General features: G+C 72.7%; 90 protein-coding genes and 1 tRNA gene (1 of these 91 running past the window's edge). 52 read left to right on the forward strand and 39 right to left on the reverse strand.

All coding sequences use genetic code 11. The features are described from left to right. Positions 1-915, reverse strand: the 5' portion of a protein-coding gene (locus KBB57_RS00245; RefSeq protein ID WP_290744993.1) for a D-alanyl-D-alanine carboxypeptidase. Its footprint begins 651 nt before the window's first position; 915 of the gene's 1566 nt are visible here — the first part of the coding sequence; it begins with the start codon at positions 913-915; the stop codon falls past the left edge of the window. 258 nt (positions 916-1173) lie between these two features. On the opposite strand from KBB57_RS00245, the gene KBB57_RS00250 reads away from it, so the two are divergent. The 7 genes from KBB57_RS00250 (at position 1174) to KBB57_RS00280 (ending at position 7175) form a co-directional block, all read left to right on the forward strand. Next, the gene (locus KBB57_RS00250; RefSeq protein ID WP_290744996.1) at positions 1174-1656 is read left to right on the forward strand and encodes a phasin family protein; all 483 of its coding nucleotides are present in this window, start codon (positions 1174-1176) and stop codon (positions 1654-1656) included. Positions 1657-1795: 139 nt separating this feature from the next. Then, positions 1796-2107 carry an ATP-dependent Clp protease adapter ClpS gene (clpS, locus tag KBB57_RS00255; protein ID WP_290744999.1) on the forward strand — a complete coding sequence of 104 codons (312 nt, stop codon included), beginning with the start codon at positions 1796-1798 and terminating at the stop codon, positions 2105-2107. Positions 2108-2110: 3 nt separating this feature from the next. Continuing rightward, on the forward strand, positions 2111-3124 hold the full coding sequence (locus tag KBB57_RS00260; RefSeq protein ID WP_290745002.1) for a methyltransferase: 1014 nt from the start codon (positions 2111-2113) through the stop codon (positions 3122-3124). Between the two features lie 510 nt (positions 3125-3634). Continuing rightward, positions 3635-3991: a hypothetical protein gene (locus tag KBB57_RS00265; RefSeq protein ID WP_290745005.1), complete on the forward strand. Its 357-nt coding sequence runs from the start codon at positions 3635-3637 to the stop codon at positions 3989-3991. Between the two features lie 152 nt (positions 3992-4143). Continuing rightward, complete coding sequence (locus KBB57_RS00270; RefSeq protein WP_290745010.1) at positions 4144-5550, forward strand: MATE family efflux transporter; 1407 nt, start codon at positions 4144-4146, stop codon at positions 5548-5550. Positions 5551-5577: 27 nt separating this feature from the next. Continuing rightward, positions 5578-6231 carry a peptide-methionine (S)-S-oxide reductase MsrA gene (gene msrA / locus KBB57_RS00275; protein WP_290745013.1) on the forward strand — a complete coding sequence of 218 codons (654 nt, stop codon included), beginning with the start codon at positions 5578-5580 and terminating at the stop codon, positions 6229-6231. A gap of 86 nt (positions 6232-6317) precedes the next feature. Then, positions 6318-7175 (forward strand): 50S ribosomal protein L11 methyltransferase, encoded by an 858-nt coding sequence (locus KBB57_RS00280; protein ID WP_290745016.1) that lies wholly within the window; start codon positions 6318-6320, stop codon positions 7173-7175. A 15-nt stretch (positions 7176-7190) separates the two neighbouring features. Here KBB57_RS00280 and KBB57_RS00285 read toward each other — a convergent pair whose 3' ends face one another. Beyond that, positions 7191-7409: a DUF1127 domain-containing protein gene (locus KBB57_RS00285; protein WP_290745019.1), complete on the reverse strand. Its 219-nt coding sequence runs from the start codon at positions 7407-7409 to the stop codon at positions 7191-7193. Between the two features lie 266 nt (positions 7410-7675). On the opposite strand from KBB57_RS00285, the gene ruvC reads away from it, so the two are divergent. From ruvC to ruvB, 3 genes are all read left to right on the forward strand, one after another. Beyond that, positions 7676-8200, forward strand: coding sequence for a crossover junction endodeoxyribonuclease RuvC (gene ruvC, locus KBB57_RS00290; protein WP_290745021.1), 525 nt, complete (start codon positions 7676-7678; stop codon positions 8198-8200). Continuing rightward, positions 8197-8850: a Holliday junction branch migration protein RuvA gene (gene ruvA / locus KBB57_RS00295; RefSeq protein WP_290745023.1), complete on the forward strand. Its 654-nt coding sequence runs from the start codon at positions 8197-8199 to the stop codon at positions 8848-8850. Before ruvC ends, ruvA begins: the two co-directional genes overlap by 4 nt. Before the next feature lie 104 nt (positions 8851-8954). Then, positions 8955-9998 (forward strand): Holliday junction branch migration DNA helicase RuvB, encoded by a 1044-nt coding sequence (gene ruvB / locus KBB57_RS00300; protein ID WP_290745026.1) that lies wholly within the window; start codon positions 8955-8957, stop codon positions 9996-9998. 74 nt (positions 9999-10072) lie between these two features. On the opposite strand, the gene KBB57_RS00305 is transcribed toward ruvB, so the two are convergent. The 4 genes from KBB57_RS00305 to KBB57_RS00320 are packed head-to-tail and all read right to left on the reverse strand — an operon-like array spanning position 10073 to position 12152. After that, on the reverse strand, positions 10073-10339 hold the full coding sequence (locus KBB57_RS00305; RefSeq protein ID WP_290745029.1) for an HPr family phosphocarrier protein: 267 nt from the start codon (positions 10337-10339) through the stop codon (positions 10073-10075). Positions 10340-10363: 24 nt separating this feature from the next. Beyond that, on the reverse strand, positions 10364-10777 hold the full coding sequence (locus KBB57_RS00310; RefSeq protein WP_290745031.1) for a PTS fructose transporter subunit IIA: 414 nt from the start codon (positions 10775-10777) through the stop codon (positions 10364-10366). After that, positions 10774-11688 carry an RNase adapter RapZ gene (gene rapZ / locus KBB57_RS00315; protein ID WP_290745034.1) on the reverse strand — a complete coding sequence of 305 codons (915 nt, stop codon included), beginning with the start codon at positions 11686-11688 and terminating at the stop codon, positions 10774-10776. The genes KBB57_RS00310 and rapZ overlap by 4 nt, the downstream gene beginning before the upstream one ends. A 32-nt stretch (positions 11689-11720) precedes the next feature. Beyond that, on the reverse strand, positions 11721-12152 hold the full coding sequence (locus tag KBB57_RS00320; RefSeq protein ID WP_290745038.1) for a serine kinase: 432 nt from the start codon (positions 12150-12152) through the stop codon (positions 11721-11723). A gap of 273 nt (positions 12153-12425) precedes the next feature. Between KBB57_RS00320 and KBB57_RS00325 the strand changes: the two genes are divergently transcribed. The 3 genes from KBB57_RS00325 to KBB57_RS00335 all read left to right on the forward strand — a co-directional run bounded on the left by KBB57_RS00325 (position 12426) and on the right by KBB57_RS00335 (position 14835). Further along, positions 12426-14021: a phosphoenolpyruvate carboxykinase gene (locus KBB57_RS00325; protein WP_290745041.1), complete on the forward strand. Its 1596-nt coding sequence runs from the start codon at positions 12426-12428 to the stop codon at positions 14019-14021. A 165-nt stretch (positions 14022-14186) separates the two neighbouring features. After that, on the forward strand, positions 14187-14459 hold the full coding sequence (locus tag KBB57_RS00330) for an AbrB/MazE/SpoVT family DNA-binding domain-containing protein (RefSeq protein ID WP_290745044.1): 273 nt from the start codon (positions 14187-14189) through the stop codon (positions 14457-14459). Then, positions 14446-14835, forward strand: coding sequence for a type II toxin-antitoxin system VapC family toxin (locus tag KBB57_RS00335; RefSeq protein ID WP_290745047.1), 390 nt, complete (start codon positions 14446-14448; stop codon positions 14833-14835). The genes KBB57_RS00330 and KBB57_RS00335 overlap by 14 nt, the downstream gene beginning before the upstream one ends. An 86-nt stretch (positions 14836-14921) precedes the next feature. On the opposite strand, the gene rpsU is transcribed toward KBB57_RS00335, so the two are convergent. After that, a complete protein-coding gene (gene rpsU, locus KBB57_RS00340; protein WP_290741819.1) occupies positions 14922-15128 on the reverse strand; it encodes a 30S ribosomal protein S21 in 207 nt (68 codons plus the stop codon). Between the two features lie 115 nt (positions 15129-15243). Here rpsU and KBB57_RS00345 point away from each other — a divergent pair, with 115 nt between their 5' ends. The 3 genes from KBB57_RS00345 to KBB57_RS00355 are packed head-to-tail and all read left to right on the forward strand — an operon-like array spanning position 15244 to position 17915. Next, a complete protein-coding gene (locus tag KBB57_RS00345; RefSeq protein WP_290745050.1) occupies positions 15244-15975 on the forward strand; it encodes a COQ9 family protein in 732 nt (243 codons plus the stop codon). A 33-nt stretch (positions 15976-16008) separates the two neighbouring features. Continuing rightward, positions 16009-16881: a branched-chain amino acid aminotransferase gene (locus tag KBB57_RS00350; RefSeq protein ID WP_290745053.1), complete on the forward strand. Its 873-nt coding sequence runs from the start codon at positions 16009-16011 to the stop codon at positions 16879-16881. A 53-nt stretch (positions 16882-16934) separates the two neighbouring features. Beyond that, a complete protein-coding gene (locus KBB57_RS00355; protein WP_290745055.1) occupies positions 16935-17915 on the forward strand; it encodes an NAD(P)H-quinone oxidoreductase in 981 nt (326 codons plus the stop codon). 245 nt (positions 17916-18160) lie between these two features. On the opposite strand, the gene KBB57_RS00360 is transcribed toward KBB57_RS00355, so the two are convergent. Continuing rightward, on the reverse strand, positions 18161-18931 hold the full coding sequence (locus KBB57_RS00360) for an SDR family NAD(P)-dependent oxidoreductase (RefSeq protein WP_290745057.1): 771 nt from the start codon (positions 18929-18931) through the stop codon (positions 18161-18163). A 222-nt stretch (positions 18932-19153) separates the two neighbouring features. Between KBB57_RS00360 and KBB57_RS00365 the strand changes: the two genes are divergently transcribed. The 3 genes from KBB57_RS00365 (at position 19154) to KBB57_RS00375 (ending at position 20560) form a co-directional block, all read left to right on the forward strand. Beyond that, positions 19154-19720, forward strand: coding sequence for a nitroreductase family protein (locus KBB57_RS00365; RefSeq protein WP_290745060.1), 567 nt, complete (start codon positions 19154-19156; stop codon positions 19718-19720). Continuing rightward, on the forward strand, positions 19717-20421 hold the full coding sequence (locus KBB57_RS00370) for an EI24 domain-containing protein (protein ID WP_290745062.1): 705 nt from the start codon (positions 19717-19719) through the stop codon (positions 20419-20421). The genes KBB57_RS00365 and KBB57_RS00370 overlap by 4 nt, the downstream gene beginning before the upstream one ends. Before the next feature lie 62 nt (positions 20422-20483). Continuing rightward, positions 20484-20560: transfer RNA gene (locus KBB57_RS00375), tRNA-Arg, on the forward strand. Between the two features lie 10 nt (positions 20561-20570). Here KBB57_RS00375 and KBB57_RS00380 read toward each other — a convergent pair. Then, on the reverse strand, positions 20571-21668 hold the full coding sequence (locus tag KBB57_RS00380; RefSeq protein WP_290745064.1) for a PA0069 family radical SAM protein: 1098 nt from the start codon (positions 21666-21668) through the stop codon (positions 20571-20573). A 180-nt stretch (positions 21669-21848) separates the two neighbouring features. Between KBB57_RS00380 and KBB57_RS00385 the strand changes: the two genes are divergently transcribed. The 16 genes from KBB57_RS00385 to KBB57_RS00460 all read left to right on the forward strand — a co-directional run bounded on the left by KBB57_RS00385 (position 21849) and on the right by KBB57_RS00460 (position 40015). Continuing rightward, a complete protein-coding gene (locus tag KBB57_RS00385) occupies positions 21849-22556 on the forward strand; it encodes a B12-binding domain-containing protein (RefSeq protein WP_290745066.1) in 708 nt (235 codons plus the stop codon). A gap of 792 nt (positions 22557-23348) precedes the next feature. Then, positions 23349-25577: a TonB-dependent siderophore receptor gene (locus KBB57_RS00390; RefSeq protein WP_290745068.1), complete on the forward strand. Its 2229-nt coding sequence runs from the start codon at positions 23349-23351 to the stop codon at positions 25575-25577. Between the two features lie 494 nt (positions 25578-26071). Next, positions 26072-26716, forward strand: a complete 645-nt coding sequence (locus KBB57_RS00395; RefSeq protein WP_290745070.1) for a DUF1638 domain-containing protein — start codon at positions 26072-26074, stop codon at positions 26714-26716. Positions 26717-27176: 460 nt separating this feature from the next. Continuing rightward, entirely contained in the window at positions 27177-27917 is a 741-nt protein-coding gene (locus KBB57_RS00400) for a GntR family transcriptional regulator (RefSeq protein WP_290745073.1), read from the forward strand. 180 nt (positions 27918-28097) lie between these two features. Further along, a complete protein-coding gene (locus tag KBB57_RS00405) occupies positions 28098-28286 on the forward strand; it encodes a zinc-finger domain-containing protein (RefSeq protein ID WP_290745076.1) in 189 nt (62 codons plus the stop codon). Positions 28287-28288: 2 nt separating this feature from the next. After that, complete coding sequence (gene polA / locus KBB57_RS00410; protein ID WP_290745079.1) at positions 28289-31150, forward strand: DNA polymerase I; 2862 nt, start codon at positions 28289-28291, stop codon at positions 31148-31150. Positions 31151-31232: 82 nt separating this feature from the next. Next, on the forward strand, positions 31233-31889 hold the full coding sequence (locus KBB57_RS00415) for a matrixin family metalloprotease (protein ID WP_290745082.1): 657 nt from the start codon (positions 31233-31235) through the stop codon (positions 31887-31889). Positions 31890-32033: 144 nt separating this feature from the next. Further along, a complete protein-coding gene (locus KBB57_RS00420) occupies positions 32034-32852 on the forward strand; it encodes a sulfotransferase domain-containing protein (protein WP_290745084.1) in 819 nt (272 codons plus the stop codon). Between the two features lie 4 nt (positions 32853-32856). After that, on the forward strand, positions 32857-33549 hold the full coding sequence (locus tag KBB57_RS00425; protein WP_290745086.1) for a sulfotransferase family 2 domain-containing protein: 693 nt from the start codon (positions 32857-32859) through the stop codon (positions 33547-33549). Then, entirely contained in the window at positions 33546-33695 is a 150-nt protein-coding gene (locus KBB57_RS00430) for a hypothetical protein (RefSeq protein ID WP_290745088.1), read from the forward strand. The genes KBB57_RS00425 and KBB57_RS00430 overlap by 4 nt, the downstream gene beginning before the upstream one ends. Further along, positions 33692-33841: a hypothetical protein gene (locus KBB57_RS00435; RefSeq protein ID WP_290745091.1), complete on the forward strand. Its 150-nt coding sequence runs from the start codon at positions 33692-33694 to the stop codon at positions 33839-33841. Before KBB57_RS00430 ends, KBB57_RS00435 begins: the two co-directional genes overlap by 4 nt. Further along, positions 33838-35001: a glycosyltransferase gene (locus KBB57_RS00440; RefSeq protein WP_290745094.1), complete on the forward strand. Its 1164-nt coding sequence runs from the start codon at positions 33838-33840 to the stop codon at positions 34999-35001. The genes KBB57_RS00435 and KBB57_RS00440 overlap by 4 nt, the downstream gene beginning before the upstream one ends. A gap of 101 nt (positions 35002-35102) precedes the next feature. Continuing rightward, on the forward strand, positions 35103-35990 hold the full coding sequence (gene ltnD / locus KBB57_RS00445; protein WP_290745097.1) for an L-threonate dehydrogenase: 888 nt from the start codon (positions 35103-35105) through the stop codon (positions 35988-35990). Positions 35991-36351: 361 nt separating this feature from the next. Next, complete coding sequence (otnK, locus tag KBB57_RS00450; RefSeq protein ID WP_290745099.1) at positions 36352-37617, forward strand: 3-oxo-tetronate kinase; 1266 nt, start codon at positions 36352-36354, stop codon at positions 37615-37617. Between the two features lie 573 nt (positions 37618-38190). Then, entirely contained in the window at positions 38191-38841 is a 651-nt protein-coding gene (locus KBB57_RS00455; RefSeq protein ID WP_290745101.1) for an aldolase, read from the forward strand. 400 nt (positions 38842-39241) lie between these two features. Next, on the forward strand, positions 39242-40015 hold the full coding sequence (locus tag KBB57_RS00460; RefSeq protein WP_290745103.1) for a TIM barrel protein: 774 nt from the start codon (positions 39242-39244) through the stop codon (positions 40013-40015). Between the two features lie 79 nt (positions 40016-40094). Here KBB57_RS00460 and KBB57_RS00465 read toward each other — a convergent pair whose 3' ends face one another. The 3 genes from KBB57_RS00465 to KBB57_RS00475 all read right to left on the reverse strand — a co-directional run bounded on the left by KBB57_RS00465 (position 40095) and on the right by KBB57_RS00475 (position 43368). Continuing rightward, positions 40095-41207 (reverse strand): hypothetical protein, encoded by a 1113-nt coding sequence (locus tag KBB57_RS00465; protein WP_290745106.1) that lies wholly within the window; start codon positions 41205-41207, stop codon positions 40095-40097. A 289-nt stretch (positions 41208-41496) separates the two neighbouring features. After that, complete coding sequence (locus KBB57_RS00470; RefSeq protein WP_290745109.1) at positions 41497-42327, reverse strand: glycosyltransferase; 831 nt, start codon at positions 42325-42327, stop codon at positions 41497-41499. Between the two features lie 3 nt (positions 42328-42330). Next, on the reverse strand, positions 42331-43368 hold the full coding sequence (locus tag KBB57_RS00475; protein ID WP_290745112.1) for a glycosyltransferase family 92 protein: 1038 nt from the start codon (positions 43366-43368) through the stop codon (positions 42331-42333). A 122-nt stretch (positions 43369-43490) separates the two neighbouring features. Here KBB57_RS00475 and KBB57_RS00480 point away from each other — a divergent pair, with 122 nt between their 5' ends. Further along, complete coding sequence (locus KBB57_RS00480; protein WP_290745115.1) at positions 43491-44393, forward strand: ROK family protein; 903 nt, start codon at positions 43491-43493, stop codon at positions 44391-44393. Between the two features lie 539 nt (positions 44394-44932). Here KBB57_RS00480 and KBB57_RS00485 read toward each other — a convergent pair. The 4 genes from KBB57_RS00485 to KBB57_RS00500 form a co-directional block, all read right to left on the reverse strand. Continuing rightward, complete coding sequence (locus KBB57_RS00485; protein WP_290745118.1) at positions 44933-45862, reverse strand: sugar-binding transcriptional regulator; 930 nt, start codon at positions 45860-45862, stop codon at positions 44933-44935. Between the two features lie 4 nt (positions 45863-45866). Then, on the reverse strand, positions 45867-46799 hold the full coding sequence (locus tag KBB57_RS00490) for a TIM barrel protein (RefSeq protein WP_290745121.1): 933 nt from the start codon (positions 46797-46799) through the stop codon (positions 45867-45869). Positions 46800-46905: 106 nt separating this feature from the next. Then, positions 46906-48414 (reverse strand): glycerol-3-phosphate dehydrogenase, encoded by a 1509-nt coding sequence (locus KBB57_RS00495; RefSeq protein WP_290745124.1) that lies wholly within the window; start codon positions 48412-48414, stop codon positions 46906-46908. Continuing rightward, on the reverse strand, positions 48411-50024 hold the full coding sequence (locus KBB57_RS00500) for an FGGY-family carbohydrate kinase (RefSeq protein WP_290745127.1): 1614 nt from the start codon (positions 50022-50024) through the stop codon (positions 48411-48413). The genes KBB57_RS00495 and KBB57_RS00500 overlap by 4 nt, the downstream gene beginning before the upstream one ends. Before the next feature lie 339 nt (positions 50025-50363). Between KBB57_RS00500 and KBB57_RS00505 the strand changes: the two genes are divergently transcribed. From KBB57_RS00505 to KBB57_RS00535, 7 genes are all read left to right on the forward strand, one after another. Then, on the forward strand, positions 50364-51017 hold the full coding sequence (locus KBB57_RS00505; protein ID WP_290745131.1) for a DUF2291 domain-containing protein: 654 nt from the start codon (positions 50364-50366) through the stop codon (positions 51015-51017). Then, positions 51014-53332, forward strand: coding sequence for a sugar-binding domain-containing protein (locus tag KBB57_RS00510; protein ID WP_290745134.1), 2319 nt, complete (start codon positions 51014-51016; stop codon positions 53330-53332). The genes KBB57_RS00505 and KBB57_RS00510 overlap by 4 nt, the downstream gene beginning before the upstream one ends. Positions 53333-53385: 53 nt before the next feature. After that, positions 53386-54426: an ABC transporter permease gene (locus tag KBB57_RS00515; protein ID WP_290745137.1), complete on the forward strand. Its 1041-nt coding sequence runs from the start codon at positions 53386-53388 to the stop codon at positions 54424-54426. A gap of 96 nt (positions 54427-54522) precedes the next feature. Further along, complete coding sequence (locus tag KBB57_RS00520; RefSeq protein ID WP_290745140.1) at positions 54523-55482, forward strand: D-ribose ABC transporter substrate-binding protein; 960 nt, start codon at positions 54523-54525, stop codon at positions 55480-55482. Positions 55483-55614: 132 nt separating this feature from the next. After that, entirely contained in the window at positions 55615-57147 is a 1533-nt protein-coding gene (locus KBB57_RS00525) for an FGGY-family carbohydrate kinase (RefSeq protein WP_290745143.1), read from the forward strand. A 58-nt stretch (positions 57148-57205) separates the two neighbouring features. Continuing rightward, the gene (locus tag KBB57_RS00530) at positions 57206-58933 is read left to right on the forward strand and encodes a glycerol-3-phosphate dehydrogenase/oxidase (protein ID WP_290745145.1); all 1728 of its coding nucleotides are present in this window, start codon (positions 57206-57208) and stop codon (positions 58931-58933) included. 289 nt (positions 58934-59222) lie between these two features. Next, positions 59223-61022, forward strand: a complete 1800-nt coding sequence (locus KBB57_RS00535) for an NAD(P)/FAD-dependent oxidoreductase (protein ID WP_290745148.1) — start codon at positions 59223-59225, stop codon at positions 61020-61022. A 197-nt stretch (positions 61023-61219) separates the two neighbouring features. Here the strand turns inward: KBB57_RS00535 and KBB57_RS00540 are convergent, their stop codons facing one another. The 3 genes from KBB57_RS00540 to KBB57_RS00550 form a co-directional block, all read right to left on the reverse strand. Continuing rightward, entirely contained in the window at positions 61220-61633 is a 414-nt protein-coding gene (locus KBB57_RS00540; RefSeq protein ID WP_290745151.1) for a DUF2332 family protein, read from the reverse strand. After that, complete coding sequence (gene pth, locus KBB57_RS00545) at positions 61630-62358, reverse strand: aminoacyl-tRNA hydrolase (RefSeq protein WP_290745154.1); 729 nt, start codon at positions 62356-62358, stop codon at positions 61630-61632. The genes KBB57_RS00540 and pth overlap by 4 nt, the downstream gene beginning before the upstream one ends. Before the next feature lie 74 nt (positions 62359-62432). Continuing rightward, positions 62433-63038 (reverse strand): 50S ribosomal protein L25/general stress protein Ctc, encoded by a 606-nt coding sequence (locus KBB57_RS00550; protein ID WP_290745157.1) that lies wholly within the window; start codon positions 63036-63038, stop codon positions 62433-62435. Between the two features lie 450 nt (positions 63039-63488). Between KBB57_RS00550 and KBB57_RS00555 the strand changes: the two genes are divergently transcribed. Further along, the gene (locus KBB57_RS00555) at positions 63489-64730 is read left to right on the forward strand and encodes a lytic murein transglycosylase (RefSeq protein WP_290745160.1); all 1242 of its coding nucleotides are present in this window, start codon (positions 63489-63491) and stop codon (positions 64728-64730) included. Between the two features lie 169 nt (positions 64731-64899). Here the strand turns inward: KBB57_RS00555 and KBB57_RS00560 are convergent, their stop codons facing one another. The 14 genes from KBB57_RS00560 to KBB57_RS00625 all read right to left on the reverse strand — a co-directional run bounded on the left by KBB57_RS00560 (position 64900) and on the right by KBB57_RS00625 (position 74915). Continuing rightward, complete coding sequence (locus KBB57_RS00560; protein WP_290745163.1) at positions 64900-65694, reverse strand: division plane positioning ATPase MipZ; 795 nt, start codon at positions 65692-65694, stop codon at positions 64900-64902. A 238-nt stretch (positions 65695-65932) separates the two neighbouring features. Continuing rightward, positions 65933-66616, reverse strand: coding sequence for a gamma-glutamylcyclotransferase (locus tag KBB57_RS00565; RefSeq protein WP_290745166.1), 684 nt, complete (start codon positions 66614-66616; stop codon positions 65933-65935). A gap of 98 nt (positions 66617-66714) precedes the next feature. Continuing rightward, positions 66715-66936 (reverse strand): 50S ribosomal protein L31, encoded by a 222-nt coding sequence (gene rpmE / locus KBB57_RS00570; RefSeq protein WP_290745169.1) that lies wholly within the window; start codon positions 66934-66936, stop codon positions 66715-66717. 11 nt (positions 66937-66947) lie between these two features. Continuing rightward, positions 66948-67340: a 50S ribosomal protein L19 gene (rplS, locus tag KBB57_RS00575; protein WP_290745171.1), complete on the reverse strand. Its 393-nt coding sequence runs from the start codon at positions 67338-67340 to the stop codon at positions 66948-66950. Further along, the gene (trmD, locus tag KBB57_RS00580) at positions 67337-68122 is read right to left on the reverse strand and encodes a tRNA (guanosine(37)-N1)-methyltransferase TrmD (RefSeq protein WP_290745174.1); all 786 of its coding nucleotides are present in this window, start codon (positions 68120-68122) and stop codon (positions 67337-67339) included. Before trmD ends, rplS begins: the two co-directional genes overlap by 4 nt. Further along, a complete protein-coding gene (locus KBB57_RS00585) occupies positions 68119-68379 on the reverse strand; it encodes a type II toxin-antitoxin system ParD family antitoxin (RefSeq protein ID WP_290745177.1) in 261 nt (86 codons plus the stop codon). The genes trmD and KBB57_RS00585 overlap by 4 nt, the downstream gene beginning before the upstream one ends. A 50-nt stretch (positions 68380-68429) precedes the next feature. Beyond that, positions 68430-68948, reverse strand: a complete 519-nt coding sequence (rimM, locus tag KBB57_RS00590) for a ribosome maturation factor RimM (protein ID WP_290745180.1) — start codon at positions 68946-68948, stop codon at positions 68430-68432. Further along, positions 68941-69378, reverse strand: coding sequence for an EVE domain-containing protein (locus KBB57_RS00595; RefSeq protein ID WP_290745183.1), 438 nt, complete (start codon positions 69376-69378; stop codon positions 68941-68943). Before KBB57_RS00595 ends, rimM begins: the two co-directional genes overlap by 8 nt. 5 nt (positions 69379-69383) lie before the next feature. Further along, positions 69384-69734 carry a 30S ribosomal protein S16 gene (gene rpsP / locus KBB57_RS00600; protein WP_290745186.1) on the reverse strand — a complete coding sequence of 117 codons (351 nt, stop codon included), beginning with the start codon at positions 69732-69734 and terminating at the stop codon, positions 69384-69386. A gap of 25 nt (positions 69735-69759) precedes the next feature. After that, complete coding sequence (locus tag KBB57_RS00605; protein WP_290745189.1) at positions 69760-70074, reverse strand: chorismate mutase; 315 nt, start codon at positions 70072-70074, stop codon at positions 69760-69762. Positions 70075-70121: 47 nt separating this feature from the next. Further along, positions 70122-70637, reverse strand: coding sequence for a GNAT family N-acetyltransferase (locus KBB57_RS00610; protein ID WP_290745192.1), 516 nt, complete (start codon positions 70635-70637; stop codon positions 70122-70124). After that, entirely contained in the window at positions 70634-72109 is a 1476-nt protein-coding gene (ffh, locus tag KBB57_RS00615) for a signal recognition particle protein (protein ID WP_290745195.1), read from the reverse strand. The genes KBB57_RS00610 and ffh overlap by 4 nt, the downstream gene beginning before the upstream one ends. A 276-nt stretch (positions 72110-72385) precedes the next feature. Beyond that, positions 72386-73483 (reverse strand): alpha/beta hydrolase, encoded by a 1098-nt coding sequence (locus KBB57_RS00620; protein ID WP_290745198.1) that lies wholly within the window; start codon positions 73481-73483, stop codon positions 72386-72388. Between the two features lie 181 nt (positions 73484-73664). Continuing rightward, positions 73665-74915: a PQQ-dependent sugar dehydrogenase gene (locus KBB57_RS00625; RefSeq protein WP_290745201.1), complete on the reverse strand. Its 1251-nt coding sequence runs from the start codon at positions 74913-74915 to the stop codon at positions 73665-73667. A 223-nt stretch (positions 74916-75138) separates the two neighbouring features. On the opposite strand from KBB57_RS00625, the gene KBB57_RS00630 reads away from it, so the two are divergent. Beyond that, complete coding sequence (locus KBB57_RS00630) at positions 75139-76083, forward strand: hypothetical protein (protein ID WP_290745204.1); 945 nt, start codon at positions 75139-75141, stop codon at positions 76081-76083. Positions 76084-76096: 13 nt separating this feature from the next. Here KBB57_RS00630 and KBB57_RS00635 read toward each other — a convergent pair whose 3' ends face one another. After that, positions 76097-77362, reverse strand: coding sequence for an MFS transporter (locus KBB57_RS00635; RefSeq protein ID WP_290745207.1), 1266 nt, complete (start codon positions 77360-77362; stop codon positions 76097-76099). A 166-nt stretch (positions 77363-77528) separates the two neighbouring features. On the opposite strand from KBB57_RS00635, the gene KBB57_RS00640 reads away from it, so the two are divergent. Both KBB57_RS00640 and zapE read left to right on the forward strand, forming a co-directional pair. Then, positions 77529-78260: an alanyl-tRNA editing protein gene (locus KBB57_RS00640; RefSeq protein WP_290745210.1), complete on the forward strand. Its 732-nt coding sequence runs from the start codon at positions 77529-77531 to the stop codon at positions 78258-78260. Further along, the gene (gene zapE, locus KBB57_RS00645; RefSeq protein ID WP_290745212.1) at positions 78257-79354 is read left to right on the forward strand and encodes a cell division protein ZapE; all 1098 of its coding nucleotides are present in this window, start codon (positions 78257-78259) and stop codon (positions 79352-79354) included. The genes KBB57_RS00640 and zapE overlap by 4 nt, the downstream gene beginning before the upstream one ends. Before the next feature lie 168 nt (positions 79355-79522). Here zapE and KBB57_RS00650 read toward each other — a convergent pair whose 3' ends face one another. Both KBB57_RS00650 and KBB57_RS00655 read right to left on the reverse strand, forming a co-directional pair. Beyond that, on the reverse strand, positions 79523-80680 hold the full coding sequence (locus tag KBB57_RS00650; RefSeq protein WP_290745214.1) for an NUDIX domain-containing protein: 1158 nt from the start codon (positions 80678-80680) through the stop codon (positions 79523-79525). 73 nt (positions 80681-80753) lie between these two features. After that, entirely contained in the window at positions 80754-81008 is a 255-nt protein-coding gene (locus KBB57_RS00655) for a GlsB/YeaQ/YmgE family stress response membrane protein (protein ID WP_290745217.1), read from the reverse strand. 366 nt (positions 81009-81374) lie between these two features. Between KBB57_RS00655 and KBB57_RS00660 the strand changes: the two genes are divergently transcribed. The 3 genes from KBB57_RS00660 to cls all read left to right on the forward strand — a co-directional run bounded on the left by KBB57_RS00660 (position 81375) and on the right by cls (position 89121). Beyond that, positions 81375-85877, forward strand: coding sequence for a peroxidase family protein (locus KBB57_RS00660; protein ID WP_290745220.1), 4503 nt, complete (start codon positions 81375-81377; stop codon positions 85875-85877). Positions 85878-85949: 72 nt separating this feature from the next. Continuing rightward, positions 85950-87554 (forward strand): peptide chain release factor 3, encoded by a 1605-nt coding sequence (locus KBB57_RS00665; protein WP_290745224.1) that lies wholly within the window; start codon positions 85950-85952, stop codon positions 87552-87554. Between the two features lie 88 nt (positions 87555-87642). Then, on the forward strand, positions 87643-89121 hold the full coding sequence (gene cls / locus KBB57_RS00670) for a cardiolipin synthase (RefSeq protein ID WP_290745226.1): 1479 nt from the start codon (positions 87643-87645) through the stop codon (positions 89119-89121). Positions 89122-89172: 51 nt separating this feature from the next. Here the strand turns inward: cls and KBB57_RS00675 are convergent, their stop codons facing one another. Together KBB57_RS00675 and KBB57_RS00680 are read right to left on the reverse strand one after the other, a co-directional pair. Then, positions 89173-89880 carry a glutathione S-transferase C-terminal domain-containing protein gene (locus KBB57_RS00675; RefSeq protein ID WP_290745229.1) on the reverse strand — a complete coding sequence of 236 codons (708 nt, stop codon included), beginning with the start codon at positions 89878-89880 and terminating at the stop codon, positions 89173-89175. Positions 89881-89974: 94 nt separating this feature from the next. After that, positions 89975-90766 carry a ferredoxin--NADP reductase gene (locus KBB57_RS00680; protein ID WP_290745232.1) on the reverse strand — a complete coding sequence of 264 codons (792 nt, stop codon included), beginning with the start codon at positions 90764-90766 and terminating at the stop codon, positions 89975-89977. A 256-nt stretch (positions 90767-91022) separates the two neighbouring features. Between KBB57_RS00680 and KBB57_RS00685 the strand changes: the two genes are divergently transcribed. Beyond that, the gene (locus KBB57_RS00685) at positions 91023-92687 is read left to right on the forward strand and encodes a DEAD/DEAH box helicase (protein WP_290745235.1); all 1665 of its coding nucleotides are present in this window, start codon (positions 91023-91025) and stop codon (positions 92685-92687) included. Next, positions 92687-93940 carry a peptidase T gene (gene pepT / locus KBB57_RS00690; RefSeq protein WP_290745238.1) on the forward strand — a complete coding sequence of 418 codons (1254 nt, stop codon included), beginning with the start codon at positions 92687-92689 and terminating at the stop codon, positions 93938-93940. Before KBB57_RS00685 ends, pepT begins: the two co-directional genes overlap by 1 nt. Positions 93941-94090: 150 nt before the next feature. On the opposite strand, the gene KBB57_RS00695 is transcribed toward pepT, so the two are convergent. After that, the coding region (locus KBB57_RS00695; protein ID WP_290745241.1) for a hypothetical protein at positions 94091-96259 on the reverse strand (2169 nt) is incomplete at its 5' end.

The following is a 96259-nucleotide window of genomic DNA, read 5'->3' on the forward strand; positions in this document are numbered from 1 at the left end:
CGAGGTCGAGGCCCGCGTCACCCGCTGCTCGGCCCCGAGCACCCGGCCGCCGTCGGCGACCAGCGCAGGCGCGTCGCCCGGCCGCAGCGGCGCCGGCCGCGCCACCTTCGCCCGGCTCGGCATCTTGGCGAAGCCGAGGTCCATCAGCCGCATCACCTCGGCGTTGCGCGCCGCCGTCGACTTGCCGCCGAACATCGCCACGATCACCCGCTCGTCGCCGCGCTCGGCCGAGGAGACGAGGTTGAACCCGGCCGCCCTGGTGTAGCCGGTCTTGATCCCGTCCGCGCCCGGATAGGCGTCGAGCAGGCGGCGGTTGGTGTTCTGCACCGTCGCGATCCCGGCCGAGGTCGAGATGCGGCCGAAGATGTTGTAGTACTGCGGGAAGTCGTAGAAGAGCCGCCGGCCGATCTCGGCCATGTCGTGCGCGCTCGAATAATGCCCCGGCGCGGTCAGCCCGTTCGCATTGGCGAAATGGGTGTTCTTCAGCCCCATCGCCGCGGCGTACTGGTTCATCCGGTCGGCGAAGGCGGGCGTCGAGCCGGCGACCGCCTCGCCGAGCGCCGTGGCGGCGTCGTTGGCCGACTTGATGGCGGCGGCGCGAATCAGGTAGCGCAGCTCGATCTTCTGCCCGGGCTTCAGCCCGAGCCGCGACGGCGGCTCCGAGGCGGCGTGCTCCGAGATCGTCACCTTCTGGTCGAGCGACAGCCGCCCGCGCTTCACCTCGTCGAAGACGATGTAGAGCGTCATCATCTTGGTCAGCGACGCCGGGTGCAGGCGCGTGTCGGCGTTGACCGCCTGGATCGCCTTGCCGTTGCGCGCGTCCATCACGTAGGCGGCGTATTCCTGCGCGCGGGCGGACGTCGTCGCGAGCACCAGAAACGCCAGCGCGACCCCGCGCGAGAGGTTACGGATCATCTCACTGCCCTCCGGCGCTTCCGCGCCACTTGCCTCAGGGTTTGCAAACGCTTGAGAGCGCCCGCTTAATTTTGCGTTAAGCTAGCACGCCGAACCCCGGTCGAAAACACCTTTGTCGCCCGCGCCGCCGCTTGCCGCCGCGGCGTGGCCGCCAGGCCGCGGCGGGTTTTTTGCCGCACTGCAACATCACATCTTGACGCAGTGCAGCATGGCTCCTATCTACCAGCCATGACGAATACCGCTACGAGGAGAATCGCAATGAGCACCGCCCGCGCCGCCAAGGCCGCCCCCGTCGAGACCGCCAACGCCGTGTTCCAGGATGCGACCGCCAAGGTCGAGTCGCTGGTCGCCGAGTCGCAGAAGAACCTCACCGAGCAGTTCGAGAAGTTCTCGAAGGGCTTCGAGGGCTTCACCGCCTTCGGCCAGGAGAACGTCGACGCGCTCGTGAAGTCGTCCGAGCTGGCCGCCAAGGCCGCCGAGGGCATCGGCTCCGAGATCGCCGCCTACTCGAAGAAGGCCTTCGAGGACGGCGTCGCCGCCGCCCAGGACTTCGCCGCCTCCAAGACCGTGTCCGAGCTCTTCGAGAAGCAGACCGCCTTCGCGCAGTCGACCTTCGAGGGCTTCGTCGCCCAGTCGACCAAGATGAACGAGATCATCGTCGCGGCGACCAAGGACGTGACCGCCCCGCTCGGCGCCCGCGTCACCGCCGCCTCGGAGAAGTTCAAGAGCTTCGCGCTCTGAGCCATCCCGGACATCGTCCGTCGGCAAAGGGGGCCTCGGCCCCCTTTTCTGTTTCCGCGGTTTCGATATAGTGGAGTAGAGCCGAGGGCCACGACCCCTTCGCCGGCGTCCCTCAAGCATTCTGTCGAAGTCCAGGCCGATGTCGGATTCCACCAAGCCCGGGAGCGAGGTCCTCACCAAGACCCGCGCCAAGACCCAGCGCCCGCCGCTCTACAAGGTGATGCTGCTCAACGACGACTACACGCCGATGGAGTTCGTCGTGCACGTGCTCGAGCGTTTCTTCGGCATCAACCACGCCCAGGCGGTCGAGATCATGCTGACCGTACACCGCAAGGGCCTCGCCATCGTCGGCGTGTTCTCCTTCGAGATCGCCGAGACCAAGGTGACCCAGGTGATGGACTACGCCCGCCGCAACCAGCATCCGCTGCAATGCACCATGGAGCGCGAGTAGGCCTTGTCGCGCACCGATCGCGCCGCCGCCGCGCTCCTCTCGGGCGAGCTTCCCGTCCCCGCCGCGGGCGACGTGCTGGTCATCCGCGCCGTCGGCCCCGCGCTGGCCGAGGCGCTGCCGCGCGAGCGGCTGCTCTTCGAGCAGAGCTTCAAGCCCGCCCATGACGCGCTCGCCGCCGCCGGCCTGCGGGTCACGCTGCGCGCCGCCGGCCCCGCCGCCATGGGAATCGTCACGCTCACGCGCTCGCGCGCCGAGAACCTCGGGAACCTCGCCCGCGCCTTCGCGCTGACGCCCCCCGGCGCGACCCTCGCGCTCGACGGCGCCAAGACCGACGGTGTCGACAGCCTCGCCCGCCAGGTCGGCGCCGTGCTGCCGCTCGCCGGCTCCTTCGCCAAGGCGCACGGCAAGGTGGTCTGGCTGACCCGCCCGGCCGATCCGCCCCCCGAGGTCGCCGCCTGGGCCGCCGCGGCCGAGCCCTCCCGCAATGCGGCAGGCTTCCTGACCGCGCCCGGCCTCTTCTCCGCCGACGCCCCCGACCCCGGCAGCCGCCGCCTCGCCGAGGCGGTCGCCGGCCGGCTCTCCGGCCGCGTCGCCGACCTCGGCGCCGGCTGGGGCTGGCTCGCCGCGCAGGCGCTCGCGACCTGCCCGGGCATCGTCGCGCTCGACCTCTTCGAGGCCGAGGCCCGCGCCCTCGACTGCGCCCGCGCCAACGTCCCCGACCCGCGCGCCGCCTTCCACTGGGCCGACGTCCCGCGCCTCGCCCGCCGCGACGGCCCCTTCGACGCGGTGCTCTGCAACCCGCCCTTCCACGAGACCCGCGCCGCCGACCCCGCCCTCGGGGCCGCCTTCATCGCCGCCGCCGCCCGCCTCCTCCGCCCCGCCGGCCGGCTCTTCCTCGTCGCCAACCGCCAGCTCCCCTACGAGTCCGCCCTCGCCGCCGGCTTCGCCCGCGTCGAGAAGCTCTCCGAGGAAGGCGGCTTCAAGCTCTACCTCGCCGACCGCCCCCGCCGCGCCTGAGGGAGCATGTCGGCGGCACGCGCGCGAGGTCCGTCCCGCGACGGCGCCCGCCGGGTGACATGCGCATGTCACCCGGCTCGACGCGGAGCGGCAGCGGCGGGGACAGCGGAACCTCGAAGTGAGTCACATGGCGCCGAGAAATGCGGCGCTGATAACGATGCAATGATTTTCACCTTATATATTCAAATTATTTCAAAATATATTTGCGCGCAATTCCACTATACACCAAAAAATCGCGTTTCAGCCCAACCCCTTTTGACCATCTCCCGGATCAAAACGGATAATCGGGTAAATCGCAGCCAGCCCCCTTTCTCTTCCCCGCCGAGGAGCCACCTTCCCGACGGCTCCGCGGACAAGCCTGTGTATAACTTTTAAACCCAAACAATCCCGACAACTCGACCAGCGTCGCACCTGTGCGACATTCGCCCCCGCGTCAGCCCGGCCGCCGGCCGCCTTGCACGAAGGCCGGAGGCCGTGCATCCTCCGCACTCTTCCGAGGTGGGCGCGTCCATGTCCGATCCCCTCGCCGCCCGCGCCGCGCTGCGCGAGAACCTCCGCCTCGTGGCGAGCCTCGGGGTGACGGTGACCTACCACCAGGCCGCCCGCGGCGTCGGGCTCGCGCCGCCCCATGTCATCCACAGCGTCAGCCAGCTGCTCGAGGCGCTGATGGAGGAGGACGCCGCCGCGAGCGTGCCCTTCATCGCCGCCCTCGTCGTCAGCCGCGCCCGCCAGGGCCTGCCGGCGCTCGGCTTCTACGAGACCGCCGCCCGGCTCGGCCGCTTCGCCGGCGACCCCTTCGGCGAGGAGGCCGTCGCCTACCACGCCGCCGAGCTCGCGCTGGCCACCGCCTACCACGCCGCCCCCTGAGCGGCTCCCGGCCGGAAGCGCCCCCGCCCGGAACCCCGGCCGGCGCCCGGCATTTCCCCCTCGCCAACCTGCGGGCGCGGCGGTAGGGACGGGGGCCGCCGCCCGCGTCGCGTCCTCGCGTCGCGCGGCCGCCAGCCCGAAGGAGAGAGGCCGTGTCGCGCGGGCCCACGTTCACCACCGGCTCGACGATGCGCCACGTCTCGGTCATGACGCTGACCAGCGCCATCGGGCTCACCTTCATGTTCCTGATCGACGCGGCGACGCTCTTCTGGGTGTCCCGCCTCGGCGACGAGCAGCTGGTCGCCGCCCTCGGCTTCGCCTGGACGGTCACCTTCTTCATCATCAGCTCCGGCATCGGCATGGCGATCGCCGCCACCGCGCTGGTCAGCCGCGCCCTCGGCGCCGGCGAGATCGCCCGGGCGCGCGAGACCGCGACCACCTCGCTCGCCATCACCTTCGCGGTGCAGGCCGTCGTCGCCCTCGTCATCGTCCTCCTGCGCGACCCCCTCCTCGCGCTGGCCGGCGCGACCGGCGAGACCGCCGAGCTCGCCAGCCACTTCCTCCTCGTCACCACGCCCGCCGCGCCGATCATGGCGATGGGGATGACCGGCTCCGCCACGCTCCGCGCGGCCGGCGACGCCTGGCGCTCCATGTCGGTGACGCTCGCCGCCGGGATGCTCGCCATGGTGCTCGACCCGGTCTTCATCATCCTGCTCGACTTCCGGCTCGAGGGCGCGGCCTGGGTGATGGTGATCGCCCGCGGCAGCTCCGGCCTCCTCGCCATCTGGTATCTCTGGCGCGTCCACCACCTGCTCGCCCGGGTCTCCCTCCGCGAGACCCTCGACTACGTCCGCCCGTTCTTCTCGATCGCCGCGCCGGCGAGCGCCACCCAGCTCTCCGCGCCCTTCGGCAACGCCATCCTGACCACGCTGATCGCCGCCCACGGCACCGGCGCCGTCGCCGGCTGGGCGGTGGTCACAAGGATGACCGTGCTCGCCTTCGGCGGCATCTTCGCGCTCTCCGGCGCGATCGGCGGCATCCTCGGCCAGAACTACGGCGCGGGCCTCCTGCCCCGCGTCCGCCGCGCCTACCGCGACGCGCTGGTGTTCTGCGGCATCTACACCGGCGTCACCTGGCTGGTGCTCTTCCTCCTGCGCGAGCCGATCATCGCCGTCTTCCGCCTCGGCCCCGAGGGCGCCGAGGTGTTCCACGCCTTCGTCGGCCTCGCCGCCGGCGGCTTCGTCTTCGCGGGCGCGCTCTTCGTCGCCAACGCCGCCTTCAACACCCTCGGCCGGCCGCTGCTCTCCACCGCCTTCAACTGGACCCGCGACGGCCTCGCCATGGCCCCGCTCGCCTGGGCGATGTCGCGCGCCCTCGGCGCCCCCGGGGTGATCTACGGCCAGGCCCTCGCCGGCGTCGTCGTCGGGGCCGTCGCCGCCTGGACCGGCTGGCGCTTCGTCTCGAGCCTCCGCCCCCGCGCCCCCCGCCCCGATCCCGAGGCCGCCAGCCCGGAGGCCGCCGACTTGGAAAGCGCCGCGGCGCGCTTACATCAGGCCTGATCCCGACATCCGAGAGGCAGACGCACCATGTTCAGCCTGTTCAAGAAGGCCGAGATGCCCGCCCCCGGCGCCGCGCTCCCCGGCCGCCCCGACCCGATCCCGACCGCCCGCACGCATTTCCTCTCCGACCGCCCGCTCAAGGGCCCGCACCCCGAGGGCCTCGCGCAGGCGATGTTCGGCATGGGCTGCTTCTGGGGGGTCGAGCGGCTGTTCTGGAAGCTGCCCGGCGTCTGGGTCACCGCGGTCGGCTACGCCGGCGGCGCCACCCCGAACCCGACCTATCAGGAGGTCTGCACCGGCGGCACCGGCCACAACGAGGTCGTGCTCGTCACCTACGACCCGGCCCGGATCAGCTTTGATACCCTGCTCAAGGCGTTCTGGGAAGGCCACGACCCGACGCAGGGGATGCGCCAGGGCAACGACCACGGCACCCAGTACCGCTCCGGCATCTACGTCTTCGACGCCGCCCAGCGCGCCGCCGCCGAGGCGTCGAAGGCCGACTACGCCCGGCGCCTGCGCAAGGCCGGCTACGGCGCGATCACCACCGAGATCCTCGACGCGCCGCCCTTCTACTACGCCGAGGACTACCACCAGCAGTACCTCGCCAGGAATCCCGGCGGCTATTGCGGCCTCGGCGGCACCGGCGTCAGCTGCCCGATCGGCGTCGGCGCCGGCGCTTGACCGCATACCCGCCTCCAGATAAATCAACGGCTTAACGAATTTTCACGCGTGAACACCTCGCGCGTGAGCAAGGGGGAGAGGGGCGGGTGGCGCTTTATCACGTCCTGACGGCGCTCGCCGGCGAGCGCGCGGCCGAGGCGCTGGCCGAGGCGCTCGAGGCCCTCGACCCGGTCGCCACCGAGACGCGCGACCACGACGACGACAGCGGCCTCTGGGACGTCGGCGCGCATTTCGCCGCGCCGCCCGACCGGGCCGCCCTCGCCCTCCTCGCCCATCTCCACGGCGCCCCCGATTTCACGGTGGCCCGCGTCGACGACCGCGACTGGGTCGCGCAGGTCCGCGCCGAGCTCACCCCCGTCGCCGCCGGCCGCTTCGTGGTCTTCGGGGGGCACGACCGCGAGCGGATCCCGCCCAATCGGATCGGACTGGAGATCGAGGCCGCGCAGGCCTTCGGCACCGGCCACCACGCCACCACCCAGGGCTGCCTGATCGCGCTCGACCGCCTCGCCCGAAGCGGCTTCGCGCCGCGCCGGGTCGCCGACATCGGCGGGGGGACGGGGGTGCTCGCCATGGCCGCGGCGGCGCTCTGGCGGGCGCCGGCGACCGCCGGCGACATCGACCCGCTGGCCACCGAGACGGCGCGGGCGAACATCGCCGCCAACGGCTTCCGGCAGGGGATCGGCTGCGTCACCGCCGCGGGCTTCCGCCACGCGCGGCTGACCGGGCGCTACGACCTCGTCTGCGCCAACATCCTCGCGGCGCCCCTCAAGGCGCTCGCGCCGCAGATGGCCGCGCATCAGCCCCCGGGCGGCGTCGCCGTCCTGTCGGGGCTGCTCACGCGGCAGGCCGCGGGCGTGCTCGCGGTCTATCGGGGCTGGGGATACCGGCGGGTCGACCGCGTCCCGATCGGGGACTGGACGACCCTGGTCCTGCGCCGCGCCTGAGCTTCGGCCTGAGCCTCAGCGGCGGGCGAGCGCGTCCGCCACGTCGGCGATGTCGCCGCGATGCAGGCCGATGTCGGCCAGCTGCTGGTCGGACAGCTGCGACAGCGCCCGCGCGGTCGCGGTGGTCTGCCGCCAGGCGACGACGGCGTCGATGGCGCGCTCGAAGATCGAGACGACGCGGAAGGCGGAAACGGAGCCGAGCGGGGTCGCGCGGTTGAGATCGATGACGGACATGGTTCCAGGCTTTCGGAGTTCTGGCGGCGCCTCCCTGGCGCTCACCGTTGCCGAGGATTTAGGCAGTCCGGCGGTTCCGGACAATCGCCATTTCCGAATGCCCGCCATGCACGGCAAGCAAGAGGATTAATCGCCGCTGTGCGCCCGGCGCCACGCCGCCCCGATTCGCCGCCGTGGCGGCAGGTTTGGCTTGGCGAATGTTCGCGCTTCGTGCTAGCCCTTGCGCAAGGGCCGGAACAGGCCGCGAGCAGGAACGGCCACAGGACATGCGCGTCATCGGGATCGACCCGGGCTTGCGCCGCACCGGCTGGGGCGTCGTCGACGTCCTCGGGGTCCGCCTCGTCCATGTCGGCAACGGCGTCTGCCTCTCCGAGGGCGACGACCTCGCCACCCGCCTCGCCAGCCTGCACGCCCAGCTCGCCGCCGTGCTGGCGCGCTTCGCCCCCGACGCCGCGGCCGTCGAGCAGACCTTCGTCAACAAGGACGCCGCCGGCACGCTCAAGCTCGGCCAGGCCCGCGGCATCGCGCTCCTCGTGCCCGCCCAGGCCGGGATCGCCGTCGCCGAATACGCGCCCAACGCGGTGAAGAAGGCGATCGTCGGCGTCGGCCATGCCGAGAAGACCCAGGTCCAGCACATGGTCCGCCTCCAGCTCCCCGGCGTCGCGCTCGCCGGCCCGGACGCGGCGGACGCGCTCGCCATCGCGCTCTGCCACGCCCACCACGCCCGCTTCGGCGGCCGGCTCAACGCCGCCATCGCCCGGGCCGCCTCGGACCGGACGGGCGCGCGATGATCGGCAAGCTCACCGGCCGGCTCGACTACCGCGGGCTCGACCACGTCCTCCTCGACGTCGGCGGCGTCGGCTACCTCGTCTACTGCTCCGACCGCACGCTGGCGCGGATGCCGCCCCCCGGCGGCCCGGTCGCGCTCTACACCGAGCTCCTCGTGCGCGAGGACCTCCTCCAGCTCTTCGGCTTCCTGACGCTGGCCGAGCGCGAATGGCACCGCCTGCTCGTCTCGGTGCAGGGCGTCGGCGCCAAGGCGGCGCTCTCCGTCCTCGGCGCGCTCGGGGCCGACGGCCTCTCCCGCGCCCTCGCCCTCGGCGACGCCGGCGCGATCAAGGCCGCCCCCGGCGTCGGCCCGAAGCTCGCCCAGCGCATCGTGCTGGAGCTGAAGGCGAAATCCCCCGGCATCATCGCCCTCGGCGCCGCCGGCGCCCGCGTCCCCGCCGCGCCCGAGGCCGGCGCGCCCGCCGCCGCCGCGCCGCCGCCCGCCGACGAGGCCGGCGCCGCGGCGACCGCCGAGGCGCTCTCCGCCCTCGTCAACCTCGGCTACGCCCCCGGCGAGGCCGCCGCCGCCGTCGCGGAAGTCGCCGCCGATGGCGCGTCCGAGACCCCGGCCCTCATCCGCGCGGCGCTGAGGCGCCTCGCCCCGAAGGCGTGACAGATGACAGCGATTTCAGAATACCATAATAATTACAATATCTTGACTATGCTATCACGCGTGTTAGCCCGCGCGCGACCGATCCTTGGCGCGGGCCCCGCCTGATGGCCGACCCCGACCCGACCCTCCGCCCGGACCCGCTCCCCGAGGACGCCGACCGCGCGCTCCGGCCGCAGACGCTGGCCGAGTTCATCGGCCAGAAGGCCGCCCGCGCCAACCTCGCCGTCTTCATCGAGAGCGCGCGGCGCCGCGGCGAGGCCATGGACCACACGCTGTTCTACGGCCCCCCCGGCCTCGGCAAGACCACCCTCGCCCAGATCATGGCCCGCGAGCTCGGCGTGAGCTTCCGCATGACCTCCGGCCCCGTCCTCGCCCGCGCCGGCGACCTCGCGGCGATCCTCACCAACCTCGACGCCCGCGACGTGCTCTTCATCGACGAGATCCACCGCATGAGCCCGGCGGTCGAGGAGATCCTCTATCCCGCGCTCGAGGACTTCCAGCTCGACCTCGTCATCGGCGAGGGCCCGGCCGCCCGCACCGTCCGCATCGAGCTGCAACCCTTCACGCTGGTCGGCGCCACCACCCGCCTCGGCCTGCTGACCACGCCGCTCCGCGACCGTTTCGGCATCCCGACCCGGCTCGAGTTCTACGACGTCGACGAGCTGGTCGCGATCGTCACCCGCGCCGCCCGCCTGCTCAAGGCCGACGCCACCCCGGACGGCGCCCGCGAGATCGCGCGGCGCGCCCGCGGCACCCCGCGCATCGCCGGGCGGCTGCTGCGCCGCGTCGTCGACTTCGCCATCGTCGAGGGCGAGGGCCGCGTCACCCAGCCCGTCGCCGACGCGGCGCTGACCCGGCTCGGCGTCGACGACCTCGGCCTCGACGGCGCCGACCGCCGCTACCTCACGATCATCGCCGAGAACTACGGCGGCGGCCCGGTCGGCGTGGAGACCCTCGCCGCCGCGCTCTCCGAGGCCCGCGACGCCATCGAGGAGGTGATCGAGCCCTTCCTGCTCCAGCAGGGCCTCATCCAGCGCAGCCCCCGCGGCCGCCTCCTCGCCGCCCGCGCCTGGCGCCACCTCGGCCTTCCCGAGCCCAAGCCCGCCGCCGCGCCGCCGCGCCTGCCGGACCTCTTCGAGGAGGGCTGATCCCGAGTCCGGCGCAGCGCAGCGCCTCCAAAACCTGCGAACCACGCTTCATTGGCCAGAAACCGGGCCGCGCCTCAGCTCGGCTCCCCGAACCGCCCCGAGACCAGCGCGCACAGCGCCTCGGCGAGCGCGGCCGCCTCGGCGCCCTCGCAGCGGACCTCGATCGAGGTGCCCTTGGCGGCGGCGAGCATCATCAGGCCCATGATCGAGTCGCCCGAGACCTCCATCCCGTCCCGGCTGACATGGGCCTGCGCGTCGAAGCGCTCCACCGTCTCGACGAACTTCGCCGAGGCGCGCGCGTGCAGGCCCTTGTCGTTGACGATGTCGATGACGATCTGCACCGCTCCTCCCGAGGCTCGGGACGCTCAGAGGGCGATCGGCAACCGGTCGGGACCGAGCCCTTCGACGGAGTTGATGTATTTGCGGCCCGCGGTCAAGGCCGTGGCCACCGCCTCGCGCAGCGGCAGCCGCCGCGCCTTGGCGAGCTTGACGAGCAGCGGCAGGTTGGCGCCGTAGACCACCATGCGGTTCGACTCGCGACAGGCCTCCATGGCGAGGTTGGACGGCGTGCCCCCGAACATGTCGGTCACCACCACCACCCCCTCGCCGTCGTCGACCGCGCGGATCGCCGCGTCGATCTCGTCCTGCTTGGTCGTGCAGTCGTCCTCGGCGCCGATCGCCACGGCCACCGTGCCGGGATGCCGGCCGACGACATGCTCCATGGCGGCGAGGTACTCGCGCGCCAGACCCCCGTGGGCCACTATAACGATTCCGATCACGCCCCGCCCGCTCTCTGAACCAGCGCCGTATCCGCCGTCCGCTCCAGATCCCGATGCTGAATAGACACCTGCCATCCATCCTGCGCAAGCGATTTCGCCAGCGCCTCCGTCACCGCCACAGACCGATGCTTGCCGCCCGTGCAACCGAGCGCCAGGCCGAAATAGGATTTGCCCTCCGCCCGGTAGGCGGGCAGCAGGAACCGCAGCATGTCGATCAACCTGCCGTAGAACGCCGCATAGACGGGGTCGGCCTCGACATAGGCGGCGACCTCCGGGTCGCGGCCGTCGCGCGCCCGGAGCGCCTTGTCCCAGTGCGGATTGCGCAGGAAGCGGCAGTCCATGACCATGTCCGCCCCGCGCGGCAGCCCGCGCGGATAGGCGAAGGACTGCAACGTCACCGCCAGCCCGGCGGCGTCGGGCGGCGCGAACCAGCGCGCCAGCTCGGCCTTCAGCTCGTGGACCGTCATCGCCGAGGTGTCGATCAGCACGTCCGCCCGCGCCTTGAGCGGCGCGAGCTGCGCCGCCTCGCGCTCGATGCCGACATGCGGCGACTCGTGCGGGCTCGAGGGATGCCGCCGCCGCGTCTCGCTGTATCGGTCGATCAGCACCGGCGCGGCGCAGTCGACGAAGACCAGCACCGGGCGACAGCCCGGCCGCGCGCCGATCTCGTCGAGCAGGCCGGTCAGCGCCGCCACGTCGAACTCGCGGGTGCGCGGATCGACCCCGACCGCGAGCGGCCGCGCCACCGGCGGGCCGGCGACCAGCCGCGGCATCAGCGACAAGGGCAGGTTGTCGATGGCCTCGAAGCCGAAATCCTCGAGCGCGCGGATCGCCGTCGAGCGCCCGGCGCCCGCGGGCCCGGTGACGACGACGATATCCTGCCCCGCCCCGGGGCTGATGGAGGGTTCCACGCGGTTCGCCTTCGCTTCGGGCCGTGGCCTGGCTAGCGAGCCCGGCCTGACCGGAGCATTTGCACCAAAGTTGCGTCGAGATTGGGGACGCCGCGCCCGGAGATCAACTCGATTTCCACGCCATGGTAACCGAAATGACGCGAATGTGGCATCCGGGCCGCGGCCTCGGCGTCGAGATCGACCGCGAGGACGAGCGCGGCCTCCGCAAGCGCCTCGGCGCGCAGGATGCCGACGCCCCGCGCCTCGATCATCCCGCGAAGCGCCGCCGGCGCCGTCGCCACCAGCGCCGCGCCGCGCCGCGCCAGCGCCACCCGGTCATCCGCGACCAGCCGGGCGCCGAGCGCCATCATCCGCAGCGCGAGCCCCGACTTGCCCGACCCGGAGGCCCCGAGGATCAGCAATCCCCTCTCCTCCAGCGCGACCGCCGAGGCGTGGAGGATCGCCGGCGCGTCCGCGCGACTCATAAGATTGCGCGCCGGACCGTCTGCACGTGGCCCGACCGGTTTCCCGCGATGCGAAAAAATGCGAACATCGATCCCAACACGGACAGTCACGATCACCCCGCCGAATATGACATTGATGCGGCGTTAACTCCAAGTGCCCGGGCCCGGGCCGGCCGCGCCGTGGTATAGATGGAGCCGCCGCAGGCGTTTGCGCCTGCGAATGAGCCCCGGCGGGGACCGGGCTCCAGGGCGATGTGCAGTTCGGCCGCCGGCCGGTAAGGGAGTTTGACGGGGATGACCATGGGAACGCGGGTTTCGCCTGTGGCGAGCGGACTGGCCGAGGCGGGACGCCTGCACTGGAACCTCACCGAGCCGGCGCTGATGCAGGCCGCCGTCGCGCGGGGCGAGGGCCAGATCGGGCAGGGGGGCGCGCTCCTCGTCTCCACCGGCAAGCACACCGGCCGCAGCCCCAAGGACAAGTTCGTCGTGCGCGAGCCCGGCGTCGAGGCCCATGTGTGGTGGGAGAACAACGCCCCCCTCTCGTCCGAACATTTCGACCTGCTCCACGCCGACATGCGCGCCCACGCCCATGACGCCGAGCTTTACGTCCAGGACCTCTACGCCGGCGCCGACCCGGCGCACCGGCTGAACGTCCGCGTCATCACCGAGCTCGCCTGGCACGCCCTCTTCATCCGCCACCTGCTGCGCCGCCCCGACGCCGCCGAGCTCGAGGGCTTCGTCCCCGGCTTCACCATCCTCAACTGCCCGAGCTTCAAGGCCGACCCGGCCCGCCACGGCGTCCGCTCCGAGACGGTGATCGCCATCTCCTTCGAGCAGAAGCTGGTGCTGATCGGCGGCACCGCCTATGCCGGCGAGAATAAGAAATCCGTCTTCACCGTGCTGAACTACCTCCTGCCGGAGAAGGGCGTCATGCCGATGCACTGCTCGGCCAACCACGCGCCCGGAAACCCCGACGACGTCGCGGTGTTCTTCGGCCTCTCCGGCACCGGCAAGACCACGCTCTCCGCCGATCCCGGCCGGGTGCTGATCGGCGACGACGAGCACGGCTGGTCCGACGACGGCACGTTCAACTTCGAGGGCGGCTGCTACGCCAAGACGATCAACCTCTCGGCCGCCGCCGAGCCGGAGATCTACGCGACCACCCACCGCTTCGGCACCATCGTCGAGAACATGGTCTACGATCCCCGGACCTTCGAGCTCGACTTCGACGACGACAGCCTGACGGCCAACACTCGCTGCGCCTACCCGCTCGAGGCGATCTCCAACGCCTCGCCGACGGGCCGCGGCGGCCAGCCGAAGAACATCGTCATGCTGACCTGCGACGCCTTCGGCGTGCTGCCGCCGATCGCGCGGCTCACCCCGGCGCAGGCGATGTACCACTTCCTCTCCGGCTTCACCTCGCGCGTCGCCGGCACCGAGCGCGGCGTCACCGAGCCGACGCCCACCTTCTCGACCTGCTTCGGCGCGCCCTTCATGCCGCGCCGCCCCGAGGCCTACGGCGCGCTGCTCCGCGACCGGATCGCCGCGGCGGGCGCGGATTGCTGGCTCGTCAACACCGGCTGGACCGGCGGGGCCTACGGCGCGGGCAAGCGGATGCCGATCAAGGCGACCCGGGCGCTGCTGACCGCGGCGCTGAGCGGCGAGCTGGGCGGCGTCGAGTTCCGCCGCGACCCGGTCTTCGGCTTCGAGATCCCGGTCGACGTCCCCGGCGTCGACGCCCGCCTCCTCGACCCGCGCTCAACCTGGTCCGCCCCGGAGGCCTACGACGCCCAGGCGGCGAAGTTGGTCGCGATGTTCGTCGAGAACTTCGCCCAGTACGCGCCCCACGTCGGCGACGACGTCCGCGCCGCCGCGCTCCGCGCCGCCTGACCCGAACGCCCCGCCCCCGAAGGGGCCTGGCTCCAGCACCGGTCGACTCGCGCGACCGGGGCTGATTTTCACATCGCTCCTGCCGCGGGACAGGTTTCGGCTCGACCGGTTGCTTCTCGTCTTGGCAGAGACTATCTTACTCTCGTCTTACCGAGAAGATCTCCCATGCGCGATCCCGAGCGTCTGACCACGGTCGTCTCGACCAAGGGTCAGGTCATCCTGCCGAAGGCCGTCCGCGAGCGGCGGGACTGGGCCGCCGGGACGCGGCTGGTGGTCGAGGACACCGCCGAGGGCGTCCTGCTCCGGCAGGCGCCCGCCTTTGCGCCGACCCGGCCGGAGGACGTGTTCGCCATGCTCCCCGCCGCCGGCGCGCCGAGGTCGGTCGAGGAGATGGACGCCGCGGTGATGCGGGAAGCGGCGCGCCGTGCTCGCGATTGATACGAATGTCGTCGTCCGCTACCTGACCGGCGACCACCCCGAGCAGGCGGCGCGCGCCCGCGCCCTCGTGGACGGCGCGCCGGTCTTCGTGCCGGTGACGGTGGCGCTCGAAACCGACTGGGTGCTCCGCAGCGCCTACGGCTACCGGCCCGCCGAGGTGGCCCGCGCCCTGCGCGCCTTCGGCGGGCTGCCGGGCGTGTCGCTGGAGGACGCCGATTCCGTCGCGGCGGCGCTCGACCTCGCCGGGCAGGGCATGGATTTCGCGGACGCGCTGCATGTCGTCCGGTCCGGCCTTTGCGACGGCTTCGCAACCTTCGACCGGCGGCTGGCCCGGGCGGCGGCCGAGGCGGGGCTCACTTCTGTCCGCGAAGCCTGACGGCCCCCCAAAAGCAAAAGGCCTGCCGGGCGGCAGGCCTTTCGGTTCGTCCGTCGACCGGGAGCGTCAGGCCCCCGCGGAGCGGCTCAGAGCGCGCCTTCGCGCTGCAGCTTCTTGCGCGCCAGCTTGCGCGCGCGCCGGACGGCCTCGGCGCGTTCGCGCGCCTTCTTGACCGACGGCTTCTCGAAATGCTGCTTGAGCTTCATCTCGCGGAACACGCCTTCACGCTGAAGCTTCTTCTTCAGCGCGCGCAACGCCTGATCGACGTTGTTGTCACGAACCATCACCTGCACGGGTAGTCACCACCTTTCAGCATGAGTTTCGAATTTCGGCAGGAGCGCGCTATATAGAGGAGCGCGCCGCGACTGTCCACCCGCGGCGGGGGGGAAAGCGAAGGAACCGAGGGCGATGCCGACAGCCGATCCCGAGACCGACAGCGCCGGCCTCACCGACCGCGTCGCGGAGGTCCGCGCCGCCACCCTCGCCTGCGCCCTCCCCCACGTCCCCTTCGACGGCTGGAGCGACCGCACGCTCGCCGCCGCGGTCGCCGACGCCGGCGTCGACCCGGCCCTCGCCCGCCTCGCCTTCCCGCGCGGCGGCGTCGACCTGGCCCTCGCCTGGCACGACGCCAACGACGCCGCGCTCGCGGCCCGCCTCGCCGCCGAGGACCTGCGCGGCCTGCGCTTCCGCGACCGCGTCGCCCATGCCATCGCGCTGCGGCTGGAGCTCGTCGAGCCCCACCGCGACGCCGTCCGCCGCGCCGCCGCCCTGCTCGCTCTCCCCCACCACGCCGCCGACGGGGCCCGCGCGATCTGGCGCACCGCCGACACGATCTGGACCGCGCTCGGCGACGCCAGCCGCGACGCCAGCTGGTACACCAAGCGCGCCACGCTCTCCGCGGTCTGGTCCTCGTGCCTGCTCTACTGGCTCGGCGACACGACCCCCGGCGCGACCGCGACGACCGAGTTCATCCACCGCCGCATCGCCGACGTGATGGCCTTCGAGGAGCTGAAGTCGCGCATCCGCAAGAACCCGGTCGCCGCCCGGGTGCTCGACGCCCCGGGCCGGCTCCTTGACCGGGTCCGGGCCCCCGCCCATACTCGCCCCCCCGACCTTCCCGGCCGCCTGCGCCGCGACTGAGCGGGCAGAGCCGCCGGACGGAAGGAGAGGGGAATGGCCCTCGGCAAGAGCATCGCCACCTGGGTCGACGGCCGCTGGCACGACGGCGACCTCAAGGTCATGCGCGCCGCCGACCACGGCGCCTGGCAGGGGACGCTGGTCTTCGACGGCGCCCGCGCCTTCGAGGGCGTGACCCCCGACCTCGACCGCCACTGCGCCCGCATCGTCCGCTCCGCGGCGGCGATGGGCATGGAGGCGCCCGTCGCCGCCGACGAGATCGCGGAGATCATCCTGGAGGGCGTGGCGCGCTGGCCCGCCGGCGCCCAGCTCTACCTCCGCCCGATGATGTGGTCGCAGGCCTGCTCGGCCTCCTTCGTCGATCCGCTGCCCGGCTCGACCGCGTTCGTGGTCTGCATCGAGGAGATCCCGATGGGGACGCCCGGCGCGCCGATGGCGCTGACCGTCTCGCCCTTCCGCCGCCCGCGCCCCGACATGGCGCTGACCGAGGCCAAGGCCGGCTGCCTCTACGCCAACAACGGCCGCATCGTCTCCGAGGCGCGCAAGCGCGGCTTCCACAACGCGCTCTCGCTCGACGTCGAGGGCCACGTCGCCGAGACCGCGATGACCAACGTCTTCATGGTCCGCGACGGCGTCGTGCTCACCCCGGTCCCGAACGGCATGTTCCTCGCCGGGATCACCCGCGCCCGCGTCATCGACCTGCTGCGCGCCGACGGGGTCGAGGTGGCGGAGACCGCGCTCACCGTGGCGGACTTCGAGCAGGCCCACGAGATCTTCGTCACCGGCAACGCCAACAAGGTCATGCCCGCCACCCGCTTCGAGGCCCGCGAGTTGCCCTCCGCCGCGATGGCCGCGCACGCCCGCGCCCTCTACTGGGACTTCGCCCACCAGACCCGCAAGGCGGCGTGAGCCCCGTGCCCGCCTCCGGGTCCCCGGCCGAATCCCCCGCCCTCCCGGAGACCATGCGCGTCGTCGAGATCTCCGCGCCCGGCGGCCCGGAGGTCCTGCGCCCGGCCCGGCGCCCCGTCCCGGTCCCCGGCGCCGGCGAGATCCTGATCCGCGTCCGCGCCGCCGGGGTGAACCGCCCCGACGCGCTGCAGCGCGCCGGCGCCTATGCCCCGCCGCCCGGCGCCTCCGACCTGCCCGGCCTCGAGGCCGCGGGCGAGGTGGCCGCGGTCGGCCCCGGCGGCGGCCGCTGGCGGGTCGGCGACGCCGTCTGCGCGCTCCTGCCCGGCGGCGGCTACGCCGAATACGTCGTCACCCCGGCCGACCACGCCCTGCCCGTGCCGGCCGGCCTCTCCATGGAAGAGGCCGCCGCGCTCTGCGAGACCTTCTTCACCGTCTGGCACAACGTCTTCGAGCGCGGCCGCCTGCGCGGCGGCGAGACCTTCCTCGTCCACGGCGGCAGCTCCGGCATCGGCACCACGGCCATCCAGCTCGCCGCGGCCCGCGGCGCCCGGGTCTTCGCCACCGCCGGCTCGCCGGAGAAATGCGCCGCCTGCGCGGCGCTCGGGGCGGAACGCGCCATCGACTATCGCCGCGAGGACTTCGTCGCCGTCGTCGCCGAGGCGACCGGCGGCCGCGGCGTCGACCTGATCCTCGACATGGTCGGCGGCGACTACCTCGCCCGCGACGTCCGGGCGCTGGCGCTCGAGGGCCGGCTGGTGATGATCGCCTTCCTCGGCGGCCCCAAGGCCGAGCTGAACTTCGCCCAGGTGATGACGAAACGCCTCACCCTCACCGGCTCGACCCTGCGCCCGCAATCCGTCGAGGCCAAGGCCCGCATCGCCGCCGCGCTCGAGGCCGAGGTCTGGCCCCTCCTCGCCTCGGGGCGCCTCGCCCCCGTCATGGACCGCGTCTTCCCCCTCGACGAGGCCGCCGCCGCCCATGCCCGCCTGGAAAGCTCCACCCACATCGGCAAGATCGTCCTCGCCGTCGCCTGAGCCCGCCACCGCATCGCCCGGGGAGCGGGGCGCGCCGGGCTCCGACCCCCGCCGACGGCCCCCCACAGCCGGGCCAAAGCGATGCCGGCGCATCCGGGCAGCCGGCAGGACGCTCATCCGAGGCGAGCCATGCTCCCGCCACCCCGGGCGTCAACGGAGCATGAAAAAATGGCAAGCCGGATTCCAGCCGGATTCCAGCCCCGATTTTCCCAAGCTTTCCAGACCGATGCCGCCCGTCCCGCCGCTCACGCCAGCGAAAGCCCGCCATCGACGTCCAACACCTGCCCGGTGACGAACCGCGCCGCCGGCGACAGCAGGAACGCCGCCGCCTCCGCCGCCTCCGCCCAAGGCTCTTCCCCCCCGAGCGGCGCCGCCGCCTCCAGCGCCGCGACCTTCTCCTCCGCCTCCTCCCCGCCGATCACCCGCCCCGCCGGCCGGGCGGTGGCGAGCGCGTTCACCCGGATCCCGTGCGGCGCCAGCGCCAGCGCCAGCACCCGCGACATCTGGTCCAGCGCCGCGCAGCTCGTCGCCCAGGCGATCAGCTCCGGCGGCGCCCGGCGGGCATGGATCGAGCTGAGGTTCAGGATCGCCCGGTCCGCCGGCCCCGGCTCCTCGGCGGCCCCGAGCTCGATCATCCGCCGCGCGACGATCTGGCAGAGCCACAGCGTGGCCGAGACGTTCTGCGCCAGCGAGGCGTCGAGCCCGTCGCCCTCGTGGCTGAGCGGGTCCGACACCGCGACGAGCGGATTTGCGTTCACCAGCAAGTCGATGCCGTCATGGGCGTCCATCGTCGCCGCCATCAGGTTCGCCATCCCGAGCTTGCCGCGCAGATCGCCCGAGAACGACGCCGCCCGCCCCGGCAGCCCCTCCGCCGTCAGCAGGCGAAGCTCCACCCCGAGCCGCGCCTCGTCCGGATCCGCCAGCATCACCGAAGCGCCCGCCGCCACCAGCCGCCGCGCGATGGCGAGCCCGACGCCCTGCGCCGCGCCGGTGACGATGGCCGACCTGCCCGACAATCCCGCTGGCATCCCCGATCCTCCTCGGCCGCCCGGCGCTCGCCCGGCCGAGCCTAGCCGAGGCCCCGCCCCGACGCGAGAGGGGGCGACGGACTGCCGGCGCCGACAGGCCGAGCGCCTCGGCCCCCGCCCCGACGCGAGAGGGGGGCGACGTCCGGGAGCGGCCATTGACTTCGCCCGGCCTGCGGCCGAGACGGCGGGGACGTGCAGGAGGAAGTGACCATGCCCGCCCGACCCGAGGTGCTCGAGTTCCTCGCGACCCGCCGCTCGCGCCCGCCGAAGCTGATGCGCCCGCCCGCCCCCGACCGCGACGAGCTCCTCGCGCTGCTGACGCTGGCGACGCGGGTCCCCGACCACGGCAAGCTCGAGCCCTGGCGCTTCGTCGTCCTCTCCGGCGCCGGCCTCGCCCGCTTCGCCGCCGCCATCCGCGCCCGCGCCGCCGAGACCGGGCAGGACCCCGCCAAGGGCGCCGGCTCCTTCGAGGAGGCGCCCCTGGTGGTCGCCGTCGTCGCCGTCCCCCGCGACGCCCCGAAGATCCCCGAGATCGAGCGCACGCTCTCCGCCGGCGCCGTCTGCCTCGAGCTCCTCAACGCCGCCCTCGCCTCCGGCTGGGCCGCCACCTGGCTGACCGGCTGGCCGGCCTACGACGCCCCCTTCCGCGAGGCCGCGCTCGGCCTCGCCCCCGGCGAATGGATCGCCGGCTTCGTGCATATCGGCAGCTCGGACGCCGCCCCGCCCGAGCGGCCGCGCCCCGACGTCCCCGCCCTCGTCACCTGGATGGACGGGTGAGCCTTGTCGTCGACCTCGGCCGCGCCCTCGGCCAGCTCGGCGACCCGCGCTTCCGCTCGGTGCTCTGGCGCGCCGTCCTGATCGTGCTCGCCGCCTTCGCGGCGCTGCTCCTCGGGCTCCTGCAGCTCGCCGGCTGGCTGCTGCCCGACGCGGCGACGCTGCCCTGGATCGGCGAGGTCCGCTTCCTCGACGACCTCGCGCTCTGGGGCGTCGCCGGCCTCGCCCTCGTCGCCTCGGTCCTCCTGATGGCCCCGGCGACCGCGGCGGCGGCCGGCTTCTTCCTCGACGACGTCGCCGGCGCCGTCGAGGCGCGGCACTACCCCGCGCTGCCCCCCGTCGCGGCCGCGCCGCTCGCCCGCCAGGCCCGCGACGCCGCGCGCTTCCTCCTCCTCGCCCTCCTCGTCAATGCTGCCGCCTTCGCCGCGGCGCTCGCCCTGCCGCCGCTCGCGCCCTTCCTCTTCTGGCTCGTCAACGGCTACCTGCTCGGCCGCGAATATTTCGGCCTCGTCGCCGCCCGCCGCCTGCCCGAGGACGCCGCCGGGGCGCTCCGCCGCCGCCACGCCGCCCGTCTCTGGCTCGCCGGCGCCGCCATGGCGGCGCCCCTGTCCGTGCCGATCCTCAACCTCTTCGTCCCGATCGTCGGCGTCGCGGTCTTCACCCACCAGTTCCACCGCCTCGCCGGCGACGCCGCCTTCCGCTGACGAACCTCGCCCCGGACTTCGCCATTGCCGCCGCCCCCGCGCGCCCCTATAAGGCTCGCCGGGCGCCCGTAGCTCAGCTGGATAGAGTGCTGCCCTCCGAAGGCAGAGGTCACAGGTTCGAATCCTGTCGGGCGCGCCACCTCCCACCCTCACCCCGGCCCGAACAGGCTCAGCTGCCGCGGATCCCGCGGCGGCGGGCGGAAGCGGGTTGCGTCGAGCGGCGGGCCGCGGCGGTCGAGGCCGAGGCGGGCGCGGGCGAGGCGGAAGCGGCGGGCGATCAGCTCGGCCTCCACCCCGGCGCCGGTCATGCGCTTGCCCCATTCCGGATCGTAGTCGCGCCCGCCATGGAGCGCCCGCACCCCCGACATCACCCGGGCCGCGCGCGCCGGATAGGCCTCCTCCAGCCACTCGCGGAACAGCCCCGCCACCTCGCGCGGCAGCCGCAGCGCCACGTAGCTCGCCATCGTCGCGCCCGCGTCGCGCGCGGCCGCGAGGATCGCCTCGATCTCGGCGTCGTTGAGGCCGGGGATCACCGGCGCGACCATCACCCGCACCGGTACGCCCGCCGCGGCGAGCGTGCGGATCGCCGCCAGCCTCCGCGCCGGCGCCGGGGCGCGCGGCTCCATGGCGCGGGCGAGCCGCGGGTCGAGGCTCGTCACCGACACGCCCACCGCCGCGAGCCCCCCGCGCCCCATCTCGCCGAGGATGTCGGCGTCGCGCTCGACCAGCGCGCCCTTGGTCACCACCGAGACCGGATGCGCGCAGTCGCGCAGCACCTCCAGCACGCCGCGCATGATGCGCATCCGCTTCTCCACCGGCTGGTAGGGGTCGGTGTTCGTTCCGATCGCGATCGTCGCCGGCCGGTAGCCCGGCCGCGCCAGCTCCGCCGCGAGGAGCCGCGGCGCGTCCGGCTTCGCCAGCAGCTTCGTCTCGAAGTCGAGCCCCGGCGACAGGCCGAGATAGGCATGGCTCGGCCGGGCGAAGCAGTAGATGCAGCCGTGCTCGCACCCGCGATAGGGGTTGATCGAGCGGTCGAACGGAATGTCGGGCGAGCTGTTCCGCGCGATCACCGTGCGGCTCGCGTCGATCGCCACCTCGGTGCGGAAGGGCGGCAGCTCCTCCGCGATGTCCCAGCCGTCGTCGACCGCCACGCGCGCCTCCGACTCGAAGCGCCCGCTGCGGTTCGACACCGCGCCGCGAGCCCGCCTGCGCGCCGGGTCCGGCCGATCCGATTCGTCGCCGATCATGGCCCGAGTCTAGAACAAAAACGGAACATCCACCAGCGTGCAACCACCCGCCGCCAGCCCGCCCCGAGGCCCTGTCGGGGACGTTGCGCGCGACGTCGCTTCCCGCGCGCGGCCCTTGCCCGTTTCGTGGCACGCGGGCTACATGCCCCGGCGAAGCCACGCTCACTGAGGGGACCTCCCATGGCGAATGACGACGACGATCTGATCCTGTCAGACCTGCCCGACGACGAGCTCGTCCCGCAGATGCACGACGACCTCTATGACGGCCTCAAGGACGAGGTGGTCGAGGGCGTCGACATCCTGCTCGGGCGCGGCTGGACGCCCTACGACGTGCTGACCCAGGCGCTGGTCGCCGGCATGAAGGTGGTCGGCGACGACTTCCGCGACGGCATCCTGTTCGTGCCGGAGGTGCTGCTGGCGGCCAACGCGATGAAGGCGGGCATGGCGGTGCTGAAGCCGCTCCTCGCCGAGACCGGCGCACCGCGCATGGGCAAGATGGTGATCGGCACCGTCAAGGGCGACATCCACGACATCGGCAAGAACCTCGTGTCGATGATGATGGAGGGCGCAGGGTTCGAGGTGGTCGACCTCGGCATCAACAACGCCGCCGAGAAGTACCTCGACACGTTGGTCTCCGAGGAGGCCGACATCCTCGGCATGTCGGCGCTGCTGACCACGACCATGCCCTACATGAAGGTCGTCATCGACATCATGAAGGAGCGCGGCATCCGCGACGACTACATCGTGCTGGTGGGCGGCGCGCCGCTCAACGAGGAGTTCGGCCGCGCCATCGGCGCCGACGCCTATTGCCGCGACGCCGCCGTGGCGGTCGAGACGGCGAAGGAGTTCATCGCCCGCAAGCACAACCAGATGCGCCAGTCGGTCTGACCGAGCCGGCCGGAGGGGCGTATCCCGCGATACGCCCCTGTCCCGCGACCGCGGAAGAGGCCCGGCGGCCCGCCACGGCGCCGCCCCGCTCGCCGGAGCGCCCCCCGCCAGGCTAGCGAATTCACACTTCTCCTCCAGCCGCCATGGACCGAACGACAGGAAGCCGATAGCCGACCGAAGCGGGCTCCGCCCGCGAGGCTGCGGCGCGACAAGCGAAAGCACGGCTTTCGCCGCGCCGACGACCGGAGCGCGGTTACGCGCGGAAGCCGTCAGGGGCGCAGATTTCTCCGGGAGCGCGCCATCCGTCCGTGATCGCCCCGGCGAGCGCGGAATCGCGCTCGCCCCCCGAGGGGCGATCGCGGACGGATTTGCCACGGGTCAAATCCGTCGGGCTTCGACGTCGCGGCCCATTCCTCCCGATCCGTGGCTTCAGCCGGGATGTGTGAATGCCGTAGCCCGCCAGGCGCCTCGCCTCCGCGGAAATCCCCCCTGCGCAAATCCCCCTGACGGCGCCTCCCCGCGCCAGCCGCCGGCACGGCGAAAGCGGCGCATTCGCTTGTTGCACCCCGGCCCCCACGGCCCCTTCTCCCGCCCCCTGAGGCCGCGACGCAACAGGACCGCCGCCTCGATCCGACGCGACGCCCCCGCCGCCTTGACATGAGTATTTAACTCGGAAATCACGATTCCGTGGCCGCGCGCAACCGCGCCGGCGCCACAACAACCGTTCCGCCAGCCAAGGTCGTGCCGTCCCCGGCCGCCGCCAAGCCAGCGACGACCATGGGGGCCGTGAACATGGGCATTCGCGAGCGCGCGCCGGCGCGACGATTCCTGCTGTCGAGCAGCGTCCTGACGCTGTCCCTGCTGCTCCCGGGCCTCGCCCCGGCGCAGGAGACCGCGACCGAGGCCGAGGCCCGGGCGGTCGACGGATCGCTGGCGCTCGACACCATCACGGTGACCGGCGCGGGCGCCACTACCGAGGGCACGGGCTCCTGGACCGCGCCCCACGTGACCCCCTCGGCGACCGGCCTGCCGCTCACCGAGCGCGAATTGCCGCAGTCGGTCAGCATCACCACCAGCCAGCAGATCGAGGACCAGAACTTCCAGACCCTCGACCAGGCGCTGGCCTACACGCCCGGCGTCACCGCGGTCCGCGGCAACGGCGAGATGCGCTGGAGCTACTTCGCCCGCGGCTCGGAGATCACCAACCTCCAGTACGACGGCGTGCCGACCTACATCCACTTCTACGCCCGCGACGCCAACCCGCAGGACGACCTCGCGCTCTACGAGCGCATCGAGGTGGTCCGCGGCGCGACCGGCCTGCTCGAGGGCACCGGCAACCCCTCGGCGAGCGTCAACCTCGTGCGCAAGCGCCCCCTCGCCGAACGCCAGGTCGCCACCGACTTCGCCCTGACGAGCTACGGCAGCGCCGAGCTGACCTTCGACGCCTCGACGCCGCTCAACGAGGCCGGCACCATCCGCGGCCGCTTCGTCGGCAACGCCCTCGGCGGCGACGGCCCGCGCGACAACCTCAGCGACGACCGCGTGCTCCTCTACGGCACGCTCGACGTCGACATCGGCGACGCCACCACCGCGAACGTCGGCCTCTCCTACGTCGACGAGGACATCGACGGCTACAGCTGGGGCGGCATCTGGACCGACTACGACGGCAGCTTCTTCCCGAACTTCGACGGCGAGACCTCGCCCTCGCTCGACTGGGAATACTCCGACCGCGAGGCCTGGACCGGCTTCGCCGAGGTCAGGCACGAGCTGGAGAACGGCTGGACGCTCAAGGCGTCGGCCCGCTACAACGACGGCACGACCGACATGCTGACCTCGTACATGCGCTGGCAGCAGCCGGCGGACGAGATCGAGCTGCAGCGCAGCGGCGGCCGGTTCAAGTACGTCAACGAGAACTTCGCCGGCGACGTGCAGGCCGCCGGCCCGGTGACCCTCTTCAACCGCAGCCACGACCTCGTCGTCGGCGTGAACGGCGGCCGCGACCAGACCCGCTACGACACCGGCGACGGCTACCTCTTCGTCATCGACCCGCCCGACCGCGCCAACCCGCACGCCGAGCCGGAGCCCTCGCTCGGGCCGAACGACCTCTACTGGTGGGACATGACCACCAAGCAGTGGGGCCTCTACGGCGCCGGCCGCTTCAGCCTCACCGACCAGCTCAAGCTCGTCGCCGGCGGCCGCTTCACCTGGTACGACTACACCGACGACAGCAACGGCACGCCCAGCTCCTACAGCGTCGACGGCGAGTTCCTGCCTTACGTCGGCGCCGTCTACGACGTGAACGAGACCTGGAGCGTCTACGCGAGCTACACCGAGATCTTCCAGCCGCAGCAGGCCTACGACCTGAACGGCCTGCTCGACCCGATCACCGGCACGAACCTCGAGGCCGGAGTGAAGGCCGCCTTCCTCGACGGCGCGCTCACCGCCTCCGCGGCGGTGTTCCGCACCGACCGCGACGGCATCGCCGAGCCGGACCCGAACAACCAGGGCTGCGGCCCCGGCCCGTTCCCCTCCTGCTCCAAGCCCGCCGGCCTCGTCCGCACCCAGGGCGTCGAGTTCGAGGTCGTCGGCGCCGTCACCGACCGCTGGAACGTCTTCGCCGGCTACACCTACGTCACCTCGGAATACGAGGAGGGCGAGAACTCCGGCGATCGCTTCGACCCGAACGTGAACCCCGAGAACCTGCTGAAGCTCGGCACGACCTACCAGCTCGCCGGGGCGCTCAAGGACCTCACCCTCGGCGGCTCGCTGCGCTACCAGAGCGAGACCTGGCGCGACGGCTCCGACTGGGCCTCCGCCGACCAGCCCTTCGAGATGCGCCAAGGCGGCTTCACCGTCGTCGACGTGATGGCCCGCTACGCGCTGACCGAGCAGACCTCGCTCCAGCTCAACGTCGACAACCTCTTCGACAAGCTCTACTACACCGGCCTCTGGAACCCCGGCTACGGCAACTGGATCGGCGCGCCCCGCACCGCGACGCTGACGCTCCACCACACGTTCTGACGCCCCCAACCCTGCCGGCCCCGCCGGCAGGGAACGTCCAGACCCCGCGACGCCACGCCAGGGCTGCGCGCCCTCACGGCCAGTCGCCCGCGATGCTCCTGCACGACCCCGGGCAGATGCGAACGGGAGATATCTCGATCATGCTTGTTTGCGCGCAAATATAATTCGAAATATATTTGCAAATATTTTGAATATAAACGGTGAAAATCATTGCACAGTCATCAGCGCCGCATTTCGCGGCGCCGTTCGACTCACTTGAAGCTTGCGCCCTCCCTGCCCCAACCGCTCCGCGTCGAGCACGTCGACATGCGCACGTCAACCTGCGGGCGCCGTCTCGAGGCGAAACCTCGCCGCTGGTCGACCCTTGCCGCCTCCGTCGTGCAGCGTGCGTCCAGACCACGGCCAGCCCGGCCAGCAGGGACCCCCTGCCCGCGCGCCCGCAACCCACAACCGGACGCCTTGCCGGCGCCGCCGGCAGGGCGCATATCCGGGCGATGCAGCCCGACGACCGCGCCCTCACCGAGGAAGGCCTGCCCGCCCCCGACGAGGCCGGGCAGGTGCTCGTCGTCGCCTGCGGCGCGCTCGCCCGCGAGATCCTCGCGCTCCGCGCCGCCAACGCCTGGACCCATCTCGACCTGCAATGCCTGCCGGCGATCCTGCACAACCGGCCGCAGGCGATCCCCGACGCGGTCGAGGCCGCCGTGCGCGCGGCCCGCGGCCGCTACGGGCGCGTCTTCGTCGCCTACGCCGACTGCGGCACCGGCGGCCTCCTCGCCGACCGCTGCGCCGCGCTCGGCGTCGAGCTGATCGCCGGCCCGCACTGCTACGCCTTCTTCGACGGCCTCGACACCTTCGCGGCCCGCGGCGACGAGGAGATGCGCGCCTTCTACCTGACCGACTTCCTCGTCCGACAGTTCGACGCCTTCGTCTGGCGCCCGCTCGGCCTCGACCGACACCCGGAGCTGCGCGACATGCTCTTCGGCAACTACGAGCGCCTCGTCTACCTCGCGCAGACCGACGACCCCGCCCTCGACGCCCGCGCCGCCGCCGCCGCCGCCCGCCTCGGCCTCGCCTACGAGCGCCGCCTCACCGGCTACGGCGACCTCGCCGCCGCCCTCGCCGGCGTCCCCCGCGCCTGATCCCTCCCCGCCGGCGGCCCGCCCGTCGCCCCTTCCGCCGCGCCCGCCCTCCAACCCCTTCTTCCTTCTTCCTTCTTCCTTCTTCCTTCTTCCTTCTTCCTTCTTCCTTCTTCCTTCTTCCTTCTTCCTTCTTCCTTCTTCCTTCTTCCTTCTTCCTTCTTCCTTCTTCCTTCCCCTATCGTGCAGGTTCCCCCGCCCGGAAGGCGGGGGGAAGGGGGGTGGGCGAACGGCGCGCAACGGCGCGCAGGGGCCCCGCCCGCGCCTGCGCGGGTGGGGAGATCGACTCCGGAGCGCAAAGGCGCTCCGTCAATCCTTCCCCAGACCGCCAGCCATCGCCCCCGCGCGCCCTCCCGGCCCCTTGTTCGCCCGCGACGCGGTGGGGCATAGTCGCCCCGCGCCTCGGCGCGGGGGAAACGAGCCCGATGAAGACAGGATCGGCCGAAACGACGGTCGCGGCGGCGTGAGCGGGGCGAGCCTCACCCAGGCGGTCCGCGCCCAGCTCGCGCTCCGCGAGGGCATCCTCGCCGGCGAGTTCCCGGCCGGCACGCGCCTGCTCGAGGTGCCGCTCGCCGAGCGGCTCGCCATCTCGCGCACGCCCATCCGCGACGCCCTCGCCCGCCTCGCCGAGGAGGGCCTGCTCGAGCGCGTCCGCGGCGGCGGCTTCGTCGTGCGCACCTTCGGCCTCGGCGACGTCGTCGACGCCATCGAGCTCCGCGGCGTGCTGGAGGGCACCGCCGCCCGCCTCGCCGCCGAGCGCGGCGTCGCCCCCGCCCGCCTCGCCGAGCTCGCCAGGATCGTCGACGCCCTCGACGCCGGCTTCGCCCGCTGGGGCGGCGAGGTCGACATGGCCGACTACGGCGAGCTCAACGCCCGCTTCCACGCCGTCCTCTGGGAGCTCTCCGGCAGCCCGATCGTCCAGCGCGAGATCGAGCGGGTGGCCCGCCTCCCCTTCGGCTCGCCCTCCTCCTTCCTCCACGCCATGCCGGACGACCCCGCCTTCGTCCGCTCGCTCGAATACGCCCAGGACCAGCACCGCGCGATCCTCGAGGCGATCGGCGCCCGCGAGGGAGCCCGCGCCGAGGCGATCGCCCGCGAGCACGCCCGCCTCGCCCGCCGCAACCTCGAGCTCGCCCTCGCCCAGGGCGGCGCCCGCGTGCCGAGCCTCGCCCTCGTCGTCGACCCTCCCGCCGAGCGCGGCTGAGCGCCGACGGCGCGCCTTGCGGCCAAGGGGGGCGCATCCCGCGCCGGAGGCCCGGCGCCTGCCGGCCGGCGCCGTCCCGCGACGACACCCCGCCGCCGCTCCGCTTCCGCGATCGCCCTTCCCTTGCCCGCGGGGCCCGCGGCGGGATAAGGCAGGGAGCAGCGACAGACGGAGCCGCCCATGCCCACGCCAGAACCGGAGACCATCGAGGTGACGAGGACGCGCATCGCTTGCGACGGCGGCGCCGGAGCGCTCGGCCATCCACGGGTCTGGCTGCAGATCGACCCGGAGGTCGGCTCCGTCGAGTGCGGCTACTGCGATCGCAAGTACGTGCTCAAGGAAGGCGCCGACCACGGGGCGGACCACTGAGCGTGGACGGCGCGGGAAGCTTCGGGCCGGGCAGCCACCTCCAGCTGATCGACGGCTCCGGCTACATCTTCCGCGCCTATCACGCCCTGCCGCCGCTGACCCGCAAGTCGGACGGCCTGCCGGTCGGCGCGGTCGCCGGCTTCTGCAACATGGTCTGGAAGATGCTCGCCGAGATGTCGGGCGACGAGGCCCCGACCCACCTCGCCGTCGTCTTCGACAAGTCCGAGCACACCTTCCGCAACGAGATGTATCCCGACTACAAGGCGCACCGGCCCCCGGCGCCCGAGGACCTCGTGCCGCAGTTCGGGCTGATCCGCGACGCGACCCGCGCCTTCGGCCTGCCCTGCCTCGAGATGGCGGGCTTCGAGGCCGACGACCTGATCGCCACCTACGCCCGCCTCGCCCGCGAGGCCGGCGGCCGCGTGACCATCGTCTCCGCCGACAAGGACCTGATGCAGCTCGTCGCCCCCGGCGTCGAGATGTACGACACCCTGAAGGCGAAGCGCATCGGCCGCGACGAGGTGATCGAGAAGTTCGGCGTCCCCCCCGAGCGGGTGGTCGACGTGCAGGCGCTGGCCGGCGACTCGGTCGACAACGTCCCCGGCGCGCCCGGCATCGGCGTCAAGACGGCCGCCCAGCTCATCGCGGAATACGGCGACCTCGACGCCCTCCTCGCCCGCTCCCCCGAGATCAGGCAGCCGAAGCGGCGCGAGACGCTGATCGCCCACGCCGAGCAGATCCGCATCTCCCGCGACCTCGTCACGCTCCGCACCGACGTCGAGGTGACCGAGGCGATCGAGAGCTTCGAGGTGCGCGACCCGGATGCGGACCGGCTGATGGGCTTCCTCGCCGGGATGGAGTTCCGCACCCTCGCCGCCCGGGTGGCGCAGCGCCTCGGCGTCGACGCCCCGGCCGGCGGCCCGGCCCCCCGCGCGGCGCGCCCCGCCGGCACGGACGCCGAGGCGGTGGCGCTCGACCGCACGCCGCGCATCGGCATGGCCCCCGGCGCGCCCGACCTGCCGCCGCTGGCGCGCGGCGGCCACGTCATCCTGCGCGACGCGGCCGCGCTCGCCGACTGGGCCGCCCGCGCCCGTGACGCCGGCGTCGCGGCCATCGCCGTCGAGACCGACGGCGCCGACGAGATGCGCGCGGCGATCGTCGGCGTCGCCCTCTGCCTCGGCCCCGGCGCGACCGCCTACGCGCCCCTCGGCCACGTGACCGGCGCCGGCGACCTCTTCGCCGCGACCACCCGCGTCGAGGGCCAGATCGACCCCGACGCGGCGCTGGCGGCGCTCGCCCCGATGCTGGAGGACCCGGGCGTCCTCAAGGTCGGCCACGACCTGAAACGCGCCGCCAAGGCGCTCGCCCGCCACGGGATCCGCCTCGGCCCGGTCGACGACGCCCAGCTCATCGACTACGCGCTCCACGCCGGCCTGCACGGCCACGGCCTCGACGGCCTCGCGCTCGAGCATCTCGGCCACGAGCGCATCCCGCTGAAATCGCTGATCGGCGGCCGCGGCCCCAAGAGCCTCGACCTCGCGCCCGTCGAGGCCGTGGCGGAATATTCCGCCGAGTCGGCCGAGATCGCCTGGCGGCTCTGGCGCGCCCTGAAGCCGCGGCTGCCGTTCTCCAAGGTGACCCGCGTCTACGAGACCATGGAGCGCCCGCTCGCCCCGGTGCTCGCCGAGATGGAGACCGCGGGCGTCCGCGTCGACCGCGCCCGGCTGTCGCGCCTCTCCGGCGACTTCGCGCAGAAGATGGCCGGGCTCGAGGACGAGATCCACCGCCTCGCCGGCGAGAAGTTCAACATCGGCTCCCCGAAGCAGCTCGGCGAGATCCTCTTCGAGCGCCTCGGGTTCGAGGGCGGCCGCAAGGGCAAGACCGGGGCCTGGGGCACCGGCGCCGACGTGCTCGAGGAACTCGCCTCCCTCGGCCACGACCTGCCCGCGCGCGTCCTCGACTGGCGCCTCGTCTCGAAGCTGAAATCCACCTACACCGACACGCTCCAGGCGGCGATCAACCCGGAGACCGGCCGCGTCCACACCTCCTACACCATCTCCGGGGCCGCGACCGGCCGGCTCGCCTCCACCGACCCCAACCTCCAGAACATCCCCGTCCGCACCGACGAGGGCCGGCGCATCCGCGAGGCCTTCGTCGCCGAGGCCGGCAACCTCCTCGTCTCGCTCGACTACAGCCAGATCGAGCTGCGCCTCCTCGCCCATATCGCCGACATCGCCGAGCTGCGCGAGGCCTTCCGCCAGGGTCTCGACATCCACGCGATGACCGCCTCCGAGATGTTCGGCGTGCCGATCGAGGGCATGGACCCGATGATCCGCCGCCAGGCCAAGGCGATCAACTTCGGCGTCATCTACGGCATCTCCGCCTTCGGCCTCGCCGCCAACCTCCGCATCCCGCGCGACGACGCCAAGCGCTTCATCGACGCCTATTTCGAGCGCTTCCCCGGCATCCGCGCCTACATGGACCGCACCCGCGCCTTCGCCCGGGCGCATGGCTACGTCGAGACGGTGTTCGGCCGCCGCGTCCACACCCCCGAGATCAACGCCAAGGGCCCGGCCGCCGCCTTCGCCTACCGCGCCGCGATCAACGCCCCCATCCAGGGCTCGGCCGCCGACGTCATCCGCCGCGCGATGATCCGCGTCCCCGACGCCATCCGCGGCCTCCCCGCCCGGATGCTGCTCCAGGTCCACGACGAGCTGCTCTTCGAGGTCGAGGAATCCGCCGTCGAGGAGACCGCCGCCCGCGTCCGCGCCGTGATGGAGGAGGCCGCCCTCCCCGCCGCCGACCTCTCCGTGCCGCTGGTCGTCGACGCCGGCTGGGGCCCCAGCTGGGCCGCCGCGCATTGAGCCGGCCCGCGCTCCCCGCCGCCGACCTCTCGACGCCGCCCGTCGCCGACGCGGGCCGGGGCCCGACCCGGGCCGCCGCGCAGTGAGCCGGCCCGCGCTCTCCCTCGCCCTCCTCCTCGCCATCGCGGGCGGGGCGCAGGCGGAGGAGTTCCGCCTGCTGCGCCTCGGCGGGCTTTACGTCAAATGGGCGAGCCCCGCGCTCGGCGCCCCCGCCTCGGTCAGCTGGGGCCTCGCCGCCGCGCCGGAGCCCTCGCCCGACGCCCGCAACTGCCGCGACCTGCAACCCCTCGGCGCGCTCCCCGGCGTCGACCCGGCGCGCCTGCGCGCCGTCGCCGCGACCGCCTTCGCCATGTGGAGCCGCGCCGCCGGCATCGCCTTCCGCCCGGCGCCCGAGGGCCAGCGCCCCGACATCCTGATCGGCGCCCAGCCGGGCATGCGCCGCATCGCCTACGCCGACGTGCGCCCCGACCCCGCCGCCGCCGAGGGCGAGGTCGCGCCGATCGCCCGCGCCACGATCTGCCTCGACCCCGAGGCCGACTGGGGCGGCGAGTTCGACCTCGTCACCGTGCTCGCCCACGAGATCGGCCACACGATTGGCCTCGACCACCCCGGCGCCACCGGCGCGCTGATGGGCTACCAGAACCAGGGCCCCCTCGCCGCCCTCCTCCCCGGCGACGTCGCCGGCGCCCGCACCCTCTACGGCCCCCCGAAAACGGTCACGCTGGCCCGGGCCAACTGACGCGCCGCGGGAGCCACGCCTTGAGACGCCGCGCCGCCTGCATGCGCGGACCCGCCAGCCGCGCACGACTACCGTCGTCGCCGTGTGTCAACGCGCAGCAAACGCAGTTGTTGTGCTTGTCCGTCACATTCAGACACATCAACGTTGCTTGCCGCACCCCTGCGCACTACAAGCCACAGTGACGCGCGCGGTGCGCCCGCCGGAGCACAGCCGGATCAACGCGAGGGGGCGCTCCTGGGCGACGCGAGGCACGAGCCGATCGGCATCTCCTTCCCGAAGTCGGGACGGACCTGGGTCAAGGCGGTGCTGAAGCGCGCCGGCGCGCCCACGCCGTTCACCCATGCCGGCCATGGCAGCCGCAAGCAGGAGCTCGGCCGCCCCTTCGTGGCGATCCCCCCCGACCTCGCCGCCCGCCGCGTGCTCTTCCTCCACCGCAACCCGATCGACACCGCGGTCTCGTTCTTCCACCAGGTCAACAGCAAGGACTTCGCCCCCGGCACCCTGAAGTACTGGCAGCGCCTCGTGCCGCTCTGGCTGGAGGGCCGCCTGCCCCCCCGCTCCATCGACGCCTTCGTGCTGCACCCGAACTACGGCGTCGAGAAGATCTGCCGCTTCAACCGCGCCTGGCTCGACCACCTCGCCACCCGCCCGGATGCGCTCGTCGTCACCTACGAGAGCCTGCGCGCCGACCCGCTCCCCGGCTTCGGCCGCATCCTCGACTGGCTCGGCCGCGACGCCTCCGGCCTCGCCGAGGCCATCGAGGACAAGAGCTTCGAGAACATGCGCGCCCGCGAGGCCGCCCGCGCCGGGGACGCCTCCACCTTCCTCAAGCCCGACCGCAGCCGCGACGCCGGCGCCTTCAAGGCCCGCCGCGGCAAGGTCGGCGGCTACGCCGACGAGCTCGCCCCCGGCACGGTCGCCCGCGCCCGCGACATCGCCGCCGCCCATGGCTTCGAGGTCTGAGCCGATGCCGCTCGCCCGCATCGGCGCCACGACGCTGTTCTTCGTCCACGTCCCCAAGACCGGCGGCACCAGCGTCGAGGCCTACCTGCGCGCCAAGGGCGCCGCCCTCGCGCTGCACGGCCAGGGCAAGGGCTGGGCGCGCGTCCCCGTGCAGCACCTCCACCGCGAGGCCTGGGCCGAGATCGTGCCCCCTGGCGCCTACGACGCCGGCTTCGCCGTGCTCCGCGATCCCAAGGCCCGGCTGGTCTCCGAGTTCCGGATGCGCGCCGAGCCGCTCCGCCCCAAGCTCCGCCCCATCGGCCTCGCCCGGCTGGCGCGCAACCGCGTCGCCGGCCGGCCGACCTACCTCGCCCGCCTCGGCGGCCGCACGGAATATCTCGACTTCGACCAATGGGCGGCCCGCGCGCTGGCCGAGGCCGGCCGCGACCCCTGGACCCTCTCCAACCACCTCCGCCCGCAGGCCGCCTTCGTCGACCCCCGCCACCGCCTCTTCCGGCTCGAGGACGGCCTCGACGCCGTGTTCCGCTGGATCGACGCGACCACCGGCACGCCGCCCACCCCCGGCCTCTTCCACGAGCGCCGCTCCTCGCCCATCCCGGTCGCCTGCTCCCGCGCCACCGACGCGCTGATCCGCGACGCCTACGCCGAGGACTACGCCCTCCTCGCCTCCCTCGCCGCCGCGGAGCCCCCCGCATGACCGCCCCGCCGGCCCACCTCGCCCTCGTGACCAGCCTCATCAAGTCGACCGGCGCGGGCGAGCCCTTCCGCGGCAAGACCGCCGTCGCCCGCCACGCCGTCGGGCTCCGCCCCGCCCGACACGCCGCCGCGGAGGCCCCTGCATGACCGACCCGCCGGGCCGCCTCGCCATCGTGACCAGCCTCGTCAAGTCGACCGGCGCGGGCGAGCCCTTCCGCAGCGAGACCGCCATCGCCCGCCACGCCGTCGGGCGCCGCCCCGCCCGACACGCCGCCGCGGAGGCCCCTGCATGACCGAGCCGCCGGGCCGCCTCGCCATCGTGACCAGCGTCGTCGGCAAGTCGACGGAGATCTCCCAGCGCCGCCACATCAACGAGCTCTTCGGCGGGAACACCGCCATCGTCTGCTACTCTGTCGAGCCCGGCTTCACCACCGGGAAGCCCATGCTCCACGTCACCCGCCGCCCGCCCGGCCTCGCCCCCCGCGCCGAGCTCGAGCTCGGCAAGGCCTGGAACACCCTGCGCTGGCAGGCCTCCGGCGTGCCCTTCGGCCGGGTGCGCGACCGCGTCGAGGCCTTCCTGCGCGAGAACCGCTGCTTCGCCATCCTCGCCGAGTTCGGCCATCTCGGCTCCAGCTTCGCGCCCGTCGGCCAGGCGCTCGGCATCCCGGTCTTCGTCTACTTCCGCGGCTTCGACGCCTCGAAGCGCCTGTCCTCGCCGCTCCGCGTCCTCTCCTACCGCGCCGCGATCCCCCGCCTCGCCGGCTGGTTCTCCGTCTCGCAGTCGCTCCTCGACAACCTCGCCGCCAAGGGGCTCCGCCACCCCAACAGCCACGTCATCCCCTCCGGCGTCGACACCGACCTGTTCGCCCCGGCGGAGAAGGACCCCGACCTCGTCCTCGCCGTCGGCCGGATGATCCCGAAGAAGGCCCCCCTCGTCACCATCGCCGCCTTCGCCCGCGCCGCCGCCGACCTCCCCTCCAAGCGCCTCGAGATGATCGGCGACGGCCCCCTCCTCGACCCCGCCCGCGCCGAGGCCGCCCGCCTCGGCGTCGCCGGCCGCGTGAGCTTCCTCGGCCTCCAGCCGCACGCCGTGGTCCGCGACAAGATGGCCCGCGCCGCGGTCTTCGCGCAGCACTCGGTCACCGACGCCGAGGGCAACGAGGAGGGCCTCCCCATCGCCATCCAGGAGGCGATGGCCTCGGGCGCCGTGGTGGTCTCCACGATCCACGCCGGCATCCCCGACGCCGTCACCTCCGGCGCCGACGGAATCCTCGTCCCCGAGCACGACCTCGAAGGCTACACGGCCGCGCTCCGCTCCGTCCTCGCCGACGCCCCCCTCCGGCGCCGCCTCGCCGAAGCCGCCCGCGCCCGCGCCGTGACGCAGTTCGACACCCGCGTCCTCCACCGCCGGATCGAGGACATCATCCGCGCCGCGACGGGCGCCCCCGCCTGAACGGCGGTCTTGCCGCCTGACGCCCCAAGACGGCCCCGACACAACCCCGCTTGCCCCGCCGCCGCCTCCCCCGATAGGCTCGCCGAAACGGGAGGACCAGCATGGCCAACGTCGCGGTGATCGGGCTCGGCTCGATGGGATACGGCATGGCGACGTCGCTGGTCCGCGCCGGCCACCGCACCTGGGGCGCCGACGTCGCCCCCGCGCAGGCCGGGCGCTTCCGCGCCGAGGGCGGCCAGCCCGGCCCCGTCCCCGGCCCGGACCTCGACGCCGCCGTCGTCGTCGTCCTCAACGCCGCCCAGACCGAGGCCGCCCTCTTCGGCCCCGACGGCATGGCGCCCACCCTCCGCCCCGGCGCCGTCGTCATCGCCTGCGCCACCGTCGCCCCCGACTTCGCCCGCGCCATGGAGGCCCGCGCCGCCGCCCTCGGCCTCCTCTACCTCGACGCCCCCATCTCCGGCGGGTCGGCCAAGGCGGCGCAGGGCCAGCTCTCCGTCATGGCCTCCGGCACGCCCGCGGCCTTCGCCGCCGCCCGCCCCGTCCTCGACGCCACCGCCGCGAAGGTCTTCGAGCTCGGCGACGCCGCCGGCGCCGGCTCGGCGATGAAGGCCGTGAACCAGCTCCTCGCCGGCGTCCACATCGCCGCCATGGCCGAGGCGCTGACCTTCGGCCTCACCCAGGGCGTCACCCCCGAGCGCTTCCTCGAGGTCATCCCGCAATGCGCCGGCACGAGCTGGATGCTGGAGAACCGCGCCCCCCACGTCGCGGCCGGCGACTACACCCCGCATTCCGCCGTCGACATCTGGCCGAAGGACCTCGGCATCGTCCTCGACATCGCCCGCTCCGCCCGCTTCGCCGCCCCCCTGACCGCCGCCGCCCTCCAGCAGTTCCTCGCAGCCTCCGGCTCCGGCCTCGGCCGCGAGGACGACGCCGCCGTCGCCAAGGTCTACGCCCGCAACGCCGGCCTCAAGCTCCCGGGCGACCCATGACCCGCGCCGGCCACACCGGCGATCCCACCGCCGCGACCGACCTCGCCCGCTCCCGCGCGCCGGTCTCGCGGCTCATGGACGCGCCCACCGACCCGGCCGCTCCCTGCCGCCTCGACGTCCGGCTCCGGCCGCGAGGACGACGCCCCCGCCGCCAAGGTCTACGCCCCCAACGCCAGCCTGGAGCTCACACGCGGCCCATGACCCACACCGGCCGCACAAGCGATGGACTCATCGGCCCGACCGACCTCGACCGCCGCGGCGCCCTGGCCTCGCAGCACTCGGGCATCCATCCGGACCCGGCAGCGCCTCGCCGCCAGGGTCCTCGCCCGCCACGCCGCCCCCAGGCCCCGGTGACCCTGCCATGACCCTTCTCGGCTGCATCGGCGACGACCTCACCGGCTCGACCGACCTCGCCGGCCTCCTCGCCCGCTCCGGCGCGCCCGTCTCGCTCCGCATGGGCGTGCCCACGGACCCGCCTGCGGAAGCCGCGCCCATCGAGGTGATCGCGCTGAAATGCCGCACCGCGCCGGTCGCCGAGGCCGTCGCCGAGACCCGCGCCGCCCTCGCCTGGCTGCGCGCCGCCGGGGCCTCGCGCTTCTTCTGGAAATACTGCTCCACCTTCGACTCGACCCCCCAAGGCAACATCGGCCCCGTCGCCGAGGCCCTGATGGCCGACCTCGGCGCCGCCCAGACCATCTACTGCCCCGCCTTCCCCGAGAACGGCCGCGCCGTCTTCATGGGCGTCCTCTTCGTCGGCGAGCAGCCGCTGGCCGAGAGCCCGATGAAGGACCACCCGCTGACGCCCATGCGCGACTCGAACCTGATGCGCCTCCTCGCGCCGCAGGTCGCCCGCCCGGTCGGCCTCGCCAACCGCCTCGCCGTCGCCCGCGGCCCCGAGGCCCTGCGCGCCCGCCTCGCCGCGCTCGCCGCGGAAGGCGTCGCCCATGTCGTCGTCGACGCGGTGGCCGACGCCGACCTCCGCGTCATCGCCGAGGCCTGCCGCGACATGCCGCTCCTGACCGGCGGCAGCGCCGTCGCCATGCCGCTCCCCGAGCTTTGGCTCCGCGAGGGCCTGCTCGCCCGCGAGCCCGAGGCCGCCCGCCCGCCGGCCCCCGGCCCCGGCGCCGTCATCCTCTCCGGCAGCTGCTCCGCCATGACCAACCGCCAGGTCGCCGCCTGGCGCGCCACCGGCGCGCCCGCGTTCCGCCTCGACCCCGCCGCGCTCGCCGCCGAAGGCCCGGGAGCCGCGCTCGACTGGCTCGCCGCGCAGCCGCCCGACCCCGCGCCGCTCCTCTACGCCACCGCCGAGCCGGCCGAGGTCCGCGCCGCCCAGGCCGCGCTTGGTGCCGCCCGCGCCGGCGAGATCGTCGAGCAGGCGCTCGCCCGCCTCGCCGTCGCCGCCCGCGACCGCGGCGCCCGCCGCCTCGTCGTCGCCGGCGGCGAGACCTCGGGCGCGGTCGCCCGGGCCCTCGGCGTCGCCCGCCTCCGCGTCGGCCCCGAGATCGCCCCCGGCGTCCCCTGGTGCTTCGCCGAGAGCGCCGGCCACCCGATCGCGCTCACGCTCAAATCCGGCAACTTCGGCGCCGAGACCTTCTTCGCCGACGCCCTCGCCGCCCTCGGCCGATGACCCGCCCCGCTCCCCGGTCCAGCCGTCCCCGCATCCCCGGGCCTCCCCCGTCGGCCGGCCGCCCCGGCCCGGCCGCCCGGGCGCCCTGCGCAGCCCGAGCTGCGCCGCCATCTCCCTCGGCGGCCGCATCCCGGCTGAGGCCCCGGATCGGGTCGGAACAGGACGCCACGCCGAAGCCAGACGGATTTGACCCGTGGCAAATCCGTCCGCGATCGCCCCTCGGGGGGCGAGCGCGATTCCGCGCTCGCCGGGGCGCTCACGGACGGATTGCGCGCGACGGGGAAATCTTCACCCCTCACGGCCTCCGCGCCAACGCGCTCCAGCCGTCGGCGCGGCGAAAGCCATGCTTTCGCTTGTCGCGCCGTAGCCTCGCGGGCGGAGCCCACTTCGGTCGGGCGGCTTTCGGCTTCATTCCGTCTGTGCGGGCCGGAGGAGAAGCGTGCCCCCCCCGGCCCCCCGCAGACATTTTGCGCCAGCCCGGGTCGGCGCGCCGATATCCCCTCGAGACGCCGACCGACCCGGGAGGCGCCGTCCGAGGCCTTCGGGCCGAGCCCCGTATGACATGACCCGCCCATGACCCCCGAATCCGCCCTCCGCGAGCTGATCTGCACCCTGGCGAGGTCGCTCTTCGACCGCGGCCTCACCGGCGGCTCGACCGGCAACATCTCCGCCCGCACCCCCGACGGCGGCCTCCTCGTCTCGCCGACCGGCACGAGCTTCGGCCGGCTCGACCCCGCCCGCCTCAGCCGCTTCGACGCCGGCGGCGCCCTGACCGGCGGCGACAAGCCGACCAAGGAGATGCCGCTCCACAGCGCCTTCTACGACACCCGCTCCACCGCGGGCGCCGTCGTCCACCTGCATTCCTGCCACGCCGTCGCCCTCTCGATGCTGCCCGAGGTCGACCCCGACGACTTCCTCCCCCCGCTTACCCCCTACGCGATCATGAAGCTCGGCCGGGTGAAGCTCCTGCCGTTCTTCCTGCCCAGCGACCCCGCCATGGGGGCCGCCGTCCGCAGCCTCGCCGGCCGGCGCAGCGCGGTGATGCTCGCCAACCACGGCCCCGTCGTCGCCGCCGCCGACGTCGAGGCCGCCTGCAACGCCATCGAGGAGCTCGAGGACACCGCCCGCCTCGCCCTCCTCACCCGCGGCCTCGCCCCCCGCGCCCTCACCCCGGATCAGATCCGCGCCGTCGTGACCAAATTCGACGTGGAATGGGACGCATGACGCGCGCCCCTCAACGCCCCGCCCGAACCGACGCGCACCCGGCGCCGCCGCGTCGACTGGAAAGCCCGCGCGCTCGCCGACCTCATCGCCTCGCCCGAAGCGGCGCCCGCCGGCCGCCGCTGCCCTCGCCGATGCGCCAGCATCGGCAGCGCCTGCCTGCCCCGTCACGCCGGAGGCGTGCCTTCGGCACGACGCAGGCGCTTCGCGCCAGCCCAGGCAGGCGCGCCGACGCCCCCCTGAGATGTCGGCGGGACCAGGCGCAACCGCCGACGCCGGACCCGGGGGTGCGGCGCTCCCCCAAGGCGGCCCCCGGAAGTCTGCATGAAGCCCCCGCCGGCTTCCGCATGGCCAGGGCGACAGGCCACGACGCCCCGGCGGCGACCCACGAGGAACGCAACCCATGAAGTTCTCCGCCAACCTCGGCTTCCTCTGGACCGACCGTCCCCTCCCCGACGCCATCCGCGCCGCCCGGGCGGCCGGCTTCGACGCCGTCGAATGCCACTGGCCCTACGCCACACCCGCCGCCGAGACGAAGGCCGCCCTCGACGAGACCGGCCTCGCCATGCTGGGCCTCAACACCCTCCGCGGCGACCTCGCCCGCGGCGAGAACGGCCTCGCCGCGCTCCCGGGCCGCGAGGCCGAGGCCCGCGCCGCCATCGACGAGGCCATCGCCTACGCCGTCGCCATCGGCGCCCGCGCCGTCCACGTCATGGCCGGCCACAGCGGCGGCCCGCGCGCCCACGCGGCCTTCGCCGCCAACCTCCGCCACGCCTGCGCGGCCGCCGCCCCCCACGGGCTCACGATCCTGATCGAGCCCCTCAACCACTACGACGCGCCCGGCTACTTCCTCGCCACCTCGACCCAGGCCGCCGCGCTGATCCGCGAGCTCGCCTTGCCGAACCTCCGGCTGATGTTCGACTGCTACCACCTGCAGATCATGGAGGGCGACCTCACCCGCCGCCTCGCCGCCCTCCTGCCGCTCACCGGCCATATCCAGATCGCCGCCGTCCCCGACCGCGGCCCGCCCGACCACGGCGAGCTCGACTACCGCTGGCTCCTGCCCGAGATCGACCGCCTCGGCTGGACCACCCCCGTCGGCGCCGAATACCGCCCCGGCCCCGACACCGACGCCACCCTCGGCTGGCTCGCCACGGCCCGCGCCGCCTGTGGATAACTTTAGATCACGGAAAATACGGCGCTATTTCAGTATCTTGCTCAGCATCACACTGTGGGACATTTTCGACCGCACGGGCTCAGGCCCCCAGGACACGCTCCAGAAGCGCCCGCGCCCCCGCATCCGCGGGCCGGGCCCCGAGGTCCTGCCGGGAATGCTCCCGCTTCCAGCGCGTGGTGATCCCGCGGCAGTGCAGGTAGTGGAAATCCGCGCTCTCGAACCGCCGCGAGAACGGCACGAGGTCGAGGTTGTGGACGTTCCACGAATGCCGCCGCATCCGCCCCGCCGGCACGATGCAGTACTTCGCCGGGCAGGGCTTGCCGTCGTCGAGCACCCCCCAGTGGTCGGCATGGACCGGCGCCTCCGGATCGCCCATCGGCGTCCGCCACAGCCCGCGGAACTTGATCCACCCCGCCCGCGACGCCGCCGTCGCGTCGAAGACGCTCCGCCCGTCCCGCCCGACCACCAGCTCGTCCACGTCGATCTGCAGCACCGCCCGCGCCCGCCACAGCCAGCGCGCCCGCGCGAGGTTGAGGAGCGCCGTCTGCAGGAACATCGCCCGGCTCTTCGAGCCCCGCAGCGGCATCGGCCCGTAGGGCCGGTCGATCCGCGCCACCCGCACCACCTCGATCCCCGGCACGGCCAGCGCCTCCGCCAGCGCCTCCGGCCCGTAGCCCTCCGAGCCGTTGTCGAGGAACAGCACCGCATCCGCCCCGTGCTCGCCGACGTGGAACCGCGCCCAGTCCCGCACCCAGGGCAGCGCGTTGTCCTTCGACAGCGTCACCAGCACGTTCCGACTGGCGAAGGCGGCGCAGTCCGCGTCGGAATGCACCGGAACCTCCGCCTCCCAGCCCCGGAACCCGAACGCCAGCCGCTCCGGCCGCGCCGGCGCGGCGAGCTCCGCCACCGCATGGCGCCGCCACCGCCGCAGCCGCCGCAGCGGCGCCGGCCGCCCGTCCAGCCGGAACGCCCCCTCGCGGAACGCGACGCCGAGCTCCAGCGGCGGCGGACAGTAGAGCCGCACCACCCCCGCCTCCGCCACATGCACCACGTCATGGACGAGCCCCAGCGCGTCATACCGGGCGTCGTGGTTCTCCGGCCGGTCCGCCTCCGGGATCACCGGCGCCCGGCGCACGCCCAGCCCCTCCGGCAGCACGATGGTCGAGAACGCGTCGACCCTCGCGTCGGTCATCCGCGGCCCCTCCCGTCCGTCATGCCCGCTCCGGTCCTCGCGCCTGCCATCCCCGCACTGGTCCTCGCGCCCGCCACGCCCGTGACCCCCCTCGCGCCCGTCCTGCCCGCGCCGGCCCCCGCGTCCCTCATGTCGGCGCCGGCCCCCGCATCCCTCACGCCGGCGGCGCCCACCGCATCCGTCACGCCAGCGCCGCCCCCCACATCCGTCACGCCAGCGCCGCCCCCCACATCCGTCACGCCAGCGCCGCCCACCGCATCCGTCACGCCAGCGCCGCCCCCCACGTCCGTCATGCCGGCGCCGGCCCCTTGACGATCCCGTCCGGCGTCCACGCCACCCCCTCGCGCCGGATCCGCGCGATCCGCGCCTTGTTCGCCGCCTTGTGCGCCGGATCGGCATAGCCGCGCGGGTGGTCGAGATGCACGAGCGGCGCGGTGAACCGCAGGTGCCGCCCCCTCACCCCGGCGTTCGTCAGCCGCACCCCCATCTCCTTGTCGCCGCCCCCCCAGCGCATCGTCTCGTCGAAGCCGTTCACCCGCAGGATCGCCGCGCGGAACGCCGAGGCGTTGCCGCCGCCCCAGGCCCGCTGCACCGGGCTCGCCACGTCGAGCGCCGCCATCACCGGCCGCGGGAACGGCATCGCCTTCAGCCAGGTCCCGACCCGGTCGATCGCGCGATGCTCCCGCAGCCACCCCATCTCGAACACCCGCCCCGAGGCGACGTCCGCCTCCGTCACCGAGGCCGTCGCCTCGGCGTCGAGCCGGATCAGGCTCCCCGAGGCCCAGCTTTCCGGCCGCGCCAGCTCCAGGTGGCGGGCGACGAAACCCGGGTGGATCAGCATGTCGCCGTCGATGAAGATCAGGAAATCCGCCGCCGAGGTCGCGATCGCCCGGTTGAGGATCGCCGCCTTGCGAAACCCCTCGTCCTCCTGCCAGACATGCCGCACCGGCACGGGGCTCGCGGCGGCGAAGGCCTCCACCACCGCCCGCGTCGCCTCGCCCGAGCCGTCGTCGGCGATGGCGATCCCGTCCGGGCGAACCCGCTGCCGCGCCGCCGAGGCGAGGCTGAGCGCCAGCGCCCCCGGGTTCTCGTAGGTCGAGACGATCAGCTCGGACTTCATCGCCTACATCTGGCCGCGGCGCGCGAGATAATCCAGCGCCGCGCGATCCTCGACCTCGTCCCGCTCGATGTTCTCCACCGTCCGCAGCACCTTGCGCCGGTATTCCGGGGCCTTGGAGGTCAGGTTCGGCCCCCGCCCGATCTTCGCCTCCAGCTCCGCCCGCGACCGCGCGTAGTAGTGGTTCAGCTGCACATGCTCCGCGGAATAGAACTCCCGCCCCTCGCGGTCCTTCATCCGGAACCGCTCCCCGCGCTCGTTCCACGTCCAGCCCCCGCCGGTCTCCATCGCATGGACCCCCACGCCGACGAGCCGGCAGGGATCGACGAGGCACTTGAACGCCCGCACCCCCCGCAGGTCGCTCATCGGATCCGCCGCCCGCCGCAGGTAGCTCCGCACCACGCCGCCCTCGGGCGGCGTCGCATGGCCGGAATGCCCGAACATGTGCCAGGGCAGCGACACGTTCGCCACCTCCGGCCCCAGATGCGCCAGCGCCGCGTCGAGATCGCCCCCGCCCTCCGGCACGCCTGACGCTGCCACGCCCTGCGGCACGCCTTCCGCGCCCGCGCCCTGCAGCACGCCCGACGCCCCCGCGCCCTTCGGCACGCCTGACGCCCCCGTGCCTTTCGGCACGCCTGACGATCCCGCGCCTTTCGGCACGAGAAACTCGTCCGCGTCGATGAACGCCATCCAGCGGAACGCCCCGCCGAAGTTCGAGGCGGCATGGGCGTAGGCGAGCGCCTGGTTGTGGATCTCGCGCTCCAGGCCCGCATCCGACAGCCGCTGCCGCCACGGCGTCACCACCAGCCTTTCGCCCAGCGTCTCGCGCAGGATCGGGATCGTCGCGTCCGTGCAGCGGTCGTCGTAGACGAAGAACGCCCGCACCCCCGCGCCGGCGTGGAACTCCGCCCATTCCCGGACATGCGCCGCCTCGTCGCGCACCACGAGCGCGACGGCGATCCCGGCGCGGCCGGGCTCGGGCGCCGGCGGGACCATCCCGATCCGGCCGATCTTCCACAGGCGGCCGATCGTCGACCGGAGCATCGCGGCCTCCCCCCGAAGCGGCCGCCCGAATAGCACCGCCGCCGCCGCTTGGCAAAGCGCGGGCGTTGCGCGGGCGCCGTCCGGCCCGCTAGAGAGAACCGAAACCGGTTCGGGGGGACACCATGCGGCTTGGACTGGACTTCGGCGGCACCAAGATCGAGGGCGTCGTGCTGGCGCCCGACGGCGCCGAGCGCGCCCGCGCCCGGGTGCCGACGCCGCGGCACGACTATGCCGGCTGCCTCGCCGCCATCGACGGCCTGATGCGCCGGCTCGAGGACGAGGCCGGCGAGGCCATCGAGCGCGTCGGCATCGGCGTCCCCGGCGCCGTCGACCGCGACAGCGGCGTCGTCTACGGCGGCAACTCGACCTGGCTCCACGGCAAGCCGCTGCAGCAGGACCTCGCCAGCGCCCTCGGCCGGCCGGTGAAGATCGCCAACGACGCGAACTGCTTCGCGCTCTCCGAGGCGGTGGACGGCGCGGGCGTCGGCGCGCAGGTGGTGTTCGGCGTCATCCTCGGCTCGGGCGTCGGCGGCGGCGTCGTCGTCCGCGGCCAGCTCGTCGAGGGGGTGAACGCCATCGGCGGCGAATGGGGCCACATCCCGCTGCCGACGCCGCTCGCCGACGAGCGGCCCGGGCCGCTCTGCTCCTGCGGCGTGCCCGGCCATACCGAGGCCTGGCTCTCGGGGCGCAGCCTCGCCGCCGACTACGCCCGGCGCACCGGCATCGACCCCGAGGACGCGCCCCCGGCGCAGGAGGTGGTCGCCCGCGCCGCCTCCGGCGAGGCCGCGGCCGAGGAGACCATCCTGCGCTTCGAGGACCGCCTCGGCCGCTCGCTGGCGCTGATCGTCAACGTGCTCGACCCCGACGTGATCGTCCTCGGCGGCGGCCTCTCCAACGTCGAGCGCCTCTACGAGACGGTCCCCGGGAAGATCGCCGCCCACGTCTTCGGCCCCCGCTTCCACACCCGCCTCGTCCGCAACCGCCACGGCGACAGCTCCGGGGTGAGGGGCGCGGCCTGGCTCTGAGAGCCCGCTGCAAACTCGGGCTCCCGGGGCTCACGGCGCCCGTCCCTCGCGCCGGTCGTCCTCGATGGCCGGCGCCGGATCTGCGGACACACTGCACGACAGTGGAGAGGAAGCCCGGCCCGAGGCTGGCCGCGACGGTGACGCCAGACGGATTTGACCCGTGGCAAATCCGTCCGCGATCGCCCCTCGGGGGGCGAGCGCGTTGCCGCGCTCGCCGGGGCAATCACGGACGGATGGCGCGCTTCCGGAGAGATCTGCGCCCCTCACGGCTTCCGCGCCAACGCGCTCCAGCCGTCGGCGCGGCGAAAGCCATGCTTTCGCCTGTCGCGCCGGGCCTCGCGGGCAAGCCCGCTTCGGTCGGTCGGCGCGCGCGCCCCGTGGCTCCAGCAAAGCAGACAGGTGCCGTGCAGTGTGATCTGCGGATGTTATACTATAACCGTATCAAACAAATCAATGGCTTAGCTAATTTTCACGCGTGAACACGCCCATGCGAAGTCGATCCCTGCCCGCCGCTCCGGTGGGAGCGGCGGTCCGCGGCGTCACCCCGAGGCGAGCGCGCGCGCCGTCGTCTCGTCGGTGACCAGCCCGGAGAGCCGGCCGCTCGCCAGCACCGCCCGGAGCGGCGCGACCTTCTCCGCCCCCCCGGCGATCGCCACCAGCCCCCCGGCGCCGTCGAGGGGGGCGGCGATCGCCCGCGCCGTCAGGCCGGTCTCGATCGGCCGGCCGGCCGCGTCGAGGAAGGTCCCCAGCACCTCCGCCACCGCCCCCGCCGCGGCGGCCTCCGCCATCTCGTCGGCCGAGATCATCCCCGACCGCGCCAGCTGCGCCTCGCGCTCCACCGTGCCGATCCCCACCAGCTTCAGGCTCGCCTGCGCGGCCAGGTCGACCACCGCCCTCACGCCGCGCTGCGCCAGCAGCACCTCGCGATCCTCGGCGGTGTTGGCGAAGAACGGCACCGGGATGACATAGGCCTGCGCCCCGGTCTTCTCGGCCAGCCGGTGCATCACGTCGTAGGGGTTGGCGGCATAGTTCCGCGTCAGCCCCCCGAGCAGCGACACGAAGGCCGTCCCCGTCGCGTCGAGCCGCGGCAGCTGCGCCACCGCCGCGGCGAGCGTCCGCCCGTGCCCGAGCCCGATGATCCTGTGCCCGCCCCCCTCGATGGCGCGCCGCAGGTAGTCCGCCCCCGCCACCCCCAGCGCCCGCAGCGGCAGGCCCGGCTCGGCGAGGTCGGGGGCCACGACGCAATGATCGAGCGAGAAGCGCTCCGACAGCGCCGCCTCGAGCTCCACGCAGGCGACCACCGCCCCGTCGATCGAGACCTTGACCACCCCCTCGGCGACCGCCCGGGCGATCAGCCGATGGGTCTTGACGGTCGGCAGCCCCAGCCGCTTCGCCACCGCCGCCTGCGTCAGGCCCCCGGCGTAGTGCAGCCAGACCGCGCGGATGGCGAGCGAGTCGTCGGGTTCCATGGGCTCAGACCTTCAGATCCCCCGCGCCGGCGTCGATCCACGGCGCCCAGAACGCCACGCTCTCGGCGATCTGCGGGATCACCTGCCGGTCGTTCGGCTCGCGCTCCTTGAACGACAGCTCGAGGCAGATCTCGTTGTCGACCGCGCCCCCCTCGGCAAAGGCGGCGAGCAGCCGCTCCGGCTGGATATTGCCGCGGGCGTTGAACTCGGCCGTGAACGGCCGGTGCCCGCCCTTGTCGAGCAGCGACTGCTTGATGTGGATGATCGGCGACACCTTCGGCACGGCCCGCGCCCAGGCGTAGGGGTCGAAGTCCGCGGGGTCGGCGCTGGTGACGTCGCCATGGTCGATGTCGGCCATCATCCACATCGGAACCGCCATGTCCGCCGCCGTCAGCCGGTCCTGCAGCGCGAGGCAGGCGGCGATCGTCTCGCCGAACTCCCGCCCGACGCTCATCGGCTCCCAGAAGACGTAGGAAAGCCCCGCCGCCTTCGCATGCTCCGCCACCTCGGCCCAGCACTCGACGGCGATGGCGATCAGCTCGTCGCGGCGGATCGGGTCGTCGAAGTCGCGGTAGGTGAAGATCGCGAACTGCGTGCCGATCCCCTGCCCGCCGAGGTCGCCGATGATGTCGGCGAAGGTCTTGAACCAGTCGACGTAGTAGCGCCGCACGTCCCGGTCCGGGTGCCCGAAGTGGTTGAGCCGCCCGTAGGGCCCGGTCATCCCCGAGGTGACCTGCACCCCCGTCCGCTCCAGCGCCGCGCCCATCTGCCGGGTCAGCCGGCGGATCACCGGCGCGGGCCAGCTCGGGTTGACGAACTCGTGGGTGAGCTGGAGGTCGCGGATCCGCAGGTCGCGCGCCACCGCGTCGATCAGGTCGTCCGGCTCGGCGAAGCGGTTCACCAGCGGGTTGGTGTTCAGCGAGAGGGTCAGGGGCATCCGGGTCAGGCCTCCGGGCGCGGGCTAACACGCGTGATAGAGAGATCAACCATTTGATTTCATTTCGCTTTCAGAATTCCATCAACCGGATGGAAACCTTAGTTAATCACGCCGCCTGCGCCAGTTCGGCGTGGAACCACGCGGCGAAGGCGTCGCGCTCGGCGGGCGTCATGTGCAACTCCTGCTTGGTGCGCCGGTGCAGCACGTCCTCCGGCTCGCGCGCCCATTCGTGGGCCACGAGATAGCGCACCTCGGCCTCGTAGAGCTGCGCGCCGAAATGCCTCCCCAGTCCCTCGACCGAGGTGGCACCGCCCACCACGCGGTCGGTCCGCGCGCCGTAGGTGCGGGCGTAGTGAAGGAGGAGCGCCCGCGGCATCCACGGCCAGGCGAGCTTCGCCCGCTCGACGAAGCTCACGAAATCCGCCCCCTCCATCTCGCCCCCCGGCAGCGGCGCCGTGGCCGTCCAATCGCCGCGCATGGTCGGGAAGAACTTCGCCAGCCGGTGCATCCCCCGCTCGGCCAGCTCGCGGAAGGTGGTGATCTTGCCGCCGAAGATGTTGAGGAGCGGCGCCCCCCCGGTCTCGTCGAGGTCGAAGACGTAGTCGCGGGTCACCGCCGAGGGGTTGCCCTTGCCGTCGTCGAAGAGCGGCCGCACCCCGGAGAACGACATGATGACGTCCTCGCGCCGCAGCTTCTCCTTGAAGTAGCGGTTCACGGCGGCGATCAGGTACTCGATCTCCTTCTCCTCGGCCGCCACGTCCTCCGGCCGGCCCTCGTAGCCGACGTCGGTGGTGCCGATCAGCGCCATGTCGCCCTCGTAGGGGTTGATGAAGATCACCCGCTTGTCGTGGTTCTGCACCAGGTAGGCCTGCCGACCCTCCCAGAACTTCGGCACGATGATGTGGCTGCCCTTCACCAGCCGCACGCTCCGCGTCGAGCTCGAGGCCGCCCTCCCGATGAAGTCGTTCACCCAGGGGCCGGCCGCGTTGACGATGACCTTCGCCCGCACGCTGCGGGTCTGCCCGGTGCGCGCGTCGCGCAGCTCCGCCGTCCAGGCCCCGCTCTCCCGCCGGGCGGCGACGCAGGCGGTGCGGGTCAGCACCTCGGCGCCCTTCTCCTGCGCGGAAAGGGCGTTCAGCACCACGAGCCGCGCGTCGTCGACCCAGCAGTCGGAATACTCGAAGCCGCGGGTGAACTTGTCGAGGATCGGCGCCCCCTCGGGATCGCGCCGCAGGTCGAGCGCCCGCGTCCCCGGCAGCTTCTTCCGCCCGCCGAGGTGGTCGTAGAGGAAGAGCCCGAGGCGCACGAGCCAGGCCGGCCGGTCCTCCGGGCTATGCGGCAGCACGAAGCGCATCGGCCAGATGATGTGCGGCGCGGCGGCGAGCAGGACCTCGCGCTCGATCAGCGCCTCGCGGACCAGCCGGAACTCGTAATATTCGAGGTAGCGCAAGCCACCATGGACCAGCTTGCCCGAGCGCGACGAGCAGCCCTCGGCGAGGTCGTCCTTCTCGGCGAGGATCACCGAGAGCCCCCGCCCGGCGGCGTCGCGCGCGATGCCCGCGCCGTTCACCCCGCCGCCGACGACGAGGAGGTCTATCATCCCGGGCTCTGTCATGCCGTGCTCCTTTCGGGCGCGAGGCTCGCCGCGGGCGAACCGGATGCGGATTTGGCGCGGTCGCGCGCGGCCAGCGCCTCCCAGACCGGCGCGAGGGCGCGGCGGGCCTGGAGGTAGGGGGGAAAGAGCCCGTCATAGACCCGGACGAGGTCGGGGTCCGGCGGCTCGGCCGGGCCGAGGAGCGGCGTCACCCAGCGTGCGATGCAGGCGTCCATCGACGGATAGGCGCCGACCGCCACCGCGGCCATCATCGCCGCGCCGGCCGCGCCGGCCTCCTCGCGGGCGGAGACGCGCACCGGCGCCTGCACCGCCCCGGCGAGGATCGCCCGGAGCGCCCGCGACCGCGCCGCGCCGCCGGTCAGCCGCAGCTCCGAGGGGAGCGGCCCCATCGCGGCGTAGCAGTCGCGCGCCGCGAGGCCGAGGCCCTCGACCACGGCGCGCATCAGGTCGGGGAAGCGGTGCCCGCTGGAGAGCCCGACGAACCCCGCCCGGGCGTTCGCGTCCACGAAGGGCCCGCGCTCGCCGGCCTCGGAAATGTAGGGGTGGTAGAGGATCGCCCCCGGCCTCGACGCGGCCAGCCAGGGCTCGATATGCGACACGAGGTCGGAGAACGCGACCGGGTGGCCCATCCCGGCCATCAGATCGGCGGCGAGGCGCAGCGCCCAGTCGATGTTGAGCGCCGCCGCCATGTTGGTCTGCATCTGGGTGACGTAGCCCGGGACCGGCAGCGCCATGACGTAGCCCGTGCCCTCGGCGTTGAGCGTCACCTCCTCGACACGCTTCGAGACGAGATGCACCCCGGTCGATCCGATCACCGTGCAGGCCGCGTGGGCGTCGCCGGTATGGACCCCGGCCCCGAGCGCCGTCATCACCATGTCGACGTAGCCGAGGCTGACCGGCGTGCCGGCGAGGAGCCCCGTCTCCGCCGCGGCCGCCGCGGTCAGCGGATGCGCGGTCTCCGTCCCGTCGACGATCTCCGGCAGCAGCCCGCGCCGCCGCCCGAGGCCGAGCGCCGCGATCGCCACGTCGTCGTAGCCGCGGGTGCGGAAGTTGCCGAAGGTCCAGGCCGCCTCCGAGGGGTCGGTCGCCCGCACCCCGGTCAGCCGCAGGTAGAGCCAGTCCTTGCAGTGGAGCGCCGCCTCGGCGCGGTCGAGCAGCTCCGGCGCGGCGCGCTCCATCTGCGCCATCTGCGCGCCCTGCTGGCAGGTGTTGAGGCCGGTCCCCGTCGCCTCGAAGCGGGCGCGCTCCATCGGCCCGGCGACGAGCCGCGCCACGCTCGGCGCGGCGCGGGCGTCGAGCCACAGCCAGGCGTCGCCGACCGGCGCGTCGCCCTTGCCCACGAGCCAGGTGCCGTCGCCCTGCGCCGTCACCGCCACGGCCGCGGTGCGCCGGGCCAGCCCCTCGACCTTCTCGCCGAGGCCGCGCAGCGCCGCCACGCAATCCGCCCAGGTGCGCTCCATCGGCTGGGTGGCCGCGCCGTCCGCGCCGCTGTCGTAGCGGTTGAGCACCGAGGCCGCGGCGATCTGCGCGCCGGCGAGGTCGAAGGCCACCGCCTTGACCACCGAGGTGCCCGAATCGATCCCGATCAGCAGGTCCGCGCCCTCACGCATGGCCGCCGCTTCCGATCCGCATCCGCCGTCCTCCCAGCGTGGGCGGCCTTGCCGCCGCGTCGTCGCCGCAGGCGCTGCGCCCTGCATTTTTTTGCTGACAACGAAGTTTATTTCACATACAGATCCTGCCTGTCAAGCTCGACGAGGAGCGGACGGCAGGCCCCGGCGCCCACCGAACCGCACCCGCGACGCCACAGGGCCAGAGCGGCCGACACCTTGGGAGGGGGTCCGAGAAATGCAGACAGGTCAACGCCCTGCCCCGTCTCGCCGGGCGACGCCGACCCTGCCGACCATGGCCCGCCCGGCTCCCCGAATCGCCCCGAACCGCGAGGTCGCCTCATGAGCGCGCAGATCGACGCATCCGCCCGGCCGCCGCGCCGGTCCCGCGGCACGCTGATCGCGGCGGGGGTGGCCGCGCTCCTCGTCGCCGGGATCGCCGTCGACACCAAGGTAGTGGTGATGGGCTCCGAGCACGACGTGCGCGCCGACGTCTTCTCGCCCGAGGCCTTCGGCGCGGAGCAGTTCCCGACGATCCAGGCCTTCGTCGCCGAGCGCGCCGTGCCGGCCGCGGACCTCGCCGCCCAGCTCGCCGCCGACAAGGACGCCGCCACCGCCGCGCACGGGGTCAAGGCGGGCGTCGGCTACGTGATGCCGGTCTCCTTCACCGGGGTGGTCGGCGAGGGCAAGGCCGGTGTGTTCCCCGTCGCGGTCGAGGGGCTGCCCGAGGGCGTCGTCGTCCGCGTCCAGACCGGCCCGGCGATCAACGGCACCGAGCTGCGCGACGCCACCGGCGAGATCCAGTTCGGCCAGTTCAAGAACCAGATCGAGTTCCAGGATGCGGGCTCGGCGATCAACAACGCCATGAAGGCCGCGGTGCTCGCCGGCATCGACAACAAGGCGCTGACCGGCAAGACCGTCACGGTCACCGGCGCGTTCACCCTGATCAACCCGAAGAACTGGCTGGTGACGCCGGTGAGGTTCGAGGCGCAATGACCGACGCCCCCGCAGCCCGCCCGGACATCCGCGAGGTCGTGCTCGCGGCCCGCAACGTCGCCAAGTCCTACGGCGCGATCCAGGCGCTCAAGGGCGTCAACTTCGACATCCACCGCGGCCAGGTGACGACGCTCTTCGGCGAGAACGGCGCCGGCAAGTCGACGCTGATGAAGATCCTGTCGGGCGTGATCCAGCCCACGTCCGGCGAGATCCTCCTCGACGGCAAGCCGATCACCTTCTCGTCCTCGACCCATGCCCGCGACAACGGCGTCTCGATCATCCACCAGGAGCTGTCGCTCGCGCCGAACCTCTCGGTCCGCGACAACGTGTTCATGGGCCGCGAGATCCGCGGGGCGGGCGGCGTCGACTTCGCCGAGGAGGAGCGGCAGACCCGCAAGCTGATGGAGGAGCTGGAGGAGGAGATCGACCCGCGCACGCCGGTCGAGGAGCTGCGCCTCGGCCAGCAGCAGATCGTCGAGATCGCCCGGGCGCTGTCGGTCAACTCGCGCATCCTGATCATGGACGAGCCGACCTCGGCGCTCTCCGCCTCCGAGGTCGAGGTTCTCTTCAAGGTCATCCGCGACCTGACCGCCCGCGGCGTCTCGATCGTCTACATCTCGCATCACCTCGAGGAGGCGCTGCAGATCACCGACCACGCCGTGGTGCTGCGCGACGGCGCCATGACCGCCTACGCGCCGCGGGCAGAGATCGACCTCGAATGGATCGTGCGCAACATGGTCGGCGAGAACTTCGACCTCGGATCGCCGCCGACCGGCTACGAGATGGGCAAGGTGGCGCTGAAGATCGAGAACCTGAGCGTCCCCGCCCCCGGCGGCGCCTATTCCGTGGTGGACCGCTTCTCGCTCGACGTGCGCGCCGGCGAGATCGTCTGCATCTACGGCCTGATGGGCGCCGGGCGCACCGAGATGATGGAATGCGTCGCCGGCCGTCTCGCGCCCTCCGACGGAAGGGTGCTGCTCCATGGCGCCGACGTCTCGCGCCTGTCGATCGCCGAGCGCATCGCCGCCGGATTGGTCCTCGTGCCGGAGGACCGCCAGCGCGACGGGCTGGTGCAGACGATGACCGTCGGCCAGAACCTGTCGCTCGCCTCGATCGGCGCCTTCGTCCGCGGCATCTTCACCTCGCGCCCGCGCGAGCAGGCGCTGGTCGACCGCTCGATCAAGGACGTCCACATCAAGACGGACGGCGGCGGCGCGATGATCGGCTCGCTCTCCGGCGGCAACCAGCAGAAGGTCGTCATCGGCAAGATGCTGGCGACGAACCCCTCCGTCGTCCTCCTCGACGAGCCCTCGCGCGGCATCGACATCGGCGCCAAGTCCGAGGTGTTCAAGCTGCTCGCCGAAGGCGCCCGCCGCGGCCTCGCGGTGGTCTACTCGACCTCCGAGGTCGGCGAATGCCTCTCCGTCGCCCACCGCATCGTGGTGATGGCCAAGGGCAAGATCTCCGCGGAGTTCGGCCCCGACGTCACCAAGGAGAAGATCATGGCGGCCTCGGGCGAGGTCGACCTCCAGCAGCAGCTCGTCGACCTCTACGGGCTCGAGTTCGCCCGCGTCGTCACCGACCTGCACCAGGACGAGCTGCCGCTCGAGGCCCTCGGCGTCGCCGGCGCCGCCTTCCTCGCCGAGGAGATCGCCCGCGGCAAGCCGACCACCATCGGCGTCGGCTACGGCCGCACGCTGGCCGCCGCCGCGAACGCGCTCCCCGGCGGCGACGCGCCGCACGTGCGCTTCGTCTCGCTGATGGGCGAGCTCACCCGCGAGGCGGGCGCCAACCCGCACGAGACCGCGGCGCTCCTCGCCGCGCGCTCGGGCTCCACGGCGATCGTCATGCCGGCCCCGTTCATGGCCCCCTCCCGCGCCGAGCGCGACGCCCTCCTCGCCCGTCCGGAGGTGGCCGGGGCCGTCGCCGCCGCCGGCGAGAGCGACCTGATGCTCGTCGGCGTGGGCGCCGCGGACGCCGACGCGGTGCTCGCCGCCGCGGGCATGATCGCGCCCGCCGACATCGAGGCGCTCAAGGCCCGCGGCGCCGCCGGCGAGATCCTCGGCCACTTCTTCGACGAGCGCGGCCGGACGGTCGAGAACGAGATCACCGAGCGCATCGTCACCCTGCCGATCGACGCCCTGCGCCGCCGGCGCATGGTCGCCCTCGCCGGCGGCGCCCGCAAGGTGCGCGGCCTGCGCGCCGCGCTCCTCGGCGGCCTCCTCGCCGGGCTGATCACCGACGAGCGCACCGCCCGCGGCCTCGTCGACGCCGCCCGCGCCGAGGCGGGCCAGCGCGCCGCCCACGGAGGCTGAGCCATGGCCCGGCCGACGCCCCCCGCCCCGACACCCGACCAGGAGCCCCGGACATGAGCGACGTCAGCCAAAGCGGCAGCCCTGCGCGGAGCTTCTCCGGCGCCGACATCGCCCGCATCCTGCTCGAGGGGCGCGCCTTCTTCGCGCTCATCGTCATCGTGATCGTCTTCTCGATCCTGTCGCCGAACTACTTCACGCTCGGCAACTTCCTGACGATGGCGAACCACGTCGCCATCTACGGCCTGCTCTCCATCGGCATGCTCCTCGTCATCCTCAACGGCGGCATCGACCTCTCCGTCGGCTCCGTCCTCGCGCTCTGCGGCGTCGTCGCCGGGGCGCTGATGCAGGGGGTCACGCTCGAATGGGCGGGCGTCATCCTCTACCCGCCGGTCTGGGCCGTGGTGGTCATCACCTGCGCCCTCGGCGCCCTCGTCGGCGTGGTCAACGGCGTCCTGATCGCCTGGTTCAAGGTGCCCGCCTTCGTCGCCACCCTCGGCACGCTCTACGTCGCCCGCGGCGTCGCGCTCCTGATGACGAACGGCCTCACCTACAACAACCTCTCCGGCCGGCCCGAGCTCGGCAACACCGGCTTCGACTGGCTGGGCTTCAACCGCATCGCCGGCATCCCGATCGGCGTCATCGTGCTCGTCGTCGTCGCCGTGCTCTGCCACCTGATGCTCACCCGCACCGCCTTCGGCCGCTGGCTCTACGCCTCCGGCGGCAACGAGCGCGCGGCGGAGCTGTCCGGCGTCCCGACCAAGCGGGTGAAGATCACCGTCTACGTGCTCTCCGGCGTCTGCGCCGCCATCGCCGGGCTCGTGCTCTCCTCGCAGCTCACCTCCGCCGGCCCGACCGCGGGCACCACCTACGAGCTGACCGCCATCGCGGCCGTCGTCATCGGCGGCGCGGCGCTGACCGGCGGGCGCGGCACCATCGGCGGCACCATGCTCGGCGCCTTCGTCATCGGCTTCCTCTCCGACGGGCTGGTGATCGTCGGCGTGTCGTCCTACTGGCAGACGGTGTTCACCGGCGCGGTGATCGTGCTCGCGGTGCTCCTCAACTCGATCAACTACGGCCGCCCCGGCAAGCGCTGACGGCCCCCCGCATTCCCCGGGACGGGCTCGACCCGGTCCCGGCCAACCCCGCCGCTCGGCCGGCGACAACCACAACCCGAAGGGAGTGAACACGAGATGCTGAAGAAGGGAACGCGGCTGCTGCTCGCCGCCGCCGTCGCCGCGCCGCTCTACGCGAGCGCCGCCTGGGCCGAGGGCCTGATCTCGATCATCGTCACCGACCCGGCCAACCCCTACTGGTACACCGAGGGCGAGGTGGCGAAGGCCACCGCCGAGGGCCTCGGCTACACCGCCACCGTCGCCGCCCACAAGGGCGACACCAACACCGAGTCGAACCTGATCGACACCGCCATCACCAACAAGGCCGTCGCGATCATCCTCGACCCGGCCAACGCCGACGGCTCGATCGGCGCGGTCAAGAAGGCGGTCGCGGCCAACATCCCCGTCCTGCTCGTCAACGCCGAGATCAACCAGGAGGGCCTCGCCAAGGCGCAGCTCGTCTCCAACAACGCCCAAGGCGCCGCGATCGGCGCCGTGCAGTGGGTCGAGAGCGTCGGCGACAGCGGCAACTACGTCGAGCTCTTCGGCAACCCGGCCGACAACAACGCCGCCACCCGCTCGAACGGCTACGAGACGGTGCTGAGCCAGTATCCCGACCTGGTGAAGAAGGCGCAGGAAGTGGCCAACTGGGACCGCACCCAAGGCTACAACAAGATGCAGTCGATGCTTCAGGCCAATCCCGACATCATCGGGGTGATCTCGGGCAACGACGAGATGGCGCTGGGCGCGATCGCCGCGCTCAAGGAGGCGGGCAAGCTCGCCGACATCAAGGTCGGCGGCTTCGACGGCTCGCCCGACGCGGTGGCGGCGATCAAGGCCGGCGAGATGCAGTACACCGTCCTCCAGCCCGTCGCGGTGTTCTCCGCCGAGGCGGTGCGGCAGGCCGACAGCTTCATCCGGACCGGCTCGACCGGCGCGGCCTCCGAGAAGCAGCTCTTCGACTGCATCCTGATCACCCCGGACATGGTCGACCAGTTCGTCGGTCCGTTCACCCTGAAGTCGATGGTCGCCGGCTGATCGGGCCCGAGCAGACGAGGACGGGAGGGGCGCCGGCAGCGGCGCCCCTCGCCGTTCTCGGCCTCTCGACCTGACGGCCGGATGCGGTAAACCAATCGAGAAGCCGGCGGGAGACCGGGCGGAGAGGGAGAGATGCCGAGCCTCGTCGGGATCGACAGCGGCCTGACCGTCACCAAGGCGGTGGTGTTCGACGCCGGCGGCGCGCAGCTCGCCGTCGCCCGCCGTCGCGTCGCGCAAGCGATGCCCCGGCCGCGCCACGTCGAGCGCGACATGGAGGCGCACTGGGCCGCCACCGCCGCCGCGATCGCCGAGGCGCTCGCCGCAAGCGGACGGCCCGCCTCGGATGTCCTCGCGGTCGCCGCCACCGGCCACGGCGACGGGCTCTATCTCCTCGACCGCGACGCGCAGCCTCTCGGCGCCGCCATCCTCTCGCTCGACAGCCGCGCCGGCGCGGAGCTTGCCGGCTGGCAGGCGGACGGCACGGCGGAGCGGGCGCTGGCGCTGACCGGGCAGGTCCCCCACGCCTCCGCGCCCTCGGCGCTCCTCGCCTGGATCCGGCGGCACGAGCCCGAGCGGTTCGCCCGCGTCGCCCATGTGCTGGCCTGCAAGGACTGGTTGCGCTTCCGCCTCTGCGGCACGATCGGCACCGACCCGACCGAGGCGAGCACCGCCTTCACCGAGGTGACCTCGCAGGTCTACACGCCCGACGCGCTCGCCCTCTTCGGGCTGGACGCGCTCCGGACGGCGCTGCCCGCGGTCACCCCCTGCGAGGCGATCGCCGGCCACGTCACCGCCGCCGCCGCGGCCGCGACCGGCCTCGCCGAGGGCACCCCGGTCGCCGCCGGCCTGCACGACGTCACCGCCTCGGCGCTCGGGATCGGCGGGCACGCGGCGGGCGTCGTCGCCATCGTCGCCGGCACCTACTCGATCAACGAGACGGTCTCGGACACCCCCCGCGTCGATCCCCGCTGGTTCTGCCGCAACGCCGTGGCGCGGGGGCGGTGGAACAACATGTCGATCTCGCCGGCCTCGGCGGCGAACTACGACTGGTTCCTCGACACCCTCTGCCGCCGCGAGCAGGAGGCCGCCGCCGCGGCCGGCGGCTCGATCCACGCCGTGCTCGCCCCGGAGCTCGACGCCGCGCTCGCCCGGCCCTCGACGGCGCTCTTCCACCCCTACCTCTTCGGCTCGCCGCACGGGCCCGGGGCGAGCGCGGGCTTCCTTGGGCTGCGCGGCTGGCACGACCGCGGCACGCTGCTCCGCGCCGTGCTCGAGGGCATCGCGATGAACCACCGCGTCCATGTCGACGCGCTGCGCGACGGCTTCGCCGTCGCCGAGGCGCGGCTGACCGGCGGCGCGTCGCGCAACCCGGCGGTGGCGCAGATGTTCGCCGACGTGCTCGGGATGCCCGTCACGGTGACCGACACCGACGAGGCCGCCGCCTGGGGCGCGGCGCTCTGCGCCGGGGCCGGCGTCGGCCTCTTCGCCTCGCCGTTCGCCGACCCGCGCGACCTCGCCGCCATGGGCCGGGCCTTCGCGCCGGACCCGGAACGCGCCGCCGGCTACGCGGCGCGCTACGCCCTCCACCGCCGCGTCTCCGAGGCGATGGCCCCGCTCTGGCCGGAGATCGAGGCGCTCGGCGCGCCCGCGGAATCGGACAAATGAGAAATCTCAGCAAAAACAACACCATGCAGGCGTTGCGCGTGCGCAACGCTCCGGCGTGATGAGAAACGGCCCGGGCGCCCGCCTCGCCGCGATGGACGGGGCCGAGGTCGACGTGGCGATCCTCGGGGCGGGGGTGAACGGCGCCGGGCTCTTCCGCGATCTGTGCGAGCAGGGGGTGCGCTGCCTGATCGTCGACAAGGCGGATTTCGGGTCGGGGACCTCGGCCGCGCCCTCGCGGCTGATCCATGGCGGGCTCAAGTACCTCGAGACCGGCGAGTTCGGCCTCGTCGCCCAGTCGACGCTGGAGCGAAACCTCCTCCTGAGGAACGCCCCGCACACCGTGGAGCCGCTGCCGACGCTGATCCCGATCTTCTCTTGGACGAAGGGGATCGGCGCGGCGCTCCGCACCCTCCTCGGCTCGACGACCGCCCCGCGCAGCCGGGGCGCCGTGCTGATCAAGGCGGGCCTCGCCATCTACGACTTCTACGGGTCGCGCGACCGGGTCATGCCGCGGCACCGGCTGGTCGGGCGGCGGCGGGCGCTGGCGGAGACGCCGCACCTCACGCCCCGCATCGTCGCCGCCGGGCTCTACTACGACGCCAGGGTCCGCAGTCCGGAGCGGCTGGTCTACGAGCTGATCCGCGACGGCCTCGACGCCGAGCCCGGCTCGGCCGCGGCCAACTGGACCCGCCTCGCCGCCGCGGAGGACGGGGTCCTGCGCTTCGAGCTGCCCGGCGGCGGGCTCGCCGTGCGGCCGCGGATCGTCGTCAACGCCGCCGGCCCGTGGATCGACGCGGCCAACGCCGCCCTCGGCGCGCCGTCGCGGCTGATCGGGGGGACCAAGGGGTCACATATCCTGATCGACCATCCCGGGCTCCTCGCCGAGCTTGCCGGGCGGATGATCTACTTCGAGGCCGACGACGGGCGCATCCTGCTCGTCTACGGCTATCTCGGGCGCGTGCTGGTCGGCTCGACCGACATCCCGGCGACGGACCCCGACGACGTGCGCTGCGAGGAGGAGGAGATCGACTACTTCCTCGCCTCGCTGCGCACCCTGCTGCCCGGGCTCGCCTTCGGCCGCGAGCAGATCGTCTACGCCTATGCCGGCATCCGGCCGCTGCCCGCCTCGGACGCCGCCACGCCGGGGCTGATCTCGCGCGACCACTCCGCCCCGGTCGCCGAGCCGGCGGCGGGGCGGCCGTTCCCCGTCGTGTCGCTGGTCGGCGGCAAATGGACCACCTTCCGCGGCTTCGCCGAAGAGGTCGCCGACACGACGCTCGCCCGGCTCGGCCGCCGGCGGCGGGTTTCGACCCGGCGCCTGCCGATCGGCGGGGGACGGGATTTCCCCACGGATCCGGCGGCGCGGGCGCGCTGGCTCGACGAGGCGGCGGCGGCGACCGGGCTCGACCGCGAGCGGCTCGACGCGCTCCTCGCCCGCTACGGGACCACGGCCCGCGCGGTGGCGGGCCACCGCGGGGCATGGACGGACGCGGACCGGCTGGCGGACGCGAGCGACTACAGCCGGGCCGAGATCGACTGGATCGTCCGCAACGAGCTGGTCGGCCGCCTCGGCGACGTCGTGCTCCGCCGTGCGACCCTCGCCGTCTCGGGCCGGCTCACCGCCCGCGACCTCGCCGCCATCGCCGAGGTCGCGGCGGCCGCCCTCGGCTGGGACGACGCCCGGCGCGAGGCCGAGATCGCCGCCGTCGCCGACGACCTCGCCCGCAACCACCGCGCCCGCCCGCGAGATGTCCCACGGTGCGACGCTGGTCAACCGATCAGATAATCCGCAGTTTATCCACAGGATTATATACGGATCTATCCACGGGTCGCCGCCCGCGTCCTCCTTTCACGGAAAGAGCCGCCGGACGCCGCATCACCGGAAGGCGAGGGCGGTCGCGCCGGTTCGCCGCGGCGGCATGATGGCGTCAGTTCTATTCAGGCGAGGCCATCGCGTTACGTGCGGGGTGGGCGCCGTGGCGGAGGGGGCGCGTGGCGCTTGATCCTTGCGGGACCGGCGCCATTCTGGGCGCGCCGACTCGCGGACGGCCGAACGACAAGAACCGGAGGAAAGCATGCTCGACCAGACGCCGGACGCGGCGATCGCACAGGTGCTCGACGGGCTCAACGAGGCGCTGGCGGCGGAGGACGCGCAGGCGGTCGCCGCGCTCTTCGAGCCGGAGGGCTACTGGCGCGACCTCGTCAGCCTGACCTGGAACATCCGCACGATGGAGGGCCGGCCGCAGATCGTCGAGATGCTCGAGGCGCAGATGGGCCGGGCGCATCCGCGGGGCTTCGTCGTCACGCCCGGCGAGGCGGCGGAGGACGCGGGCGGGTTCCAGCAGGCCTGGATCGACTTCGAGACCGACGCGGGCCGCGGGCACGGGCATGTGCGGGTGAGGGACGGCAAGATCTGGACGCTGCTGACCACGCTGAAGGAGCTGAAGGGCCACGAGGAGAAGCGCGGCAAGTCGCGGCCGCGCGGCGTGGAGCACGGGGCGGACCCGGCGCGCAAGACCTGGAAGGAGAGGCGCGAGGCGGAGGCGCAGGGGCTCGGCTACGACGAGCAGCCCTATGTGGTGATCATCGGCGGCGGGCAGGGCGGCATCGCGCTCGGGGCGCGGCTGCGCCAGCTCGGCGTGTCGGCGATCATCGTGGAGAAGAACGCGCGGCCCGGCGACAGCTGGCGCAAGCGCTACAAGTCGCTCTGCCTGCACGACCCGGTCTGGTACGACCACCTGCCCTACATCCCGTTCCCGGAGAACTGGCCGGTCTTCGCGCCGAAGGACAAGATCGGCGACTGGCTGGAATGGTACACCAAGGTGATGGAGCTGAACTACTGGGCCTCCACCACGGCGAAGTCGGCCAAGTACGACGAGGCCAAGGGCGAGTGGGAGGTCGTCGTCGAGCGCGACGGCCAGGAGGTGACGCTCCGGCCGAAGCAGCTGGTCTTCGCCACCGGCATGTCGGCCAAGGCCAACGTGCCGAGCTTCCCCGGGCAGGACGTCTTCAAGGGCGAGCAGCAGCATTCGAGCCAGCATCCCGGGCCGGACGCCTATGTCGGCAAGCGGGTGGTGGTGATCGGGTCGAACAACTCGGCCCACGACATCTGCGCGGCGCTCTGGGAGGCCGGGGCGGACGTGACCATGGTGCAGCGGTCCTCGACGCACATCGTGCGCTCCGACCCGCTGATGCGGCACGGGCTGGGCTCGCTCTATTCCGAGGAGGCGGTGGAGGCGGGCGTCACCACCGCGAAGGCGGACCTGATCTTCGCCTCGATCCCCTACCGGCTGCTGCCGGACTTCCAGAAGCCGATCTACGACGCGATCCGGGAGGAGGACGCCGACTTCTACGCGGCGCTGGAGAAGGCCGGGTTCTGGCTCGACTGGGGGCCGGACGGGACGGGGCTCTTCATGAAGTACCTGCGCCGCGGCTCGGGCTACTACATCGACGTGGGCGCGAGCCAGCTGATCATCGACGGCAAGATCAAGCTCAAGCGCGGGCAGGTGGCGCGGCTGACCGAGACGGCCGTGGTGCTGGAGGACGGGACGGAGCTGCCGGCGGACCTGGTCGTCTACGCCACCGGCTACGGCTCGATGAACGGCTGGGCGGCGGACCTGATCAGCCAGGAGGTGGCGGACCGGGTGGGCAAGTGCTGGGGCCTCGGCTCGGACACGCCGAAGGACCCCGGCCCCTGGGAGGGCGAGCAGCGCAACATGTGGAAGCCGACGGCCCAGCCGGGCCTGTGGTTCCACGGCGGCAACCTGCACCAGAGCCGGCACTACTCGCAGTTCCTGGCGCTGCAGCTGAAGGCCCGGCAGGCGGGCATGGAGACCCCGGTCTGGGAACAGGGGAAGGTGCATCACCTGCGGTGAGCGAGGCGCGCAGGCACGCCCCCTTCGCGCGCGTGCGAGGGGGGCCATGCACCCTGCGCCCGGGGCGGCGAGACGGCGCCGTCGGCGCCACGGGGCAGCGCGCCGCGGGCGCCACGGCGCCGCCCGCGCGACCTCGACGCGGCGCCATGGGTCCGGGCGGCGGCGGCGGTCGCAAGACCGGCGGCGGCGCCCGGAGGTCAGCCACGCCAGTCGACCCAGCGACCGTGAAAGTCGGCCCGGGCGAGGCGGCGCGGGGCGCCGCCGGGCCGGAGGGCCAGGGTGAGCGCCGCGCCGGGCGTGGCGTCGTCGGCCTCGAGGCGAAGCCAGCCGATCGGAGCCTGCAGGGTGGCGCGGGCGCCGGCGGCGGCCAGCGTCGCGGCAATGCGGCCCTCGACGACGAGGGCGTGCAGCGCGCCGGCGAAGCGGAGCGGCAGCGCGTCGGCGCGGTTCGAGGGATCGCCCGACCATCCGAGCACGCGGTCGGCGACGGCGCCGCCGGGCGCGAGGCGCTCGGCGGCGAGGGCGCAGAGGCGCGCGGTGAACGGCGAGCCGAGCTCGGCGCAGAACTCCGCCTGGCGGCGGAAGGCGGCGCGGGCCGCCGCCGCGCTCACCGGAACCGCTCGACGAGGCGCCGGAGCGCGCTCGCCGGGGCGGGCGGCTCCTCCGCGGCCGCCTCGGGCGCAGGCTTCGCCGGGACGGGGTCGGGCTTGGTCCGAGCTTCGGACGGCCCGGGCGCCGCCTTCGGCTTCGGCTCTGGCTTAGGATCGGGGGCCGGGGCGGCGAGCGCCACGGCGTTGGAGAAGCGGGCGAGGTCGCGGGCGACGAGGTCGGGGGCCGCCTTGGCGATGGCGGCGAGGACGGGGTCGAGCCACGCCGCCTCGTCGCGGGCGAAGTCGTTGAGGACGTAGTTCGCCACCACCCGCTTGTCGCCCGGGTGGCCGATGCCGATCCGCACGCGCAGGAACTCCGGGCCGATATGGGCGGCGATCGAGCGGACGCCGTTATGGCCGGCAGCGCCGCCGCCGACGCGGGCGCGCACGCGGCCGGGCGCGAGGTCGAGCTCGTCGTGGAGGACGATCACCTCGGAGGGATCGAGCTTGTGGAAGGCCATGGCGGCGCGGACGCTGTCGCCGGAGAGGTTCATGAAGGTCTCGGGCTTCAGCAGGATGGCGCGGTCGCCGCCGATGCGGCCCTCGGCGATCTGGCCCTGGAACTTCGCGCGCCAGAGCGCGAAGCCGTGGGCCTGGGCGATGGCGTCGAGCGCCATCCAGCCGACGTTGTGGCGGTTGCGGGCGTATTTCGCGCCCGGGTTGCCGAGGCCGACGAGGAGCTTCATGGGCAGGTCCTGAAACGGCGACGCGCCGCGGATGGCCGCGGCGCGTCATCGGATAGCACGGGCTGGCGCGAGGGTCAGCCCTCGGCGGCCTCCTCGCTGTCGGACGCCTTGAGGCCCGACGGGGCCTGGATGGCGGCGATGACGAAGTCGCGGTCGGTGATCGTCGGCTTCGTGCCCTCGGGCAGGGTGACGTGCGAGATGTGGATCGAGTCGCCGACATTGGTGCCGGTCAGGTCGATGACGACCTTCTCGGGGATGTCGCCGGCGGTGACCACCAGCTCGAGGTCGTGGCGCACCTCGGTGAGGGTGCCGCCGCGCTTCAGGCCCGGGGACTTGTCGCGGTTGATGAACTCCACCGGGATGTGGAGCGCGATCCGCGACTTCTCGCTGAGGCGGAGGAAGTCGACATGGACCGGCAGGTCGCGGACGACGTCGCGCTGGACGCCGCGGCAGACCACGCGGTTGTCGACGCCGTCGACCTTGACGTTGAGCAGCGTCGACAGGAACTTGCCCGCCTTGAGCTGCTTCAGCAGGGCGTTGAACTTGAGGTTGATCGGCTGCGGCGCCTCGCCGCCGCCGTAGATCACCCCGGGGACGAGCCCCTCGCGGCGTGCGGAACGGGCGGCCCCCTTGCCGACCCCCTCGCGCGCCACGGCCTCGAGAACCGGCGCTTCGGCCATGGTCCTGCTCCTCGTGACAGTTGCGATGCCGGCGCGCCTCCAAGGGTGCCGCGCCGGAGACGCGCCCCTTAGCCGATCCGGAGCGGGAAGGAAAGGGGCGGATGGCGGCCGCCGGCGAGACGCCCGGGCGGAGTCCTCGCGGCAGGCGTCGCGCGGGGGCCGGCCCTCGGGGGGCGTCGAGCCCCCGCTCGGCCCGGTCGACGTTCCGCCTCCTGGCCCGGCCCCGACGTGGGCGAGGGAGGACGGAGGGCGCTCAGGACAGGGCGCCGAGGGTCCAGGTATGCCGCGGGACGGGAGGCGAAACAGAGGAGGCCCGGTGGCGGGCGGCGCGGGGGTGGGCGGTCCCCGGCGACGTCGTGCCCCCCCGCCCGGACCGGACCGGCCTCGGGTTGCTCGTGGCCGGGGTTTCGGTAGGGTGCGGGCGGGCGACGGAGATCGGCGGAGAGGCAGATGCGGGCGACGCGGCGGATGGTGGTTCTGGGGCTCGGGGCGGCGCTGGCCGGCTGCGCCTCGGGGGGGAGCGTAGGCCCGGGCGGCGTCGCGACGCGGCCCGCGGAGCCGGAATGGATCCCGGCGCCGAGCCCGGGCTTCGACGCCTGGGTGTCGGGGTTCCGCGGGCGGGCGCTGGCGCAGGGGGTGAGCCCGGCGACCTTCGACCGGGCCTTCGCCGGCGCGGGCTTCCTGCCGGCGGTGATCGAGCGCGACCGCAAGCAGACCGAGTTCACCCGCACGCTGGAGGATTACCTCGCCATCGCGGCCTCGGAGGAGCGGGTCGGCAAGGGCCGGGCGGCGCTGGCGCGCTACGGGGCGACGCTGCGGGCCATCGAGGCGCGGTTCGGGGTCGAGCCCAATGTGGTGGTGGCGGTCTGGGGGCTCGAGAGCTTCTACGGCGAGCGGCAGGGCACGGCGCCGGTGATCTCGTCGCTGGCGACGCTCGCCTACGAGGGGCGGCGCGGATCCTTCTTCGAGAGCCAGCTGGTCGCGGCGCTGAAGATCCTGCAGAACGGCGACGTGACGCCGGAGCGGATGACCGGCAGCTGGGCCGGGGCGATGGGGCACACCCAGTTCATCCCGACGACGTTCCTCGCCTATGCGGTCGACTTCACCGGCGACGGGCGGCGCGACATCTGGTCGGCGGACCCGACCGACGCGCTGGCCTCGACGGCGAACTACCTGGCGAAATCCGGCTGGCGGCACGGCCAGCCCTGGGGGGTGGAGGTGCGGCTGCCCGCCGGGTTCTCCGGGCCGCTGGGGCGGGGGACGACGGGGAGCCCCTCGGCCTGGGCTTCGGCCGGGGTGCGCGCCGCGGACGGGCGCGCGGTGCCGGACTACGGGCCGGCCTCGATCCTGCAGCCGCAGGCGGGGGGCCCGGGGTTCATGGTGTTCCCGAACTTCGGGGTGATCCTGCGCTACAACAACTCGGTCAACTATGCGATCGGGGTCGGGCATCTCTCGGACCGCGTCGCCGGCGGGCCGCCGGTGCAGGGGAGCTTCCCGCCGGACGCGAACGGCCTGACCATCGCGGACCGCCGCGAGCTGCAGCGGCGGCTGACGGCGGCGGGGTTCGACACCCAGGGCGCGGACGGGGTGATCGGCGACAACACCCGCGCGGCGATCTCGGCCTGGCAGGCGCAGCAGGGGTATTCGGTGACGGGCGAGCCGTCGCAGCAGATCCTCGCGGCGCTGCGGTAGGGCGGCCTGCGTGCCGGAGGAGCCGGTTCGGCGCGGCCGCCTGGCCTCGCTTGCACGCGTGCAAGCTAGGTCAAGTTGCTGGAATAGATGAGGAATCCCTTGAAGCCAACCTTCTGGAGACGAAGGTGGGCGCTCAGGCGGCGGGAAGAGAGGGCAAGGGGCGGCGCCGTCAGGCTTCCGGCAGGGACAGGGCGCGCATCAGGTCGCGGACCTCCTGGCGGGCGGCGACGTTGGAGAGCGTCATCGCCTGGGGGTCGGTCTCGCGGAGGTCGAGCAGCGTCAGGCCGGAGAGGAAGAGCTCGCGGAAGATCACCCGCTCGGAGAAGCCCGGGGCGAGGCGGAAGCCGATGCGCTGGGCGAGCTCCTGCATCGCCACGCCGACCCGGCGCTTGTTGCGGGCGTCGAGCGCCGCCATGCGGTTGCGCACCACCAGCCAGTCCGTGGGCCGCCGTCCGGTCGAGGCGCGGGCCTGCCGGGCCTTCCACACCATCTCGGCGTAGACGGAGGGGCCCTTGACCCGGCCGGTCGCCGGATCGAGCCGGGCGAGCATGTCGAAGTCGACGAGGCTGTCGTTCATCGGGGTGACCAGCGTGTCGGCCGCCGCATGGGCGAGACGGCTGAAGTCGCTGTAGGAGCCGGGGCAGTCGATCAGCACGAAGTCGCAGTCGGCGAGCTCGGCCATCGCGGCGTCGAAGCGGTCGCGGTCCTCGGCCGAGGCCTCGGCGCGGCTGTCGGCGGCGGAGGGCTTCGGCTGGGCCCGGCGGGGGCTCGGCAGGTCGATGCCGTGGCGGCGCATGTAGTCGGCGCGGTTGTCGAGGTAGCGGAAGAGGCTCTGCTGGCGCAGGTCGAGGTCGATCGCCCCGACGCTGCGCCCCTCGCGCGCCAGCGCGGTGGCGACGTGCATCGCCGTCGTGGACTTGCCGGAGCCGCCCTTCTCGTTCCCCAGCACGATCACATGCGGCATTCGGTCGTCCACGCAAGATAGGCGGCACACGGCCGGCAAGCGCCGCAAGATGTAGACGGCGGAATCGATTCGGGGAAGCCGCCCTCGGACGTGCCGGGGGAGCGGGGCCGGGGGCCATTGGCGCGCTTGCGGCGAGCGCGAAGGGGCCGCCGTCGTGCCTGAGGCACGCCTCCGGCATAACGGCACGGCAGGCGCTGCCGATGCTGGCGTATCGGCGAGGGCGACAACCAGCGCCGGCTCAGAGCCCGTCGATCTCGGCGGCGACGAGGCGTTGCAGCGACCAGAGGTTGCGGTCGCGGATGCCGGCCTCCTCCAGCGAATGGACGGTGTTGCGCAGGTATTCGGCGCTCGATCCGCGCGGTCCGCAGGCGCGGGCGATCAGCCCGGCCGCCTCGGCGAGCGGCAGGCCGCGGACGATGTTCGGCCCCCGCGGCCCGGCCCAGAAGGTGAGCGCGGTCACCGGCCCCGCCTCGGTGTCGAGCCGCACCCAGCGGCGGTCGCCGAGGGTCTCGACGAAGGGCATCTCGCGGCGGACGAGAACGTCGAGCGTCCCGGCCTCGGCGCCGCCGGCGACCTCCAGCGCGAGCCCGGCGCAGCGGCCGCCGGACATCAGCGCCAGCATCAGCCCCGGCGCCTCGGGCGTGCCGCGGAAGCCGCGGATCACCATGCAGAACTGCCGGTGCCAGCCGCGCGCCACGGCGCGCCGCCGCGCCACGGGGGCGAAGGTCGGGTTCCAGGTCAGCGAGCCGTAGGCGAAGACATGGAGCGGCCCGGCGGGGCGCTCGTCCATCAGCCGCGCCACCTGCGCGGCGAAATCGGCGTCGCTGGCCGGGGTGAAGCCGGAGGGAAGGGCAAAGTCCTCGACCTGCCGCGTCGCCCGCGCGACGTGGTCCTCGGTCAGGCTCAGGGCGCGCGGCGACATCGACGCTCCTCTCGATGCGGGGCCGCGCAGGGCCGGCCCCGCAAACGGCGACGGCCGCCCCCGGGGGAGCGGCCGCACCTCGTGGCCTTCGGGCCGGCTCAGAAGCCGAGGCCCTCGTACTTCTTCTTGAACTTCGACACGCGGCCGCCGGTGTCCATCAGCTTGGCCGAGCCGCCGGTCCAGGCCGGGTGGACGCTCGGGTCGATCTCCAGCGACAGCGTGGCGTTCGCGGCGCCGTAGGTCGAGCGGGTGACGTAGGTCGAGCCGTCGACGAGCTTCACCTCGATGAGGTGATAGTCGGGGTGGATGTCCTTCTTCATCGTCTCGCTCCTCAGGCGCCAGCCCCGGCGGGCTTGGTCTGCTCCTTGTAGTTGGTCTTCTCGACGATGCGGGCGGATTTGCCCCGGCGATCGCGGAGGTAGTAGAGCTTCGCCCGGCGGACCTTGCCGCGGCGGACGACGGTGATCGAGTCGATGTTCGGCGAGTGCAGCGGGAAGACGCGCTCGACGCCCTCGCCGAAGCTGATCTTGCGCACGGTGAAGCTCGCGCCGATGCCGGAGCCGCCGTTGCGGCCGATCACCACGCCCTCGTAGGCCTGCACGCGCGAGCGGGTGCCCTCGGTGACCTTGTAGCCGACCCGCACCGTGTCGCCGGCGCCGAAGTCGGGGATGTCCTTGCCCAGAGCCGCGATCTGCTCGCGCTCGAGCTGCTCGATGATGTTCATCGCTCGTCGTCCTTCTGCTCGCCTGGGGCGGCGATGGTCTGCGCGTCCGAGAGCTCTGCCTCTCCGCCCGGGTCCGCGATCCCGGCCTTCGCCAGGTGGGCCCGCCAGAGGTCGGGACGACGTTCCTTGGTCAGCCTCTCCGCCTGCGAGCGCCGCCATTCGGCGACCCGGCCGTGGTGCCCCGAGAGGAGAACCCCGGGGATGGCACGGCCCTCCCATTCGGTCGGGCGTGTGTATTGCGGAAACTCCAGCAGGCCGTCGGAGAAGCTCTCCCCCACGGCCGACTCGGCGTTCCCGAGGACGCGGGGTATAAGCCGGACGCAGGCGTCGATCAAGGCCATCGCGGCGATCTCGCCCCCGGTCATCACGAAGTCGCCGAGCGAGACCTCCTCGAGCCCGCGCGCCTCGATCACCCGCTCGTCCACGCCCTCGAAGCGCCCGCAGACCAGCGTGACCCCCTGCCCCGCCGCCAGCCGCCGCGCCAGCGCCTGGTCGAGCCGCCTGCCGCGGGGGGAGAGGTAGATCGCCGGCCACGCCGCGCTCGCCGGCGGCCCGGCGTCGAGCGCGGCGGCGAGGATGTCCGCCCGCAGCACCATCCCCGGCCCCCCGCCCGCCGGGCTGTCGTCGACGGTGCGGTGGCGGTCGGCGGCGAAGTCGCGGATCTGCACCGGGTCGAGCCGCCAGAGCCCGTCCGCCAGCGCCCGCCCGACGAGGGAGGCGCCGAGCGGGCCGGGGAAGATCTCCGGGAAGAGGGTGAGGACGCGGGCGGTCCAGGGGGTCACGGCGCGTCCGGTTCAGGATCCTCGCGGTCGAGCTCGGCAAGGATGTCCTCGAGGGAATCGTCCCCGAACTCGCCGCGCTCCGCCTGCGCTTGCCCTTCGGCGAGGTGGGCGCGCAGGGCCGCGAGGCGCCGGCCTTCGTCCTCGAGGATGGCGAGGCCGGCGATGACGACCGCTTCCGGCGTGGCGCAGCTGCCCGAGGCCAGCTGCGCCCGAACGAAAGCGTCCCAATGCTCGCCGAGATCGACGTCGATCGTCATGCTGTCCTCCCCCGTCCCCCGCCCAGTATGGCCCGAGGCCGGGCCGCCTGTCAGCCCTCGTCCTCGGCCGGGGGGTCCACCACCATGCGCCGTCCGGCGAGGTCTATCGTGGGCACCGCGGCGCGGGTGAAGGGGACGAGCAGGTCCGGCGCGCCCGGGCGGGCGATCTCGAGGACGTCGCCGGCGCCGTGGTCGTGGACGGCGCGGACGCGGCCGAGCGGGGCGCCGCCGGGGTCGATCGCCTCCATGCCGATCAGGTCGGCGTGGTAGAACTCGTCTTCCTCCAGGGGCGGCAGCCGGTCGCGGGGGGCGTAGAGGCGCGTGCCCTTCAGCGCCTCGGCCTGCTCGCGGGTGACGACGCCGGTCAGCCGCGCCGCGAAGGCGCCCGTCAGCGTCCGGGTGATCTTCACCCCGAAGCTGCGCCCGTCGGCGGCGACGAGCGGCGCATAGGCGACGATCGCCTCCGGCTCGGCGCAGAACGACTTCAGCCGCACCTCGCCCTGCACCCCGAAGGCGCCGGCGAGCGCGCCGACGAGGACGTGGTCCGTGGGAGCGCCCTCCTCAGCCACGGAGCGCCGCCTCGATGCGGGCGAAGTCGGCCGCGTCCACGGAAAAGAGGCCACGGCGGAACGCCATGCCCCAGTGCCGCGGGTCCTTCACGAACCCGAGGTCGGGCAGCATCGGGCGCACGGGGGCGCGGCCCACCGGCTCGTAGCGGGCGCGGCGGACCATCCCCTCGACGCCCGGGGCCATGAGGCGGGGCTGCGGCGCGTCGTCGAGGATCTCGCCGAGCGCCACGAAGGCCTGCACCGCGGGCGCCGCGGGGTCGAGGCGCTCGCGGGGGGCGTAGTAGGCGAAGCGGTCGCCGCGGCGCGGGCGGGCGGCGGCGCGGCCGTCGCCGTGCGAGCAGTGGAACAGGCCCTCGCGCGCGCCCGCGGCGACGTGGTCGGCCGAGGCGACGGCGATCCAGCCGCCACGCCCGTCGGCCGGCGCGGCCATCGCCGTCACCCGGCGGCGGCGGCCGCCTTGTCCGCGCGCTCCTTGGCGCGGGCGACGGCGGCCTTGCCGGGCTCGCCCTGCCTGGGGTTCGAGCGGGCCTTCTTCGGCAGCTCGCCGGCGGCCTCCAGCATCCGCGCGACGCGGTCGGTCGGCTGCGCGCCCTGCGAGAGCCAGTGGCGGATGCGCTCGAGGTCCATCTTCACCCGGCCCTCATCGTCCTTCGGCAGCAGCGGGTCGTAGGTGCCGAGCTTCTCGAGGAAGCGGCCGTCGCGGGCCGAGCGGCTCTCGGCGGCGACGATCGAGTAGTGCGGGCGCTTCTTGGACCCGCCGCGGGCGAGCCGGATCTTCATGGCCATGGGGTGTCTCCTTGATGGCGTCTTTTCAGGACTTGGGCGTGTTCTCGAGATGGCTCTCGTGGTGCCTGATCACTTCCGAGATGATGAAGGTCAGGAATTTCCTGGCGAACTCCGGATCGAGGTCTGCCTCGGCCGCCAGCCGCTCCAGCCGGCAGATCTGGTTCGCCTCGCGCGCCGGATCCGACGGCGGCAGACCGTGCTCGGCCTTGAGCCGGCCCACGGCCTGGGTGTGCTTGAACCGCTCGGCGAGCGTGAAGACGAGGATGGCGTCGAGCCGGTCGATCGACTCGCGATGGCCCCGCAGCAGGTCGGCGGCGCGGCGAATGGCGTCGGCGGTCATCGGGGGATGCTCCCGTTCTGGCCCGGCGGCGGGGCGGATGGCGGAGGTCATTGCAGCCGCTCCGGGCGCGGGTGGCGCCAGACGGCGTCCTTGTCGTCCCAGCGCGCCGCGCCCGCGTCCTCGACGGCGCCGAGGCTGCGCGCCAGCGCGATCGAGGCCGCGTTGTCGCGGTCGATGTAGCTGACCGCGGTCTCCCAGCCGAGAATCCCGAAGGCGTAGTCGCGCGCCGCGCACGCCGCCTCGCGGGCATAGCCGCGGCGCTGGAAGGCCGGGAACACGATCCAGCCGATCTCCCGCTCGGGGAAGAACGACGGCTTGTTGAGCCCGACCTGCCCGACGAAGACGCCGGTGGCGGTCTCCTCCACCGCCCAGGCCCCGAAGCCCATCAGCGTCCACGACCCCACGTCCGCCCCGAAGCCGAACCACACCCGCGGCTCGCGCAGCGGCCCGCCGACGAAGCGCGCCGCATCGCTCGCGAAGAACGCGGCGAAGGGCGCGAAGTCGTCGAGCCGGTGCGGCCGCAGCGTCAGGCGCGCGGTGCGGAGGACGGGCGCAACGGTCATTTCTTCTTGCCGAGCCCCGAGAGGCCGGGCGGCAGCGTCAGTCCCGGCGGCAGGCCGCCGGCGCCGCCGGGCATCGGCGGCAGCCCGCCCGGGGGCATCCCGCCGGGCATGCCCCCGCCGCCGCGCCCGAGCAGCGCCCCGAGCCCGCCGCGCAGCAGGCCCTTCTTGCCCATGCCGCCCATCTTCTTCATCACGTCGGCCATCTGCCGGTGCATCTTCAGCAGCCGGTTCAGGTCGGCGACGTCGAGCCCCGCGCCCGCGGCGATGCGCTTCTTGCGGCTCGCCTGCAGGACCTCCGGCGCGCGGCGCTCCTTCTTGGTCATCGAGTCGATCAGCGCTATCTGCCGGCGCAGCACCTTGTCGTCGAAGCCGGCCTCGTCCATCTGCTTCTGCATCCTGGCCATGCCGGGCATCATGCCCATCAGGCCCTGCATGCCGCCCATCTTCAGCATCTGCTCGAGCTGGCCCTTGAGGTCGTTCATGTTGAACTGACCCTTCTGGAACCGCTTCATCATCCGCTCGGCGGCCTCGGCCTCCAGCGTCTCCTGCGCCTTCTCGACGAGGCTGACGATGTCGCCCATGCCGAGGATGCGGCCGGCGATCCGCTCGGGGTGGAACTCCTCGAGCGCGTCCATCTTCTCGCCGAGGCCGACGAAGCGGATCGGCTTGCCCGTCACCGCGCGCATGGAGAGCGCCGCGCCGCCGCGGCCGTCGCCGTCCATGCGGGTGAGGATGACGCCGGAGACGCCCACGCGCCCGTCGAACTGGGTGGCGACGTTGACCGCGTCCTGCCCGGTCAGGCCGTCGACGACCAGCAGCGTCTCGTGCGGCTTCGTGGCGTCGCGGACCGCCTCGACCTCGGCCATCAACTCGTCGTCGACGTGGAGCCGGCCCGCCGTGTCGAGCATGACGACGTCGTAGCCGCCGAGGGTCGCCTGCTGCTTCGCGCGCTTCGCGATCGCCACCGGGTCCTGCCCCGGCACGATCGGCAGCACGTCGACGCCGACCTGGCTCCCCAGCACGGCGAGCTGCTCCATCGCGGCGGGGCGGCGGGTGTCGAGCGAGGCCATCAGGATGCGCTTGCCCTCGCGCTCCTTCAGCCGCCGGGCGAGCTTCGCCGTCGTGGTGGTCTTGCCCGAGCCCTGCAGGCCGACCATCAGGATCGGAGCCGGGGGCGAGTCGATGCGCAGCTCCTCGGCCTTGCCCTCGCCGGCCAGCGTGCGGACGAGCTCGTCATGGACGATCTTGACGACCTGCTGGCCGGGGGTGACCGACTTCGTCACCGCCTGGCCCTTGGCCTTTTCCTGCACGCGGGCGACGAAGTCGCGGGCGACGGGGAGGGAGACGTCGGCCTCGAGCAGGGCGACCCGGACCTCGCGCAGGGCGGTGGCGACGTCCTCGTCGGAGAGCGCGCCCTGCTTGGTCAGCCGGCCGAAGACGCCGCCGAGGCGGTCGGACAGATTCTCGAACATCGGCCGCGGGCCTCCCTCGACAGGCCGCCCGAAACGACGATCGCGCCGGTGGGCGCAACGCGCTGACCGGCGGCGATCCCCCCATAACGGGCGGGACCGGAAGCGATGGCACTTCCGGAAAACGCCGAGCCTGTAGCCGAGGCGGGGGTCGGGGTCAAGCCGGAGGAGCCATCCGGCCGAAACGCGGTCAGGATCACCGGCGCTGCGTCCGGGCCACGATCCGGCCGCCCGCCCGGCAGGCGCCGCGCCGCATCGGAGGAGGCCTGCCCGCCGCGGTCAGTCCCCGAGGATGCGAATCGGCACGTCGGCGAGGATCTCGTCGAGGCCCGGCGTGTTGGCGGCGTCGAATCCGCCGACGGAGTTCAGTCCGGCGCCGATCAGGCGGACGACCTCTGGCGAGCCGGCGAACTTGGAATGGCTGCCCGAGCTCGAGTCGTCGATCTCGGACAGGTCGATGACGGTCAGCCCGAGATCCTCGAGCTCGGCCGTGTCGGCGGCGCCGACCCGCGGCACGCCCCCGGCGATCCGGCGCGAGAAGCGGAGCGCGCCGTCATCCTTGGAGACGAGCAGGTACATCCGCTCGCGGACGTCCTGAGGCAGCTGCGCGAGCTGTGTCCGGAAGAGGTCGATGTCGATGTCGGGCGAGGCGAGAATGATCTGGTTGATCCTGTTGCGCCGGCCGAGCTGGCCGGTCTGCGCCGCGTCGACCAGCCCCTCCATGGTGAGGAAGGCGCCCATCGAATGGGCGAAGACGTCGAGGCTCTCGGCGTCGGTGCGGGAGAGGATCTCGGCCATGTGCTTGATCTGGACGCGCGCGACCAGCGCGCTGTTGAGGTCGTAGACGTAGCGGGGCGCGCGTGCGGCGGAGGCCCAGGTGAAGAGCACCGGGACGCCCGGGAACCCGGTGTCCTCCACGAATTGCGACAGGCGCAACAGGGCGTCGCTCGTCGTGTTGTTGTAGCCATGGACGAACAGGAGGATCCGGCGCTGGCCCCTCGGGCGGGCGGCGAGCTCCTCGTCGACCCGGGAGATGAACGCGGCCTCGCTGTGGTAGACGACCGGATCGACCACGGCGAACTGCGTGCGCGGGTCGGGCGGCAGGCGGCGGGGCCGCTCCAGCTGGCCGGGAAGGTGGGTCGGCGGGACGGTCACCTCGACCGAGGCCAGGCCGAGGTCGGGGGCGCGCTCGGCGGAATAGAGCGCGCCGACGACCTCGGTCGCCTCGCGCGTCGTCATGATGAACAGGCGATGGCGGTCGAGGTCGGGCAGCGACAGGGCCGGCGCCTCGGGGTTGTCGACGCCGATGAGCTCCGGCGGGCGGCTGCATCCGATCAGGACGAGGACGACGAGTGCGGCGAGACCTGCGAACCGCATTCAAGACCCCTCCGAAACGGGACGCCGCCGGTTCATGTCGGCCGCACGGGCGGCCGGCGCCGGAACCGTAGCGGCGCGCTGTTCCGCGGGCAAGCGGCGATCGGCGATCGGACTTGGCGGCGGAACGCCGGCGGCGCGCGCGAGCCTGCCGAGGCCGGGGATCGCGGCGGGCCGCATCGCCTCAGGGCGCCTCGTACCAGATGCGATAGAGGGCGCCGGCGCGGTCGTCGGAGACCAGGAGCGAGCCGTCCTGGAGCTCGGCGACGTCGACCGGGCGGCCGAGATAATCGCCGGTCGCCTCGACCAGCCAGCCCTCCGCGAAGGGCTCGGTCCTGGCCGTGCCGTCCGGGGCGATCTTCGTCGCCATCACCCGGGCGCCGATCGGCACGGTGCGGTTCCACGAACCGTGCTGGGCCGAGAAGATCGCGTTCCGGTATTCGGCCGGGAACATCGAACCGGCATAGAAGATCATCCCGAGATCGGCCGCATGCGCCTCGGTCTCGACCACCGGGAAGATCAGCCCCTCGGGCGGGGTCTCGTCCGCGAACTCGTTGGTGCGGACGTCGCCGCCGCCATACCACGGAAAGCCGAAGTCCTGGCCGGCGGCGGCGATCCTGTTGATCTCGCCCGGCGGAATGTCGTCGCCCATGCCGTCGACCTGATTGTCGGTGAACCAGAGCTCGCCGGTCGCCGGGTTGAAGTCGTGGCCGACCGAGTTGCGGATGCCGGTGACATAGACCTCGCGCCCGGTCCCGTCCTGGTTCAGCCGGATGATGCCGCCGATGCCGGCCTCCCGGAACGGCTCGACCAGCTCGGGCGGGGTGACGTTGTAGGGCTGGCCGAGCGAGACGTAGAGCTTGCCGTCCGGCCCGACGCGGCAGACGCGGGCGGCGTGGTTGTCGCTCTCGTGCTCGGCCGGGATCAGCTCGCCGTCGGGGATGACGGGGACGGCGACGACGTCGGGGCTCTCGTAGAAGAACTCGGCCGCCGGGTAGGCGAGGAGCCGGTTCTGCTCGGCGATGTAGAGGACGCCCTCGGGCGAGAAGCACGGGCCGTTCGGGATCGCCTTCTCGAGCGAGGGGGCGAAGTTCTTCACCTCGTCGGCGACGCGGTCCTTGTTGCGGTCGGTGACCGCCCAGACCTCGGACTTGCGGGTGCCGACGAAGGTGACCACCCCCTGCGGCCCGACCGCCATGTGGCGCGCATCCGGCACGACGGCGTAGAGCCCGATATGGAAGCCCTCGGGCAGGGTGATGCCTTCGAGGGTCTTCCTGATCCCGTCGGCGAACTCGCCGGTCTGCTCGACGATCGTGAACTCCTTGGCGCCGGTGGTCTTGAAGGCGCCGAGCTTTGCGAGCGCGTCGGGCACGGCCTGCGCCTGCGCGGACACGGCGATGGCGAGCGTCGCGACGGACGCGAGCAGGGATCGCATGAGGTCTCCTCCCGGGACGTCCTTGTGGGTCCGACTGTGCGCGTCGCGCGACGATGCCGCAAACGTTAATCGCGCTGCGCGATTCCCTCGCGGGGTGGGCTGTGTGCGCCGCATGGGGAAGGTCTGGCGTCGGCCGCGCCGCAGATGCAGTGTTCGCCTCCGGCCCGGGAATAACCGCGGCCATGCCCGCGTTGTCTCCCACACCGTCCCGAAGGCGCAGGCCATGCGAACCGACCTTCTCCGCCGCGCGTTCCGCCACCGGAATGCGCCCGGGATCCGCCTCTGGCTCTGCGGCGACGGGAGCGGCTTCGCCGTCGTGCCGGGGGCTCTCCGCCCGTCCGGCTGCCCCCTGGTGATCTACACGCGGGCCACGTGGGGCGGGCCGTCCTTCGCCTACCCGGCATGGCCCGGCGGCGTCGGGTTCAGCCGGGAAGTGGCGCGGGAGTTCATCGAGAACGATGGCTGCGCGCCGAGAAAGGAGCCGGACTGGCTGCCATGGCGCGCCGCTCTGCGGCAGCCGCCGCCTTTTGAGACGCTCGTCAGCGACGCGCTCGCGTTTCAGGACACGCGCGCGACGCCGGACGAGGAAAGCACGCTGGTTCGGGACAAGTGGGTCCACATCTTCTGCGACTACTCGGCCGATGGCGTCTGGGAGAAGGACGGCGGCGCGTGCTGTGCCGAGGAGCTTCCGGTGTCGCCGGAGCTGATCGAGCGGATCAGGGCCTGGCAGATGGTCTACGAGACCAACGAGATTTATCGCGGCGTCACGGAGTGGGAGCACGAGGAGCAGTTCTGTCGCGAGGGTCGCGAGATCGCCCATGCGGTCAAGGCCGCCCTGCCGGACTGGACCGTGATCTATCTCGACGAAGGCGAGCGTCCCCCCGCCCGTTGGCCGAAAGGGGACCGGGAGAAATCGGCGCATGATCCGGCCTGGCGGATCTATTTCGAGTACGAGGTGTTCGGCTCGCCGGAGGAAACCCGCACGCGCCGGGTGGCGACGGCTGCGGAGCTGATGGGGCTCGTTGCCGGCGAGACCCGTCTGCGCAGTGGCGACGGTCGGGACGGCGTGTTCGAGGGGGCGGTCGAGTTCCGCGACGCCGCGCTGTGGGTCGCCGTCCGGACCGCGAACGGGCCGGAGCTCTGGGGCGACCGGAGTCGCGGGTCGTGACGCCGCGGGCGGCTCAGGCCGGCAGTGGCGCGAGCGGGCGCTCGCGGATCGGCAGGTGGACGATCGCGGAGAAGAGGCCCACGCCGACGCCGATCCACCAGACGAGGTTGTAGTTGCCGTAGACGTCGTAGAGCGCGCCGCCGAGCCAGATGCCGATGAACCCGCCGATCTGGTGGCTGAGGAACACGATGCCGTAGAGCGTGCCCATGTAGCGCAGGCCGTAGATCTCGGCGATCAGCCCGGAGGTCAGCGGCACCGTGGCGAGCCAGAGCGCGCCCATCAGGAGCGAGAAGAGGAGCACGCTCCCCGGCGTCATCGGGGCGAGGATGAAGGCGGCCGCGACGACGGTGCGGGCGAGGTAGATCTGGGCGAGCAGGTATTTCTTGCGGAAGCGCGCGCCGAGCGCGCCGGCGACGATGGTGCCGCAGATGTTGGCGAGCCCGATCACCGAGATCGCCACGGCGCCGAGGGCCGAGGTGGTGGTGATGCCCATGCCCGCGAGCATCGAGCCCGGCGCGATCGGGCCGCAGACCTCGGTGACGAAGGCGGGGAAATGCGCGGTGATGAAGCCGAGCTGGTAGCCGCAGGAGAAGAAGCCGACGAAGATCAGCGTGAAGGACGGGTCGCGGAAGGCGCGGACCAGCGCCGCGCCCATCGGCTCGTCCGGCGCGACGCTGGCGACCGCGCCGGGGGCGGCGCGGCGCGGCGCGGCGATGAAGGGGAGCGCAGCGAGGCTTGCGAGGATCGCCGCCGCGAAGACGAGGAAGACGCCGGACCAGCTCATGACGGAGAGCAGCGCCTCGGCGATCGGCGGGCCGACCACCTGGCCGGCGGAGCCCGCCGCGGTGGCGATGCCGAGGGTCAGCGAGCGGCGCTCCGGCGAGGCGGCGCGGCCGACGATGGCGAGGATGACGCCGAAGCCGGTGCCGGCGATGCCGAAGCCGATGAGGACGTTGTAGAGCTGGTGCGCCTCGGGCGTGACGGCGAAGGCGGAGAGCGTCAGCCCGAGCGCGTAGAGCAGCGCCCCGAGGATGATCGCCTTGCGGTCGCCGAAACGCTCGGCGATGGCGCCGAAGATTGGTTGGCCGACGCCCCAGGCGAGGTTCTGCACGGCGATGGCGAAGGAGAACTCCGCCCGCGGCCAGCCGAACTGCGCGGCGATGGGGATCTGGAACACCCCGAAGCTCGCGCGGGCGCCGAAGCCGATCAGCAGGATGATCCCGCTCGCGATCAGGACGGGCGTGAACAGCTTCTCGCGGGCGGCGGGGACTGCGGGCATGACGGACTCGCGGCTTGGGAGGCGGGACACTCTGGCCTCGGGGCGCGCCGGCGTCAAAGGACAATGCGTTGTGCGGCGCATCACGGGGCGTGATGGGACGACGCGGCGGCGGCGGCTTGGCCTGCGTCGCGGCGGCTGCTAGGCAAGCCGCGCCGGAGGCTTGCGCATGACCGAATATCTCTTTCGCGACGACGCCTATCTCGCCGAGTCCGGGGCCGTGGCGACCGCCTCGGGGCCGGAGGGCGTCGAGTTCAATCGCACGATCTTCTACGCCGCCTCGGGCGGGCAGCCGGGGGACGTCGGCGCGATCATCCTCGCCGACGGGCGGGAGGCGGCGGTGATCGACACGGTCCATCCCGAGGGCGACCGGACGCGGATCCTGCACCGGCTGGCCGAGGGGGCGCCGCTGCCGGCGGTGGGCGAGGCGGTGCGGCTGCGGCTCGACATGGCGCGGCGGAAGCGGCTGATGCGGGTGCATACGGCGCTGCATCTGCTCTCCGTCGTGCTGCCCTTCCCGGTGACGGGCGGCGCGATCGGCGAGGCGAAGGGACGGCTCGACTTCGACATGGCCGAGCCGCCGCCGGATCTCGCGGCGGTCGAGGCGGCGCTCAACGCGCTGGTCGTGCGCGACCTCGCGGTGACGGCGGAGTGGATCACCGACGCCGAGATGGAAGCGCGGCCGGAGCTGGTGAGGACGATGAAGGTGAAGCCCCCCACGGGCCAGGGGCGGGTGCGGCTGATCCGCATCGGCGCCGGCGACGACACGGTCGACCTCCAGCCCTGCGGCGGCACGCATGTGGCGCGCACCGGCGAGATCGGCCGGCTGGCGATCGGCAAGGTCGAGAAGAAGGGCCGCGAGAACCGGCGCGTCCACCTCTTGCTGGCGGCGCCGGCATGACCGAGGGGCCGATGGCGGTCTACCGCGCCCGGGTCGCCTCCGGGGCCATCGCCGCCGACCCGGCGCAGCGGCTGGCGGTGGAGAAGCTCCAGCTCCTGTGGATGCGGCTCGCCGACTACAACCCGGCCCGGCCGAAGCGGGTCGGGCTCGGCCGCTTCGGCTGGGGCCGCGACCGGCTGGAGCAGAAGCCGGTGCCGGGGCTCTACCTCTGCGGCGGCGTCGGGCGCGGCAAGTCGATGCTGATGGACCTGTTCTTCGAGGCGACGGCGATCAGCCCGAAGCGGCGCGTGCATTTCCACGCCTTCATGCAGGAGGTCCACGCCGCGATCCACGCGGCGCGGAGCCGCGGCATCGACGATCCGGTCAAGGCGGTGGCCGACGTGATCGCCGACGGCGCGACGCTCCTCGCCTTCGACGAGATGACCATCACCGACATCACTGACGCGATGCTTGTCGGGCGGCTGTTCCAGCGGCTGTTCGAGCGCGGGGTGGTGGTGGTGACGACCTCGAACCGGGCGCCGGACGAGCTCTACAAGGACGGGCTCAACCGCCACCTGTTCCTGCCGTTCATCGCCATGCTGAAGGAGCGGCTGGAGATCCACGAGCTCGACAGCGCCCGCGACCACCGCCTGGGCCGCGCCGCCGGCGAGGCCGCCTGGCACGCGCCGCTGGGGGAGGAGGCGGCGGCGGCGATGGACCGGACCTGGGCGCGGCTGGCGGGCGGCCCCGGCGAGCCGCTCGACATCGAGGTCGCCGGCCGCTCGCTGATCCTGCCCGCCTTCCGCGACGGCGTGGCGCGCGCGAGCTTCGCCGAGCTGTGCGGCCGCCCGCTCGGCCCGGGCGACTACCTCGCCATCGCCCGCACGGTTGACACGCTGCTTCTCGACCGCGTGCCGGTCCTGTCGCGGGCGCGGGCGGACGAGGCCAAGCGCTTCGTGACGCTGATCGACGCGCTCTACGAGGCGAAGGTCCGGCTGATCGCCTCCGCCGAGGCCGCGCCGGAGGCCCTCTACGGCGACGGACCCGGCGCCTTCGAGTTCGCCCGCACCGTCTCCCGCCTCGCCGAGATGGGCTCCGCCGACTGGGCGGGGTGACGTGCGCGGGCCTGCCGGGCGTCCGACCTCGAGCGATCGCCTCGCAGGAGCGCCCCGCGCCGGCCAGGCCTCGTGGGTTGCGCCTGGCCCCCGATATAGAGGGCGCGTCGGCGGGGATTAAGCCCCGGCGCGCCCTTCCCAGGCGGGGACGATCAGAAGAATGGTGCGTCAGGCAAGGTCGCCCGCGGGCGGCGCCGGGTCGGCGGTCCATTCGGCGGCGAGGCGGTCGGCGTTCGCGGCGAGCCAGAGCAGCGAGACGAGGAGCGGGCCGTTGTTGACCTCGCCGGTGACCTCGCCGGTATCGAGGAGCGCCAGCGCCTCGGCCAGGGGCGCGACGATCACCCGTATGTCCTCGTCCTCGTCGGCGAGGCCGTGGACGCCGCCCATGCCCTCGTCGAGCGAGGCCTCGCCGACATAGGCGGTGATGTGCTCCGCCATCGTCCCCGGCGAGGTGTAATAGCCGGCGATCCGGCGCATCCGGCCGAGCGTCAGCCCCGCCTCCTCGACTGCCTCGCGCCGCGCCGTCGCCTCCGGCCCCTCGCCGGGATCGCAGCGGCCCGCCACCGCCTCGAGGCTCCAGGGCCGGGGGTCGCGCCGCGCGTAGGGCCCCGGGCGGAACTGCTCGATCATCAGCACCAGCCGCCGGCCCGGGTCGAAGGGCAGCACCGTCACCGCGTCGCCGCTGGCGAACACCGCCCGCTCGACCGGTCCCGACATGCCGCCGTCGAAGCGGCGATGCCGCAGTCGGCGCTCCTCGACGGCGAAGTAGCGGAGATAGGGGCGCTCGACCCCCAGCGCCTCGACGTCGGCCGCCGCCGACAGGTCGCGGCGCAGGCGAACCGGCGTGCGGTCCGCCCCGCCGCGGACGCGGGCGAGCGCCCGGTAGCCGATCCCCGGCATCAGCGCCGGCATCTCCGCGGCCGGACGCAGCCCGAACTGCGCCATCGCCTCGGCCGCCGCCTCGAGGAGATGCGCCCGCCATTCCGGGTCCGGCGCGGCCGGCCAGGGGGCCTCCGGCGCATCGGCCTCCGCCGCCGGCATCGCCTCCGCCGGCCCGGCGCTCGTCAGCACATCCCGCGGCGCGCCGCCGCCGAAGGCCGCCAGCGCGAAGCGCATCCGCGCCGCCGCGGCGTCGTCGAGCGTCGCGACCACGCCCTCGGCCCGCGCGCCCGGGATGGCGACCGGCGCCACGCGGGGCTTGTGCGGATCGGCGCGGAGCGCCAGCCCCTCGGCGGCGGCGGGCCGCGCCGCGACGTCGGCCGGTCCGAGGATGCAGGCGAGAAAGTCCCCGTCGGCGAAGGGGGCGGTCAGGAACAGGTCGGGCATGCAGGTCGGTCTCTGGACGGCGGCGCCACGCCACGCCGCCGGAGCGCCGCTGTCAAGGCCGGCGCGGGCAGCCTCAGCGTCCCGGGCGACCGAACCGGTCGAGCAGGAACAGGAGCACCACCGCGCCCACCGTGGCGATGACCAAGGCCCCGACGAAGCCGGTCGCCCGCAGCCCCAGCACCCAGAACAGCACGCCGCCGAGGAGCGCGCCGGCGACGCCGGTCACGAGGTTCTGCGCCAGCCGCTCGCGACGCCCGTGCAGCGCGTTCGCCGCATAGCCGGCGATCAGCCCGACGATCAGAAACGTGACGAGACCCAAGCCGAGCATCCGTTGTTCTCCCGCTGAGATCCGCCAAGCGGTACGTCCTGCCCCGCCGAGCGTCAACGGCGGAAGGCCACGTTGCGGCTGCGAGGATTTCTTTCTGCGGTTGCGCAAGAAACCCGTCGGGACCGCCGAACAACCCCTGGGACGGAGTCCGCGTTGTGCGGCGCAAGTCCTTGACGCGGCCCATAGAGTTAAAATTCGCGGCCTGCGTGCACGGGCTCGCGCTATGATTGTGCGTCGCCACAAACTGAAAAAGAATCGCTTCAAACTCGATCGATCCGTGGTATGGACGCTGCGGGTGGATGGACCTCGAACACCCCACCGGGGTCGAATCTCCTATTGGGTGTCGCTTTTGCGGGGGGTGTTGTCATGTCCGACAACTTTCTGAATCCGTCTATCAACTTTGCCAACGACGCGCGTCCGAGGAACGGCGATCGTCCCGGCGTCAACGCGTCCGACGGCGGCGCCGCGGGCGCGGCGCAAATCCGCCTGACGGGCAACAACTGGTACGACGACGGGACCGGCGCGTCTCTCGACGGCGCCAACCGTCCGGGCGCCCGCGAGATCTCCAACGCGGTGTTCAAGCAGACCGATTCGAACGGCGTGTTCATCGACAAGCCGAACGAGGGCGGATTCTCGAGCCTGATGTGGGTCTGGGGTCAGTTCATCGACCACGACATGGACCAGACCGACAACGCCGCATCCAACGGCAAGGCCTCGATCTCGGTGCCGGTGGGCGACCCGATGCGCGACACGGGCGGGGTCACGTCGATCGACTTCGACCGCTCGACCCCGATCTCGGGGAGCGCGCCGCGCGAGTTCCCCAACCAGGTCACCTCGTTCCTCGACGCCTCGATGGTCTACGGCTCGAGCGACGCCAAGCTCACCCAGTTGCTGGTCCCCGGCACCGCCAAGCTCAAGCTCTCGGCCGAGGGCACGATCCTCTTCAACCAGGCCCTGCCGGTCATCGGCAACGGCGCCGTCGCGGGCGACACCCGCGCGGGCGAGAACGAGGCCCTGCTTTCCATGCAGGCGCTCTTCGCGCGCGAGCACAACCGGCTGGTCGACAAGCTGGCCGCCGCCGGCCTGACCGTCGCGCAGCAACTCGAGGGGGCGCGCGCCCGCGTCGAGGCGATGGTGCAGGCCATCACCTACAACGAGTTCCTGCCGAAGCTTCTCGGCCCGACCTGGGATGCGGCGAACCCCTACGCCGGCTTCAACTCGAACGTGAACCCCGCGATCTCGCTGGAGTTCTCGACGGCGTTCTATCGCCTCGGCCACTCGATGCTCTCGTCCACGATCAACCGCACCAACGAGGACGGCTCCACCGACGCCGCGGGGAACCTTGCGCTGCTCGACGCCTTCCAGCAGCGCGGGGCGACGATCGCGATCACCGGGATCGAGGACATCCTGCGCGGGATGTCGACCACCAAGTCGCAGAAGGTCGACACCTTCTACGTCGAGGACATCCGCTCGTTCCTCTTCCAGGCGGGCCCTCCGGGCTCCCCGCTCTTCGGCCAGGATCTCGCGGCGCTGAGCATCCAGCGCGGCCGCGACCACGGCCTGCCCAGCTACAACGAGGCGCGGGTCGCGCTCGGCCTGACGCAGAAGACCAGCTTCAACCAGATCACCAACGACAGCGCCGTCGCGGCGAAGCTCAGCGCCCTCTACGGCGGCGACATCAGCAAGGTCGACCTCCTGGTCGGCGGCCTCGCGGAGGATCCGGTGGCGGGCGGCATGGTCGGCGAGACCTTCCGCGCCGGCCTGATCGACCAGTTCGTCCGCCTGCGCGACGGCGACAAGTTCTTCAGCCTGCAGCGCGGCTTCGACGCGAACGAGCTGAACGAGCTGTGGTCGACCAAGCTCTCCGACATCATCGCGCGCAACAGCGACGTCGCCGACATCCAGGACGACGTCTTCGTCGCCTATAACCGCATCGGCGGCACGAGCGGCAACAACACCCTCAACGCCCAGGCCGGCAACAACCTGATCATCGGCTTCGCCGGGGTGGACACCCTGAACGGCGGCGCGGCGGACGACCATCTCTCCGGCGGGGCCGGCGCGGACCGGCTGGTCGGCGGCGCGGGCAACAACGTCCTCGTCGGCGGCACCGAGGGCGACACCTTCGTCATCAACGTCAGCCTGACCAGCTCCAACAAGGTGCGGGGCTGGGAGGCGGCCGACGCCTTCGAGTTCCAGAACACCGCCGGCCACGGCCCGATCAGCGTGACCGACAGCGCCGCCGGCGCGGTCATCACCTTCGGCTCCTCCACCACGGTGGTCGAGGGCGTCTCCGCCGCGGCGCTCAACTTCAAGGCGCCGCAGGTCACGGCCAATTCCGGCACGGGCCCGGCCGGCTCGGCCGTGGTGATCGACGTACTCGCCAACGACAACGACACCGACGGCGACCAGGCGGTGATCGACCCGACCTCGGTGCAGATCGTCGGCGCCGACGCGCTCTCGAACGGCCACACCAAGACTGTGGCGGGCCAGGGCACGTGGTCGGTGAACACCACCACCGGCGCGATCACCTTCACCCCGGTCTCCGGCTTCTCCGGCGCGGCGACGGCGATCTCCTACACGGTCGCCGACACCTTCGGCCAGCGCTCCGCCGCGGCGGCGGTCGACGTCACCATCACCGGCTCCCCGGTCAACACCCCGCCCACCGTTCTCGCCGACAGCGCCTCGGGGCCGATCAACACGCCGGTCGTGGTCAGCGTGCTGGCCAACGACACCGACAACGGCGCGATCGACGTGACCTCGGTGCAGATCGTCGACGCCGACGGCAGCTCGAACGGGCTGATCAAGACCGTCTCCGGCCAGGGTCAGTGGTCGGTGAACACCACCACCGGCGCGATCACCTTCGTCCCGGAGACCGGCTTCACCGGCGCGGCGACGGCGATCTCCTACACCGTCGCCGACACCCTCGGCCTGCGCTCCGCCGCGGCCGCGGTCAACGTCACCATCGAGCCCGGCAACACGCCGCCCAACGTCTCGGCCGATACGGCTACCGGCCCGGCCGGCGCGCCGGTCGTGGTCAGCGTGCTGGCCAACGACACCGACAATGGCGCGATCGACGTGACCTCCGTGCAGATCGTCGACGCCGATGGCAGCTCGAACGGCCTGATCAAGACCGTCGCCGGCCAGGGTCAGTGGTCGGTGAACACCACCACCGGCGCGATCACCTTCGTCCCGGAGACCGGCTTCACCGGCGCGGCGACGGCGATCTCCTACACCGTCGCCGACACCCTCGGCCTGCGCTCGGCGGCGGCGGCGGTCAACGTCACCATCACCTCCGGCAACACGGCGCCGACGGTGACGGCCGACGCCTTCACCGTCCCGGCCAACGGCTCCGCCACCTTCGCGATCCTCGCGAACGACAGCGACGCCAACGGCATCGACGCCACCTCGGTCCTGCTCGAGGGCGCCGACGCCGGCTCCGCCGGGCGCACCCGGACGGTCGCCGGCCAGGGCGTCTGGACCGTCGACGCCACGACCGGCGCGGTCACCTTCGCGCCGATCGCCAACTTCACCGGCGCGGTGACGAGTGCCGCCTACACCGTCGCCGACAGCCTCGGCCTGCGCTCGGACGCCGCGGCGATCGGGGTCGCCATCACCGGCGGGATCAACCCGGGCCAGACCGTCAACGGCAACGGCAACGCCAACACCCAGAACGGCGGCGCCGGCAACGACACGCTCAACGGCCAGGGCAACAACGACACCCAGAACGGCAACGGCGGCAACGACGTCCTGAACGGCGGCGCCGGCAACGACACCTCGAACGGCGGCGACGGCAACGACATCATCGTCATCCGCGGCAACGAGGGCCGGAACGACTTCATGAACGGCGGCGCCGGCCTCGCCGACACCATCCGCGTCGACGCAAGCGGCGGCGCGGTCACCCTCGCCGGCACAAACCGGATCAGCAACGTCGAGATTTTCGACGGCGGCGGCGAGGCGGTGCTCGGCACGAGCAGCGGCGAGACCTTCGACTTCTCGAAGTTCGTGGTGGTGAGCGGCGTCGCGTCCATCCGCAGCATGGGCGGCGCCGACACCGTCACGGGCAGCAACGGCGCCGATAACATCTTGGGCGGCGGCGGCAACGACACCCTCAACGGCGGTCTCGGCGACGACAACCTCCAGGGCGGCGACGGAGGCGACACGCTGAACGGCGGCGACGGAGCCGACACGCTCGACGGCGGCGCCGGGAACGACAACATCTTCGGCGACGCCGGCGACGATCTCGTCATCATCCGCGGCTCCGAGGCGACTGGCGACACGCTCAACGGCGGCGACGGGTTCGACACCCTGCGCATCGACGCCAGCCGCGGCGACTTGACGCTGACCAGCACCAACGGGATCTCGAACTTCGAGTTCCTCGAGGGCGGCAACCGCGTCATCCGCGGCAACGACGGCGGCAACACGCTCGACTTCTCGAGCTTCACGTCGATGACCAACGTCGCCTCGATCCGCGGCTTGGGCGGGAACGACACGATCCGCGGCTCGGCCAGCGCCGACAGCCTGTTCGGCGGCGGCGGCAACGACACGCTCGACGGGCGCGGCGGCGGCGACGAGTTCACCGGCGGGTCGGGCAACGACACGTTCCTCTTCGTGTCGGGCGCGTCGGGCGGCGATCACCGCATCAGCGACTTCGACGCGAGCGGCAACGACGTGATCCGCCTCGTCGGGTTCTCCGAGCTCGCCGGGCTCAGCAACGCCCAGCGGCTCGCCATCGTCGACGACGCCACCACCTTCGGCGGCGGCGGGGCGACCATCGCGCTCGACGACCTCGGCGGGTCCGGCGAGATCTTCCTCGCCAACGTCAATACGGCGCGGCTCAGCTTCGCGGCCGAGGACTTCACCTTCGGCTGAGGCGCCACGCCCCCCCGGCGCGGCCGCGCCGGGGGCTTCCTCGCATCGACATGGGCGGCTATATGGCCGCCCATGGCCGTCTCTCCCAACGCCCCCGCCCTGCCTCCGCAAGTCGCGCGCCGCCGCACCTTCGCGATCATCTCGCACCCGGACGCGGGCAAGACCACGCTGACCGAGAAGTTCCTCCTCTACGGCGGCGCCATCCAGATGGCCGGCCAGGTCCGCGCCAAGGGCGAGGCCCGCCGCACCCGCTCCGACTTCATGAAGCTCGAGCAGGAGCGCGGCATCTCGGTCTCCGCCTCCGCCATGTCCTTCCCGTTCCGCGACTGGTGGTTCAACCTCGTCGACACGCCGGGCCACTCGGACTTCTCCGAGGACACCTACCGCACGCTGACCGCCGTCGACGCGGCGGTGATGGTCATCGACGGGGCCAAGGGCGTCGAGAGCCAGACCCGCAAGCTCTTCGAGGTCTGCCGGCTGCGCGACCTGCCGATCCTGACCTTCTGCAACAAGATGGACCGCGAGGCGCGCGACACCTTCGAGATCATCGACGAGATCCAGCAGGAGCTGCAGCTCGACGTCTGCCCCGCGTCATGGCCCATCGGCCAGGGCCGCGACTTTCTCGGCTGCTACGACATGCTGAACGACCGGCTGGAGCTGATGGACCGCGCCGACCGCAACAAGCGCGCGGAATCGGTCAAGATGCAGGGCCTCGACGATCCCCGCATGGCCGACCACATCCCGGCCGACGCGCTCGCCACGCTGCGCGAGGAGGTCGCCATGGCGCGCGAGCTGCTGCCCGCCTTCGACCACGAGGCCATGCTCGCGGGCAACCTCTCGCCGATCTGGTTCGGCTCGGCGATCAACTCCTTCGGCGTGCAGGAGCTGATGGCCGGCATCGGCGCCTGGGGCCCCCCGCCGGAGATCCACGCCGCCGAGCCGCGCGCAGTCGCCGCCTGGGAGCCCGAGGTGACGGGCTTCGTCTTCAAGGTCCAGGCCAACATGGACCCCAAGCACCGCGACCGCGTCGCCTTCGTGCGGCTGTGCTCGGGGCATTTCCAGCGCGGCATGAAGCTCTTCCACGTGCGCTCCGGCAAGCCGATGGCGGTGGCGAGCCCGATGCTGTTCCTCGCCCAGGACCGCGAGCTCGCCGAGGACGCCTGGGCGGGCGACATCATCGGCATCCCGAACCATGGCCAGCTCCGCATCGGCGACGCGCTGACCGAGGGCGAGAGCATCCGCTTCACCGGCATCCCCTCCTTCGCCCCCGAGCTCCTGCAATCCGTGCGCGCCGGCGACCCGATGAAGGCGAAGCACCTCGAGAAGGCGCTGAACCAGTTCGCCGAGGAGGGCGCATCGAAGCTCTTCAAGCCGCAGGTGGGCTCGGGCTGGATCGTCGGGGTCGTCGGGCCGCTGCAGTTCGACGTGCTCGCCTCGCGCATCGAGCAGGAATACGGCCTGCCGGTGCGCTTCGAGCCGACGCAGTTCACCTCGGCCCGCTGGGTCTCCGGCCCGTCCGAGCGGCTCGACGCCTTCGCCAAGGCCAACAAGGGCCACATGGCGGAGGACCATGACGGCGATCCCGTCTACATGACCCGCCTGCAATGGGACATCGACCGCGTCTCCCGCGACTGGCCGGAGCTGCGCCTCACCGCGACCAAGGAGACGCACGCGTGACGCCTGTGGATAACTTCCCAATTAACACTTTTATCGTTATGATTCAGCATCTTGATAAGCGTCCCACTGTGGGACAGGCGGCTGCCTGGTGAGCACGCCGTCCTGGCTCTGGCATCTCGGCCACGTGCCGGGCTACCTCGTCCTCGCCATCCACGTCGCGCTCCAGGTGTTCTTCATCGGCCGCGCCCTGCTGCGCCCGGAGCGCGAGCCCGCGGCGCGCATGGCCTGGGTGGTGGTGATCCTCGTCGCGCCGGTGGTCGGGCTCGTCCTCTACGTGCTCTTCGGCGAGCCCAATATCGGCCGCCGCCGCATCGCCCGCCTCCGCGCCGCGCTGGCCCGCCTGCCCGCCTTCGACACGCTCGCCACCCACGAGGGCGAGGGCGAGGCCGCCTTCATCGTGCCGAACCGCCTCGCGCCGCTCTTCCGGGTCGGCGAGTCGATCAGCGGCTTCCCGGTGGTCGGCGGCAACACCGGCGCGCTCATGGCCTCCTCCGACGCCGCGATCGACGCGATGATCGCCGACATCGACGCGGCGACCGAGCACGTCCACCTGATGTTCTACATCTGGCTGCCGGACGGCAACGGGCTGAAGATGGTCGAGGCGGTCAAGCGCGCCGCCCGCCGCGGCGTGCCGGTGCGGGCGATGGCCGACGACCTCGGCTCGCGCCTGCTGATCCGCTCGCCGCACTGGAAGGACATGGCCGCCGCCGGCGTGCGGGTGGCCGCAGCGCTGCCCGTCGGCTTCCCGCTGTCGCGCCCGCTCAAGGGCCGCATCGACATGCGCAACCACCGCAAGATCCTGGTGGTCGACAACCGCGTGACCTATTGCGGCAGCCAGAACTGCGCCGACCCCGCCTTCGCGATCAAGGCGAAGTACGCCCCCTGGGTCGATGCGATGATGCGCTTCGAGGGACCGATCGTCCGGCAGAACCAGCACCTCTTCGCCTCGGACTGGATGGCGCACACCTCGGAGGACCTGAGCGCGCTCGTCGCCGAGCCGGTCGGGCCGCTCGGCGACGGCTTCCCGGCGCAGGTCATCGGCACCAGCGCCGCCACCCGACCCTCGGCGATGCCGGAGATGTTCGAGGCGCTGATGTACGCCGCCCGCCGGGAGATGGTGGCGACGACCCCCTACTACGTGCCGGACGAGCCGATCCAGGCCGCGCTCTGCGCCTCGGCCCGCCGCGGCGTCGCGACCACGCTGATCCTGCCGGCCCGCAACGACAGCTGGATCGTGGCGGCGGCGAGCCACAGCTACTACGGGCAGCTGCTCGAGGCGGGGGTGCGCATCTTCGAGTTCCTGCCCGGGCTCCTGCACACCAAGTCGCTGATCATCGACGGCGAGGTCACGCTGATCGGCTCGGCCAACATGGACCGGCGCAGCTTCGAGCTGAACTCGGAGAACAACATCCTGCTCTTCGACAAGGCGCTCAGCCGGGCGATGCGCGCCCGGCAGGACGAGTACATCGCCCAGTCGAAGGAGGTCGACCGCGCCGAGGTCGAGGCATGGAGCCTCTACGCCCGCCTCCGCAACAACGCCATCGCGATGTTCGGACCGGTGCTGTGAGCGCGCCCCGAGGCGCGGCGTAGCGAAGGCGGCGCCACGAGGCGCCGGCGCTCAGCCGTTCTTGTCGGGGATGTTGAGCGCCGCCTGCGACGCCGGCCGCGCCAGCGCCCGCGCGAGCCAGTCCGTCACGTTCGCGAAGCGGTCGAGCCCGACGAGATCACGCGCCTCGTAGAAGTCGAGCCCCCGCACCCAGGGCCAGGCCGCCATGTCGGCGATCGTGTAGTCGGCGCCCATGATCCAGTCGCGCCCCTCGAGCCGGCCGTCCAGCACGCCGAGGAGCCGCTTCGCCTCGCCGACATAGCGCTCGAGCGGCCGCTTGTCCTCGATCTCGCGGCCGGCGAACTTGTTGAAGAAGCCGATCTGCCCGAACATCGGGCCGATCCCGCCCATCTGGAACATCAGCCACTGGATGGTCTCGTAGCGGGCGGCGCCCTCGGGCAGGAACTTCCCGGTCTTGTCGGCGAGGTAGATCAGGATCGCGCCGGACTCGAAGAGGCCCATCGGCTTGCCGTCCGGCCCGTTCGGGTCGAGGATGGCTGGGATCTTGTTGTTCGGGTTGAGCGACAGGAACTCGGGCGTCGTCTGGTCGCCCGACAGGCGCACGAGGTGCGGCTCGTAGGCGAGCCCGGTCTCCTCCAGCATCGCCCCGACCTTGATCCCGTTCGGCGTCGGCCAGGAATAGAGCTGCAGGCGATCGGGATGCGCGGCCGGCCAGCGCGCGGTGATCGGATGGTCGAGAGCGGGGGCGTCCAGGCTCATTCGTCGATCTCCAGTGGGCGTGTCCTTGGGGACGTGACCTCGGGCCCGGGAAGGCAAGCCCCGGTCCCGAGGCTCCCCGGCCGTCACGCCGCGATCAGTCGACGAAGGCCTTCTCGATGACGAACTGGCCGGGCTCCGAGTTCGAGCCCTCGACGAAGCCGAGCTCCTCGCAGATCGCCTTGTGCTCCTGGAGCATGGCCATGGAGCCGCAGATCATCACCCGGTCGGTCGCCGGATCGAGCGGCGCGCCGGTCGCCGCCGCCAGCCGGCCGTCGCGGATCCAGTCGGTGATCCGCCCCATGGCCGGGCTCTCCTCGCGGGTGGTCGTCGCAATATGCACGAGCTTGTCGCCGACGACCTCGGGCAGGAACTCGTGCTCGCGGATCCGCCGCGTGAGGTCGTAGCCGAAGGCGAGCTCGCCGACCTGCCGGCAGGTGTGGGTGAGCACGACCTGGTCGAACTTGTCGTAGGTCTCAGGGTCGCGGGTGATCGAGGCGAAGGGCGCGATGCCGGTGCCGGTCGAGAACAGGAAGAGCCGCTTGCCGGGCACCAGCGCGTCGTGGACGAGGGTGCCCACCGGCTTCGGCCGCATGACGATCTCGTCGCCCTCGCGGATATGCTGGAGGCGCGACGTCAGCGGGCCGTCCTGCACCTTGATCGAGTAGAACTCGAGCTCCTCCTCCCAGGCCGGCGAGCAGATCGAGTAGGCGCGGAGCAGCGGCTTGCCCTCGGCGAGCAGCCCGATCATCGCGAACTCGCCGGAGCGGAAGCGGAAGCTCGCCGGGCGCTCGCAGTGGAAGGAGAACGTCCGGTCGGTCCAGTGCCGGATGTCGCGCACCTTGAGGAGCGCCATGCCGCGCAGCGCCTTGTCCACCACCTGCTCCATCCACCAGTCCTCTGTGCCGTGAGAGCCATGGGCATGGCTCGACCGCTGCGCGCGCCCCGGGCGGCGGCTTTTACACCGGCCGGCCGTCGGGGGAAAGAGCCCGCGAGGTAGTGATCGGCGGGCGATTCGCCTGACGTTGACGCAGATCGGGCGCAAGCATATATGAGCGCGACAAGTCAGGGCCTCAATCCGGAGGCCCGAGGCCGCGCGACAACATAGCGGCCGCCCGCCGCCATAGTAGTCAACGCAAGGCCACATGACCACATTCTCCGACCTCTCGCTCGACCCGCGAGTCCTTCAGGCCGTATCCGAGGCTGGATACGAGACCCCGACCCCCATCCAGGTCCAGTCCATCCCGCACGCGCTCGAAGGCCGCGACGTGCTCGGCATCGCCCAGACCGGCACCGGCAAGACCGGCGCCTTCGTGCTGCCGATGCTCTGCGCCCTGTCCAAGGGCCGGGCCCGCGCGCGGATGCCGCGGAGCCTCGTGCTCTGCCCGACCCGCGAGCTCGCCGCCCAGGTGGCCGAGCAGTTCGAGAAGTATTCCAGACACCTGAAGCTCTCGATGGCCCTCCTGATCGGCGGCGTCAGCTTCAAGGACCAGGACAAGCTCATCGACCGCGGCGTCGACGTGCTGATCGCGACGCCCGGCCGCCTGCTCGACCATTTCGAGCGCGGCAAGCTGATGCTGACCGGCGTGCAGATCATGGTGGTCGACGAGGCCGACCGGATGCTCGACATGGGCTTCATCCCCGACATCGAGCGCATCTTCAAGCTGGTGCCCTTCACGCGGCAGACGCTGTTCTTCTCGGCGACGATGGCGCCCGAGATCACCCGGATCACCGACACGTTCCTGCACAACCCGGTGCGGGTCGAGGTCGCCCGCCAGGCGACGACCTCCGAGACGATCGACCAGTGGGTGGTCAAGCACACCCCGCGACGCAAGGACACCGGCCCGGCGGAGAAGCGCGAGATCCTGCGCCGGCTGATCCGCGCCGAGGGCGACGCGCTCACCAACGGCATCATCTTCTGCAACCGCAAGGTCGAGGTGGACGTGCTGGCGAAGTCGCTGAAGAAGCATGGCTTCGACGCTGCGGCGATGCATGGCGACCTCGACCAGAAGCTGCGGATGAAGATCCTGCAGGCGTTCCGCGACGGCGAGCTGAAGCTGTTGATCGCCTCGGACGTGGCCGCGCGCGGGCTCGACATCCCCAACGTCAGCCACATCTTCAATTTCGACGTGCCGATCCATCCCGAGGACTACGTCCACCGCATCGGCCGCACCGGCCGGGCCGGGCGGTCGGGCACCTCGATCACCCTCTGCCTGCCGCACGAGGAGAAGCACCTCGCGCGGATCGAGGAGCTGGTGAAGAAGGCCGTCCCGATGCGCGAGAGCCCGCTGGCCGGCGGCGCGCCGGTCGATGAGGCGGCTGCGTCGGCGCCTGCCGACCGGGGGCCGCGGTCGCGCGAGCGGTCGCGCAGCCGCGGCGGCCGTGGCGGCGCTTCCGTCGGCGCGCCTGCCCCGGTCGAGGCTGCCGTCCCGGGCGAGGCTATCGCGCAGGCAGCTGCCCGCCGCGAGCGGGACGAGCGCCCGCGCCACGAGGGCGGTCGCCGGCGTTCGGGCGTGGGGGACGCGCTCGTGCCGGGCATGGGGGATCACGTCCCGGCCTTCCTGCTCCGCGAGTTCCGCATCCTGGAGGCCGCCGGACCGGAGGAGGAGGCGGTTGCCGAGGCGCCGCCGCTCGCCGCGGCCGGCGGCGCCTCGAGCGACGTTCCCGTGGGCGGCGCCGTGAGCGACATTCCCGCGAGCGCGGAGGCGGCCGATCCGACCGGCGCGGAAGAGACGCCCCGGAAGCGGCGCGCGCCGCGCCGTCGCGTGGCGAAGGCCGCCGCGGCGGAAGCCTCGCCCTCCGCCGCCTGATGCGGACCGAGTTCGACGAGGAGCTGGAGGCGCGGCTGCTGCGCTACGCCGCGGTCGACACCCAGAGCGACGAGGCCTCGGCCAGCGAGCCGAGCACGGCGATCCAGCTCGACCTCGCCCGCATGCTGCGCGACGAGCTTGCCGAGATGGGGGCGCACGACGTCCAGCTGACCGAGTACGGCGCGGTTCTGGCGACCCTTCCGGCGACGGTTTCCGGCGACGCGCCGACCATCGCCTGGCTGGCCCATGTCGACACCGCGCCGCAGTTCAACGCGACCGGCGTGAAGCCCGTGGCGCATCGGGCCTGGGACGGCGCGCCGATCCGCTTCGCCGACGCTCCCGAGCTGGAGCTTTCGCCAGAGACCCATCCCTATCTCGCCGGCAAGCTCGGCGAGGACATCGTCACGGCGAGCGGGACGACGCTGCTCGGCGCCGACGACAAGGCCGGCGTGGCGATCGTGATGACGGCGGCTCGGTCGCTGCTGTCCCGGCCCGACCTGCCGCATGGCCCCGTGCGCATCGCCTTCACGCCCGACGAGGAGATCGGCCGCGGGGTGCATTCCAACCTGCCCCGCGACCTCGCCGCTTCGGTCGCCTATACCTTCGACGGCGGCGAGAAGGGCGAGTTGACCTGGGAGAGCTTCTCCGCCGACAAGGCGGTCGTGCGGATCCAGGGCGTCTCGATCCATCCCGGCGACGCCAGGGACCGGCTGGTCAACGCGCTGCATCTCGCGGCGCGGATCGTCGACACGCTGCCGCAGGCGACGCGCACGCCGGAGACAACCTCCGGGCGGCAGGGCTTCATCCACGTCTACGAGCTGCGCGGGACGGCCGCCGCTGCGGAGATCCGCCTGATCCTGCGCGACTTCGAGCTCGAGGGTCTCGCCGCCCACGGGGTGCTGGTCCGCCAGGTCGCGGAAGCGGTCGCCGCGACGGAGCCGAGAGCCCGCGTGAACGTCGAGATCACGCCGCAATACCGGAACATGCGCTATTGGCTCGAGACGGACATGCGTCCCGTCGAGATCGCGCGCGCGGCCTATCTTCGCTGCGGCTTCGAGCCGGTCTCCGCCCCGATCCGGGGCGGGACGGACGGGTCGCGCCTGACGGAGCTCGGCATTCCGACGCCCAACGTCTTCACCGGCATGCAGAACGTCCACGGGCCACTGGAATGGGTGAGCGTCCAGGACATGGCGGCGGCGGTCGGCGTCGCCATCGAGCTTGCCCGGCTCTGGTCCGAGCGCCCGCAGCGCTGAGGGCGCCCGGCGACGTCGCCGCACAGCCCGGCCTGAGCCCGGAGAGAGCCTCCCTCACCCGGCCGTTACTCGCCCGAGGCGCGAGATAGCGAAGGGGCGCCCCGAAGGGCGCCCCCATTTCTTGCCGGACAGTCGGATTAGGCGTCGCGCTCAGATAAAGAGCGTGTCGCCGTCGGCCGCGATCCTCACGCCGTCATCGAAGCCGGTGTCGTTGTAGGTCGCGAGCTGGCTGCGCAGCGACGCCGCCGACTCCGTGCTGAGCGCGGGTATCGACGTCCACTTCGAGTTGCCGGTCCCGATCGAGGTGTTGGTCGCGAAGCCGTACCCGTCCTCGTCCTGGACGCCCTTGCCGAAGCCGTGGGTGACGAGCCAGTCGACCGCCTCCCGCAGCTCGGTGTCCGGGGTCGCGTTGCCGGCCAGGCCGTTCAGCGTCGCGGTGATCACCTCGCGGGCGAGCATCGGCCGGGCGTCGCTGGGGGTGCCGGCGGCGATGAGCTTGTAGGCCTCGTCGAGCGAGAGCCCGACCGTGTTCAGCTTGCCCTTGTGGGCGCCCTGAAGCAGCTCGCCGGTGAAGTAGAGCGTGTCCCCGTCGGTGTCGAAGAAGTCGAACTTCTCCGATGCCTTGAGCACATCCGCCGCGGGATAGCCGGGCTTGCCTGCGTTCGGCCCGTCATTGGTGAGGTCGCCGTCCCAGAACGCCTTGTTCTTCGCCCAGAACGAGGCCTTGCACACGCCCCCGTCGCCACCGCCCTTCTTGCCGGTATAGTAGGCCGCGTCGGAGACCGACCCGGTCTGGTCCGTATCGACGGTGGCGACGTTCTTCTGCGTCCCTTCCTGCCAGTAGGAGGTGTAGCGTGCAGTCGCCTTCCCACCAACCGCCAGCGTGTCCGGAAGCGCGATGATGAAGTCGTCCGCGAGATATCCCGGCGTTCCGTTGTCGTCGATCACCTCGATCCCGGTGAGCGTGACGTTGCCGGCGTTCTTCACCACCACCCGGAAGTCGACCATATGGTCCGCGTCCTTGGCCAAGGTGGCGCCCGGGCCGCTGTCCGCGTCCTTCCACGCGCCGTTGACGAGGATCTGCTTCTCGATCGTCACCTTCGGCTTGTAGTCGATCGGCGTCGAGGCGCTGTCGCTGACCGGATCGGTCTGGTTGCTGTCGGCCGTCGCGGTGTTGTCGATCTTGCCGTCCCAGTCGTTACCGTTGGTGTCGATATCCTCCTGGGTGATGACATAGGTTTTGGTGATCGTCTTGCTCTGGCCGACCGCCAAGGTGATCCCCGAAGCGATGGTGCCGCCGAGCAGCGGATCGTCGATCGTCACGCCGGTGAGCTTCTGGGCGCCGGCATTGGTGACCTTGATCCGGTAGGTGATCACGTCGCCGGCGTCGACCAGCCCGTCGCCGTCCTTGTCCTTGATGCCCTTGACCGACTTGTCGATCTCAAGCTTGGCGGGCTTGACGGGCTTGGCCACGAGCGGGACCGACACGCTGTCGCGCACTTCGTCCGTCTGATCGCTGTCCGCCCGCGCCGTGTTGTCGATCTGGCCCGGCGCCACATTGTCCGGCTCGATCGTTCCGTTGCTGGCGATATCGGCAGCCGTGAGGGTGTAAGTCGTCGTGATCGTCCGCGACTCGCCCGGCTTCAGCGTCCCCACGTCCTGGTTAGTGTTAGTGAGCGGATCGGTGACGACGACGTTGGTCAGAGTGACGTTGCCGTTGTTGGTCACCTCGATCTCGTAGACGATCACCTCGCCCGCCTTGTCGAGCTTCCCGTTCGCCCCGCCGCCGTAGCTGCCGTCGTCCTCAATGATCTCGACGAAGCGCTTGTCGATCGCCAGATCGGGATCTTGCGTCACCGTCACCGTCTCGTCGTCGGTGTCCGGCGGCGTCTCGTTGCTGTCCGCCGTCACCACGTTGACGAGCTTGGTCCCGGCGTCGATGTCCGCCTGCTTCACCGTGTAGGTGTAGGTCCCGGTCGCGCTCTCGCCCGGAGCCAGCGTCGTCTTGTCCAGCGTGATCGTCACGTCGTCGCCGGCCTCGCCCGGCGTGAACGCGTCGTCCACCGCCGTGACCCCGGTCAGCGTCGTGTTGCCGGTGTTCGTCACCACGTAGGTGTAGACGATCTGCTGACCGGCCTGCGTCACCTCCGTCACGTTCGCCGTCTTCACCACGTCGAGCTGCGCGTCGGACTTCACCGTCACCGTCTCGTCGTCGGTGTCCGGCGGCGTCTCGTTGCTGTCCGCCGTCACCACGTTGACGAGCTTGGTCCCGGCGTCGATGTCCGCCTGCTTCACCGTGTAGGTGTAGGTCCCGGTCGC

The sequence above is a fragment of the Amaricoccus sp. genome (assembly GCF_017993425.1).
Taxonomy (GTDB): domain Bacteria; phylum Pseudomonadota; class Alphaproteobacteria; order Rhodobacterales; family Rhodobacteraceae; genus Amaricoccus.

Excerpts from the sequence above, each read along its gene's own strand:
- KBB57_RS00250 (WP_290744996.1), top strand. The coding sequence starts at position 1,174 with ATGAGCACCGCCCGCGCCGCCAAGGCCGCCCCCGTCGAGACCGCCAAC.
- clpS (WP_290744999.1), top strand. The coding sequence starts at position 1,796 with ATGTCGGATTCCACCAAGCCCGGGAGCGAGGTCCTCACCAAGACCCGC.
- KBB57_RS00265 (WP_290745005.1), top strand. The coding sequence starts at position 3,635 with ATGTCCGATCCCCTCGCCGCCCGCGCCGCGCTGCGCGAGAACCTCCGC.
- msrA (WP_290745013.1), top strand. The coding sequence starts at position 5,578 with ATGTTCAGCCTGTTCAAGAAGGCCGAGATGCCCGCCCCCGGCGCCGCG.
- KBB57_RS00285 (WP_290745019.1), bottom strand. The coding sequence starts at position 7,409 with ATGTCCGTCATCGATCTCAACCGCGCGACCCCGCTCGGCTCCGTTTCC.
- ruvC (WP_290745021.1), top strand. The coding sequence starts at position 7,676 with ATGCGCGTCATCGGGATCGACCCGGGCTTGCGCCGCACCGGCTGGGGC.
- ruvA (WP_290745023.1), top strand. The coding sequence starts at position 8,197 with ATGATCGGCAAGCTCACCGGCCGGCTCGACTACCGCGGGCTCGACCAC.
- ruvB (WP_290745026.1), top strand. The coding sequence starts at position 8,955 with ATGGCCGACCCCGACCCGACCCTCCGCCCGGACCCGCTCCCCGAGGAC.
- KBB57_RS00320 (WP_290745038.1), bottom strand. The coding sequence starts at position 12,152 with ATGAGTCGCGCGGACGCGCCGGCGATCCTCCACGCCTCGGCGGTCGCG.
- KBB57_RS00325 (WP_290745041.1), top strand. The coding sequence starts at position 12,426 with ATGACCATGGGAACGCGGGTTTCGCCTGTGGCGAGCGGACTGGCCGAG.
- KBB57_RS00330 (WP_290745044.1), top strand. The coding sequence starts at position 14,187 with ATGCGCGATCCCGAGCGTCTGACCACGGTCGTCTCGACCAAGGGTCAG.
- KBB57_RS00345 (WP_290745050.1), top strand. The coding sequence starts at position 15,244 with ATGCCGACAGCCGATCCCGAGACCGACAGCGCCGGCCTCACCGACCGC.
- KBB57_RS00350 (WP_290745053.1), top strand. The coding sequence starts at position 16,009 with ATGGCCCTCGGCAAGAGCATCGCCACCTGGGTCGACGGCCGCTGGCAC.
- KBB57_RS00355 (WP_290745055.1), top strand. The coding sequence starts at position 16,935 with ATGCGCGTCGTCGAGATCTCCGCGCCCGGCGGCCCGGAGGTCCTGCGC.
- KBB57_RS00365 (WP_290745060.1), top strand. The coding sequence starts at position 19,154 with ATGCCCGCCCGACCCGAGGTGCTCGAGTTCCTCGCGACCCGCCGCTCG.
- KBB57_RS00380 (WP_290745064.1), bottom strand. The coding sequence starts at position 21,668 with ATGATCGGCGACGAATCGGATCGGCCGGACCCGGCGCGCAGGCGGGCT.
- KBB57_RS00385 (WP_290745066.1), top strand. The coding sequence starts at position 21,849 with ATGGCGAATGACGACGACGATCTGATCCTGTCAGACCTGCCCGACGAC.
- KBB57_RS00390 (WP_290745068.1), top strand. The coding sequence starts at position 23,349 with ATGGGCATTCGCGAGCGCGCGCCGGCGCGACGATTCCTGCTGTCGAGC.
- KBB57_RS00395 (WP_290745070.1), top strand. The coding sequence starts at position 26,072 with ATGCAGCCCGACGACCGCGCCCTCACCGAGGAAGGCCTGCCCGCCCCC.
- KBB57_RS00405 (WP_290745076.1), top strand. The coding sequence starts at position 28,098 with ATGCCCACGCCAGAACCGGAGACCATCGAGGTGACGAGGACGCGCATC.
- KBB57_RS00425 (WP_290745086.1), top strand. The coding sequence starts at position 32,857 with ATGCCGCTCGCCCGCATCGGCGCCACGACGCTGTTCTTCGTCCACGTC.
- KBB57_RS00430 (WP_290745088.1), top strand. The coding sequence starts at position 33,546 with ATGACCGCCCCGCCGGCCCACCTCGCCCTCGTGACCAGCCTCATCAAG.
- KBB57_RS00435 (WP_290745091.1), top strand. The coding sequence starts at position 33,692 with ATGACCGACCCGCCGGGCCGCCTCGCCATCGTGACCAGCCTCGTCAAG.
- KBB57_RS00440 (WP_290745094.1), top strand. The coding sequence starts at position 33,838 with ATGACCGAGCCGCCGGGCCGCCTCGCCATCGTGACCAGCGTCGTCGGC.
- ltnD (WP_290745097.1), top strand. The coding sequence starts at position 35,103 with ATGGCCAACGTCGCGGTGATCGGGCTCGGCTCGATGGGATACGGCATG.
- otnK (WP_290745099.1), top strand. The coding sequence starts at position 36,352 with ATGACCCTTCTCGGCTGCATCGGCGACGACCTCACCGGCTCGACCGAC.
- KBB57_RS00455 (WP_290745101.1), top strand. The coding sequence starts at position 38,191 with ATGACCCCCGAATCCGCCCTCCGCGAGCTGATCTGCACCCTGGCGAGG.
- KBB57_RS00460 (WP_290745103.1), top strand. The coding sequence starts at position 39,242 with ATGAAGTTCTCCGCCAACCTCGGCTTCCTCTGGACCGACCGTCCCCTC.
- KBB57_RS00465 (WP_290745106.1), bottom strand. The coding sequence starts at position 41,207 with ATGACCGACGCGAGGGTCGACGCGTTCTCGACCATCGTGCTGCCGGAG.
- KBB57_RS00470 (WP_290745109.1), bottom strand. The coding sequence starts at position 42,327 with ATGAAGTCCGAGCTGATCGTCTCGACCTACGAGAACCCGGGGGCGCTG.
- KBB57_RS00475 (WP_290745112.1), bottom strand. The coding sequence starts at position 43,368 with ATGCTCCGGTCGACGATCGGCCGCCTGTGGAAGATCGGCCGGATCGGG.
- KBB57_RS00480 (WP_290745115.1), top strand. The coding sequence starts at position 43,491 with ATGCGGCTTGGACTGGACTTCGGCGGCACCAAGATCGAGGGCGTCGTG.
- KBB57_RS00485 (WP_290745118.1), bottom strand. The coding sequence starts at position 45,862 with ATGGAACCCGACGACTCGCTCGCCATCCGCGCGGTCTGGCTGCACTAC.
- KBB57_RS00490 (WP_290745121.1), bottom strand. The coding sequence starts at position 46,799 with ATGCCCCTGACCCTCTCGCTGAACACCAACCCGCTGGTGAACCGCTTC.
- KBB57_RS00495 (WP_290745124.1), bottom strand. The coding sequence starts at position 48,414 with ATGACAGAGCCCGGGATGATAGACCTCCTCGTCGTCGGCGGCGGGGTG.
- KBB57_RS00500 (WP_290745127.1), bottom strand. The coding sequence starts at position 50,024 with ATGCGTGAGGGCGCGGACCTGCTGATCGGGATCGATTCGGGCACCTCG.
- KBB57_RS00505 (WP_290745131.1), top strand. The coding sequence starts at position 50,364 with ATGAGCGCGCAGATCGACGCATCCGCCCGGCCGCCGCGCCGGTCCCGC.
- KBB57_RS00510 (WP_290745134.1), top strand. The coding sequence starts at position 51,014 with ATGACCGACGCCCCCGCAGCCCGCCCGGACATCCGCGAGGTCGTGCTC.
- KBB57_RS00515 (WP_290745137.1), top strand. The coding sequence starts at position 53,386 with ATGAGCGACGTCAGCCAAAGCGGCAGCCCTGCGCGGAGCTTCTCCGGC.
- KBB57_RS00520 (WP_290745140.1), top strand. The coding sequence starts at position 54,523 with ATGCTGAAGAAGGGAACGCGGCTGCTGCTCGCCGCCGCCGTCGCCGCG.
- KBB57_RS00525 (WP_290745143.1), top strand. The coding sequence starts at position 55,615 with ATGCCGAGCCTCGTCGGGATCGACAGCGGCCTGACCGTCACCAAGGCG.
- KBB57_RS00530 (WP_290745145.1), top strand. The coding sequence starts at position 57,206 with ATGAGAAACGGCCCGGGCGCCCGCCTCGCCGCGATGGACGGGGCCGAG.
- KBB57_RS00535 (WP_290745148.1), top strand. The coding sequence starts at position 59,223 with ATGCTCGACCAGACGCCGGACGCGGCGATCGCACAGGTGCTCGACGGG.
- pth (WP_290745154.1), bottom strand. The coding sequence starts at position 62,358 with ATGAAGCTCCTCGTCGGCCTCGGCAACCCGGGCGCGAAATACGCCCGC.
- KBB57_RS00550 (WP_290745157.1), bottom strand. The coding sequence starts at position 63,038 with ATGGCCGAAGCGCCGGTTCTCGAGGCCGTGGCGCGCGAGGGGGTCGGC.
- KBB57_RS00555 (WP_290745160.1), top strand. The coding sequence starts at position 63,489 with ATGCGGGCGACGCGGCGGATGGTGGTTCTGGGGCTCGGGGCGGCGCTG.
- KBB57_RS00560 (WP_290745163.1), bottom strand. The coding sequence starts at position 65,694 with ATGCCGCATGTGATCGTGCTGGGGAACGAGAAGGGCGGCTCCGGCAAG.
- KBB57_RS00565 (WP_290745166.1), bottom strand. The coding sequence starts at position 66,616 with ATGTCGCCGCGCGCCCTGAGCCTGACCGAGGACCACGTCGCGCGGGCG.
- rpmE (WP_290745169.1), bottom strand. The coding sequence starts at position 66,936 with ATGAAGAAGGACATCCACCCCGACTATCACCTCATCGAGGTGAAGCTC.
- rplS (WP_290745171.1), bottom strand. The coding sequence starts at position 67,340 with ATGAACATCATCGAGCAGCTCGAGCGCGAGCAGATCGCGGCTCTGGGC.
- KBB57_RS00585 (WP_290745177.1), bottom strand. The coding sequence starts at position 68,379 with ATGACGATCGACGTCGATCTCGGCGAGCATTGGGACGCTTTCGTTCGG.
- KBB57_RS00595 (WP_290745183.1), bottom strand. The coding sequence starts at position 69,378 with ATGGCCGCGCCGGCCGACGGGCGTGGCGGCTGGATCGCCGTCGCCTCG.
- rpsP (WP_290745186.1), bottom strand. The coding sequence starts at position 69,734 with ATGGCCATGAAGATCCGGCTCGCCCGCGGCGGGTCCAAGAAGCGCCCG.
- KBB57_RS00605 (WP_290745189.1), bottom strand. The coding sequence starts at position 70,074 with ATGACCGCCGACGCCATTCGCCGCGCCGCCGACCTGCTGCGGGGCCAT.
- KBB57_RS00610 (WP_290745192.1), bottom strand. The coding sequence starts at position 70,637 with ATGACCGTTGCGCCCGTCCTCCGCACCGCGCGCCTGACGCTGCGGCCG.
- ffh (WP_290745195.1), bottom strand. The coding sequence starts at position 72,109 with ATGTTCGAGAATCTGTCCGACCGCCTCGGCGGCGTCTTCGGCCGGCTG.
- KBB57_RS00620 (WP_290745198.1), bottom strand. The coding sequence starts at position 73,483 with ATGCGGTTCGCAGGTCTCGCCGCACTCGTCGTCCTCGTCCTGATCGGA.
- KBB57_RS00625 (WP_290745201.1), bottom strand. The coding sequence starts at position 74,915 with ATGCGATCCCTGCTCGCGTCCGTCGCGACGCTCGCCATCGCCGTGTCC.
- KBB57_RS00630 (WP_290745204.1), top strand. The coding sequence starts at position 75,139 with ATGCGAACCGACCTTCTCCGCCGCGCGTTCCGCCACCGGAATGCGCCC.
- KBB57_RS00635 (WP_290745207.1), bottom strand. The coding sequence starts at position 77,362 with ATGCCCGCAGTCCCCGCCGCCCGCGAGAAGCTGTTCACGCCCGTCCTG.
- KBB57_RS00640 (WP_290745210.1), top strand. The coding sequence starts at position 77,529 with ATGACCGAATATCTCTTTCGCGACGACGCCTATCTCGCCGAGTCCGGG.
- zapE (WP_290745212.1), top strand. The coding sequence starts at position 78,257 with ATGACCGAGGGGCCGATGGCGGTCTACCGCGCCCGGGTCGCCTCCGGG.
- KBB57_RS00650 (WP_290745214.1), bottom strand. The coding sequence starts at position 80,680 with ATGCCCGACCTGTTCCTGACCGCCCCCTTCGCCGACGGGGACTTTCTC.
- KBB57_RS00655 (WP_290745217.1), bottom strand. The coding sequence starts at position 81,008 with ATGCTCGGCTTGGGTCTCGTCACGTTTCTGATCGTCGGGCTGATCGCC.
- KBB57_RS00660 (WP_290745220.1), top strand. The coding sequence starts at position 81,375 with ATGTCCGACAACTTTCTGAATCCGTCTATCAACTTTGCCAACGACGCG.
- KBB57_RS00665 (WP_290745224.1), top strand. The coding sequence starts at position 85,950 with ATGGCCGTCTCTCCCAACGCCCCCGCCCTGCCTCCGCAAGTCGCGCGC.
- KBB57_RS00675 (WP_290745229.1), bottom strand. The coding sequence starts at position 89,880 with ATGAGCCTGGACGCCCCCGCTCTCGACCATCCGATCACCGCGCGCTGG.
- KBB57_RS00680 (WP_290745232.1), bottom strand. The coding sequence starts at position 90,766 with ATGGAGCAGGTGGTGGACAAGGCGCTGCGCGGCATGGCGCTCCTCAAG.
- KBB57_RS00685 (WP_290745235.1), top strand. The coding sequence starts at position 91,023 with ATGACCACATTCTCCGACCTCTCGCTCGACCCGCGAGTCCTTCAGGCC.
- pepT (WP_290745238.1), top strand. The coding sequence starts at position 92,687 with ATGCGGACCGAGTTCGACGAGGAGCTGGAGGCGCGGCTGCTGCGCTAC.